This window comes from Pseudonocardia sp. T1-2H, assembly GCF_038039215.1.
In the GTDB taxonomy this organism is placed as follows: domain Bacteria; phylum Actinomycetota; class Actinomycetes; order Mycobacteriales; family Pseudonocardiaceae; genus Pseudonocardia.
Genome location: NZ_JBBPCL010000001.1, coordinates 3,013,973 through 3,128,194 on the forward strand (window position 1 = coordinate 3,013,973; position 114,222 = coordinate 3,128,194).

Genomic DNA, 114,222 nt, shown 5'->3' on the forward strand with positions numbered 1-114,222 from the left:
TGCGGCTGGACCTGAGCCTGGCGCGGGACATGGACGAGGTGCTGGTCGTGGTGGACGCCGCGCTGCGCACCGCCTGTGTCGACGCCGGGGCGCGGCCCGTCGTCGCCCGGGTGACGCTGGACGGCGCCTCCCCGGCCGCGGCCTCCCTGCTGGACGCCGAGGGGCTGCGCGCCGAGATCGACCTGCTCGCCGAGAAGGCCGGCGCGGCCGTGGAGAAGGTGCGCAACCGGACCCGCCCCGCCGCGGACGACGGCGGCCGACCGGTGGACCCGGACCTGGCGGACGCGATCGCCGTCGCCGCCGCCGAGCTGGTGTCGGACCCCGAACGGGCCGCCGCCTTCGCGCTGCCGCTGGAGAAGGAGGTCGGCCGTCGCCTGCGCGGGGCCGGCCTGCTGGACCTGCGCGACGTCGACCGGCTTAGCGGGCTCGCCCGGCGCGCCGAGCAGGAGCTGCTGGCCCACCTGGCCGGGCCGGTGCGCGCGGACCCCGACGGCACGCGGGCCGCGGGCTGAGCGGCATGCGGATCCGGCGCCTCGTCCTCGAGCGGTACGGCCCGCACGAGGGGCGGGAGCTGCTGCTCGGTCCGGGGCTGACGCTCGTCACCGGGCCGAACGAGGCGGGCAAGTCCACGTTGCTCGACGCGCTGTCGGACCTGCTGTGGGGCTTCCCGAAGCCGATCCGGCACAACTACGCGTTCTCGTCGGCGCGGCTGGCGCTCGTGGCGGACGCCGAGGTCGACGGCCGGGAGCTGTGCGTCCGCCGGACCACGCGCGGGCTCGCCACCACGGAGACCGACGAGCCCGTCGACGCCCCGTGGGGGCCCGGTGGCGCCGAGGCGCGGCGGCGCTGGCGGCAGGGTTTCGGGCTCGGGCACGCCGAGCTCCGGGCGGGGGGCGCGCGGCTCTGCGAGGGCGGCGGCGACCTGGCCGAGCTCGTGTTCACCGCGCGCAGCGGCCGGGACGTCCGGGCGCTGCTGGACAAGCTCGACGCCGAGGCGGACAGCCTGTTCAAGGCGAACAGGAACAGCAAGTCCGTCGCCCTGCGGCAGGCGATGACGCAGTACGAGACGGTCGACGGCCAGGTCCGGGAACGCATGTCCCGGGCCGGCGAGGTCGCGGACCTCGCCACCGAGATCACCCGCCTGGAACGCCGGGCGGCCGCGCTGAGCAGGGACCGGGAGGTGGCGGCCCGGGCGAGCGCGGAGGCCGCCCAGCGGGTCCGGGCCTTCGAGCCGGCGTGCCGGTTGGCGTCGCTGCGGGACGCGGTCGCGGAGCTGCAGGAGTCCGGCGTCGTCCTGGACGCCGAGCGGCTGGCGGAGTTCGACGCCGCACACGCCGTCCGGGAACGCGCGGACACCGACCTCGCCGCCCTGCGCGAGCAGATCGAGGAGCTCCGGGCCCGGCGCGCGGAGGTGCAGCTCGACGAGGCACTCGTCGCGGACGCGGCGCGGGTGCGGGAGCTGGACGGCGCCCGCCAGGCGCGGGCGGCCGATGCGGAGCGCGCCGTGGCGCTGCGGCGCGACGCCGAGGACCACGCCCGGCGGGTCGCCGAGCTGCTGGACACGATCGTGCCGGTCGTCGACGGCCCGGACCCCGTCGGACGACCCGCACCCGGCGGGGATGTCACCGCCCGCCTCGCCGCCGTCGTGATCGCCGCGGACCGGGTCGCGGACCTCGACCGGCTCGCCGCCCGGGTGCGGGAGGCCGTCGAGGAGTCCGGGCGGGCGGACGCGGCGCAGCACGAGGCCCAGCGGGCCGCGCGCGACGCCGCGGACGAGGACGAGGGCCCGGAGGCCACCGCCGTCGCGCGGGTCGCCGAGGCCAGGCGCGCCGTGCTCGCGGACGGGTCGCCGGTGGCTCGGCGGCGGGCCGCCCTGGCCGAGGTCGCGGACGCCGCCCGGCGCCGGCACGAGGCCCTCGCGGGCACGGGCCTGCACCCGGACGACGAGACCCCCGAACCGCCGCCCGCGGGCCGGATGGCGGAGCTTCCGGGCGGCCCTGCGGGACGCGGCCCTCGCCGCGGAGCGGGCGGAGGGCGAGCGCGAGCGCACCGCCCGGCGCCTCGCCGCCGCCCGCCGGATGCTCGACGAGCTCGCCGCGGACGGAGCGCCCCCGGACCCGGACAGCCTCGCCGCCGCCCGCGCCGTGCGGGACGCCGCGGTCGACGCCTTCCTCGCGGCCCGGGAGCCGCGGGAGAGCGCAGCGGCGGCCCTGGCCGTCGAGCGGGCCGTCCGGGCCGCGGACACGATCGCGGACCGGATGATCACCTCCGCGGACCGGGTCGCCGAGCACGCCCGCCGCCGGGCGGAGGTCGCCTCCGCGGACCAGGAGAACGCCGAAGCCGAACGGGCCGCGCACGCCGCGGCCGAGATCCAGGACGCCGCGGAGGAGGAGTGGCGGGCCCTCTGGCCCGGCATCCCGGCGCCACGCCCGGACGAGGCGGAGACCGTGCACCGCGCGCTCGTCGCCGCACGGCAGGCCGAGGCGGACCGCGCGCACGCCGCGGAGCGCGCCGAGATGCTGGCCGAGGACGCCCTCTCCCAGGCCGACACCCTCTCCGTCGCGCTCGCCGCCGCCGGCCGGCCCCGGGACGACGCGGACCTGGACGCGATGATCGTCGCGGCCGAGGACCTCGAGGCGGACGCGGACCGGGCCCGGGACCGCCGGGTCCTGCTCGGCCGGCTCCGGGCGGAGGTCCACCGGGCCGCCGCCACGGCGGACGCCCGCCGCCACGACCTGGACGAGGCCGAGCTGCGCTGGCGGCACGCCCTGCGCGCCGCGGGCGTCCCCGCCGGAACCGGCCCGGACGGCTGGGACGTGCGCCGGGACGCGCTGCTCGACGCGGCCCGCGCGCACGCCGAGGGCCGCCGCGCCGCGGAGGAGGCCGAGGTCCTCGCCGGCCGGGTCGCGCGGCACGACGCCGCGGTCGCCGAGCTGGCCGCCCGGCACCTGGACGAGAAGGACGGGAGCCCCGCGGCCCACCTCGTCGAGCTGGCGGAACGGGTCCGCGCGGCCGAGGCGGCGGCCGTCTCCGCGGGCCACCTGGACACCCAGCTCGCGACGGCCGAGCGGGAGGTCCGGGAGCGCTCCCGGGCGGCGGACTCCGCCGCGTCGGTGCTGGACCGCCTCGCCGTCGAGCTGTCCCTCACCGCGGCGCCGGAGGAGGGCGGGATCGAGGCCGCCGCCGAGCGCGGCCGCACGGCCGTCCGGCTCGCGGGGGAGATCGACACCGCGCTCGCCCTGCTGCGCACCGCCGCCCCGGACCTGGACGCGGACGAGCTCGTCGAGGCGTCCCGCAGCACCGAGGCCACGGGCCTGGACGAGGCCCTGTCCCGGTCGCGGGAGAGCGAGGCCGCGCTCGCCGCGGAGAACGACGCCCTGCTCGAGCAGCTCGGCGGCCTGCGCTCGCGGCTGCGGACGCTGGAGGGCGCGGAGGGCGTGGCCGTCCTGCACGCGGAGGCCCAGGAGCACCTGTCCCGGGCGGCGGACGCGGCCGAGCGCTACCTCGTCGTGCACCTGCAGCGGGAGATCCTGCGCCGCGAGCTGGAGAGCTACGAGCGGCGGCACGCGTCGCCGCTGCTGGTCGAGGCGGGCGGGCTGCTCGAGCGGCTCACCGGCGGCCGGTTCACCGGGCTGCGGCCGGGGGAGGGCGGGCGCACCCTCGTCGCGGTCCGGGCCGACGGCGAGGAGCTGACCCCGGACCAGCTCTCCGAGGGCACCGCGGACCAGGCGTTCCTCGCGCTGCGCCTCGCGGGCGTCGTGGCGCTGCAGGCCGAGCGCGAGGCGGACGGGCTGCCCCCGGTCCCGGTGGTGCTGGACGACGTCCTCATGACCTTCGACGACGGGCGCGCGGCCGCCGCGCTGGGCGTCCTGGCCGATCTGGGGCAGCGCTGGCAGGTCGTGCTGCTCACCCACCACGACCACCTCGCCCCGCTGGCGTCCGCCGCGGGCTCCGTCGCGGTCGTGCCGCTCGACGCGCCCGCGGCCCTGCCGTCCGCGGGCTGAGCGGTCGGTCTCCTCCGGCCCGAAGGCGCGCGTCGTGCTGGTTCCGCTCGCGGTCGGACCCGCGCGGAGGCTCCGGGACGAGAGCGGAGCGTCCCCGGTACGGCACGTCGACGCGAGCGGCCCCCGGGGACAGGGAAGGATGGCGTCTGTGATGGACCCGACCGGGCAGCAGTTCGAGATCGCCGCCGGCGGCGTGCGCGCCGTCGTCACCGAGGTGGGGGCAGGCCTGCGCTCGTTCACCGTGGGTGGCGTGCCGTACGTGGAGACCTACGAGGCCGGGCAGCGCCCGCCGCGGGGCAGCGGCTCGCTCCTCGCGCCGTGGCCGAACCGGGTCGCGGGCGGGAGGTGGACGTGGGAGGGCACGCCCCAGCAGCTCGCCCTGACCGAGCCCGCCGCCGGCCACGCGATCCACGGCCTGCTCCGGCACGTCCTGTGGGAGGCCGAGCCCGATGCCGAGAGCGTCCGGCTCACGGCCGTGGCGCCGCCGCAGCCGGGCTGGCCGGAGCCGGTCCGCGTCGCGGTCCGCTACACCGTCGGCTACGAGGGCCTCACCGTGACCACCGTCGCGACGAACCTGGGGGAGTGGCCCGTCCCGTTCGGCCTCGGCTTCCATCCCTACCTGCGGGCCGGTGACGCCGGGACGGACGACAGCACGCTCCGCCTCGCCGCCACCACCGAGCTTCCCGCTCGAGGCCCAGCTCCCGGCCGGCCCCGCCCGTCCGCTGACCGGAACGGACCCGCGCCGCGCCGGCCTGCCGCTGCGCGGAGCGTCCCTGGACTCCGCGTTCGGCGGCTGCGAGCCGGACCCCGTCGACGGCCGGGTCCGGCACACCCTCACCGCCCCGGACGGCTCGGGCGTGGCGTTGTGGGCGGACCCGGACTTCCGCTGGGTCCAGGTCTTCACGCCGGAGGACTTCCCCGGGCGGGGCCGCGCCGTGGCCGTCGAGCCGATGACCTGCCCGCCGGACGCCCTGAACTCGGGCACGGACCTGATCGTGCTGGAGCCCGGGAAGGCCTGGACGGGCAGCTGGGGCCTCTCGCCGATCTCGGCTACCGCCTGAGCCCACCCGCGCCGGTAGGGTGACCTGCGCAACAGGCCGGCAGCAGCAGGTGAGGTGTCCCATGCAGTCTCTGGACGGCGGCGTCCTGCCCGCGATCGAGGGAGTCGAGGTCCCGGCGTACGACCGCTCGGCCGTGCGGGTGGGAGTGGTGCACTTCGGCGTCGGCGGTTTCCACCGCGCCCATCAGGCGATGTACCTGGACTCCCTGATGAACGAGGGCGAGGCGATGGACTGGGGGATCTGCGGGGTCGGCGTGCTGCCGGGGGACCGGCGCATGCAGGACGTCCTCACCTCGCAGGGCGGGCTCTACACACTCGTGGTCAAGCAGCCGGACGGCACGCTCGAGCCGCGGGTGATCGGCTCGGTCGTCGAGTACCTCTTCGCCCCGGACGACCCCGAGGCCGTGATCGAGAAGATGGCGGCCGAGAGCACCCGCATCGTCTCGTTGACCATCACCGAGGGCGGGTACAACATCGACCAGGTCACGGGGGAGTTCGCCGAGGACACCCCGGCGATCCAGCAGGATCTGCAGGCGGGAGCGGTGCCGGAGACGGTGTTCGGGCTGGTCACCGAGGCCCTCGCCCGGCGCCGCGAGCGCGGGCTGCCCGCCTTCACGATCATGTCCTGCGACAACATCCAGGGGAACGGGGACACCGCGGCCCGCACCTTCACGGCCTTCGCCCGGCTCCGCGACGCCGCGCGCGGGGACACGGGGCTCGCGGAGTGGGTGGAGGAGAACGTCTCCTTCCCGAACTCCATGGTGGACCGGATCACCCCGGCGACGAGCGACGAGGACCGCGCCCGGCTGGCGGACGAGTTCGGCCTCACGGACGGCTGGCCGGTCGTGTGCGAGCCGTTCACGCAGTGGGTGCTGGAGGACCACTTCTCGGCGGGGCGGCCTCCGTTCGAGGACGTCGGCGTGCAGCTCGTCGAGGACGTCGTGCCCTACGAGCTGATGAAGCTCCGCCTGCTCAACGCCGGCCACCAGGCGCTGGGCTACCTCGGCTTCCTCGCCGGGCACCGCTACGTGCACGAGGTCGCGGGCGATCCGCTCTTCGCCCGCTTCATCCGGGACTACATGGACCACGAGGGCACCCCCACGCTGAGCCCCGTCCCCGGCGTCGACCTGGACGACTACAAGACGACGCTGATCGAGCGCTTCGCCAACCCCGGGGTCGCGGACACCCTGGCGCGGATCAACTTCGGCAGCTCGGACCGCATCTCGCTCTGGGTCCTGCCGGTGATCCGCCACCAGCTCGCGCAGGGCGGTGAGATGGAGCGCGCCGCGGCCGTCGTCGCGGGGTGGGCGCGCTACGCCGAGGGCGTCGACGAGAAGGGCGAGCCGATCGACGTCCAGGACCGGCTCGCGGACACCCTCGTCCCGCTGGCGAAGTCCCAGCGGGAGGACCCGCTCGCGTTCGTGCGCAACACCTCGGTCTTCGGGGACCTCGCCGAGAACGAGCGGTTCACCGAGGCCTACCTGTGGGCACTGGACTCGCTGCACACGCACGGGGCGCGCGCGACGGTCGAGGCGCTCGTCGCCCGGCGGTGAGGTCCTCGCGCGGTGATGCTGTCGCCCGATAGGGAACGAGGGTCCGGGAGTAGCGTCCGGGCATGACCCTGCTGCAGGACCCCGCACCGACCCTGATCGGCCGGGTCGTCGACGACGGGGGCGCCCCTGTCCCGGGCGCCCACGTCACGGTGCTCGACGACGACGGCCGGCAGGTCGATCTCGCGGAGGTCTCCACGGACGGCCGGTTCGCGGTCCGCGGCATTCCGGGCTCGCCCGTCACCGTCCTGGTGGGCGGCATCGGCCACGAGCCGGTGTCCGAGCGCCTCTACCTCGACGGCCGGGTGTCCCACCGGAGCTTCCGGCTCGCCGCGCGCCGGCTCGCGCTCACCCGTGAGCCAGCAGGGCGGCCCCGATGATCCCCGCGTCGTTGAGCAGCGCCGCCGGCGTCATCGGCGTCCGCGTCTCGACGTAGGGCAGCCAGCGGTCGGCCTTCTTGCTCACCCCGCCGCCGAAGACGATCAGGTCCGGCCAGAGCAGGTTCTCGACCGTCTGGAAGTAGCGGGTGAGGCGGGCTCCCCACTCCTCCCAGGACAGGCCCTCGCGTTCGCGCGCGGAGTCCGCGGCGCGGGTCTCGGCGTCGAACCCGTCGATCTCCAGGTGGCCGAGCTCGGTGTTCGGGACCAGCTTCCCGTCGATCACCAGCGCGGAACCGATCCCGGTGCCGAGCGTGGAGATCAGCACGACGCCGCTGTGCCCCTTGGCCGCTCCGAACTCCACCTCGGCGACGCCGGCGGCGTCCGCGTCGTTCACGACCAGGGCCTTGCGCCCGGTCACGCTCTTCATCAGCTCGTGCGCGTCGACCCCGATCCAGGCCGGGTCCACGTTGGCGGCGGTCTGCACGACCCCGTGCTGGACGACCGCGGGGAACGTGCAGCCGAACGGCGCGTCCCAGCCGAAGTGGTCCAGGATCTCCCCGACGACCTTGGCCACGGCCTCCGGTGTCGACGGCTGCGGGGTGACGAGGCGGAGCCGGTCCTCGGAGAACCGGCCCTTCTCCAGGTCGACCGGGGCGCCCTTGATCCCCGAGCCGCCGATGTCGATCCCGAACCCGTGGTGCTTCTTCAGCTTCGACATGATCAGCTCCCCGAGCTCAGTGCCGCCGCGACGACCTCGCGAGCCTCGTCCTGGACCCGGGCCAGGTGCTCCGGGCCCCGGAAGCTCTCCGCATACACCTTGTAGACGTCCTCGGTGCCGGACGGCCGCGCGGCGAACCAGCCGCTCTCCGTCGTCACCTTGAGCCCGCCGAGCGGCTCGCCGTTACCGGGGGCCGTCGTCAGCCGGGCCGTGATCGGCTCGCCTGCCAGCTCCGTCGCGGTGACGTCGTCGGCGGACAGCTTGCCGAGCTTCGCCTTGTCCTCGCGCGAGCACGCGACGTCGATCCGGGCGTACGCGGGCTCGCCGAACCGGCCGGTCAGCTCGCGGTAGTGCTCGCTCGGGGTCCGCCCGGTCACGGCGGTGATCTCGGAGGCGAGCAGCGCCATGATGATCCCGTCCTTGTCCGTGGACCAGGGCGTGCCGTCGTTGCGCAGGTAGGAGGCCCCCGCGCTCTCCTCGCCGCCGAAGGCGATGCTGCCGTCGCGCAGCCCGGGCACGAACCACTTGAAGCCGACGGGCACCTCGAGCAGCGTCCGGCCCAGGTCCGCGGCGACCCGGTCGATCATCGACGAGCTCACCGCCGTCTTGCCGACCGCGGCGCCGCCGGGCCAGCCCGGCCGGTTCGCGTAGAGGTAGCCGATCGCGACGGCGAGGTAGTGGTTCGGGTTCATCAGCCCGCCGTCGCGGGTGACGATGCCGTGCCGGTCGGAGTCCGCGTCGTTGCCGGTGGCGATGGCGAACGGCGCACCGCTCTTCATGCGCTCGACCAGGGACGCCATCGCGTACGGCGACGAGCAGTCCATCCGGATCTTGCCGTCCCAGTCCAGCGTCATGAAGCCGAACGTCGGGTCCGTCTGCGGGTTCACGACCGTGAGGTCCAGCTTGTACCGCTCCGCGATCGCACCCCAGTAGTGCACGGACGCGCCGCCGAGCGGGTCCGCGCCGAGCACGACCCCGGCCGAGCGGATCGCCTCCAGGTCGACGACGGCGGGGAGGTCCGCGACGTAGGCGTCCATGAAGTCGTAGCGCCCGACGTCCCCGCGGACCCGCTCCAGAGGGGTGCGCCGCACGCCGCGCAGGTCCGCCTCGAGCAGCTCGTTCGCCCGACCGGCGATCCAGCTGGTGGCCGCGGTGCCCGCGGGGCCGCCGTCGGGGCCGTTGTACTTGAAGCCGCCGTCCTGGGGCGGGTTGTGCGAGGGGGTGACGACGACGCCGTCGGCGAGCCCGTCCGTCCGGCCCCGGTTGTGGGTCAGGATCGCGTGCGAGACGGCGGGCGTGGGCGTCCAGCCGTCCGCCGAGTCGACGAGGACCTGCACGTCGTTGGCCGCGAACACCTCCACGGCCGTGGTCCACGCCGGATCCGACAGCGCGTGCGTGTCCTTCCCGAGGAAGAGCGGCCCGTCCGTGCCCTGCGCGGCGCGGTACTCGCAGATCGCCTGGCTGGTCGCCGCGATGTGGTCGTCGTTGAAGGTGGCCGTGAAGGAGGACCCGCGGTGCCCGGAGGTGCCGAACGCGACGCGCTGCTCGACGACCGCCGGGTCCGGGCGCAGGTTCGCGTAGGCGGACAGCAGCGCAGGGACGTCGACGAGGTCCTCGGGTCGCGCCGGCGTACCGGCGCGTGGGTTCACGGACATGTCACTCCTCGGGACGACGTGCTCGGGCGGGGCTCAGCCTGCCGCATCTCGGGCCCGCGGTCATCCGGGCACCCCTTCTGCGTGCCGCCCGGGCGCCCTACTGTCGACAGGATGCGGATCGCGTCCTTGCTGCCCGCCGCCACCGAGATCATCGGCGCGCTCGGGCTCGAGCAGTCCCTGGCCGCGGTCACCTTCGAGTGCGACGAGCCGCCGGGCATCCGGGAGCGCAGGCCCGTGGTCGTCGACACCGCGTTGCCCCCGGGCCTCGCGCCCGGGGAGATCGACGCGATCGTCACCGAGCGGGTGGCCCGCGGGCTGCCCCTCTACGACCTGGATCGGGAGGTGCTCGCCGGGGTCGCCCCGGACCTGATCCTCACCCAGGACCTCTGCCGCGTCTGCGCGCTGCCCGCGGGCACCGTCGACGAGGCGCTGGACGCCATCGGGATCACCGCCGACGTCCTGTCCATCGACCCGCACACCCTCGACGACGTGCTGGGCTCGATCCTCGCCGTCGGCTCCCGGGCCGGCGTGCCGGAGGTGGCGGATCGCCTGGTCGCGGGCCTGCGGGACCGGCTGGCGGCGGTGCGGGACGCCGTCGCGGGACGTCGGGTGCCGCGGGTCCTCGTGCTGGAGTGGACGGACCCGCCCTTCCTCGCCGGGCACTGGGTGCCGGAGATGGTGCACCGGGCCGGGGGAACGGCGGTCGGGGCGGTCGAGGGCGGACGCAGCGTCGGCGCCGGGTGGGACGTGCTTCCCGAGGCCGACCTGGTGCTCGTCGCGCCGTGCGGGTTCGGCCTGGACTCCGCCGTGGCGCAGGCCGAGGAGGTGCGGCAGCGGCTGCCGGGGCTCCCGGTCGTCGCGATCGACTCGGCGGCCTACGTCGTGCGCGCCGGGCCCCGGCTCGTCGACGGCGTGGAGGCGATCGCCTGGGCGCTGCACCCGGACGCCGTCCCGGAGCCGCCGCCGGGGCGCGTCGAGCGGATCGGATGATCGGGAGGAAACGGACTTCGCCCTGCGCGGCGACGCCGCCGGGTTCAGAGTGATCACCCGGAGGTGGCGGAGATGTCAGCACCTGACACGTCCCGGCTGACGGGATCCATCAACGCCCGGCTGGACCGGCTGCCGGTCACGCGTCGGCACAGGTTCGCGCTCGTCGCGGTGGGGATCGGGATGTTCTTCGATCTCTACGAGGTGTTCCTCGCGGGCACCCTCGCGACCGTCCTCGGGAAGGACTTCGGGATCACCGGTACGGCACAGAAGCTGGTGCTGGCCTCGGCGTTCGTCGGCGCGTTCGTCGGCGCCGTCGTGCTGTCCCGGCTCGCGGACAAGCTCGGCCGCCGCCGGGCGTTCTTCCTGACCCTCGGCATCTACTCCTTCTTCTCGGTGCTCGGCGGGTTCAGCGTGAACGTCGAGATGCTGATCGTCTGCCGGTTTCTGGCCGGCGTCGGGATCGGGGCGGAGCTGCCGCTGTCGGACGCCTACCTGTCCGACCTGCTGCCGGCGAACGCCAGGGGTCGGATGATCGCCTGGGCCTACACCCTGGGCTTCTGCGGTGTCCCCGCCGCCGGCCTGCTCGCCCGGGTGATCACCCCGCACGAGTTCCTGGGCCTCGCCGGCTGGCGGTGGATGTTCATCCTCGGCGGGCTCGGCGCCTTCCTCTGCTGGCTGCTGCGCCGTGCCCTGCCGGAGTCCCCGCGCTGGCTCGCGTCCGTGGGCCGCGCTGAGGAGGCCGACGCGGTGGTGCGGCGCTTCGAGGAGGCCGCCCTCCGGGAGAACCCCGGGCAGCCGCTGCCGGAGCCCGAGGTCGAGCCGCCGCCGGCCGGCAAGGAGCCGTTCGGCGCCCTGTTCCGGCCGCCATGGCGCCGCCGCACCGTGATGCTGTGGATCTTCCAGTCGGTGCAGACGTTCGGCTACTACGGCTTCGGCACCCTGGTTCCGCTGGTGCTGACGGCCAAGGGCTACGACATCGTGTCGACGCTGACCTTCACGGCGGTGACGTTCCTCGGCTATCCGGTCGGCTCGGCGCTCTCGATCCCGATCATGGAGCGGGTGGAGCGCAAGTTCCTGATCATCGCGGCGGCGCTCGGGATGCTCGTGCTCGGCCTGGCCTTCGGCTACGCGACGAGCCCGACGCCGATCATCGTGTTCGGCTTCCTCTACACAGTGGTCAGCAACCTGTTCTCCAACGGTTTCCACGTCTACTCCGGCGAGCTCTTCCCGACCACGCTGCGCGCCACCGGGGCGGGCACCGCCTACTCGCTGAGCCGGCTCGCGACGGCCGTCATGCCGTTCGTGCTGATCCCGCTGCTGAACGCGGCGGGTCCGACCGCGGTGTTCGCCGCCATCGGCGTCGCGATGCTGATCGTGGTCGTCGACGTCGCGTGGCTCGGTCCACGGACGACCGGGCGCGCCCTCACCTCGATCGCGGGATGAGGCTCAGGCCTGCGCGGTGCCCCACCGCCGCCCGACGAGGCGGGCCAGGAACGGCGCGACCAGCAGCATGAGGATCACCCGGATGACCTGTACGGCGACGACGAACGTCACGTCGCCGCCGGAGGAGATCGCGGTGGCGAGCACCGCGTAGATGCCGCCGGGGGTGGTGGCGAGGTAGCCGTCGAGGAAGGAGGTCCCCGTCGTCGCGGACAGCACCACGCCGAGGCCCGCGCACACGGCGACGATCGCCAGGATCAGCGCGGTGGCCGACGGCAGCACCCGCACGACGGTCCGCAGCGCGGCCCGGGTGAACCGCAGCCCGGCCTGCCAGCCGATCACCGCGTAGGCGACGTCGACGAGCAGGGCCGGCGGCGTCGCGCCGAACGTGAGCCCGGCCAGGCTCAGCACCAGGGCGACCACCATGGGGCCGAGCAGTGCCCCGGCCGGGACGTGCGCCTTCTCCGCGAGGGGGATTCCGACCAGGCAGCACACGGCGAGCAGGGCCACGCCGAGGTACCAGGGAGCGCTCGCGGACTCCGTGCCGCCACCGAGCCCGACGTGCCCGGCGCCGAACACCGCGGCGGCCACGATCGGCATCGTCGCGGTGACGAGCCCGACGCGCAGGTACTGGATCACCGACACGATCCGCTCGTCGCCACCGAGCTCGCGGGTCACGGCGACCAGGCCGGACGCGCCGCCGGCGGTGAGCGCGAGCATCCCGGTGAGCGGGGAGACCCCGCGCTGCAGGCCGAGCAGCAGCCCCGCGGCCATGCTGGCCACGAGCGTGCCGAGGCTGACGAGGAGGACGGGCAGCCAGTTCGCGGCGACGGCCGAGAGGGTGTCCGTCCGGGCCAGCACGCCGATGACGACGCCGATCACGGCCTGCGCCGCGGACGTCGCCGGCCTGGGCACCCGGGTCGGCCCGGCCCCGAGGAGCGCCAGCACCGTGCCGACGATCAGCCCGGCGAACAGCGCGGGGGACGGCACGCCGAGGGCGCCGAGTCCGAACGTCAGCGGGACCGTGCTCGCGACGAGCAGCGCCCAGCGGGCCCAGACGATTCGCCTGAATCGGTCCCACCTGCCGGAATCGTCCCGTCCGGCCGTGTCGGCCGTCCCGCCCTCGTCCACGCCGCAGACCCTGTCAGACGCGTCCCTCCCGCTTCCGGTGGCCCGGCGGCGGATGGCAGGGTGCGGGTCGGGGACGGTGATCGTCCCCGACGGCGACGAGCAGCACCAGCGGAGGTGAGCACCCACGATGGCGGGTGAGATCCGGACAGCGGGCCACGCCGACGACGTGGGCCTCGGGCCCGCGCTGGCCGCCCTGACCGCCCCCGGCGGGGACTTCCCGCTGACCGACGCCGTGGTGCGCGGCATACCGATGCGGGTCTACGACCGCGCCCCGCGGACCCTGCGGGAGCTGATCGCCGCGACGGCCGCCTTCGGGGACCGCCCGTACTCCGTCCACCGCGACGAGCGCACGAGCTACGCCGAGCACCTCGCCCAGGTCTACGGGCTGGCGGCGGTGCTGCGCGAGCGGTACGGCCTGGTGAAGGGCGACCGGGTGGGCATCGCCATGCGGAACTACCCCGAGTGGGGCGTGGTGTTCTTCGCCGCGCAGGTCGCCGGGTTCGTCGCCGTCCCGCTCAACGCGTGGTGGACCGGCCCCGAGCTCGTCTGGGCCGTCGAGGACTCCGGTTGCCGGATCGTCGTCGGGGACGGGCCGCGGGTCGACGCGCTCGCCGGGCACGTCGACGTCCCGCTGGTGCGGGCGCGCGGCACCGGCCCCGTACCCGCGGGCGCGGTGACCTGGGAGGACCTCGTCGCCGGCTTCGACCCGGCGGCCGGGCTCCCGGACGTCGAGGTGCTGGCCGAGGACGACTCGTCGATCCTCTACACGTCCGGCACGACCGGCCGGCCCAAGGGCGCGGTGCACTCCCACCGCAACCACGTCACGAACGCGCTGAACGTGGTGCTGACCACCCGGGCCAACGCGGTCGTGAGCGGTGCGGCGCCGCCCGCGGGCCAGCCCGGGACGCTCCTCACCTACCCGCTGTTCCACATCGCCGGGCTCAACTCGCTCTACGGCGCCGTGCTCAACGGGGCGAAGCTGGCCACGATGTACCGCTGGGACCGGGAGGAGGCGCGCGCCCTGGTCCGAGAGGAGAGGCTGACCGGCGGCGCGGGCGTTCCGACGACCATGCGCGAGCTCGCCGAGGAGGCCATCGCGCACCCGGACGAGACGGCGTCGCTGACCCGGATCGCCATGGGTGGCGCGCCGATCCCGCCCGAGCTCGTCGCGCGCATCGCCGACCACCTGGGGCCGATCTCCTTCAACGGCTACGGCCTCACCGAGACGACCTCCGCGGTGTGCGCGAACTCCGGGCAGGACTACGTGGACCGCCCGGACAGCGTCGGCCGCCCCGCGCCGGGGGCGGAGGTGCGGGTCGTCGATCCCGAGACGCTGGCGGAGCTGGCGGAGGGGGAGATCGGCGAGCTCTGGTTTCGCGGGCCGAACATCGTCCGTGGGTACTGGAACAACCCGGAGGCCGACGCCGCGGCGTTCGTCGACGGCTGGTTCCGCACCGGCGACCTCGGCCACGTCACCCGGGGCTGGGTGTACGTCGTGGACCGGCTCAAGGACGTCGTGCTGCGCGGCGGCGAGAACGTCTACAGCGTCCAGGTCGAGGCGGCCCTGCACGAGGTGCCGGGGGTGGAGGAGGTCGCGATCGTCGGCATCCCGCACCCGACCCTGGGCGAGGAGGTCGCCGCGGTGGTCCGGCTCGCCCCGGGCGCTGCGCGGGACGCGGACCTGCTGCGCCGCCACGTCACCGAGCGGGTCGCGGCCTTCGCGGCCCCGACCACCGTGATCTGGTGGGACGAGGCGCTGCCGCGGACGGCGACCGGCAAGATCCTCAAGAAGGACCTGCGGACGGCCGTGCTGAAGGACCCGGGGGAGTAGGGCTCCCCGGCAGAGCCCTGCTCTGCGCCCACGGACGCGGCGGCCGCTCAGTCCTGGAGGTCGGCGAGGCGGGCCTCGAGCCGCTCCAGGGCCACCGCCGCGTCCCGGGCGGCGCGAGCGGACTCGCGTTCCGCGCGGTCGGCCTCCTTCACCGCGGCCGACGCGTCGGAGCGCGCGTCGCGGGCCCGGTCCAGTTCGGCGGTGAGCTCGTCGACCCGGCGTTCGGCCTCGCCGCGCGCCGCCTCGGCCTGGTCGAGGGCGTTCCGGTCGGCCTCGTTGCGGTCCGTCGCCTCGTCCGCCGCGCGGCGGGCCTCGGCGACAGCCCGTTCGGCCTCCTCGCGTTCCCGCGCGCGCCGCTCCCGTTCGACGCGTTCGCGTTCGGCGGCCTCGCGCTCGGCCCGTTCGGCCTCCGGATCCGCGGCGGCCGCGTCGTCGTCGCGGGTCGCGGTTCCGGAGGACGAGGTGGCGCGCTCGGGGCCCGCCCGCCCGCCGGTCGGGCGACGCGGCGCGGACGGCCGGCGGGAGCCGGCGCCGGCGGACCGGTCCACCGAGCCGAGCCCCGGGCCGAAACCCGAGTAGCTCACCGTCCTGGTCAGCCGCCCGGAGCGCACCTCTTCCGCGACGGCCGGATCCGCGAGTGCCGCGTCGAGGATTCCCCGCAGGTCCCGTTCGACCGACTCCGTGACGCGGTGCCCTTCCGCCGCCGCCAGCCGCCGCGCCTCCCGGGCCATGGCGTTGACCAGCTTCTGCCGCTGGGAGGACAGCGCGCGCAGGGCGGGCCCGTCCAGGCTGCGCTGGGCGCCGTCCAGCTCGCCGGCGAGGTCCAGGAGGCCGTCGAGCTGCTCGCCGCGTTCCCGGGCGAGCAGGTTCGCCAGCCAGGCGGCCTGGGTCGGGCGGCGGAGGCGGCCGATCGCCTTGGCCGCGTCCTTGTCGCCGGCCTCCTTCGCCGCGGCCACGAGCTCGTCGCGCTCCGGGACGAACTCCTCCGGCGGCACGCCATAGAGGCGTTCGGCCGCCTCGGTGACGGCATCGTCCTCGGCCACCCCGCTGCCATCCGGCGGCTCGGTCCCGGCAGACGGAGCAGTCTGGTTCATACTCACTCGATTCAGTGTGACGGCAGTCACATGGGGAAGCCGCGGATACCGATTGTGACCGCCATCGAACGGGCAGACCACCGCATGAACAGCACCACTCTCATCGTAGTGATCATTGCGGTGGTGGTCGTCCTCGTCGCGATCGCCGTGGTCGCCCGGTTCATGGGCGGCAAGCGGCGCAGCGAACAGCTCCGCGAACGCTTCGGACCCGAGTACGAGCGTCACCTGGCCGAGTCGGGCGATCCCGCCCGGACCGAGCGCGAGCTCGCGGACCGGGAGAAGCGGCACAGCAAGCTCGATCTCCGCCAGCTCGACGACCGCGAGCGCGAGACCTTCCGGCACCGCTGGACCGACGTCCAGCGCGAGTTCGTCGACGACCCGAACCGTGCGGTGGACCACGCGGACTCCCTGGTCAACGAGGTGATGTCGGCCCGCGGCTACCCGGTCGACGACTTCGAGCAGCGCGCCGCGGACGTCTCCGTGGAGCACCCGGTCGTCGTCCAGCGCTACCGCGAGGCGCGCCGGATCGCCGCGGACAACCGCAGCGGCCGCGCGGACACCGAGCAGCTGCGCAACGCGGTCACCTCCTACCGAGAGCTGGTCGGCGCGCTCCTGGGCGACGAGCCCGGCGACGGGCGCAACGGACATTCCCCCCACAACTCCGCCCGCAACACGGAGGCACAGCCATGAGCGACACGCACGAGAACACCCGCAACGACGAGTCCCTCCGGCAGCGGCTGACCGACAAGCTGGTCGGCCGGGACCGGAACGAGGACCGCGACGCCCACCAGGGTGACACGCACAGTGACGACACCTACGGTGACGCTCCGCGACAGGGCGACGCCCGGTACGACGATGGCACCGACCGCGGCACGGCCGTGGTCGGCGAGCAGGGCGGCCGGTCCCAGGAGGGCTGGGTCGAGCCCGCTCGGGACGACGACCGGTTCGCCGCGAACCGTCCCGGTGCCGAGGAACGCCTCGGTGCCGACAGCCGGGACACCGGGACCGCAACGAGCGGCCTGCGTGCCGGCGACCTCGGTGACCGAGCCCCAGGTGAGCACGAGCCCGATGTCCGCACCGGTGGGATGCACGACCCGGCGACGCCCGACGGCGGTGCCCAGGCCCGGGGCGTCCAGGCCCGGGACGTCACCTCCGGCAGCATCGGCGACGCCGGTCGCGGCGGCCCGGACCAGCAGGACCCGGGCGGGCTCGCCGGGCCCGGCGCCGCGAGCGCGGGAGCCGCGGGTGCGGCCGGCGTCTCCGACCGCCGCGACTCCACCGACCGGACCGACCCGACCGGGCCGGACCGGCGCGCGGCGTCCCAGGGCGGGACGAGGCACGAGGGCGACCCCGCCCTCATCCCGGAGGACCGCTCCGCGGACTACATGCGTCGCTGGGAGTCCCTCAAGGCCGGCTTCGTCGACGAGCCCCGCGCGGCGGTGCGGGACGCGAACCAGCTCGTCGGCCAGGTGCTGGACGAGCTGGAGGAGCTGTTCCGCAACCAGCGCCGTGAGCTGGAACGCGACCTCGGCAACGACCAGGCGTCCACCGAGGACCTGCGGCTGGCGCTCGGCCGCTACCGCAACTTCTTCGACCGGCTGCTGAAGATCTGACCGGGCGGGGCACGACGAAGGGGCGGGACCTGACGATCAGGTCCCGCCCCTTCACGCTGCCCGGGGTCAGGTCAGGACGACCGCCGCGTCCGGCTCCACCACCCGGAAGGTGAAGCTCTCCTCGAGGTAGAGGCTCACCGTCGTCGCGTCGTGGTGGCTGTAGCCGATGGACAGGTCCTGGCCCACGTCGAGCAGGAAGTCCCCGCCGCGCCGGCTGACGACGATCGCGCCGTCGACCCCCGCCGTCCAGATGACCGATCCGCCCAGGATCCGCTTGAGGTGGTCGAGCAGGAGGTAGCCGCCGTTCTCCGTGGTCTCGACGATCTTCGTGTAGAGGTCCGGACCCACGGCGAGGGCGTAGGGCCCTTCGATCCCGCTGCGCCGCAGGCGGTCGACCGCGCGTGCGACGATGCCCGGCCACAGGTCGCAGTCCGCCCCGAGCGCCATCGCCGGATACGGCGAGGCCTCGGAGATGCCCTGGATCGAGGCGTTCGGCCAGCCGTGGAACACCGCGCGGTTCTCGATCTCGGCCGCCACTCGGGCGGCGCGGGCGAGGTCGTCGAACTCGGGGTCCTGGGCTCCGCGCTGCACGTCGTCGATCTCGTCGCGGCTCACCGTGAACGGCACCCGGACCTCCGAGAGCGGGAGGACCCGCCGGCTGCGGGTGCGGACGCCCTCGGAGCTGACGCCGGGCGGCGGGCCGTCCAGCGGGACCACCCGGCCCAGCGTCGCGGAGGAGTGCTGCCAGCCACCCGGCCCGACCCAGTCCGCGATCTTGCGCGCGGTGAGCAGCGGGGTGAGCCGCTCGCGGGCCTCGTCGTCGATGGCCTTCCAGGCCTCCGTGGGGATCGGGGCGAGCGAGCGGAGCAGGTGGTCGGTCGGGTTGGTCACGAAGGTCTCTCCTTGCGGCGCCGCGCCGTGGGCGGCGGCGGTGTCGTGAACGTGCGGTTCGGTCGTGACGTGCGTTCGGGACCGGGCGTCGCTCCGGCCGGTCAGGTGTTGCGGAGGCTGCCGATCCCGAGACCCACCGCGGGCCCGGCGTCGGAGGGGGGGTTCAGCTCGGCCTCGATCGTCCGCACGTACTCCTCGGGGTCCTTGTCCGCGGTGCTGATGCCGGCCGAGCCGCGGTGGCGCTCCAGGAAGTCCGCGAACTGCTTGCCCAGGGACTCGCGCAGGACGCGCGGGGCGTGGAGGCGGAAGTCCTTCAAGCCTTCGTTCTCCTCCTCGGCCATGTGCTCGTCGTTCGCCTCCCGGGCCCGGTCCGCGGCCTCCCACCAGGCGCGGCTGGCGACGGGGTGGCGGGCGGCGTCGTGCACGCCGTCCCGGATGTCGTTGTGGTCGCCGATGGCGTCGAGGGTCTCCTCGTCGGGGTCGTTCTGCCCCTTGGCGAGGAGCTGGGGGTAGAAGATCTCCTCCTCGGCGACGGCGTGCACGTCGAGTCGGTCCGCGAGCGGGTCCCACACTCGGCGCACGGCGTCGGCGTCCATCGGGGTCTGCGCGCGCAGCTCGTCGAGGTCGGCGAACTGCTGGCGGAACCACTGGTGGTCGTCGAGGATCAGCTGGGTGATGTCGGCCACGGGTCGCAGGTTACTGCCGGTCAGCCGGTTCGGCTTGTCGAAAGTGGTCAGACGCCCGGGTGGGGGACCTCGAGGGCGAGCGCGTCCCACCACCGTTCGTCCCGGTCCACCGGAGCGATCACCAGACCGTCGCGGGGCTCCGGGTCCTTCACGGCCCCGGCATCGACCAGCTCCCGCATCTTGCGCCCTACGCGCCGGTAGAAGTCCACCTGGGTGGCGCGGCCGAAGACGTGGAACCCCATGCGGTACACCGGGTTCGGGATCCCCGAGCGACGCGAGTAGGCGTGGATCCAGAACACGACCTGCCCGGTCTCGAGGTCCTTGGTCACCTCGTAGGTGAGCTTCCCCTGCTCCAGGTGGCCGTGCAGCGTCTGGTAGGTCCAGCCCCACACCCGCAGGCCGTCCACCGTCTCGTCCTTCGTCGCGGTGACCCGGACTCCCATGTAGAACCTCATCGCGAAGACGCGGCCCTCGAGGATCATGTCCCGGCCCAGCAGCGGGTCCGCCGGGCGGTAGGCGCCGCGCAGCAGCCGGTGGTCGGTGAACTCGTAGGCCCGCACCAGGGCGCAGGCCCGTTCCCACGGCCCGTCCGGCACGGGGTCGCCGGGGGGTTCGACCCCCAGGACGGCGTACCCGGAGTCGACGTGCCAGCGAGGATCGGCGGGGCCGTCCGGGGCGTCGGCCTCGTCGTAGTTGACGGGCACGTCGGCGAGCCCGTCGACGAGGTCGGCGATCTCCGAGCGCTTCAGGGCCGTTCCTCCTGCCGGACGGACTCGCCGATCAGCCATATCGTGGGGGGCCACAGCCCGACGAACAGGGCGCGCCGCTCGGCGTTGCCGCGTTCGTCCTGGTCCACGGTCTTCGCCCGCAGCCAGAGCCCGAGGCAGACCACGACGGAGGCGAGCGACGCGCTCTGCAGGTGGATCGGCCGCACGCCGCAGCGGCGGAGGAGCTTCCCGATGGTCACACCGGTTCGTTCCCGCTACGGCGGGTATGTATGCGCATGACCCACCTGCTCTCCCGCCGCCAGGTCACAGGGACCCGGCGGACGCGACGCGTCGGGGCGCTGGCCCGCTGGCCCGTCGGTTTCGCCCTGGTCACCTGGCGGTACCTGTGGCGCACCACGCCGATGCACCGTGCGGAGGAGCCGGGCGACGCGAGCGACGCCCCGCCCGCGATCCCGGCCGAGTTCGTCGACGAGAAGCTCCAGCCGCCGGCGGACGGCTACGGGGACCTCCTGCACCGCCGCTACACGGTGCGGATCAAGGGCGCCGGGACGACGCCCGAGGGGCTGATGTCCCGGCTGCAGAGCGACATCAACCGGATGGTGCCGACCGAGATCGCGATCTTCCGCCGCACCGAGGGAACCCCGGGATCGCTGACCCCGGGGGACGAGTTCCTGATCCGGCTGCCCGGACCCTGGGACGGGCCGGTGCGCGTGATCGAGAGCGACGCGACCCGCTTCCGGTTCGCGACCCTGCGGGGCCACCTCGAGGCGGGGGTGATCGAGTTCCGGACCGGGACGGTCGACGGCCGGCTGGCCTTCTCGGTCGAGTCCTGGGCGCGGCCGGGGGACCGGCTGTCCCACGTCCTCTACAACCGGCTGCGCGCCGCGAAGGAGATCCAGCTCAACATGTGGACCGAGGCGTGCCTGCGCTCGGCGCGGCTGGCCGGCGGGAGGCCGGACGGCGGGATCTCCGTGCACACCCGCCGGGTGGCGGACCCGGCCGCGTAGGCCGGGCCCGCCGACTCCGGGTCAGCTCTGCTCGTAGACCGGCGTCAGGACGGCGCGGGCGAGGGTGTGGCCGAACAGGTTGAAGCCGAGGAACGCCGGCGTGGCGTCCTGCGGGATGCCCAGGCTCTCCACGTCCACGGCGTGCACGACCGTGATGTAGCGGTGCGGGCCGTGCCCGGCCGGCGGGGCGGCGCCGAGGTAACGCTTCAGGCCCGCGTCGTTCGCCAGCTGGAACGCCCCCTCGGGCAGGCCGGAGCCCGACTCGTCGCCCGCGCCGCTCGGGAGCGACGTGACCGACGCCGGGATGTCCACGACCGCCCAGTGCCAGAAGCCCGACGCCGTGGGCGCGTCCGGGTCGTAGACGGTGACGACGAACGACTTGGTCTCGGCGGGGAAACCGCTCCACGACAGCTGCGGCGAGACGTCCTCGCCCCCCGCGCCGAAGATCCCCGAGACCTGCGGCGCCGCCAGGGTCTTGCCGTCCGCCACGTCGGTGCTGGTGACGGAGAACGACGGCACGTCGGGGAGTCCGGCGTACGGGTCGTGGCTCATGGTCACTCCTCTCTCCTCGCTGGTGGGTCTCCTCGGATCATGGCACGGGCCCTGCTGGAAGGCTGAGCGCGTGGAGAGCCTGGTGCTGATCGTCGGCCTGATGCTGGCCGCCGTGCTGCTGGTGGGGGTGGGGGACCGGCTCCGGCTGCCCTGGCCCGCGCTGATGGTCGTCCTCGGCGTGGTCGTCGCGCTGGTCCCCGGGCTGCCGGACGCCTTCGTGCTGGACCCGGACCTGATCCTGCCGCTGTTCCTGCCGCCGTTGCTCTACGCGACGGCGCAGCGCACGTCCTGGTCGCTGTTCCGGGCCCGCTGGCGCTCGATCGCGCTGCTCGCCGTGGCGCTGGTCGTGGTCACCGTGATCGCCGTCGCGGGGGTGACGGCGGTGCTGGTCCCGGGCATCACGATGACGGCCGCCGTGGCGCTCGGCGCGATGGTCGCCCCGCCGGACCCCGTCGCCGTGGAGGCCGTGGCGGGGCCCGTGCGGATGCCGCGGCGGATGCTCGCGGTGCTGCAGAGCGAGGGCCTGTTCAACGACGCGACGGCGCTGGTGATCTTCCAGACCGCGGTGCTCGCCACGGTGCGCGGGGACGACCTGAGCCTCGGCGGGCTCGCCCTGAGCTTCGTGCTCGGCGCGGCCGCCGCGGTGCTGATCGGCCTGGCCGTCGCCTACGTCGCGCGCACGGTCCTCGCCCGCCTCACCGACACCACCGGCCGCAGCGCGCTGACGCTCGTCCTGCCGTTCGCGGTGTACCTGCTGGCGGAGGAGGTGCACGCGTCCGGGGTGGTCGCCGTGGTGGTCGTCGCGCTGCAGCTGCGCCGCCTCGGCGACGCGGACGAGGCCGCCGAGCGGCTCACCCAGCGCTCCTTCTGGGACGTCGTGGAGCTGCTGGTCACCGGGGTCGCGTTCGGGCTGATCGGGCTGGACCTGCGGCAGGTCGTCACCGAGGCGGGGGACGCGCTGCCGTCGATGCTCGGGCACGCCGCGATCGTGTGCGCCGTCGTCGTCGGGGTGCGGGTGCTGTGGATGTCCGGGGCGTACCTCGTGGTCCGCAGGAGCCTGGACCCGTCGGCCGCGCCGCGGACCGGGCGCGAGGCCGTCGTGCTGGCGTGGTGCGGGATGCGCGGGCTCGCGACCCTCGCGCTGGCCCTGTCCCTGCCGGCGACGGTCGACGGCGGCGCACCGTTCCCCGGCCGGGTCGAGATCACCCTGATCGCGTGCGCGGTGCTGGTGGTGACGCTCCTGCTGCCCGGCTTCACCCTGCCGGCGCTGGTGAAGGTGCTGGGCGTCGCCGAGACGGCGGAGTCCGAGCACGCGGCGGAGAAGGCCGTCTCACGGCGGGCGCAGCGGGCCGCGCTGAACCGGATGGCCGAGGAGGAACGGCTGCGGGACCTGCCCGAGGAGGTCAGCGCCGCGTTGCGGGAGCGGATGAGCCGGCTCGACGCGGTCCTGGGGGGCGAGACGATGAGCGAGGACGAGCGGAACCGCTTCGACACCCTGCGGAAGCGGGCGTCGGCGCTGCAGGAGGTCCAGGCGTCCGCGCTCGCCTCGGCGCGGGCGGAGGTGCTGGCCGCCCGCGGGGAACCGGGTACGGACCCGGAGGCCGCGGACCGGGTGCTCCGCCGGCTGGACCTGCGCACGGTGCTCCTGGACTGAGGGCTCTCAGCCGGCGCGTTCCTCCGCGGCGGGGGCCAGGACGCCCGTGGCCTCCAGGTGGGCCGCGAGGAGGCGTCCGATGTGCAGGATGTGCTCGCTCATCGCGGCCCGTGCGGCCTCGGCGTCCCGCTTCTCCAGGGCCTCGAGGATCGCGCCGTGGTCGTGCGTGGTCGCGTCCGCCCAGCCGGGGACCCGGCCGTAGTACTGGCGCGGGACGTAGTGCACGAACAGGTTCAGCATCGACGCCAGCCGGTGCGCCCCCGCGGCCCGGTTCAGCGTGCGGTGGACGTCGTGGTTCAGCTCCTCGACGCGGGCCGTGTCGCCCCGCGCGGCGGCGTCGGAGATCGCCGCCTGCACCTGGCCGAGCCGGACGACCTCCGCCGGCGGGAGCGCCAGTGCTGCTCGCGCCGCCAGCTCCCCGGCGACGTGCGCCTGCACTGCGAACAGGTCGTCGACGTCGCCGCGGGTGAGCGGCACGACCCGGAACCCGCGCCGGGGTTCCCAGCGAACCGCGCCCTCACTGTGCAGCACCATGAGCGCCTCGCGGACGGGCGTGGCGCTGACCCCGAGCCCGGCGGCGACGTGCTCGACCCGGACGAACGTCGACGGCCGCAGCTCGCCGACCATGATGGCCTCGCGCAGCTGCGCCGCGACCCTGCCGCTGAGCTGCTGCTGCGTGCCGCCCACCCGGCTGCCGCCCAGCCCGACACCGCCCAGCCCGACACCGCCCAGCCCGACACCGCCGAGCCGCGCACCCCGCCCGGGGTCCTCCATCGCCGTCCTCCGACTCGCTCCGGAACACCACCGTAGTCGGCGGGTCCGGGGGGCGAGGGCCTATCGGGGCCCGTAGACCACCAGCGTGTTGCCCCACGGGTCCTTCGCGACCGCGCGGACCTCGTGCGGGCCCTGCTCGGCGTCCCGCAGGACGCTGCCGCCGGCGTCGATCAGCGCGGTGAGGGCGGCCTGCACGTCCGGCACCTTGAACGACGCCGCCGCGACCCCGCCGGTGACGTCCTCCTCCGGCCCGGCGAGCGCGAGCGCCGTGCCGCCCGCGTCGAGCTGGGCGTAGCGGTCGCCGTCGACGAACCGGGCGCCGAGCCCGAACGTCTCCCCGTAGAAGCGTACGGCCGCGGCGACGTCCGCCACGGGGTGCAGCACGTTGCCGATCTTCACGGGAGCCGGTTCGTCGGGCACAAGGACCTCCTGGATGCGGTGATCGTCTCCGCCGCAGCTTAGGCGTCCCTCGACCTGCGCCGGTGTCGCGAATGCGGACGGAGCGGGCCGGGCACGCCGTTGACGTGATCTGGGTCACTCAGTAGCGTCCGCCGACGGTCGACCCGAACGAGTGATCCTCTCCCAGCGCCACGATACGGAGCCCTCTCCATGAGCGGATACGACCCCAGGACGGCCACCGGCATCCCGACCGAGCCGGTGGGGTCGCTGCCCCGGCCCAGCCGGCTGCAGCAGGCCTACGCGGACTACGACGAGGGACGGATCGACAAGGCCGCGCTGGATGCGGAGCAGGACTCGGCGATCAAGGACTCGATCGAGCGGGGCAAGGCGACCGGCGCGCCGATCATCTCCGACGGAGAGCAGCGCTGGTCGTCGTTCGCGACCTACCCGATCACCGACACGCTCGCGGGGACCGGCCTGGCGCCGACGCTGGGCCCGGGCGGACAGTTCTTCGCGATCTTCGCCGACGGGCACGGGCGACAGCTGCCGAAGCTGGAGCGCGGCCCGTTCTCCTACGTCAACTACGCGGCCGACTCCCTGCGGAGGTCGCTGCCGTACGCCGGCTCGACGCCGATGAAGCAGGCGGTCATCGCACCGTCGATGCTCGCGCTGCTCTACCCCCTGACCGACCCGGTGGCGGACTACGGCCGCGACGAGTTCGAGGCCGCCCTGATCGACGAGTGCGAGAAGGACATCCGCGCCGCCTTCGACGCCGGCGCGGCCCGGGTCAGCGTGGACTTCACCGAGGGCCGGCTCGCGACCCGCGCGGACCCGCGCAACCCCTGGACCGGCGCGGGGCTGCTCCCGCACTTCATCGAGCTGAACAACCGCGTGATGGCCAGGTTCACCGCCGACGAGCGCCGGGACATCGGCATCCACACATGCCCCGGCGGGGACCGGGACTCCGTGCACTCCGCGGACGTGCCCTACACCAACCTGCTGCCGTCGATGTTCGAGATCGACGCCGGGTACTTCCTGATCCAGATGGCCAGCGAGCGGGACAAGGACCCGGTGCTGCAGGCCATCGGCGAGAACCTGCGCGACGACGCGAACGGCGTCGCGCAGACCGCGTACATCGGCGTCACCAACCCGCAGAACCCGCGGGTGGAGAGCCCGGAGGAGATCCGGGACGCGCTGGTCAGGGCGGCGAACTTCATCCCGAAGGAGCAGCTCGGCGCCACGGACGACTGCGGGTTCTCACCGTTCAGCATCGACGAGAAGCCGAACCACGGCTCGCCGGACCACGCGCGCGACGTCGCGTTCCAGAAGATCCACAACCGCGTCGAGGGCACGCGGCTCGCCGCGGAGACCCTCGGCGTCGCCGTCCCCTAGGTGATCGTGATCCCGCCGTCCACCGGGAGCGTCTGGCCGGTGACGTAGCCCCCCGCGTCGCTGGCCAGGAACACCACGCTGGCCGCGAGCTCCTCCGGGTCGCCCTTCCGGCCCAGCGGTACCCTCGGCATCATCGAGTCGAGGTAGCCGGGCGCGTAGGTGTCCGTCATCTCGGAGGCGAAGAAGCCGGGCGCGATGGCGTTGACCCGGATGCCCTTGCGCCCGCCCCACTGCTGGGCCAGGTCCCGGGTCAGCCCGATCAGCCCCGCCTTGCTCGCCGCGTACGCGGCCTGCGGCAGGTTGGCGGTGGTGATCCCCAGGATGCTCGAGATGTTGATGATGCTGCTGCCCGGGCCCATGACCCGCCCGCAGGCCTGCGCCATCCAGTAGCAGCCGTTGAGGTTGATGTCGATGACGCGGGTGAACTCCTCGACGGTCTCCCGGGTCGCCGGGACCGCGGTGCCGACGCCGGCGTTGTTCACCAGCACGTCCACCCGGCCGAACTCGGCCATCGCGGCGTCGACGAGGGCCTGGCAGTCGGGCTGCGAGGCCACGTCCGTGGCGACGGCCAGCGCACGCCGATCGAGGTCCTCGACCAGCTTCGCCGTTCCCTGCAGGCGGTCCACGCGGCGGGCGCCGAGCACGACGTCGGCCCCCGCCTCCGCCAGGGCCTTGGCGAACGCGACGCCCAGACCGGAGGACGCCCCGGTCACGATCGCCACCTTGCCGTCGAGGGAGAACCGTTCGAGAACCGTCATGACCGGGACATTACGGGACTCGTGAACGGCCGATCAGGACTCCGTCGCCCGTGCCCCGGCGGCCCGGGTGGACCCCCCGTCACATCGGGTTGCGCCGGGGCGACCCCGGGATGCGACGATCGCGGGGAGCGGTGGGCCCGGATCCACTCGGGCACACCACGACCGATCAGTCGAAGGAGACGTGGAAGATGACGCAGTCCCAGGCGCGGGTCGCCATCGTGACGGGCGGCGCCCGCGGTATCGGCGCAGCCACCGCGCAGCGGCTGGCGGCCGACGGTCTCGCGGTCGCGGTGGTCGATCTCGAGGAGTCCGCGGCGAAGGGCACCGCGGACGCGATCGCGGCGACCGGCGGGACCGCCCTCGCGGTCGGGGCGGACGTCTCCGACGCCTCGCAGGTGGAGGAGGCCGTGGCGCGCGTCGCCGAGGAGCTGGGTGCGCCGACGATCCTCGTCAACAATGCGGGGATCACCCGGGACAACCTGATCTTCAAGATGACCGAGTCGGACTGGGACGCCGTGATGGGCGTGCACCTCAAGGGCTCGTTCCTGATGACGAAGGCCGTGCAGAAGCACATGGTCGACGCCAGGTTCGGCCGGATCGTCAACCTCTCGTCGACCTCGGCGCTCGGCAACCGGGGCCAGGCCAACTACTCCACGGCCAAGGCGGGCCTGCAGGGCTTCACCAAGACCCTCGCGATCGAGCTCGGCAAGTTCGGCGTGACCGCGAACTGCATCGCGCCCGGCTTCATCGCCAGCGACATGACCAAGAACACCGCCGAGCGGCTGAACATCCCGTGGGACGAGTACCTCGCGGCCCGCGCCAAGGAGATCCCGGTGCAGCGCGCGGGCGCGCCCGAGGACATCGCGAACATGGTGTCGTTCTTCGTCGGCGAGGCCGCGGGCTTCGTGTCCGGGCAGGTCATCTACGTCGCCGGCGGCCCGAAGGCCTGACGTGACGACCATGCGGAACCCGGGGTCCGCGCCCCGGGCCCCGGTGGTCGTCCCGCCGCCGAGCGGCCCCGACCGGCTGCTCGGCGTCGGCCCGATCACGGTCGACGACGCCGGTGTCTGCCGGGCGTCGATGAGCTGCGGTCCCTGGGCGGCCGGGCCGGACGGCCAGCCGTCCGCCGGCGTCCTCGGGGTCCTGCTCGACGCCGTCCTGGGCCAGGCGACGCTCGTCGGCCGGCCCCCGGACGGCTGGGCGGTGACGACCGAGCTGGCCGTCGACCTGGCCGGCCCGGTGCCGCTCGAGGGCAGCCTCGAGTGCGCGGCGTCCGTCGTGCACGTCGACGGCGAGGGCGTCCTCGCCCGTGGGCAGGTGCTCGACGACGCGGGGCGCGTGGTCGCGGTCGCGACCGAGTGGGGCAAGTTCGTCGACGGACCTCCGGACCTCGCGCCGCCCGCGCCGGTGCCCGTGCCCCGGGCACGGGACCTGGTGGAGCTCCTCGGCGGTGTGCTCGTCCCGGCCGCGGACGGCTCCGCGCCGACGGCCTCGGTCCAGGACGGCCCCAGCCTGCGCCTCCCCGGTTCGCCGGCGCTGTCCAACGAGCTGGCGACCGTGCACGGCGGGATCCTCGCCACGGCGAGCGAGCTCGCGGCGGTCGCGGCGCTGCCCGCGACCGCCGGCCGCCCGTTCGTCACCGGCTCGCTCCGGATCGCCTACCTGCGGCCGTCGCCGATCGCCGGGGACACCCTGTTCCGGACCCGGCCGGTGCATGCCGGCCGCTCGTTCGGGGTCGTGCAGGTGGAGGCGTGGAGCGGCTCCGGCCGGCTCGCGACGACGGCGACGGTGACCCGCCGGGTGTCCTGAGCCGGACCTGTGGCGCGGGCCGAGTGGTCCGTGCCACAGTCCGCCGGTGCACTTCGTCTTCACCCCGCCCGCCGAGGCCGCCGCGGGCCTGCTCACGCTGCCGTGGGGTGAGCCCCTCGAGGAGTGGGTGGACGACCGGATCGTCGAGATCCCGCAGCGGGGCATCTCCCGGCACGTCGTGCGGTTCGTGTCCGAGGGCGGCGAGGTCTTCGCCCTCAAGGAGCTGGACGAGCGCCTGGCGCGCAAGGAGTATTCGCTGCTGCGCCGGCTCGTCGAGCTCGGGGTGCCGTCGGTGGAGGTGCTGGGCGTCGTCGTCGAGCGGCCCGGCCTCGACGCGATCCTGGTGACCCGGTTCCTGGAGCACTCGTCGTCCTACCGGGCCCTGTTCGCGAACCCGCGGGGCGGCGGGATGGCCGACCGGCTGCTCGACGCCCAGGTGGAGCTGATCGTCCGGCTGCACCTGGCCGGGTTCATGTGGGGCGACTGCTCGCTGTCGAACACCTTGTTCCGGCTCGACGCGGGCGCGCTCGCCGCCTATGTGGTGGACACGGAGACGGCCGAGATGCACCCGTCGCTCTCCCGCGGGCAGCGCGAGTACGACGTCGCGATGGCCCGCGAACGCGTCGGCGGAGAGCTGTTCGACCTGGAGGCCGGGGAAGCCCTGCCGCCCGGGATCGACCCGATCGGGGTCGCGGACGAGCTGGTCCGGCGCTACGACCGGCTCTGGGACGAGCTGACCAGCGAGACGGTCCTGCGCGCGGACGAGCAGCGCTACCGGATCGCGGAGAAGGTGCGCCGGCTCAACGACCTGGGCTTCGACGTCGACGAGGTGGAGCTGCTCGACGCCGGCCCGGAGGGCAGCCGGCTGCGCGTGCGGACCCGGGTGGCGGAGTCCGGGCACCACCGCCGTCAGCTGTTCACCCGCACCGGGCTGGACGTGGGGGAGAACCAGGCCCGGCGGCTGCTGGCGGACATCGCGAGCTACCGCGGCTACCTCGAGCAGACCGGCCGCCGCCCGGTCCCGGAGTCCGTGGCGGCGAGCCGCTGGCTGGGCGAGGTCTACGAACCGGTGCTCGCCGGGGTGCCGGCCGAGCTGCGCGGGCGGCTCGACGACGCCGAGGTCTTCCATGAGGTGCTGGAGCACCGGTGGTTCCTGTCCGAGCAGGCCGGACGGGACATCGGGACGACCGCGGCGGCGCGGGACTACATCGACCGGGTGCTGCCGGACGTGCCGGAGGAGCTGGTCGCCGACCCGCCCACGGACCCGGACGTCTTCTGAGCCGGGTCCGGGGTCAGGACCCGGAGGTGGCGCCGGAGCGCTCGGCGATGGCCCAGCCCTCCAGCGCGTCGTGCCCGGGGACCGGGACCGGCCGGCTGCTGACGTTGACGATCAGCGCGCTGCCGTCCGGCGCCCGGAACCCGATCAGCGGCGACGTCTGCGAACTGCCGATCTCCACGTTGCCCTCGGCCAGCCGGGGGACCAGCCACTGCCAGGCCCGGGTCAGCGGCGTCGGCTGCCCGCCGTCGTCCTGCGTGCTGTCCGTCCAGAGCGCCGAGTACTCCAGGCTGTGGCCCTGCGGACCCCAGAGCAGCGCCGCCGCGGCACCGGACTTCGCGAAGGCGGCCACCGAGGCCAGCGCGGAGGCGGCGCTCGCCTGGCTCTGCGGTCCGCCGACGACGCCCGGGGGGACGTCGGAGTAGAACTCGGCCCACCAGATCGGCAGCTGGGTCTTGCCCCGCAGCCACGTGTCGATCGCGGCGAGCTTCTCCGCGCCCACGCTCACCGGGTCCACGGCGTCGCCGGAACGGATGGAGGTGGAGGCGTCGACGGTGATGAAGTCCGCGCCCACGTTGTGCTCGAGCCAGTAGTCGATGACGTCCATGGGACGCTCGTCCAGCGCCCCCCAGGTCCCGGTGACCTCGGTGGTGGCGTTGTGGTCGTCCGCGGCCAGGCTGGTCATGACGGGGTAGGGGCCGCCGACCTGCACGTCCGGCCGGACGGCCTTCACCGCGGTGTAGACCTTGTTGTAGAGCTCGGTGTAGCCCTCGTAGTCCCAGCGGTTCTCGTCGGAGTGGTAGAAGCCCTTCAGCTCGTTCCACACCAGCACCCGCTCGACCTGCGGGTAGCGCTGCACCGCCTCGGCGGAGAGCTTCGCGAAGGCGTCGAAGTACTCGGGGAGCGGGGCGCGCTCGAGCTTCGACCAGTCGGTCTCGCCCTGCGAGCCGCCCTTCATCCAGTCCGGCGAGCAGCACAGCGTCAACGCCGTGCGGCCCCCGGTGTCCTCGACCAGCTTCATCCGGGTGTCGAGGGAGGCCCAGTCGAAGTCGCCCTCCGCGGGCTCCGGGTTGACCGTGCCGAAGCCCATCAGGTGGATGTTCTGCCAGATGGCACCGTCGTTGCGCAGGATGTCCTCGCCGCGCCCCCGGGCGGCGTCGGGCTCGTTGGGGTCGAGGCTGTCCTGGGTGTGGGTGACCCCGAGCTCCGTGGGCGTCGGCTGCTTCTGCCAGCTCCAGCCCTGGCCGAGGTCCAGGTAGCTCGCGGAGTCGTCCGCCTTCGTCGCCTGCGCATCGGTGCCCGTGGACGAGGTGCAGCCCGCGAGGACGAGCGTGGCGGCGAGCAGAGCCCCGAGCACGGGGACGACCAGCGCGACCGGGCCGCGGCGGGACGTGCGGCGGGGGGCGGGGCGGGATCCTTCTCGACGGATCCTGGCGAACGGCACGGGTCAGACCTCACGGTTGGCGGTGCAGGCCGGGGACGGCGCATGGACCTGCGGATGGGACGGAGTCTGGAGGGGGGTCCCTGTGGCGACGCTGAGACCGGTTCAGCCGATCGTGCACTCGTCCGTCGCGCGCATCATCCCACCGGCGTGACGACGGTCGCCCTCCGGTACCAGCCGTCCCGCCCGGCCAGCTCGTCCGGCGTGCCGTGCTCCACTACCCGCCCGTCGACGAGGACGTGCACGGCGTCGCAGCGCGCGGTCCCGGCGAGATCGTGGGTGATCAGGAGAGTGGAGCGGCCGCGGGCGGCGGCCAGCAGGTCGTCGAGCACAGCGTCGCGGGTGTACGGGTCGAGGTGGGCCGTGGGCTCGTCGAGGACCAGCAGGGCGGGCTCGGTGAGCAGGGCGCGGGCCAGGGCCAGGCGTTGGCGCATGCCCCCGGAGAGCCTGCGGCCGTGGCTGCCGACGGCGTCGTCGAGCTCGAGGTCGAGGCGGACCCGGTCGAGGACGGCGCGCAGGTCGTCGTCGGTGGCCGTCGGCCGCGCGAGGCGCAGGTTCTCGCGGACCGTGCTGTCGAAGACGTGCGGGTCCTGCGGCACGCCGCTGACGGCCGCGCGGACGGCGTCGGGGGAGCGGTGCAGCAGGTCGTGGCCCCCGAGGGTGACGCTCCCCCCGCCGGCGTCGCGGAACCGGAACAGGACCGACGCCAGGGTGCTCTTGCCCGCGCCGCTCGGGCCGACGACCGCGACGTGCGCGCCCGGCGGGACGTCGAGGTCCAGGCCGTCGAGGGCCCAGGGCCCGGTCTCGGCGTAGCGGACGCGCAGGTCCCGGACCTGCAGCGGCGCCGGATCCGCCGGGACGGGCGCGTCGGGCGCGGGCCGGACCTCGGGCGGGGTGTCCAGGACGTCGAACAGCCGGGTGGCGCCGGCCTCGATCGCACCCAGCCGGGCCGCCGCGCCCGGGAGCGGCGCGACGATCTCGAACGCGGCGAGCGCGGTGAGCACCAGGACGGCGAGCGGGATCGGGCCGAGGCGGCCGTCGGACACCGCGGCGACGCCGAGCAGCAGCGTCCCCCACAGGGTCAGGCCCGCGACGAGCGCGGAGGCCCCGGCGCCGAGGCCGAGCAGGCCGGCGTCCCGGCGGGCGACCCGGGTGAGCTCGGCGTCCGCCCGTTCCACCCGTGCGACGGCGCGGTCCATGGCGCCGTGGGCGACGAGGTCCGGGGCGCCGTGCAGGGCGTCGACGAGCGCCGTCGAGAAGCTCGCTGCGGGCGTTCGCGGCGCGTCGTCCGGGGCCGCGGCCGGCAGCCGCGGCCAGCAGCGGGACAGCGAGCCCCGCGAGGAGCAGCCCGGCGGCGAGGAGCAGCCCGCCCTCGGTCAGCAGCGCCGTGCCGACGACGACCACCCCCGAGCCGACGAGCAGCGCCGACAGCGGCGGGGCCAGCCCGCGGACCAGCAGGTCCTGGGTCGCGTCGGTGTCGTTGACCAGCCGGGACACCAGGTCCCCGGAGCGGAACCGGCGGACGGGCTCGGTGGCGGCGAGCCGGGCGTAGACCCGGTCCCGGGTGTCCGCGAGGGTGCGCAGCGCGGCGTCGTGGGTGACGACCCGCTCCAGGTACCGGGCGACCCCGCGGCTCACCCCGAGCGCCCGGGTGAGCACCACGGCGACGCTCAGCGCCGTGATCCCGGGGTGGGTGGCGGCGGTCGCGATCAGCCAGGCCGCGAGCATCAGCAGCCCGACCCCGGAGGCGGTCGCGGCCGCCCCGGCGAGCACCCCCAGCCCGAACCGCGCCCCCCGCGGCCGCGCCAGCCCGACCAGCCTGACCACACTGTGCGCGCGGAACCTCGTTCTAACGAACATTGCCGCTCACGACCTCGGCCGGCCTGGAAAGACCGGCATCGTCGCTGCTCAGCGGGGGTCGTGCGGGTGGAACCTCGCTAGAACGAGGTTCCACGCGCACAGGGCGGCCGAGGTCCCAGCCCTCGTCGTGCGCCACGACGAGCGCGGTGCGGCCCTCGACGAGCCGGGTGACGGCGCGGCGGACCGCCCGGGCGTTCTCCGGGTCCAGATGGGCGGTCGGCTCGTCCAGCAGGACGATCGGGGCGTCCCGCAGGAAGGCCCGCGCCAGCGCGACCCGCTGGCGCTGGCCGGCCGAGAGCCGCGCGCCGCGTTCGCCGAGGCGGGTCGCGTAGCCGTCGGGGAGGCCGGCGACCACCTCGTCGAGCTCGGCCAGGCTCGTCGCCCGGCGCACCTGCGCGTCCGACGCGTCCGGCGCGCCGAGACGGATGTTGCCGGCGAGGGTGTCGTCGAAGAGGTGCGGGTCCTGGGGGACCCAGGCCAGCTCGCGGCGCCACGCGTCGGGGTCGAGCGCCGCCAGGTCCCGGCCGCCGACGGTGACCCGGCCGCGGGTGGGCTCGACGAAACGCAGGAGCAGGGACAGCAGGGTCGTCTTGCCGGCGCCGCTCGGGCCGCTGAGCAGCACCGTCGAACCCGCGGGGACCGTGAGGTCGAAGCCCTCGAGGGCGGGGTGGTCCCGGCCCGGGTAGGTGACCCCGACGCCCTCGAACCGCAGGTCGCCGGTCCCCGCCGCGTGCCCGCCGCCGGACCCGGGGGCCCCGCCCAGGCCGTCGAGCACCGTGAAGACCTGCTCCGCTGCCGCGATCCCCTCCATGCTGGCGTGGAACCGCGCGCCGACCTCGCGCAGCGGCAGGTACGCCTCCGGCGCCAGGATCAGCACGAGCAGCGCGGTCCGCAGGTCCAGCCCGCCGTTCATCAGCCGCAGCCCGACCTCGACGGCGACGATCGCGACGGCCAGCGTCGCCAGCACCTCCAGCACGAAGGCCGAGAGGAACGCGACCCGCAGCGTGCCCATCGTCGACTCGCGGTGCTGGTCGGTGACCTGCCGGACGAGCGCGGCCTCGGCCTTCGCGCGCCGGAACAGGGCCAGCGTGGGCAGCCCCTCCACGACGTCGAGGAAGTGCCCGCCGAGCCGGTTCAGCAGCCGCCACTGCCGGTTCGTCCGCGCCTGGGTGTGCATCCCCACCAGCGCCATGAACAGCGGGATCAGTGGCAGCGTCACCGCGATGACGACGGCGGAGACCCAGTCCGCGCGCACCACGACGACGAGCACGGCCACCGGCACCAGCACCGCGAGGACGAGCTGGGGGAGGTAGCGGGCGAAGTAGTCGTCGAGGGCGTCGAGGCCGCGGGTGGCGAGGGTGACCAGCTCCCCGGCGTTGCGCTGGGTGGGCGGGCCGCCGGTCACGTGGGCGACGAGCCGCCGTCGGAGCTGGGACTTGGCACGGGCGGCGCTGCGCACCGCCGCGGCCTCCGCCCCGTACGCGAGCAGCGCCCTGGCGACCGCGACCGCGGCAACGGCCGCGATCACCAGGGCGAGCTCCTCGAGCCCGGCGCCGTCGGTCGCGCTCGCGACGGCGCCGGACACGAGCCACGCCTGCGCCACGATCAGCCCGGTGAGGCCGGCCGCACACCCCGTGGCGACGAGGAGATGGACGCGGACGGCGCTCGCCGTACGCAGCAGGCGGGGATCGAGGGGTTTCATCTCAGTGGACCGACGGCGTGATGTCCGCGCGCGCGACCCGCTTGCGGAACACCCAGTAGCTCCAGGTCTGGTAGCCGATCACCACCGGCAGCGCGATCAGCGCGATCCAGCTCATGACGGTCAGCGTGTACGGCGCCGACGCGGCGTTGCGGATGTCGAGGGAGAACGCCGGGTCCGTCGTCGAGGGCAGGACCTGGGGGAACAGTGAACCGAAGATCACCGCCACCAGGGCCGCGACGGCGACCGCGGTGGCCGAGAACGCCCGGCCCTCCCGTCCGCGGGCCACCAGCGCCGAGCCCGCGATCAGGGCCAGCACCGCGACGACCGCGACGGGCAGGGTCCAGTCCGCGCCTCCCGAACCTCTCGAACCGCCCAGCGCCTGCGTCCAGCCGAGGAACCCGACCAGCAGCGGGACGACGACGAGCGCGGCCCGCGCGGCGAACCGGCGGGCCCGCAGGCGCACCGGCCCGTCCGTCTTCAGCGACAGGAACACCGCGCCGTGCAGCAGGAACAGCGCGAGCGTCAGCGCACCGCCGAGCAGGGCGTACGGCGAGAACAGCTCGAACACGGTCGCGGTGACGACGTGCTCCGCCGTCATCGGCAGCCCGCGGACGAGGTTCGCGAACACGACGCCCCAGAGGAACGCCGGGACGGTGCTGCCCGCGACGATCGCGACGTCCCAGCGGCGCCGCCACGCGACGTCGTCGACCTTGCCGCGGTACTCGAACGCGACGCCGCGGGCGATGAGCGCCAGCAGGATCGCCAGCATCGGCAGGTAGAGGCCGCTGAGCATCGAGCCGTACCAGGCCGGGAACGCGGCGAAGGTCGCGCCGACCGCGGTGATCAGCCAGACCTCGTTGCCGTCCCAGACCGGGCCGATCGAGTTGATCATCACGCGGCGGTCGGTGTCGTCCCGGCCGAGGACCGGGAGCAGGGCGCCGACACCGAAGTCGAACCCCTCGAGGACGAGGTAGCCGGTCCAGAGGAACGCGATGGCGACGAACCAGACGACGGGGAGATCCATAATGGCTCCGACTCCTAGTAGACGAACGCGGGCACGCGCTCGTCCTCGGTCCGCTCGGCCTCGACGGGCGTGGCCTCGGGCGACGGGTACGGCATGACGGCGGCCGGCCCGGCCTCGATGTAGCGCAACAGCAGCCTCGCCTCGACCACCGCGAGCACCAGGTAGATCGCCGTGAAGGCGCCCAGCGAGACCGCGACCTCGGCCAGGCTGACGCCGGGGGAGACGCTGTTTGCAGTGAGCAGCTCGCCCATGACCGTCCAGGGCTGGCGGCCCATCTCGGTCAGGATCCAGCCGAAGATGTTCGCCACCAGCGCGGCCGGCAACGCGGCGATCACCACCCGGTACATCCAGCGGTGGTCCGGGAGCCGGCCCTTGCGGGTCAGCCAGAGACCGAGCACCGAGATCGCGATGCCGGCGCCCCCCAGGCCCATCATCAGCCGGAACGCCCAGTACAGGACCCCCACGTTCGGCATGTACTCACCGGGGCCGAAGACCGCCTCGTAGCGGGCCTGGACGTCGTTGATGCCCGCGACATTGCCCTCGAGGTCCCCGGTGGCCAGGAAGCTGAGCACCTTGGGGACCTGGATGTTGAGGTGGTTGCGCCCGTTCTCGATGTCCCCCACCGCGAAGAGCGAGAAGCCCGCGCCGTCCTCCTGGGTCCAGAGCGCCTCGGCGCCGGCGAGCTTCATCGGCTCGTACTGCGCCATGAGCTTGGCCTGGTGGTCCCCGGAGAACACGACGACCGACCCGGCGATCATCGTGACGACGAATCCCGCGCGCAGGGTCCGGCGGAACAGCGGGTGTTCGTCCGGGTGCGGCGCCCCGTCGCCCCAGCGCTCCTTCATCAGCTTGTAGGCGCTGACGGCGGCGACGAAGAGCCCCGCGATGACGAACGCGGCCGAGACGACGTGCAGGTAGGTCGACCAGGCCTGGTCGTTGGTGAGGACGGCCCGGATGTCGGTGAGCCGGGCGCGGCCCGTCACGGGGTCGACCTCGTAGCCGACCGGGTGCCGCATCCAGGCGTTCGCGGCGAGGATGAAGTAGGCCGAGAGGTTGGTGCCGATGGCCGCGGCCCAGATGCAGGCCAGGTGGACGCGCCTGGGCAGCTTGTCCCAGCCGAAGATCCAGAGCCCGATGAACGTGGACTCCAGGAAGAAGGCCAGCAGCGCCTCCATCGCCAGCGGGGCGCCGAAGACGTCCCCGACGAACGTCGAGTAGGCGCTCCAGTTCATCCCGAACTGGAACTCCTGCACGATCCCGGTGACGACGCCCATCGCGAAGTTGATCAGGAAGAGCTTCCCGAAGAACTTGGTGGCGCGCAGGTACTCCGTGCGCCCGGTGCGGTGCCACGCAGTCTGCAGGGACGCGACGATCACCGCGAGACCGATCGTCAGCGGGACGAACAGGAAGTGGTAGATCGTGGTGATCCCGAACTGCCACCGAGCCAGGTCGAGCGCCATCGAGGTCTTCCTCCGGGAGCCGAAGTTCTATGTCCTGTAGTAGTTCTACACGACGTAGAAGATCGGTCGCTGCGAGATCCACGACACCCGCGCGTCGTGGCTCCGCGACGCGGTCCGGGGCGGATCAGAGGGTGACTTCGGCGAAGGTGCGCCCGGCGTCGTTGCGCACGAGGACCGCCTTCACGTCGTTCGCCGCGACGGCGGCGCTCCCGTCGAGGGTGACGCCCCTCGACTCGCCCACCGGGCCGACGATCCAGCCGCCGGCGATCTCCTGGCGCCCGTCGGCCGCGACCACGATCAGCCGGCAGCGCTCGCCCTGGGGCACGCCCTTGACGGTCGCCTCGAGCCGGATCCAGTTGGCGACGGGGACCACGGTCACCGACGCGTCGACCGCGCCCTGGGTGACTGCGGCGCTCCGGCTGCCGGTGGCCACGGTGGTGCCGGCCGGCGGCGCGTCGGGCGCGGTGATCCGGCCGCCGATCGCCCCGCCGGCGAGCAGGACGAGCGCCGCCACCGCGGCGACGGCGGTGCGGCGCAGCCCCGTGCGGCGGCGCTGGCTGCCGCGTTCGCTGCGGATCCGCCGCAGCGCCCGGTGCAGGACGAGATCGGAGTCCGGCGGCCCGTCGTAGAGGGCTTCGGGGGGCAGGTCGTCGAGGGTCCGGGTCATGGCCCGCAGGTCCTCCCACTCGTCGCGGCAGCGCGCGCACTGCCTCAGGTGGGCCTCGACGGTGGCGGCCTCGGCCGGCGTCGACAGGCCCAGTACGTGGGCGCTCAGCTCGGCGGGATCGAACCCGCAGGTCTCCCCGGTCGGGAGCCTCGTGGGGCCGGTCACGGCGTCACCGCCCCCTCGACCGGGTCGCGCCCGACGAGGGCCGTGCGCAGCGCGCGGAGGGCGTAGTAGGAGCGGGACTTGACGGTCCCGGGCGGCACGCCGAGCACCGCCGCGGTCTCCGGGAGGCTCCGGCCCTGGAAGTACACCTGCTGCAGCACCTCTCGATGGTCCGCCGAAAGGCGCTCGAGCGCCGGGAGGACCGTGAGCGTGTCCACCACCCGGTCCGCGTGGTCCCCGGACAGCGGCGGGGGAGCGGCGTCCTCGGCCACCTCGGCCGGGCGGGCCCGCTGGGCGCGCACCCGGTCCGTCGCGAGGTTCCGGGCCACCGTGAACAGCCAGCTGCGCACCGAGCCCTTCCCGTTCGTCAGCACGTCCGCGTGCTGCCAGGCGCGCACCAGAACCTCCTGCACGACGTCCTCCGCCGCCGCCCGGTCACCGAGCAACCTCGTCGTGAACGCGAGCAGGGCACCGCCGTGCTCGGCGTAGACGGCCCGGATCAGTGCCTCGTCGGCGGCGTCCTGTCGCTCCGCCGCGGAGCCGGTCCTCGGCCCGTTCCGGGTCGCCCGCCCGCGACGGGCGCCCGGAGATCTCAGGGACATGCGTCTCCCACACTCGGTCGGGGTCTGGAGGTACTGCGACGCACCGGTCCCGTCGGAGCTGAGGGAGCGTAGCGAAGGCCATGCCCACCCACACGGACCGTCCCGGCGAATGGTTCACCGGTCCGCGCCGGCGAGCCACCTGAAGAATCTTCCCCGATCGGGTGAACCTTTCCGGGTCGGGCCCCGTGTCGGTCGTCGTAAGGCTCCCCGCAACGACCTTCCCGCACGGCACCACCTTCTGACACTGGAGTGACGATGAGGACTCGCGGCCCCGTACTGACGCTGCTCGCCGTCCTGGCGGTCGGCGTGGCGGTCTTCGCCGTGAACACCGTCCTGAGCCCGGCGACGTCCACGATCGACGCGGCGGCCGCTCCCCTCGCCGCGTCGGCCCCCGCGGACGGCGCTTCCGGGTCCTCGGACGGTTACGGCGAGGCGGCCCCCGCGCCCGCCGACCAGCAGGCAGCCCGGGCTCCGGCGGCCCCTGCGGCCCAGGCCCCGCCGGCGGCGGCCCCCGCCACCCGGGCTCCGGCCCAGCCGGCCGCCGGCGACACCGCGTTCGCCGGCCGCTCCGCCGGCAACCAGGTGACGCTCTCCGTCGGGGTGAAGGACGGCCAGGTGCTCGCCTACGTCTGCGACGGCAAGGGCGTCGAGGAGTGGCTGACCGGCACGATGGAGGGCAGCTCGCTGACGCTGACCGGTCCGGACGGTACGTCCATGACGGCGGACACCACGGAGGACTCCGTCCTCGGGAACGTGTCCGTCGGCGGCAAGAGCTGGCCGTTCGCCGCACAGGCCGCGAAGCAGCAGCCCGCGGACCCCACGGACCGCGCAGCCCTGCGCAAGCTGTCGAACGCCTGACCGGCCACCACGATCCCCGGAGGTACCCCGCGTGCGTGACACCCGGCCGTCCGATCCCGCCCTCCACGGAGGCGCGGACCCCGACCCCCAGGCCGCCTACCGCGCAGACCCGCCCACGGACCCCTGGGGCATCCCCGCGGTCCGCGGGCACGAGCACGACGACCTCGACCCGCCCACCGGCGCGATGCGCCCCGTCCCCGGCCCGCACGACGAAGTGACCGGGCCGTTCCCGGCCGTCCACCGCAGCCCCGAGCCGTACGGCGACCCGCCCCGCGACCTCTACGGGCAGGGCGACGACGACCCGTACGCAGGCCCGTACCGGGACGACGACCCCTACGGCGACACGCTCTTCACGACCGACCCGGACGGCCACCCCTACCCGGACGACCGTGCCTACGAGTCCCCGGTCCTCGACGAGCCCGGCTACGACGAGCCCGGCTACGACGAGCCCGGCTACGACGAGCCCGGCTACGACGAGCCCGGCTACGACGAGCCCGGCTACGACGAGCCCGGCCTGCAGCGGCACGATGACCGCCCCGCTCCCCGGCTCGCCGCGCTGGTCGTCCCCGTCGGCGTCGGGATCGGAGTGTCGGTCGCCATCGGCGTCTACGCCCGGCTGCACGAGGGCACCGGCACCGCGATCAACCTCGCAGGCTTCTCCAGCGGCCTGGCCGCGAAGAGCTGGCTGACCGCCGCCGCGTTCGTGTTCGCCGTGATCCAGCTCTACTCGGCGATGCGGATGTACGGCCGGCTCGGCGGCGCCGCCGGCCCCCGGACCGCGTCCGCACACCGCTGGTCCGGCCGGATCGCGGTGCTGCTGACCATCCCGGTCGCCGTGCACTGCCTCTACGCGCTCGGCTATTCCGACGCGAGCGTCCGGGTGCTCGCCCACTCGCTGCTGGGCTGCTTCTTCTACGGCGCGTTCGTCGCGAAGATGCTGCTGCTCGGCCGCCGGGACGCCCCGCGCTGGGTGATGCCGGTCTTCGGCGGCCTGGTCTTCACCGCGCTCACCGCCCTGTTCCTGACGTCGTCGGTGTGGTTCCTCAGCACCCACGGCCTCACGTTCTGACGCCCTCTGGAGGATCATCAGTGACCCCGAACACCACCGTCTCCCGGCGGGCCGTGCTCGCCGGGACCGGGGCGGCCTGCGCGGCCGGCTGCCTCGCCGTCGCCGGATGCTCGACCTACGACTCGGGCGGGGCGCCGCCCACCCCGGCGCCGCCCACCACGGCGCCGGGCGCCGCCGGAGGCGCGGGCGCGGCACCGCAAGGGGGCGGCGCCGTCCTGGCCTCGACCTCGGACGTCGGCGTCGGCTCCGGGACGATCTTCGCCGACAAGGGCGTGGTCGTCACCCAGCCCGCGGAGGGGCAGTTCAAGGCCTTCTCGACCACCTGCACGCACCAGGGCTGCACGGTCAACGCGGTGACCGGGGGCACCATCGACTGTCCGTGTCACGGCAGCAAGTTCTCGATCACCGACGGCGCCCCGACCGCGGGCCCGGCGAAGAAGCCGCTGCCGGAGAAGGCGATCACCGTCGACGGGGAGTCCATCCGTCTGGCCTGACCACCCGCTCGCGGGCGTGGTCCAGGCCACGATGTCACCGCTGCCCGTTGCCGGGGTGCTCACCTAGACTCCCCGCAACCCCGGGTAACGGCGCGCACAACGGTTCGTGCCCGCCGCCGCGGCCGAGGAGGAGTGGCGATGAGTACGACCCACGAGGACCCGCCGGTGCCCGAGGGCGGCGTGCCCGACGAGCTCGTCCCGGACGAGCTCGTGCTGGCCGGCGAGTTCGACACCCCGAGCCGGGACGAGTGGACGGCCGCCGTCGACGGCGTCCTGCGCAAGTCCCGCCGGATCACCGACGACGCGCCGCTCGGCGCGGGTGTCGAGAAGCTGGCCTGGACCACGCCGGACGGCATCCGGGTGCAGCCGCTCTACGCCGCGGAGGACGTCGAGGGCCTGCCCGCGACGGGAGTGCCGGGCAGCGCCCCCTACGTCCGCGGGGACCTCGCCGCCGGGCACGTCCCCGGCGGCTGGGACGTCCGCCAGCAGCACGCCCTCGCCGACCCCGAGGCCGCGAAGCTCTCGATCATGGCGGACCTGGAGTGCGGGGTCAGCTCGATCTGGCTCGGCCTCGGCCCCAACGGCGCGCCCGTCTCGTCGCTGGCCGCGATCCTGGACGAGGTGCTGCTGGACCTCGCGCCGGTCGTGCTGGACGCCGGCCCGGAGGCCGAGGCCGCCGCCGAGGCGTTCCTGGCCCTCGCCGCGGACAAGGGCGTCGCCGGGGACGCGCTCCTCGGCACGCTCGGGCTGGACCCCATCGGCCTGCGCGCCCGCACCGGTTCCGGTGCGCCCGTCGACTCGGTGGTCCCGCTGGCCACCCGGGTCGCGAAGGACTTCCCGCACGTCAAGGCCGTCGTCGTGGACGCCACCCCGGTGCACGAGGCCGGCGGGTCGGACGCCCAGGAGCTCGGCTTCTCCCTCGCCGCCGGCGTCGCGTACCTGCGGGCCCTCACCGCGGACCTGGATGTACCCACCGCCGCCCGGCTGCTGGAGTTCCGCTACGCCGCCACCGGCGAGCAGTTCCCGACCATCGCCAAGCTCCGCGCCGCCCGCCGGTTGTGGAGCCGGGTCCTGGAGGCCTCCGGGGCGGACGGGCCGGGCCAGGCCCAGCACGCCGTCGTCTCGCCCACGATGCTCACCCGCCGGGACCCGTGGGTGAACATGTTGCGCGGCACGGTGTCGGGGTTCGCCGCGGGCGTCGGCGGCGCGGACGCCGTCACGGTCCCGCCGTTCGACTCGGCCCTCGGCCAGTCCGAGCCGTTCTCCCGCCGCGTCGCCCGCAACACCCAGACGCTGCTGATCGAGGAGTCCCACCTCGCCCGGGTCATCGACCCCGCGGGCGGCTCCTGGTACGTCGAGCACCTCACCGACGACCTCGCGCAGGCCGCGTGGGCGTTCTTCCAGGAGATCGAGGGCGCGGGCGGCGCGGTCGCCGCGCTGGACTCGGGCCTGGTCGCCGAGAAGGTGGCCGAGGTCCAGGCGATCCGGGAGAAGGGCGTCGCGACGCGGAAGACGCCGCTCACCGGCGTCAGCGAGTTCCCGGACCTGGACGAGAAGCCGGTCGAGCGCACCCCGCTCCCGGCCCCGGTCGAGCGGGGCGGGCTGCCGCTCTACCGCCCGGCCGAGGCGTACGAGGCCTACCGGGACCGCTCGGACGCGCTGCTGGCCGAGAAGGGCGAGCGCCCGCAGGCGTTCCTGGCCACGCTGGGCCCGCTCGCGGCGTACACCGCGCGGGCCGGGTTCGCCCGCAACCTGCTGCAGGCCGGGGGGATCGCGGGTCCGGAGGCCGGGCCCACCGAGTCCGCCGAGGACGTCGCGAAGGCGTTCGAGGGGTCGGGTACGCCGGTCGCGGTGATCTGCTCGACCGACAAGCTCTACGACGAGCGGGCGGAGGCCACCGCGGCGGCCCTGCGCGAGGCGGGCGCGGCGTACGTGCTGCTCGCGGGCAGGCCGAAGGAGCCGGTCCCCGGCGTCGACGGCTACCTCTTCGCCGGCTGCGACGCCCTGGCCGTGATCGGTGACGTGTACGGCGCCCTGGAGGGAGAGAAATGAGCATTCCCGACTTCACCGGAGTCCCGCTGCTCGGCGACACCACGCCCGGCACGGACTGGTCCGCCGCCCTCGGCGGCGCGCAGCGTCCCGAGACCTGGCAGGCGCCCGAGGGCTTCGGGGTCAAGCCGCTCTACACGGCGTCGGACCTCGAGGGCGTGGACTTCCTGCGCACCTACCCGGGCATCACGCCGTACCTGCGCGGGCCGTACCCGACCATGTACACCAGCCAGCCGTGGACGGTCCGGCAGTACGCCGGGTTCTCCACCGCGACGGAGTCGAACGCGTTCTACCGGCGCAACCTCGCGGCCGGGCAGAAGGGCCTGTCGATCGCGTTCGACCTGGCCACCCACCGCGGCTACGACTCGGACCACCCGCGCGTCGCGGGGGACGTCGGCATGGCGGGCGTCGCGATCGACTCGATCTTCGACATGCGCCAGCTGTTCGACGGCATCCCGCTGGACAAGATGTCCGTGTCGATGACCATGAACGGCGCCGTCCTGCCCGTGCTCGCGCTCTACATCGTCGCGGCGGAGGAGCAGGGGGTGAAGCCGGAGCAGCTCACGGGGACGATCCAGAACGACATCCTCAAGGAGTTCATGGTCCGCAACACCTACATCTACCCGCCCCAGCCGTCGATGCAGCTGATCTCGGACATCTTCGGCTACACCAGCCGGAAGATGCCCAAGTTCAACTCGATCTCGATCTCCGGGTACCACATCCAGGAGGCCGGGGCGACGAACGACCTCGAGCTCGCCTACACCCTCGCGGACGGGGTCGAGTACCTGCGGGCGGGCATCGACGCGGGCATGGACGTGGACAGCTTCGCCCCGCGGCTGAGCTTCTTCTGGGCGATCGGCATGAACTTCTTCATGGAGGTCGCGAAGCTGCGGGCCGCGCGCCTGCTCTGGTCGAAGCTGGTGAACCAGTTCGAGCCGAAGAACCCGAAGTCGCTCTCCCTGCGGACGCACTCGCAGACCTCCGGCTGGTCGCTCACGGCCCAGGACGTCTACAACAACGTCGTCCGCACCTGCATCGAGGCGATGGCCGCGACCCAGGGGCACACACAGTCCCTGCACACCAACGCCCTGGACGAGGCCCTCGCGCTGCCCACGGACTTCTCCGCGCGGATCGCCCGCAACACCCAGCTGCTGCTGCAGCAGGAGTCCGGCACCACCAAGGTCATCGACCCGTGGGGTGGCAGCTACTACGTCGAGCGGCTCACCTACGACCTCGCGAAGCGGGCGTGGGCGCACATCACCGAGGTCGAGAAGGCCGGCGGGATGGCCGAGGCGATCGACGCGGGCATCCCGAAGCTCCGCGTCGAGGAGGCCGCGGCCCGCACCCAGGCGCGGATCGACTCGGGGCGCCAGCCGGTGATCGGCGTGAACAAGTACGTGGTCGACCAGGACGAGCAGATCGAGGTGCTCAAGGTCGACAACAAGAACGTGCGCCGCGAGCAGATCGAGAAGCTGGAGCGGCTGCGCCGGGAGCGGGACTCCCGCGAGGTGGACCGGGCGCTGGAGAAGCTCACCAACGCCGCCGCGGCGATCGCCGAGGGCGGCCGGCGGGACTTCGACCAGAACGTGCTGGGCCTGGCCGTCGACGCCGCCCGGGCGATGGCCACCGTGGGCGAGATCTCGGACGCGCTGGAGAAGGTGTTCGGGCGGCACTCCGGCCAGATCAGGATCATCTCCGGCGTGTACTCCGAGGAGGCCGGCAGCAACCCGGCCATCACCCGTGCCCGTGAGCTCGTCGCCGAGTTCGCCGAGGAGGAGGGCCGCCAGCCGCGGATCCTCGTCGCGAAGATGGGCCAGGACGGTCACGACCGCGGCCAGAAGGTCATCGCGACGGCGTTCGCGGACCTCGGCTTCGACGTGGACGTGGGCCCGCTGTTCCAGACCCCGGCCGAGGTGGCGCGGCAGGCCGTCGAGGCGGACGTGCACGTGGTCGGGGCGAGCCCCTCGCGGCCGGGCACCTGACGCTGGTCCCGGAGCTGCGCGAGGAGCTGGCCAAGCTCGACCGGGGCGACATCATGGTCGTCGTCGGCGGCGTCATCCCGCCCGCGGACGTGCCCGAGCTGCTGGAGATGGGCGCGGCGGCGGTGTTCCCGCCCGGCACGGTCATCGCCGAGGCGGCGGTGGACCTGCTCGGGAAGCTGACCGCGGCCCTGCACGTGGAGTCCGACGACTGATGGCACGCCAGCCGGACGTCCCGGCGCTGGCCAAGGGGGTCCTCGACGGCTCCCGGCCGGTGCTCGCGCGGGCGATCACGCTCGTCGAGTCGAACCGGCCGGACCACCGGCAGGCGGCCCAGCAGCTCCTCCTGGAGCTGCAGCCGCACGCCGGTGGGGCCACCCGGGTCGGCATCAGCGGGGTGCCGGGGGTCGGGAAGTCGACGTTCATCGAGGCCCTGGGCACCCGGCTCACCGGCGCGGGCCACAAGGTCGCGGTCCTGGCCGTCGACCCGTCGTCGACCCGGACCAAGGGCTCGATCCTCGGGGACAAGACGCGCATGGCGGCGCTCGCCACGCACGACAACGCGTTCATCCGGCCGTCGCCGAGCGCCGGGACGCTGGGCGGGGTCGCCCGGCGCACCCGGGAGACGATGGTCCTGATGGAGGCGGCGGGCTACGACGTCGTGCTGGTCGAGACGGTCGGCGTCGGGCAGTCCGAGGTCACCGTCGCCGGGATGGTGGACACGTTCCTGTTCCTGACCATTGCCCGCACCGGGGACCAGCTGCAGGGGATCAAGAAGGGCATCCTCGAGCTCGCGGACGTCGTCGCGGTGAACAAGGCGGACGGCCCGCACGAGAAGGACGCGAAGGCCGCCGCCCGGGACCTCGCCGGGGCGCTGCGGATGATGACGCCGCTGACGGACGCGTGGCGGGCGCCGGTGCTGGCCTGCAGCGCGCAGACCGGGACGGGGCTCGACGAGGTCTGGGAGAAGGTCCTGGCCCACCGCGCCGCGCTGGACGAGGCGGGGGAGCTGGCCACCCGGCGCGCGGACCAGCAGGTCGAGTGGATGTGGGCGATGGTCCGGGACCAGCTGATGGACCGGCTGACCACGGACCCGGGCGTCAAGGGCAGGCTCCCGAAGCTGACGAAGGACGTGCGTGCGGGGGAGCTGACGCCCACGCTGGCGGCGCAGGAGATCCTGGACCTGCTCGGGATGTGAGCGGGCCTCACCCGCTCTCGGGCGGGCGGGTGCCGGTGCCCTTGGGCCGGCCGCCGCGGCGCATGTCACCGGTGGTGGTGCGGCGCCCCGGGTCCAGCAGGCGCTTCCACTTGGCCTGGGCGGCCTGCCGGCTGGAGAGCTGGGCCTGCACCGCGTCGGCCACCTTCGCCCAGGTCATCCCGTCGCTGCGCAGCTTCCGGATGAGCCCGCGCTCGTAGTAGTCCGCCTGCCGGCGCATCTCCTGCACCAGGGCGTACCAGGCCGCGGCCGCGTCGTTGGTCAGGGCGCCCTCCTTGCTGCGCTCGGCGAGGAAGGCGAGCTGGGCGGTCAGCGAGCGGTCCCGGGTGACGGAGGGGTCGACGCGTTCGATCCAGCGCTGGGCCTCTTCGTAGTTCATATGTCATTGATACATTGACGCCGGCGGATCGTCCACCTTTCCTTGACCCACCGCAACGACGGCCCCCGCCGACGAACCGAACCCGGGCCGGACCGAGGGGACAGCCGGCCGCCGCCGCGGCGCGCTGGGGGCAGCACGCGACAGACCCGGCCCCGACGCGCATGCTGTATCCGTGACGGGCCCGGGGGAGACGGCCGGCGGATCAGCACCGGGGGTGCCACCGCCGAGAGCCCCACGCGCCCGGACGTCACGTGCCCGGACGTCCCCGCACCGCCCGGGCCGGGCGACGGGCTCCTCCCCGGCGGCGAGCACGGGCCGCACACCCGCAGCGCGGACGTCGCGGTGGCCCGGCCGGAGGAGCCGGTCCCCGCCGCGGACCCCACCGCGAAGCTGACCGCCGCGGGGGAGCCCCGGCCGCGCGGCGCGCGCGGGGCCTGGCTGGCGATCAAGCGCACGGTCGTCCGCGCCTGGGACGACAACATCTTCAGCGAGGCGGCCGCCGCGGCGTTCTGGCAGACGCTGTCGCTGCCGCCGCTGCTGCTCGGCCTCCTGGGCAGCCTCGGCTACATCGGCACGTGGTTCGGCCCGGACACCCTGACGGCCGTGCAGGAGGAGATCGTCCGGGCCTCCGGCAACGTGTTCAGCCGCAACGCCGTCGACGAGATCATCGCCCCGACCGTCGCGAGCATCCTGACCACCGGGCGCAGCGAGCTGGTGTCCCTCGGCTTCGTGATCTCGCTCTGGTCCGGCTCGTCGGCCATTTCCTCGTTCGTGGACGCGATCACCCGGGCCCACGGCCAGTACGGCATCCGGAACCCGGTCTGGCAGCGCATCCTCGCGCTGCTGATGTACCTGGTGGGGCTGGTCGCGGGGATCATCGCCCTGCCCCTGCTGGCGCTGGGCCCGGACCGGCTGCCGGGCCTGCTGCCGAGCTCCTGGCGGGACCCGGCCGTGACGCTCATCGGCTGGCTCTACTACCCGGGCCTGGGCCTGCTCCTGATGCTCGCCCTGACGACGCTCTACCGGCTCGCCCTGCCCGCGAAACCGCCCTGGTACCGGGGTATTCCCGGGGCGCTGCTCGCCGCCGTCGTGTTCCTGGTGGGGGTGACCGGGCTGCGCGTCTACATCAGCTGGCTGACCACCACGGGCTACACCTACGGCGCCCTCGCCGCCCCCATCGCGTTCCTGCTCGCGGCCTTCTTCATCGGGCTGGCGATCGTGCTCGGCGCCCACTTCAACGCGGCGATCCAGCACTACTGGCCCAAGCCCATGAAGGACCGCCGCGGTACGGTCGAGCAGCGCGGAGCAACCCGGCACTGATCACGGCGCGTCGCCGCGGCAGGGCGCCGTGCCACCCGTACGGTCACGGAGTGCTCGGGGTCAGTCACGCCACGTCGGGAGCGGCCCTCGGGCTCGCGGTAGCGGGCTTCGCGCCCACCCTCGTCGGGTTGGCCCCGACCGCCGGGACGGTGCTCACCTTCGCCGGCGTCTCCGCCGGCGCCGCGCTGCTCCCGGACCTCGACCACCCCAGCTCGACGGCCACGCGCCGCTTCTCCTGGGCGTCCTGGCTCGCGTCGAAGGCCGTCCGGCCGCTGTCCGGGCTGGTGTTCGACCTGACCCGCGGCCGCCGGGACACCGGGAAGGGCACCCACCGCGGGCTGACGCACACCGCGGCGGGGGCGGTGTTCCTCGGCCTGGCGGTCAACCTGGCCTCCGCGCAGTGGGGGACGCCGGTCGTGCTCGGCACGCTGTTCGTGTGCCTGGCGCTGGCGATCAAGGGCCTCGACCACCTGGTCCCCGGGCCGCCGTCGCTGGTGATCGCGGCCGGGCTGACCTGGGCGGTGCAGGAGCAGGTGCCCGGCGGGACGGCCGGGACCGTGGGTTGGCTGGGCGCGGCCGTCGCGCTCGGGATGGTGGTGCACTCCCTCGGCGACGCGGTCACCTCCTCCGGCGCGCCGCTGCTCTGGCCGGTGCCCATCCGCGGGCGCCTCTGGTACCCGATCGGCAGCCCGCGGCCGATGCGGTTCCGGGCGGGCGGGAAGGTGGAGATGCTGCTCGTCGCGCCGCTGCTGACGATCGGGACCCTCGCGCTCGCCGTGTACGTGGTGCCCGGCGCCCTGGAGCTCGCGCTCAGCGTGCGGGACCAGGCCGTGCGGCTGCTGCCCCGGACCGGGTGAGAATGATCGGGTGACTCGTGAACTGCCGGCCCGTCCGGTGATCGGGATCCTGCACCCGGGGGCGATGGGCGCGTCCCTGGGCTCCGCGCTCAAGGGCCGGGCCGGCGCGGTGATCTGGGCGGCCGCGGGGCGGACCCGGGCCACGTCCAAGCGCGCGGAGCTGGCGGACCTCGTCGGGGTCCCGGACCTCGCGGAGCTGGCGCGGCGGTCGGACGTGATCATCTCCATCTGCCCGCCGCACGCCGCGCGGGACGTCGCCGAGCAGATCGCCGCCGCCGTCGAGGGGCGGGAGCGGCGGCCGCTGGTCGTCGACGCCAACGCCGTCTCGCCCGGCACCGTCGCCGGCATCGGTGCGCTCCTCGGGGCCGAGGACGTCGTGGACGGCGCGGTGATCGGCCCGCCGGCCTGGGAGAAGGGCCGCACCGTGCTGTGGCTCTCCGGCGCCCACGCGGGCGTGATCGCCGACCTGTTCGCCGGCACCCCGTTCGACGCGCGGGTGCTGGGCCCGGAGCTGGGCACGGCGAGCGCGCTGAAGGCCTGCTTCGCGCTGCAGAGCAAGGCGCTGCCCGCGATCTGGCTGGAACTCGACGAGGCGGCGCGCACCTTCGGGGTCGACGCGGAGCTGCGCGCCGAGCTGGCCCGGACGGGCGTGGACTACCCGCGGGCCCTCGGCGCCGTCGCGGGCGTCGCGGCGGAGAAGGGCTGGCGGTGGGTGCGGGAGATGGAGCAGGCCGCGGACGCGTTCGCCGCGATCGGCCTGCCGGACGGCTTCAACCGCGCCGCGGCGGAGATGTACCGCCGCCGCGCGGCGCGTCCGGATGTCGCAGGACCCGACGCCGCGGGACCCGACGCCTGAGTGGCTCGAGCAGCGTCAGGTGGTGCTCGAGCCACTCGAGCGTCAGGCCGGTCAGGGTCCCTCAGGTCGGGCCGAAGCGCTCCACCCGGATCCGGTCGGTCCCCACCCCGAGCTCGATCAGCAGGTCCGTGGCGGTGTCGCAGAACCCGGGGGTCCCGCAGACGAAGACGGTCCGCGGCGCGCCGTCGAGCAGCGGCTTCAGGTCCTCCGCCGAGAGCCGGGCGGGCGGCCGCGGATCCCCGGGCGGCGCCTGCCTCGTGTAGACGACGGTCGTCTCCGGCCCCACCAGCTCGTCCGCGTAGTACAGGTCCGCCGGCCGGCGCGCGGAGACGATCAGCTTCAGCCGCTCCGGATGACCGATCGCCCTCGCGTGCCGCAGCATCGACATGAGCGGCACGACGCCCGACCCGCCGGCGACGCCCAGCGCGGGCGTGTCCCCGGCCCACGCGAAGAAGCCCCCGATCGGGCCGCGGACCTCCAGGGTGTCCCCGGGCTCGACGACCTCGTGCAGGAACCCGGACACCTCGCCCTCCGGGAACAGCTCCACCGTCAGGTCGATCTCGTCCCCACCCGGCGTCGACGCCACCGAGTACGAGCGCTGTGCCCGGTAGCCGTCCGGCGCCGTCAGCCGGACCACGTAGTACTGCCCGGCCAGGTGCGTCATCGGGGTCGTGAGGCGGAGCCGGAAGGTCTTGGCGTTCGGGGTCTCGCGCCGCACGTCGAGCACGGTCGCGTCCTGCCACGGACTCGTCACGTCAGTCCCCCTGGTAGCGCTGCTCGAGCCAGGGGTCGCCGCGGTCGTGGTAGCCGTTGCGCTCCCAGAAGCCCTGCTCGTCGTGGCTCATCAGGCGCAGCCCGGAGACCCATTTCGTGCTCTTCCAGAAGTACAGGTGGGGCACCAGCATCCGCACCGGGCCGCCGTGGATCTCCGGCAACGGCGCGCCGTCCGCCTCCCACACGATCCACGCCTTGCCGCCGGTGATGTCCTCGATCGACAGGTTGGTCGTGTAGCCCGTGCTCGACGACGCCATCGCGAACCGCGCGCCCTCCTGCGGCTGCGCGATCTCCAGCAGAGTGTCCAGCGAGACGCCGTCGAAGGTCATGCCGAACTTGGACCACGTCGTCACGCAGTGGATGTCGCCCTCGTACCGGGAGCGGGGGAGCGCGTGCACCTCGTCCCACGTCCAGGTGGTCGGGTTGTCCACCAGGCCCTCGATGCCGAACGTCCAGCGCGCCGGGTCGATCCTCGGCGTCGCCTCGACGTGCAGGACCGGCCACTCGTCCTTCGCGTCGTACTGTCCCGGGGGCAGCCGCTCGTCCCGATCGCGTCGCCTGCCCGTGAACCCGCGGGTGATCGCCATGGGTTTCTCGTCCCTTCCGCCGACGTACCCCCGACACAGCGCCGGGAGGGAGCATGGCATTCCGCCGCCCCGGACGGGGCATCGTGACGGGACGGGTGGTGCGGGAGCGGGCCCGGCGATCTAGCGTCGGGGTATGTCGCTCGACCCGCAGTTCCGCGTCGTCCTGGACACCCTCGCCGGCGCGGGTGCCACCCCACTGGTCCGCGCCGACGCGCCGGAGACCCGCGCCCACTACCGGAGCCTGGCGATGGCCCGGCGCGGGCCGGGCTTCGTGCCGGAGGAGGTCGCCTCGGTCACCGACACCCACGCCGGCGACGTCCCGGTGCGGGTCTACGAGCCGGCCCGGGGCGACGGGCCGGTCGTCGTCTACCTGCACGGCGGCGGCTGGGTGGTCGGGGACGTCGACACCCACGACCCGGTCTGCCGGCGGGTGGCCAACGCGCTGGCGGCCACCGTCGTGTCCGTGGACTACCGGCTCGCACCCGAGCACCCGTTCCCCGCCGGCCTCGACGACGCCGGGGCCGCGCTGCGGTGGGCCGCGGACCGCTACCCGGGCCGCGCGCTGGGCGTGGCGGGGGACAGTGCGGGCGCCTCGTTGGCGGCCGGGCTCGCGCTCCGGGCCCGCGACGCCGGCCCGACCCTGGTCGGGCAGCTGCTCTTCTACCCGGCGACGGACCCGACCCTGGCCGGCGGCTCGATCGCCGAGAACGGCGAGGGGTACTTCCTCACCGAGTCGGACATGCGGTGGTTCTACACGCAGTACCTCCCGGCGGGGGACGGCTCCGCGCCCGAGCTGGACCTGCTCCATGCGGACGTCCGCGGCGTCGCGCCCGCGGTCGTCGCCACCGCGGAGTTCGACCCGCTGCGGGACGAGGGCGCGGCCTACGCGGACCGGCTCCGGGACGCGGGGGTGCCCGTCCGGTACCTGCCCGGGCCCGGGCTGATCCACGGCTACGCGGCGTTCCTCGGCGCCGTCGACGCCGCGGAGGACACCGTGTCCGCGGCGCTCGGGTTGTTCGCGGAGCTGCTGTCCGGGCGCGCTCAGACGGCCTGACCGCCCGGGAGCCGCCGGTCCACGGCGAGGGCCCCGAAGCCGAGGCCGAGGAACAGGACCGCGACGACCAGGCAGTTCAGCGCGACCCGCCCGTACCCGAGCACCGCCACGTTCACGAACGGGTACGGGTACCAGCCGATGAGCGCGCCGCGGACGAGGGTGACCGCGAACCATGCCACCGGGTAGACCGCCGCGAGCAGCACGGTCCGCAGGGTGGTCAGCCCGCGCGGCCCCACGACCAGCCAGCCGACGACGCCGAGGACCGGGGCGGCGGTGTGCAGCAGGAAGTTCGCCACCGCCGCCAGGCCCCGCGGATCGTCGAGCGGGGCCAGCACCAGGTGGTAGACGACGCCGGTGACGGCGATGCCGAGGATCGCGTCCAGGTGCAGGACGCGCAGCACCGTGCCGCCCCGCGATCCGAACGGGGGCCGGCCCCGGGCGAGCAGCAGGCTGGTGACGCCCAGCAGCAGGTTCGTCAGGATCGTGAAGAACGAGAAGATGTTGGCCGCGCTCGCCGCGCCGGTCGGGAACCGCTCGCTGGGGTTGACCGCGGACGAGACGATCTGGAGCAGCACGCCGAGCAGGCAGACGGCGGCGACGACGCCGGACCAGAGGCGAGCGAGGGGTACGGTCCGGGCCACGGCGGCACCGTACTGGTGTCGACGGTCCCGACCCGGCCACGTCCCCGATCGGTGGGCAATCGTCGCCGATCCGTGACGCTGGGAAGTCGGTCGTCCCCCGCCAGGGGGTTCCTGCCGGGGCGGCCCGAATCGTCATGCCTGCGGAACAGCTCGGACACAGCCGCGTAACGCGTCCTGGCGAGGGTCTGGCATCAGGTGTCCCGGGCCCGGCGGCACCCACGCTCCCCGAACCGGTGATGAGCCGCAGGAAGGTGAACCCAGGCGATGACCAGGTTCTCCCGGGTGGTCCCGTGACGCCCCCCGACGACTTCGAGATCGGGTTCACCGGGGCGCGCTTCGGCGGCGCGCCGCGCAAGAGGCGCAGGAGCCGGGCCGAGCGCGCGGCGGAGAAGGTCGCGACCGCCCCGGCCGCGACCGGCGGTCCGGAGCCGGACACGGCCGTCGAGGACCTGAACACCCGCTTCGTGCGGCCGTACGTCTACACCGGCGGCCGGACCCGCTCCCGCTACGAGCTCGGCCTGGAGACCCTGGTCTCCACCCCCGCGGCCGCGTTCGGGCGCCCGGAGCTCGCCGAGCACCTGCCGGTGCTGGACCTGTGCCGGCGGCCCACGTCGATCGCCGAGGTCGCGGCCCTGGTCGGGGTGCCGATCGGCGTCGCGCGCGTGATCGTCGGGGACCTGGCGGTCACCGGCGGGCTCGTGGTGCACCGCACGGTCAGCGCCGAGGGCCCGGACGTCGCGCTGATGGAGCGGGTGCTGAGCGGGCTGCGGCGGCTGTAGGAGGCCGGGCGAAGGGTGTGACGCACGGGGTCCCGACGGGCGTCGGGGCCGCCGATGTGGGAGAACGAAACCATGAGCGACCCCGCGACGCCCGAGTTCATCGAGCCCCCGATCCCCGTGGTCCCGGCGCAGTACCACACCCCGGAGCGCGAAGCGCTCCAGACGCAGGCCCGGACGTTCGCGGCGGAGCGGGTGCTGCCCGTCGCGGACGAGCTGGACAAGGTCAAGGGCGAGATCCCGCGGTCCCTGCTCGACGAGATGGCCGCGCTCGGCTACTTCGGGATCACCGTCCCCACCGAGCACGGAGGCCTCGGGCTCGGCGCCTACGAGTACTGCATGGTGGCCGAGGAGCTGGCCCGCGCCTGGATGAGCGTCGGCAGCATCATCGCCCGCGCCCAGGGCGCCGGCACCGGGGTCGCGGACGAGTCCCGCCGCGCGGAGCTGCTTCGCCGCAGTGCGAAGGGCGAGTGGATCGGCGCCATCGCGCTCTCCGAGCCGGACGCCGGATCGGACCTCGCCGCCGTCTCCACCCGCGCCGAGCGCGACGGCGACGAGTTCGTCGTCACCGGCCACAAGCGCTGGACGGGCAACGCGAAGGCCGCGGACTTCATCCAGGTCCTCGTGCGCACCGAGGACCCGGCGCCGGGGGAGCGGCGCTCCGCGGGCCTGGCGACGATCGTCGTGGAGAAGGAGCGCGACACCTTCCCGAAGGGGATCACCGGCACGCCGATCGACAAGATCGGCTACCACGGCTTCGTGACCTGGGACCTGGAGTTCGACGGCCTGCGCGTCCCGGTCGCGAACCAGCTCGCCGCCGGTGACCAGGGGTTCGCCTCGACGCAGCAGTGGCTCAACATCGCCCGGGTGCACACCGCCGCCCGCGCCGTCGGCCTCGCCCGGGCCGCCGTCGAGGACTGCATCCTCTACCTGCAGGAACGCCGCCAGTTCGAGCACCCGATCGGCGACTTCCAGTCCGTCCGGTTCACCCTCGCGACGATGGCCGCCCGGGTCGAGCAGGCCCGCGCGTTCTACCAGCACGTGGCCCACCTGATCGACCTCGGGCAGCCGTGCGAGCGGGAGGCGGCGATGGTCAAGCTGCTCGCCACCGAGATGGCGGCCGAGGTCACCGGGGACGGCATCCAGCTGCACGGCGGGAACGGCTACACCACCGAGCACCGGGTGGAGCGGCACTGGCGGGACGCCCGGCTGACCACCATCTTCGAGGGCACCAGCGAGATCCAGAAGAAGATCATCTCGGACCGGCTGCTGCCGCGGAGCCCGCTCGGCTGATCTATACGGCGCGCCCCGGGATGTCACGTGCGCGCGCCCGGTCCGGCCGACGTTCGCCCGATCGGGTCACGTCCGTCCGGCGCGCGCCTCGTTGTCCGGGGAAAGGCGTCTCGACGGAACGGTGGTGGGCACGTGGACGACTCCCCCCAGGAGTCCGGGCGGGACGGCGGCCTGCCGCGGGTCGCCGTCGTGATGCCGGTGCGGGACATGGACCCGGTGCTGGTGTGCCGGGCCGTCGCGAGCGTGCACGGCCAGACCTACCCCGGCCCGATCGAGCTCGTCCTCTGGGACGACGGGTCGGCCACCTACGACTACCGCTTCGCCGACCAGTGGATGGACGGCCGGGAGTCCGCGGGGGAGCGCACGGTGCACCCGCACCGCTGGGAGTTCTCCCGCGGGATCGCCGCCGCGCGCAACGCCGGGGCGGACGCGACGTCCGCGCGCTGGCTCCTGTGGCTCGACGGCGACGACGAGCTTCCCGGCCGAGGCGGTCGAGCGTCTGGTGGGCGCCACCACGGGCCACGACGACGTCGAGTTCGTGATCGGGCAGTGCGACGTCGCGCACCCGCGCGGCGGGGCCGGCAAGGGGTACGGGATGCCGCGTCGGCACTGGAACCTGCCGTACCTGGAGACCTGGCGGACCGCCTACGGGACCAGTGAGGACCCGCTCGCGCGGACGGTGTTCCCGATGCACGGGGGGCTCGTCTCGCGGCGGCTGTTCGAGGCGTCGGGCCGGTTCGACCCGGAGTTCACCCACACCCCGCTCGTCGACTGGTTCCTGCGGATGCTGCTGCGCGTCGTCGAGGACGACCGGCAGTTCGTCGTCCTGAACGAGGCGACCTACCTGCACCACAAGCGGCTGGGCTCGCACTCGTCGGACCGGCGGGTGGTGCACGCGCAGCGCCGCGAGGCCCTGCGCCGCTACGCGCTGCGCGCCGGGGTCCCCGGACCGGTCTTCGAGATGCTGGTGACGGACCCGCACACGGGAGCCCGCAGCTACGGGGTACAGGTCCGCGCGGGCGCGGCGCGCTTCCCGTGGTTCCCGGCGGACGCGGAGCGGCCCGGCGGCCCGGCGGAGCCCGACGACGCCGGCGTCGCCGCGACCGGGGTCGTCAGCCCGTAGCCGGCCGGCGGCGCTCCCCACCCGGGACCGGGCTGCGCCGCAGTCTCGGCAGCGGGCGGCCCAGCAGGGGCTCGACCCGCGCCGGCCCCGCCGGCGGGGCGAGGAACCAGCCCTGTCCGGTGTCGCAGCCCAGCGCCCGCAGCCGGCCGTGCTGCTCCGCCGTCTCCACGTTCTCCGCGGTGACCGACAGCCCGAGCGTATGGGCGAGCCCGATCACGGACGACAGGACGGCCTCGGTGCCCGCCGTGCCGCCGCGGCCGTCGCGCCCGCCCGGCCCGATGCCGGTGACGAACGGCCCGGCCAGCTTGAGCGCATGGACCGGCAGCGTGCGCAGGTAGGCCAGGTTCGAGTAGCCGGTGCCGAAGTCGTCGATCGCGATCCGCACGCCGAGGTCCGCCAGCGCCCCGAGGGTCTCCAGCGGCCCGCCCTCGGCGGACATGACGTCGCTCTCGGTCAACTCCAGCTGCAGTGCCCCCGGGGGCCAGCCGGTCCGCTCCAGGGCGGCGCGGACGTCGTCGACGAAGTCCGGCTCCCGCACCTGCCGCGCCGCGACGTTCACGCTCATCAGCGGCCGCTCGCCGCCGTGCGCGTCGTGCCAGCGCCGGGCCTGCCCGCACGCCTCGGTGAGCACCCAGCGGCCCAGGGCGACGATCAGCCCGGTCTCCTCGGCCAGCGGGATGAAGCGGTCCGGGCCGAGCCGCTCCCCGTTCTCCCGTCGCCAGCGCACCAGCGCCTCGACCCCGGTGGTCACGCCGTCGCAGAGCCGCACCAGCGGCTGGTACTCCAGGAAGAACTCCTGGCGCCGCAACGCCTCCGGCAACTGGGCCGACAGCTCGAAGCGGGCGACGTCGGTGCGGTGGCGGTCCCGGTCGAACTCCGCGACCCGGGAGCGGCCGTCGTTCTTCGCCCAGTACAGGGTGGTGTCCGCGGCCTTCATCAGCTCCGCGGCGCCGGACCCGCCCTGGTCCCGGCCGACGATCCCGATGCTGGCGGACACCCGGATCTCGTTGCCCTCGACCCACACCGGGCGGCGGACCGTCTCGAGCGCGCGCTCGGCGACCCGGCGCATCCGGGCCGGGTCCGCGGCGTCCTCGACAAGCACGACGAACTCGTCCCCGCCCATCCGGGCCACCAGATGCCCCTCGGGGGCGAGCTCGGCCCGCAGCCGTTCCGCGATCGTCCGCAGCAGCTGGTCCCCGACGTCGTGGCCCAGGGTGTCGTTGACGGCCTTGAACCCGTCGAGGTCGAGGTAGCAGACGCCGGGGACGGCGTACCCGTCCTCCAGCGCCGCCTCGAGCCGGTCGAAGAACAGCGCGCGGTTGGGCAGCCCGGTGAGCGGATCGTGCAGGGCCTGGTGCTGCAGCCGGGTCTGCAGCAGGTGCCGCTCGGTGATGTCCTCGACCATCGCGACGAGATAGCGGGGTTCCCCGGTCTGGTCCCGGATCAGCGAGACCACCAGGTCGGTCCAGAGCTCGGTGCCGTCCTTGCGGTAGTAGGCCTTCTCCATCCGCAGGTGGTCCACCGTGCCGGCGATCATCTCCCGCACCCGCCGCCAGTCGCCCGGGGCGTCGTAGGGGTGCATGAACTCGTAGATCGGGCGGGCCGCGATCTCTTCGGCGTCGTAGCCGAGCATCCGGCAGAGCGCCTCGTTGACCTGGACGATCCGCCCGTCGAGCTCGGCGACGCTGATCCCGATCACGGCCCCGGCGAACACGGCCTGGTAGCGCGCCTCGCTCGCCCAGCGGGCCTCCTCGGCGGCGATCCGGGCGGCGAACGCCGCCATGCTGATCCGCTCCTGCTCGGCGAGGGTGCGCTCGCGCAGCGCCTCGGCGTACCCGGCGGCGAGCGCGCCCTGCAGGGCGGCGAGGCGGGACGTGCGGTCCGCGCCGGCGGGCGCCAGGTGCTCCGCGACGACGACGAGGGTCCGCTCCAGGGACCGGGCGTCCGTGAAGTGCGCCGCGACCATGAGCCGGCCGACGCCCGCGGCGACCGTGCGGTCCCACTGCGGCGCGTCGAACGACGCGACGAGCCGGGTGGCCAGCCCGGTCAGGTACCGCAGCAGGTCCCGGCGGTTCATCGAGACGTAGCTCGTGCCGAGGACGGCCGCGGTCCAGTCCGCGGCCAGCGCCGCCGGATCCACCCGGTCCCCGCCCACGGCGCCGCCCCGTCAGTCCTTCCGGGCCATACCGGCGACGCCCGGGTAGAGATCCGCGCCCGGCCGGACGTCGTCCGGGGAGTCCGGGCGCCACAACGGGATCCGCACGACGCCCGGATCGAGCAGCGTCAGGTCCCCGAACAGCTCCTCGACCTCGGCCCCGGTCCGCATCCGCATGCGGTTGGGGGAGCGGTTCTGGTTGTAGACGGCCTGGGCGCTCGACGCGTCCGGCCGTCCCTCGTCGCTGGCGTGGCTGATCACGAGGTGGCTCCCGCGAGCCGCGTCGGCGAGGTACTCGCCCACGACGTCCGCCGGACCGTCGTCGTCACCGACGAAGTGCAGCACCGACACCAGCAGGACCGCCACCGGGCGCCGGCGGTCGAACCGGTCCCGGACGAGCGGGTGACCCGTGATCGCGCGGACGTCCCGCAGGTCCCCGGCGATCGCGTCCGCGTGCGGGACGTCCCGCAGCAGCTCCGTGCTGTGGGTGACGGCCACCGGGTCGTGGTCCACGTAGACGACCGTGGCCGCGGGGTTCGCCGCGTGCACCACCTCGTGCACGTTGCCGACGGTCGGGATGCCGGACCCGAGGTCCAGGAACTGGTCGACGCCCTGGGCGCAGAGGTAGGACACGGCCCGGCGCAGGAACGCCCGGTTCTCCTGCGCCACGGACACCAGGTCGGGCATCTGCGCGAGGACCCGCTGGGCGAAGACCCGGTCCGACTCGAAGTTGTGCGATCCACCCAGGTAGTAGTCGTAGACGCGGGCGACGCTCGGCTGCGTGGGGTCGACCCCCGCGGGCACGTCCGCCCTCCCGTCGTTCCCGGTCCGGCCTTCGTTCTCCCCCGAGCCCTGCACCCCGACTGCTCCCTCACGGGTCGACGTCTCTCCGGCGCCCGTCGGCACGGCTCGACCGTGCACGAACGGTGATCGGCGCGCCACGTTACCGGGCCTGGATCACCCGATGGTGTCCGAGACGTTCGTGACCCAGACCACTGCCTCGCCGGCCTCGTCCGAGGCGGCCAGGTCGACCTCCGCGGTGATGGCCCAGTCGTGGTCGCCCGCGGGGTCGTCGATGACCTGCCGGACGAGCCAGCGCTCCTTCTCCTCGGAGATCGTGATGAGCCCGGGGCCGCGCGCGTCCGGCCCGATCTGGATGCCGCCCCAGCCGTGCAGCTCGAAGAAGGGCTCGAACGCCTCGCGCCAGGCGTCGGCGTTCCAGCCGGAGTCCTTGTCCAGCTCGCCGAGTGAGTCCCAGCGGTTCAGCGACGCGAGCTCGACGCGGCGGAACATCGCGTTGCGCACGAGCACCCGGAACGCCCGGATGTTGCCGGTGACCCCGGCCGGCCCCTGGTCCAGCGTCGGCGGCGCGATCTCGTCGGTGTCCATCCCACCGCCGGCGGCGAGCTTCTCCCACTCGTCGAGCAGGCTGGAGTCCACCTGGCGGACGAGCTCGCCCAGCCACTCGATGATGTCGGTGAGCTCCTCGGTGCGGGCGTGCTCCGGCACGGTCTGCCGCAGCGCCCGGTAGGCGTCCGCGAGGTAGCGCAGGACCAGTCCCTCGGAGCGGGCCAGCTGGTAGTACGAGACGTACTCGTGGAAGGTCATCGCCTTCTCACTCATGTCCCGGACCACGGACTTCGGCGAGAGCCGGGCGTCCTCCACCCACGGCGCGCCCCGCCGGTAGGTCTCCAGCGCGGCGGTGAGCAGCTCGTCGAGCGGCTTGGGGTGGCTGACGTCCTCGAGCAGCGCCATGCGTTCCTCGTACTCGATGCCGTCCGCCTTCATCGCCGCGACGGCCTCCCCGCGCGCCTTGTTCTGCTGCGCGTGCAGGATCTGGCGCGGGTCGTCCAGCGTCGCCTCGATGATCGAGAGCACGTCCAGGGCGTAGCCGGGGGACTCCATGTCCAGCAGCTCGATCGCGGCCAGGGCGAACGGGGAGAGCGGCTGGTTGAGCGCGAAGTCCAGCTGCAGGTCGCCGACGACGCGCACGGTCCGGCCCTCGGCGTCGGGCTCGTCGAGCTTCTCGACGATCCCGGCGGCGAGCAGCGCCCGGTAGATCGCGATGGCCCGCAGGATGTGCTTGCGCTGGCGCGGCCGAGGCTCGTGGTTGTCCTCGAGCAGGTGGCGCATCGCGGTGAACGCGTCCCCCGGGCGGGAGATGACGTTCAGCAGCATCGCGTGGGTGACCTGGAAATGGCTGGTCAGCGGCTCGGGCTGGGCGCTCTGCAGCTTCTCGAACGACGTGGCGGACCAGCCGACGAAACCCTCCGGCGGCTGCTTGCGCACCACGCGCCGGCGCTTCTTGGGGTCGTCGCCCGCCTTCGCGAGCAGCCGGGCGTTCTCCACCTCGTGGTCCGGCGCCTCGGCGACCACGGTGCCGACCGTGTCGTACCCCGCGCGCCCGGCCCGGCCGGCGATCTGGTGGAACTCCCGGGCCTTCAACGAGCGCGTGCGCACGCCGTCGTACTTGGCGAGCGCGGTGAACAGCACGGTGCGGATCGGCACGTTGATGCCGACGCCGAGGGTGTCCGTCCCGCAGATGACCTTCAGCAGGCCGGCCTGGGCTAGGGTCTCGACGAGGCGCCGGTAGCGGGGCAGCATCCCGGCGTGGTGCACGCCGATCCCGTGCCGGACCAGCCGGGACAGCGTCTTCCCGAAGCCGGCGGTGAAGCGGAAGTTGCCGATCAGCTCGGCGATCGCCGCCTTCTCCTCCTTCGACGTGACGTTCACGCTCATCAGCGTCTGCGCCCGTTCCACGGCGGACTGCTGGGTGAAGTGCACGACGTAGACCGGGGCCTGCTGCGTCGCCAGCAGCTCGGTGATCGTCTCGTGCAGCGGGGTCAGCACGTACTGGTAGAGCAGCGGCACCGGCCGTTCCACCGAGGTGATCTCCGCCGTCGGACGCCCGGTGCGCCGGGTCAGATCGTCCCGGAAGAAGGTCGTGTCCCCGAGCGTGGCGCTCATCAGCAGGAACTGCGCCTGCGGCAGCTCGATCAGCGGGACCTGCCAGGCCCAGCCGCGGTCCGGGTCCGCGTAGAAGTGGAACTCGTCCATGACGACCGAGCCGACGTCCGCGCCCCGGCCCTGGCGCAGCGCGAGGTTCGCGAGGATCTCCGCGGTGCAGCAGATGATCGGCGCGCCCTCGTTCACCGCCGCGTCCCCGGTCAGCATGCCGACCTTGTCCGCGCCGAACACGTCGATCAGCGCGAAGAACTTCTCGCTGACCAGCGCCTTGATCGGGGCGGTGTAGAAGGTGCGGACCCCGCGGCTGAGCGCCGCCGCGTGCGCCGCGATCGCGACCAGGGACTTCCCCGAGCCGGTGGGCGTCGAGAGGATGACGTTCCCCCCGGTCGCGATCTCCAGAAGGGCCTCCTCCTGCGCCGGGTAGAGCGACAGGCCGCGTTCGGAGAAGGCCCAGTCCGCGAACGTCTCGACCAGGGTGTCGGGGTCGGCGGCGGGGGGAGGCGGTCGCTGAGCAGCGGGGCGGTCGCAGAGGTCATGGTCCCACCGATTGTCCACGATTCCCCGGACGGGTTGCGAGGCGCCGTACAACGCACCGCACCGGCGGCTGGGCGCGTTCGCCGCGCCGTACGGCCGATCGAGTGACGACGGCGCCCATCGGCGAACTACCGTGTGTCGGATGAGGGGGCGCACGGCGGGCATCGGGATGCCGGAGGTCGTCCCCCCGATGCTGCCCGCGGCCGGCGAGCTTCCCGGACCCGGGCGACGGCGAGGGCTGGGCCGTCGAGTTCGCGTGGGAGGGCTTCCGCTGCCTGGCCTACGTGCGGCCCGGCCGGGTCCGGCTGCTGTCGTCCGGCGGGCGCAGCGTCACCGCCTCCTTCCCGGAGCTGCGGGTCCTGGGGGAGCGGATCGCCGGGTCGTCGGCGGGCATGATCCTCGACGGGCTGGTGGTCGCCCTGGACGAGGGCGGCCGGCCCAGTCGCCGGCCGCTGATGCGCCGCACCGCCACGGTCCGCCCGTCCGAGGGCCTGATGCGCCGGGTGCCGGTGGGCTACGTCGTCACGGACCTGCTCTGGCACGACGGCCGCTCCCTGGTCCGGACGCCCTACGCCGCCCGCAGAGAGCGGCTGGAGAGCCTGGAGCTGGGCGTCGCGCCGATCATGGTGCCGCCCTCCTTCCCCACCGACGAGGCCGAGTTCGTGATGCAGACGGCCGAGCAGTACGGCCTGGACGGGCTGCACCTCAAGCGGCTCGACGCCCCGTATGCGCCCGGCCGCCGCACCCGGCAGTGGCTGCGGGTGCCGTTGCGGCGCAGCCGCCAGGTCGTGGTGGGCGGGTGGACACCCGCGGACCCGCACAAGCCGGACAAGGTCGGCGCGGTGCTCCTCGGCCTGCCCGTCGCCGACGGGCTGCGCTACGTCGGACGGGTCGGGATCGGCTCCGGCCGCGAGCGCCGGGCGGTCCGCGAGCTGATGCTGGAGCTGCAGCAGGACGACACGCCGTTCGGCGAGGGGCTGCCGGACCGGGTCGCCGAGGACGCCCGCTGGGTGGCGCCCCGGCTCGTCGCCGAGGTCGAGTACCAGGCGCTCACCCGCACCGGCCAGCTTCGGCTGCCGGCGTGGCGCGGCCTGTGCGAGCCGGACGAGGTGGACCCGGGCCTGTGGGACGTCGCGGACGACGTGGCCGCGATACCGCCGGCGCCCCCCGAGCCCGAACCGGAACCCGGTCCCGGACCCGCGCCGCCGTCGGCCCCGGTGTCGTCGGCCCCGGTGTCGTCGGTGCTGAACCGGCGGCTGGAACAGCACTTCGTCTACAACTCGCTGAACACGATCGCCGCGATCACCCGCACGGACCCCGCGCGCGCCCGCGAGCTGCTGCTCGGGTTCGCCGAGCTGAGCCGGGCGGCGGACCGTGCGGACACCGGGGACATCCCGCTGGCGGACGAGCTGGACGCCGTCCGCGCCTACCTCAGCATCGAGGGCGCCCGCTTCGGCCGCCGGCTGGCGTTCAGCGTGGGCGTGGAGCCGGGGCTCGACGAGGTCCGGATCGTGCCGCTGCAGCTGCTCGACGCCGTCAAGGCCACCGTGCAGCAGCGGATCGAGCCGCGTCCGGAGGGCGGCCGGCTGGCCGTCCGCGCCGCCGCCGCCGGGAACCGGTGCGTGGTCACGGTGACGGACGAGGGGTATCCGGACCCGGTCGTCCTCCGGCTCCCGCTGCCCGAGGCCGAGGCGGCGCCGGCCCCGATGGCCGCACCCTGAGCGAGGGTTCCACCCCGTCCGTGTGAACGGCGCGTTGCCTCCATCGCGCCAAGGGTGTGACGAGTGGGCGGCGGTGTCCTCGACGGGATCAGCGGGACGCTACCGTTCGCGCATGCTCGTCGTCTCCGTCCGCGAAATCCGGGAGCCCCAGTGAAGCCGGATGCAGGCCGCACGTTCACGGTCGAACCGTGGGTCGTGCGGGAGCCCACGCTCGACCTCGCCGCGCTCGGCCAGACCGAGACGGTCTTCGCCCTCTCCAACGGGCACATCGGGCTGCGCGGGAACCTGGACGAGGGCGACCCCCACCACCTGCCCGGCACCTACCTGAACTCGTTCTTCGAGGTCCGGCCGCTGCCGTACGCCGAGGGCGGCTACGGGTACCCGGAGTCCGGCCAGACGATCATCAACGTCACCAACGGCAAGCTCATCCGGCTGCTGGTCGACGACGAGCCGTTCGACCTGCGCTACGGCAAGCTGCGCCGCCACGAGCGCGTCCTGGACCTGCGCGCGGGCACCCTGACCCGCGAGGTCGAGTGGGAGTCCCCGGCCGGGCGCGTGGTCCGGGTGCGCAGCAAGCGGCTCGTCTCGCTGACCCAGCGCGCCATCGCCGCGATCAGCTACGAGGTCGAGGTGCTGGACGAGGAGGCGCTGCTCGTCGTGCAGTCCGAGCTCGTCGCGAACGAGCAGCTGCCCACCCGCGGCAACGACGACCCCCGGCTCGAGGCCGCGCTGACCAACGCGCTGGAGCCGGAGCTGCACCGCAGCGACGAGGCCGGCGCGACGCTGGTGCACCAGACCCGGAAGTCCCAGCTGCGCGTCGGCGCGGCCATGGACCACGAGGTGTACGGGCCCGAGGGCATCAAGATCACCTCGGAGGCGACCGAGGACACCGGCCGCACCACGATCATCGGCCGGGTCAAGCCGGGCGAGACGCTCGAGGTCGTCAAGTACCTCGCCTACGGCTGGTCCTCGCAGCGCAGCCTCCCCGCGATCCACGACCAGGTCCGGGCGGCGCTCGCCGCCGCCCGCTACACCGGCTGGGAGGGCCTGCTGCGCGAGCAGGAGGGCTACCTGGACGACTTCTGGGAGACCGCGGACGTCGAGATCGACGGCGACGCGGAGCTGCAGCAGGCGATCCGGCTCGCGACGTTCCACGTGCTGCAGGCCGGTGCCCGTGCCGAGCGCCGCTGCATCAGCGCCAAGGGCCTCACCGCGGACGGCTACGACGGCCACACGTTCTGGGACACCGAGACCTTCTGCCTGCAGGTGCTCTCGTTCCTCGCCCCGGACGCCGCGGCCGACGCGCTGCGCTGGCGGCAGTCCATCCTGCCGTCCGCGTTCGAGCGGGCCCAGCAGCTCGGGCTCGAGGGCGCGGCGTTCCCGTGGCGCACGATCCGCGGCCAGGAGTGCTCCGGCTACTGGCCGGCCGGCACCGCCGCGTTCCACCTCAACGCGGACATCGCGGACGCCGTCCGGCGGCACGTCGCGGCGACGGGGGACACCCAGTTCGAGCTGGAGGTCGGCCTCGAGCTGTTGGTCGCCACCGCGCGGCTGTGGCGCTCGCTGGGCCACCACGACTCGGCGGGCGAGTTCCGCATCGACGGCGTGACCGGCCCGGACGAGTACTCGGCCATCGTGGACAACAACGTCTACACGAACCTGATGGCGCAGCAGAACCTGCGCTACGCCGCCGAGGTGGCCGCCAAGCACCCCCGCTCCGCGGCGAAGCTGGGCGTCAACTCGGAGGAGATGGCGAGCTGGCGGGACGCGGCCTCGGCCATGCGGATCCCGTTCGACGACGAGCTGAAGGTCCACCCGCAGTCCGAGGGCTTCACGAAGCACAAGGTCTGGGACTTCGAGAACACCCCGGCGGACACCTACCCGCTGCTGCTGCACTACCCCTACTTCGACCTCTACCGCAAGCAGGTCATCAAGCAGGCGGACCTGGTGCTGGCCATGCAGCTGCGGCCGGACGCGTTCACCCCGGACCAGATGCGCCGCAACTTCGCCTACTACGAGGCGATCACGGTGCGGGACTCGTCGCTCTCGGCGTGCACCCAGTCCATGGTCGCGGCCCGGGTCGGGCACCTGGACCTGGCCTACGACTACCTGGCCGAGGCCGCGCTCGTCGACCTGAACAACCTGGCCGGGAACACCGACCACGGCATGCACATCGCGTCGATGGCGGGCTCGTGGGCGGCGATCACGACCGGGCTGGGCGGCATGACCTGCGACGCCACCGGGCTGGCGTTCGCCCCGGTGCTCCCGGCCGCGCTCTCCCGGGTGTCGTTCGGGCTCCGTTACCAGGGCCGGCACATCCGCGTGACGATCACGCAGGAGGACGCGGAGTACCGGCTGGTCAGCGGCCCGCCGATGCGGCTGCGCCACTACGACGAGCCGATCGCCCTCGCCGAGGAGCCGCAGGTCCGCAAGCTGCCGGCACCGCCGTTCGTCGAGCCGGTGGAGCAGCCCTACGGCCGGGCCCCGCGCCAGCGCCACCACGGCTGACCCGCGGCGGGTTGGTCCGGCCCCGGCGGGGTATCTGGGCGCCATGAGCGCGTCCCTCAACACCCCCGGGCACGACCCCGCGGGGCTGGTCCGGGTGGATCCCGCCGCACCCGGCTACGGGCGCAGGCGGTACGGGCGCGGGTTCGGCTACACCCGGCCCGACGGCTCCCGGCTCGACGACCACGCCGAGCTCGCCCGGATCAAGTCCCTGGTCATTCCGCCCGCCTGGAAGGACGTGTGGATCTGCCCGGATCCGGACGGCCACATCCAGGCGGTCGGCACGGACGACGCCGGCCGCCGCCAGTACCGCTACCACGACGAGTGGCGACGGGCCCGGGACGCCGAGAAGTACGACCGGGTCCTGCGCCTGGGGCGGCGGCTCGCGCGGGTCCGTGAGGAGGTCGCGGTCCGGCTGGGGGAGAAGGGCCTGGGCCGCGAGCGGGTGCTGGCCGGCGCGGTGCGGATGCTGGACATCGGGGTGTTCCGGGCCGGTGGCGAGCAGTACGCGCCGGACTGCAGCGACGACCCCAACACCGACTGCGACTCCGAGGACGAGGCCGGCACGTTCGGGCTCGCCACCCTGCGCCGCGAGCACGTCCGGCTCCACCGGGGCGCGGTGCGGTTCGACTACCCGGCCAAGGGCGGCATCCCCCGCTCGCTCGAGCTCCGGGACCCGGCGCTGCACCGGCTGGTCAACTCGCTGCTGCGGCGTCGCGGCGGCGGGGAGGACCTGCTGGCCTTCCGCACCGGGCCGGACTGGCACGACGTCACCTCCGCGGACCTGAACGCCGCGGTGAAGGAGCTGGTCGGGGACGCGTTCACCTGCAAGGACCTCCGCACCTGGAACGCGACCGTGCTCGCCGCCGTGACGCTCGCCGAGGCGGTCGCGGAGCAGGGCCGGGTCCCGGGGTCGAAGCGGGCGCGGACCAAGGTCGTCCGGGCCGCCGTGAACACGGTCTCGGACCACCTGGGCAACACCCCGACCGTGGCGCGGGCGTCCTACGTCGATCCGCGGGTGATCGAGAAGTTCGAGGAGGGCCGGACGGTGCTCGTCGCGCTGCGGCGCCTCGGCGGTGGCACGGACATGGCGGACGACCGCAGCCGGGCCGCGGTCGAGCGCGCGGTGGTCCGGTTGATCAAGTCCTGACCCTGGCCGTCACCGGTCCCCGCCCATCCGGTCCCGGAGCCGCGCGAGCGTCCGGGTGAGCAGCCGGGAGACGTGCATCTGGGAGATCCCGACCTGGTCCGCGATCTGGGTTTGGGTCTTGTTGCCGAAGAACCGCAGCACCAGGATCACCCGCTCGCGTTCGTCGAGCTCGTCCAGCAGCGGGGCGAGGGCCTGCCGGTACTCGACCTTGTCCAGCTCGGCGTCCGCCACGCCGAGGGTGTCCTGCAGCGTCGAGTCCGCGCCCGCGACCAGCTCGTCGAGCGAGGTGCTGCGGTAGGCCTGCTGGGCGTCGAGGCCCTCCAGGACCTCCTCGGTCGGGATGCCGAGCCGGTTCGCGATCTCCGACGGCCGGGGTGCCCGGTTCAGCTCCTGCGACAGCGGCCCGACGGCGCCGTTGATCGCGCTCTGCAGCTCCTTGAGCCGCCGCGGGACCCGCATGGCCCAGGTGCGATCCCGGAAGTGCCGGCGCACCTCGCCGGTGATCGTCGGCACCGCGTAGGAGAGGAAGTCGATGCCGCGCTCGGGGTCGAACCGGTCCACCGCGTTGATCAGCCCGACGGTCCCGGCCTGCTCGAGGTCGTCGACGGGCTCGCCGCGGCCGGCGAACCGGCGGGCGATGTGCTGGACGATCGGCAGGTAGCCCGTGACGAGCTTGCTCCGGATCGCGAGCCGGTCCGGATGGTCCTCGGGCAGCCCGACGAACTCGTGGAAGAGCGGCATGAGGTGGGCGTACTCCGAGTCGCCGTACTGCCGATCGGGCGCGGCGCCCTCTCCGGACGAAGCGGTCACGACGGGCCCGCGATGCATGTGCGGAGGCGGCTGGCCACGGGAGGAGCTACCCGTCGGGGCGGAGGAGGAAACGCGGGCGCTGGTAGGTTGGTCAGTCCCGTCACGGGGTGGAGCACATGTCCCCCCGCGCGTCTCGTGCGTCAGGTGAGGAAGATCCGCTGGTGTCTGAACCGGAGCAGGCCGATGCGCCCGAGCAGTCCGCGCTCGAGCACGAGCGCGGCTACGTCGCGATGCTCTACGAGCGCCTCGACGAGCGACGGCGGGACACCGCGCGCCGGCTCGCGGACGTCCTGCACGGCGAGACCGTCGGCACGCCCCAGGCGCTGACCGAGCGGGACGCCGCCGCGGCGATGTACACGGACCGGCTGGCCGCCCTGCGTGCCGCCGAGCACGGCCTGGCGTTCGGCCGCCTGGACACCGAGGCGGAGGAGATCCGCTACATCGGCCGGCTCGGCCTGCTCGACGAGGACAACGAGTACGAGCCGCTGCTGATGGACTGGCGCGCTCCCGCGGCGCAGCCCTTCTACACCGCCACGGCCGCGTCGCCCGAGGGCATCCGCCGCCGACGGCACCTGCGCACCCGGGGCCGCAGTGTCACCGCGGTCGACGACGAGGTGCTGGACCTGGCCGAGGCCGCGTCCACGACCAGCTCCGGCCTCACCAGCGAGGCCGCGCTGATGGCCGCGGTCACGGAGGCCCGCACCGGCCGGATGACGGACATCGTCGCCACCATCCAGGGCGAGCAGGACCGGATCATCCGCTCCAAGCCCTCCGGCGTGCTGGTCGTGCAGGGCGGCCCGGGTACCGGCAAGACGGCCGTCGCCCTGCACCGCGCGGCGTACCTGCTCTACACGCACCGGGACCGGCTGGCCCGCCGCGGCGTCCTCGTGGTCGGGCCGAACGCCACGTTCCTGCGCTACATCGGCCAGGTCCTGCCCTCCCTCGGCGAGACGAGCGTCGTGCTCGGCACCGTCGCCCAGCTCTTCCCCGGCCTGCACGCCCGCCGCACCGAGAGCGCCCGGACCGCGGAGGTCAAGGGCCGCGCGGACATGGCGGCCGTCATCGCCGCGGCGGTGCGGGACCGGCAGCAGATCCCGCGGCAGCCGATCCGGCTCGTCGTCGAGCAGCAGCAGGTGCGGCTGGACCGGGACGTCGCCAACCAGGCCCGCTCGCGCGCCCGGCGCTCCCGCAAGCCGCACAACGAGGCCAAGCGGCTCTTCCACACCGAGGCCATCCGGCTGCTGGCGAACCAGGTGGCGGCGAACCTCGGGGGCCGTGGCCTGGTCGGCCCGGCGGACGTCGACGACATCCGCGAGGAGCTCGCCGAGAGCGCCGAGCTCAACCGGGAGCTCGACGCGCTGTGGCCCACGCTCTCCCCGGAGCGCCTGCTCACCGACCTGTTCGCGGACCGGCGCAAGCTCAACTCGATCGCCCGGCGCATCCCCGCCGAGGAGCGCGCGCTGCTGGAGCGGCCCGCCCCCGGCGACGACGTCCCGTACGACCTGCGCTGGACGCCCGCGGACGTCCCGCTGCTCGACGAGGCCGCCGAGCTGCTCGGGGACGACGGCGCGGCCGCCAGAGCCGCGGCCCAGGCGGCGCTGCGCGAGGAGGTCGAGTACGCCCAGGGCGTGCTCGACGTGCTGGACCTCGAGGAGGAGCTGGACCCGGAGCTGCTGCGCGCCACGGACATCGTGGATGCGGACCGGCTCGCCGAGCGCATGCAGGTCCGGTCCTACGAGTCGACGGCGGACCGGGCGGCCTCGGACCGCGAGTGGACCTACGGCCACGTGATCGTCGACGAGGCGCAGGAGCTTTCCGCGATGGCCTGGCGGCTGATCATGCGCCGGGTGCCGAGCCGGTCGATGACCGTGGTCGGGGATGTCGCGCAGACCGGGGACCTCGCCGGCGCGGGCAGCTGGGGCCAGGTGCTCTCGCCGTTCGTCGCGAACCGCTGGCGGCTCGAGCAGCTGACCGTGAACTACCGGACGCCCGCCGAGATCGCGGACGTCGCCGACGACATCCTGGCGATGATCGACGCGAGCCTGGACCCGCCGAGCTCCGTGCGCAGCACCGGTGTCCCGCCGCGGGCCGTGGCCGTCGCCGCCGGGACGCTCGTGGGGTCGGACGGCGTCCTGGGCGAGCTGGTGGCCGAGGAGCGCGCGGCCGTGGGCGAGGGCCGGGTCGCGGTGCTGGTCCCGAACTCCCGGGTGCAGGAGCTGCGGATCGCGCTGCTCGGCGAGCCCGGGGCCCGCGCGGCCGAGGCCGCCGAGGGCGAGGTCGACGACTTCGCGGACCCCGAGGACCTGGAGGCCCCGGTCGTCGTGCTGCCGGTGACGGCCGCGAAGGGCCTGGAGTTCGACTCCGTGGTGCTCGTGGAACCGGCCGAGGTGCTGGCCGAGTCGCCGCGCGGGCTCAACGACCTCTACGTCGCGATCACCCGCGCCACCCAGCGGCTCACCGTCGTGCACCACGACGAGCTGCCCGAGGCGCTCAAGCGGCTGCGCCGCGGCTAGCCCACGCCGGTCGAGCGCAGCTGCCGGCCGTCACGCACAGGTCCGGACCTGTGCCGGTCCGCAGAGCCCGTGCCGGCTCAGGCCGCGGCGCCCGCCTCCGTCGCGGCCTGCAACAGGCCCGAGACGAGCCGCAGGTCCGTGGCGTCCTGCTCGGGGTGCCACTGCACGCCGACGACGAACCGCTGCCCGCCGAGCTCGATCGCCTCGACGATGCCGTCGTCGGCCCGGGCGGAGACCCGCAGCCCCTCCCCGAGCCGGTCGACGGCCTGGTGGTGGTGGCAGCGGACCCGGGCCTCCTCGCCGACCAGCGTGCGGACCAGGGTGTCCCGCTCGGTGCGGACCTCGATCTCGCCGTACACCGTGGGTTCGGGGCCGTGCCGCACGTGCCCGACGACGTCCGGGACGTGCTGGTGCAGCGTCCCGCCGAGGGCGACGTTGAGCAGCTGGTGGCCGCGGCACACGGCGAGCACCGGGACGTCCCGCTCCAGGGCCCGGCTCAGGACGGCCAGCTCCGCCTCGTCCCGCTCCTCGCGCGCCGGGACGGTCTGCGGGCCGGTCTCGGCACCGTAGCGGCCGGGGTCGACGTCCGGGCCGCCGGAGATGACCAACGCGTCCAACCGGTCCACGACGCCCGCGGACAGCGGGATCGGCGGCAGGACGACCGGGACGCCCCCGGCCGCCGTCACCACGTCGATGTAGGTGCGGGGGAGCAGCACGGTGTCGTGCTCGAACGGGACGTACCGGGCGATCTCGCCGTAGCCGGTGATCCCGACGACCGGCCCGCCGCCCGCACTCCGTCGCTGCATCCGCTCGCTCACCCCGCGTCTCCCGCCACCGCGGCGAGTACCCCGTCGCCGTACTTGGTCAACTTGTTCTCCCCGACCCCGCTGACCGTGCCCAGCTGGTCCAGGGACGTCGGCGCCAGCGCCGCGACGGCCCGGAGCGTGGCGTCGTGGAAGACCACGTAGGCGGGCACGCCCTGCTCCTTGGCGGTGGCGCCGCGCCAGGCCCGCAGCCGCTCGAACACCGGCTGGGCCTCGGGCGCGAGGTCCGCGACCGGCGCGCTCGACCGGGAGGACCGCCTGGTGCGGGTCCGTTCCGGGTCCTTGCGGAGCATGACCTGCCGGTCGCCCTTGAGCACCGCCGAGCTCTCCGGCGTCATCTCCAGGGTCTGGTAGGCCCCGCCGACGGCGAGCAGGCCCCGGGCGAGGAGCTGGCGGACGACCCCGCGCCACTCGACCTCCCCCAGCTCCGTGCCGATGCCGAAGGTGGAGAGCGAGTCGTGCCCGGACTGCTCGACCTTCGGGGTCCGCTTGCCCACCAGGATGTCCACGATCTGCCCGGCGCCGAAGCTCTGGTTGCGCTCGTGCTTGAGCCGCCAGACCGTGGAGAGGACCTTCTGCGCGGGGACGGTGCCGTCCCAGGACTCCGCGGGTGTGAGGCACGTGTCGCAGTTCCCGCAGGCCTCGGACCGCTGGCCGAAGTAGTTCAGCAGCTGCGTCCGCCGGCACTCGACGGTCTCGCAGAGCGCCAGCATCGCGTCCAGGTGCTGGGCCAGCCGCCGGCGGTGCGCCAGGTCCCCCTCGGACTCGTCGATCATCTTGCGCTGCTGCACGACGTCCGCGAGCCCGTAGGCCAGCCACGCCGTGGACGGCAGCCCGTCCCGGCCCGCGCGGCCGGTCTCCTGGTAGTACCCCTCGACCGACTTCGGCAGGTCCAGGTGGGCGACGAACCGGACGTCCGGCTTGTCGATCCCCATCCCGAACGCGATGGTGGCGCACATGACCACGCCCTCCTCGCGGAGGAACCGGGACTGGTTGCGCGCGCGGACGCCGGCGTCCAGCCCCGCGTGGTAGGGCAGCGCCGGGATGCCCTGCGCGGCGAGGAACTCGGCGGTCTGCTCGACGGACTTGCGGGACAGGCAGTAGACGATGCCCGCGTCCCCGGGGTGCTCGGTGCGGATGAGCTCCAGGAGCTGCTTGCGGGGCTCGTTCTTCGGCGCGATCCGGTACTGGATGTTCGGCCGGTCGAAGCTGGCGACGACGTGCTTGGCGTTCGTCAGGTCCAGCCGTTGCGCGATCTCGGTGCGGGTGTGCTCGGTGGCCGTCGCGGTGAGGGCGATCCGCGGGACGTCCGGCCAGCGCCGGTGCAGGTCCGAGAGCATCAGGTAGTCCGGCCGGAAGTCGTGCCCCCACTGCGCGACGCAGTGCGCCTCGTCGATGGCGAACAGCGCGATCGTGCCGCGGTCCAGCAGGCTCAGCGTGGACGGGACGCGCAGTCGTTCCGGGGCGAGGTAGAGCAGGTCCAGCTCGCCGCCGAGGAAGGCGCGTTCGGTGTCCCGGCGCTCGTCCGGGTTCTGGGTGGAGTTCAGGAAGCCGGCCCGCACGCCCAGGTTGCGCAGCGCGTCCACCTGGTCCTGCATGAGCGCGATCAGCGGCGAGACCACGACCCCGGTCCCCGGCCTGACCAGCGCGGGGACCTGGTAGCAGAGGGACTTGCCGCCGCCGGTGGGCATGAGGACGAGTGCATCGCCGCCCGCGCACACGTGCTCGACGACCTCCTGCTGCGGCCCGCGGAACGCGTCGTAGCCGAAGACCCGGCTGAGCACTTCCAGGGGCGTCCGAGCAGCGGTGGGGGCTCCGGGGGTGCTCACGGGCCCGATCGTACGAGATGCGGCTCCGTCGCCCGTGCGCGAACAACGTTGTTCCCGCGACATCTTCCGCGCACGAGCGGCGCGGCCTCCCGCGTTGCCGGGCGCCCCGGCCGGTGCGATCGTCGGCCGATGGCCATCGACTCGTTACCCGGGGACTTCTTCCACTACGCCGACGCGCTCACCGACGACGAGCAGAAGGTGCTCGCCCGCGTCCGCGAGTTCTGCCGCACCGAGATCGCCCCGATCGCGCTCGACGCCTGGACGAAGGCCGAGTTCCCGCACGAGATCGTTCCGCGCTTCGCCGCCCTGGACATCGCCGCGCTGCCCTACGAGGGCCTCGAGGGGCCGGCCGCGCGCCGGACGCTGATCGGGTTCCTGTCGATGGAGCTGGCGCACGCGGACCCGTCGCTGAACAGCTTCTTCGGCATCCACAACGGCCTCGCGATGGGCAGCATCGACCTCTGCGGCTCCGCCGAGCAGCGTGAGCGGTGGCTCCCGGCGATGGGCCGGATGGAGAAGATCGGCGCGTTCGGACTGACCGAGCCGCACGGCGGGTCCGACGTCGCGCAGGGCCTGGAGACCACCGCCCGCCGCGAGGGCGACGAATGGGTCCTGAACGGGGAGAAGCGCTGGATCGGCAACGGGACGTTCGCCGACCTCGTCGTCGTCTGGGCCCGCGACGTCACCGACGAGCCGGAGAAGGGGCCGGTCCGGGGTTCGTCGTGGAGCAGGACAACCCCGGCATGACCACGACGAAGATAGAGAACAAGATCGCCCTGCGGACGGTGCAGAACGCGGACATCGTACTGACGGACTGCCGCGTCCCGGAGTCCGACCGGCTGCAGGAGGCGAACTCGTTCAAGGACACGAACAAGGTCCTGCGGCGCACCCGCGGCGGCGTGGCCTGGGGCGCCACCGGCACGATGATGGCGGCGTACGAGATCGCGCTGGACTACGCCAGGGAACGCGAGCAGTTCGGCCGCCCGATCGCCGGGTTCCAGCTGGTCCAGGACCTGCTCGTGCGCATGCTGGGCAACGTGACGGCCTCGCTGGGCATGGCCGTGCGCCTGGCCGAGATGCAGGACGCCGGCACCGCGAAGGACGAGCACGCCGCGCTGGCCAAGGAGTTCACCACCACCAGGATGCGCGAGACGGTGTCCCTGGCCCGGGAGGTCGTCGGCGGCAACGGGGTGGTGCTGGACTACGGCGTCGCCAAGTACTTCGCCGACGCCGAGGCGCTGTATTCCTTCGAGGGCACCAGGCAGATCAACACCCTGGTCGTCGGGCGGTCGATCACGGGGCTGTCGGCGTTCGTCTGATGCGGCTGTGCCACCTGTGCGCCGAAACCGCGCACAGGCGCGTCAGCGCAAACTCGCCCGCCAGGCCTCGTGCAGGTCCGCGTACTCGCCCGCGCTCGCCAGCAGCTCGGCGGGGGAGCCGTCCTGGACCACCCGGCCCTCCGCCATGACCAGCACCCGGTCCGCGATCCGCACGGTCGAGAGGCGGTGGGCGATGATCAGCGCGGTGCGGCCCGCGAGGACCGTCTCCAGCGCGTCCTGCACGGCCCGCTCCGACGGGATGTCCAGGCTCGACGTCGCCTCGTCCAGCAGGACGACGGCCGGGTCCGCCAGCACGATCCGGGCCAGCGACACCAGCTGGCGCTGGCCCGCGGAGAGCCGCCCGCCGCGCTTGCGGACGTCCGTGTCCAGCCCCTCGGGCAGCTGCTCGACGAACGGCCCCGCCCCGACGGCGTCGACCGCGGCCTCGATCTCCGCCCGGGTCGCGGCCGGCCGGCCCATCGCGACGTTGTCCGCTACCGAGCCGGAGAACAGGAACGACTCCTGCGTGATCATCACCAGCGCCCTGCGGAGGTCCGTGTCCGCGAGGTCCCGCAGGTCCACGCCGTCGAGCCGGATCGTGCCGAGCGTCGGGTCGTAGAACCGGGCCGCGAGCTTGGCCAGCGTGGACTTGCCGGCGCCCGTCGCCCCGACCAGCGCGACCGTCTGCCCGGGCGGGACCCGCAGGGTGAACTCCGGCAGCACCGTCCGGTCCGCCGCTCGGGCGTAGGCGAAGCCGACCCCGTCGAAGACGAGCTCGCCGCGGACCGGCGACGGCAGGGCCGTCGGGTCCTCGGGCTCCGGCACCCCGACCGGCGTCTCCAGCAGCGACGCCAGCTTCTCCAGCGCCGCGGCCGCGGACTGGTAGGCGTTGAGGAACTGCGCCAGGTCGTCGAGGGGATCGTAGAAGCGGCGCAGGTACAGCAGGAACGCCGTGAGCGCGCCCAGCTCCAGCGCCCCGCCGGACACCCGGAACGCCCCGATCAGGAGGACGAGCGCGAGCGTCACGTTGCCGACCGCCCGAACCGCCGCCACGAACCACGCGACCGTGAGCAGCGCCTGCGCGTTCGCGTCCCGGTACTGCGCGTTCAGCCCGTCCATGATCGACGAGTTGCGGGCCTCGCGGCGGTACGCCTGGACCGCGCGGATGCCGTTCATGGACTCGACGAAGTGCACGATCACCCGCGCCACCCAGGTGCGGGTGCGCCGGTAGCCGGCCCGCGAGCTGCGCTGGAACCAGCGCGTGAGCAGCACCATCGGGACGAACCCGGCCAGCACGACGCACGCGAGCACCGGGTCGATCACCAGCAGCAGCACGGTGATCCCGACGAGCGAGAGCAGCGCGCCGAGCAGCTTGTCCAGGCCCTGGGCGAGGAGGTCGTCGATCGAGTCGACGTCGCTGGTCAACCGGGAGATCAGCCGGCCGGACGTGTAGGACTCGTGGAAGTCCAGCGAGAGCCGCTGCGCATGCCGGAAGACCCGGTTCCGCAGGTCCAGCAGCAGGTCCTGGCCCACCCGGCCGGACAGCCGCAGGAACACCGCGCGCAGCCCCGCCCCGGCGACCCCGCATCCGGCGTACCCGGCGATCGCCCAGGCCAGCGGGCCGGGGCGGCCGTCGAGCGCGGCCGGCACCCCGGTGTCGATGGCGAGCGCGACGAGCAGCGGCCCGGTGAGCATCACCGCGTTCTCGACGACCAACAGCGCCATCGCGAGCGCGGCGGGCGCCCGGTGCGGGCGCAGCAGCGACCAGAACAGGGTACGAGCACCGCGGGCCAGCGTGAGGCCCGCGGCGTACGTGACCTCGTCGGGCTCGTCGCCCACGCCGCGCCAGGAGAGATCGACGCTCATCGCCGGGCCACCTCCTCCTCGGGGTTGCTCAGCAGGTCCCGGTACTCCGCGTTCCCCGCCAGGAGCTCGCGGTGCGTCCCCACCGCGGCGATCCGGCCGCCGGAGAGCAGCGCCACCCGGTCCGCCAGCTGCACCGTCGACGGCCGGTGCGCCACGACCAGCGCGGTCACCCCGCCCAGCAGCCGGCGCAGCGCCGCCTCCACCTGGGCCTCGGTGTGGACGTCCAGGGCGGACAGCGGGTCGTCGAGCACCAGGACGGGCGGCCGCCCGATCACCGCGCGGGCGAGCGCGAGCCGCTGCCGCTGCCCGCCGGAGAGCGAGAGACCCTGCTCACCGATCCGGGTGTCCAGGCCCCAGGGCAGGGCCGCGACGAACCCGTCCGCGCCCGCGACGCGCAGCGCCTCCCACACGTCCTCCGGCGACGCGCCCGGTGTACCGAGCGCCACGTTCTCCCGGACGCTCGCCGAGATCAGCACCGGGTCCTCGAACGCCGTGGCGACGAGGGAGCGAAGGTCCGCGAGCCGCAGCCGCCGGACGTCGACGCCGTCGAGCAGCACCGCGCCGCCCGTCACGTCCTCGAGCCGCCCGACCAGCGACGTCAGCACCGTCTTGCCCGACCCCGTCGCCCCGACCAGAGCCATCGTCTCGCCCGGACGGACAACCAGGGAGAGCCCGCGCAGGACGTCCCGCTCGGCGCCCTCGTGGCGGTACCGCACGTCCCGGAACTCGATCTCACCCCGCACCGGGTGGGCCGGCGGCACCGGCTCGGCGGGATCGGTGATCGCCGGCTCGACGTCCATGACCTCGTAGTACCGCCGGGTCGCGGCGGCCGCGTCGCCCGCCTCGGTGAGCAGCCAGCCGAGCGAGGCGATCGGCCAGTACAGGTACATCATCACGGTGACGGCCGCGACGAGCGTGCCGAGCGTCAGCGAGCCCTGCGCCACGCCGAGCGCGCCGAGGCCGAGGATCAGCGCGATCGCCGCCTCGGGCAGCAGGATCAGCACGCACCACAGCGCGGCCTGCAGCCGGACCTTCCGCAGCTCGGTGCCGCGGAGCCCGCGGGCGTCCGCCGTGAACCGCTTCGCCATCTCCCGGCCGCGGCCGAGCGACTTCAGCACCCGGATCCCGAGGGCGGACTCCTCGACGACCGTCGCGAGGTCCCCGGCCTGGTCCTGCGCCGAGCGCGCGGCCAGGGAGTAGTGACGCTCGAAGTACCTCGTGAGCAGTACGAGCGGGATCGCGATGACCGCGATCGCGGTGCCCAGCAGCGGGGACAGGACCGTCAGCACCCCGACACCGACCACCGCCGTCACCGCGTTGACCACCAGGAAGATCCCGGAGAACGCGAGGAAGCGGCGCAGCGTCGACAGGTCCTGGACCGCGCGGGACAGCAGCTGCCCGGACGGCCAGCGGTCGTGGAACGCCACCGGCAGGTCCTGCAGGTGGGCGTAGAGGTCGGCGCGCATCGTCGCCTCGATCAGGGTGGTCGGGCGGACGACCAGCCGGCGCCGCCACAACAGCAGCAGCGCCTCGAGGAGGCCGAACGCGAGCACCCCGAGCACGAGCCAGGGCAGCGAGCCGAGCTCACCGCGGGCGATCGGGCCGTCGACGATCCGGCGGGTGACCAGCGGGATGGCGAGGGCGGCCAGGCTGCTCGCGAGCGCGGCCACCCCGGACCCGAGCAGGGCCCGGCGGTGCGGGCGGACAGGGGAGGCCAGGCGACGCAGTTCGGCCAGGGAGGTCGACCGCGCCGCCGCCGGAAGGGAGGACGTCATGGTTGCTTCCAGAGTACGAACGGGATCGACCGATCGCACCTGGTTTGCCGCAGGCGGAGCGGGCCCGGGGCGACGAGTGATCAACGTGTCCTCGCGGCAGCGGCGCCGGGGGTGTAGCACTGTGGGCAGCAGACGTGCGCCCGACCGCGGCGCTCGACCGGGAGAGGACCCTCAGGTGACCCTGAAGATCGGCTACAAGGCCTCGGCGGAGCAGTTCGGGCCCCGGGACCTGGTGGAGTACGCGGTGCGGGCGGAGGAGGTGGGCCTGGACAGCGTGTGGGTGTCGGACCACTTCCTGCCGTGGCGGCACAACGGCGGGCACGCCCCGTCGGCGTTGACCTGGATGGCCGCGGTGGGGGAGCGCACCAGCCGGGTGCAGATCGGGACGAGCGTGACGACGCCGACGTTCCGGTACAACCCGGCGGTGATGGCGCAGACGTTCGCCACGATGGCGCTGCTCTACGACAACCGGATCATCCTGGGCGCCGGGACCGGGGAGGCGCTCAACGAGATCGCCGTGTCGGGGATGGAGTGGCCGGACTTCAAGGAGCGCTTCGCCCGGCTCCGCGAGGCCGTGACGCTGATGCGCACGCTGTGGACCGAGACCAACGTCGACTTCGACGGCGAGTACTACAAGCTGGTCAACGCGAGCATCTACGACCGTCCGGACACCCCGGTCCCGGTCTACATCGCCGCCGGTGGTCCGGTCGTGGCCCGGTACGCGGGGCGGTCGGCGGAAGGCTTCATCTGCACCTCGGGCAAGGGCATGGAGCTCTACACCGAGAAGCTGCTGCCGGCGGTCGCGGAGGGCGCGGCGAAGGCGGAGCGGGACCCGGCCGAGATCGACAAGATGATCGAGGTCAAGTTCTCCTACGATCGGGACCCGGAGGCCGCGCTGGAGAACACGCGGTTCTGGGCGCCGCTGTCGCTGACCGCGGAGCAGAAGCACACCGTGGACTCGGCGGAGGAGATGGAGCGCCTGGCCGACGAGCTGCCGATCGAGCAGGTCGCGAAGCGCTGGATCGTGGCGTCGGACCCCGACGAGGCGGTCGCGCAGATCAAGCCCTACCTCGACGCCGGGCTCAACCACCTGGTCTTCCACGGCCCGGGCCACGACCAGGAACGCTTCCTCGCCCAGTTCACCTCCGACGTCATGCCGAGGCTCCGCGCACTCGACAGCTGAGCCGGGTCTCCGGGGGAGACGACGGTCACGCCGGTGCCTCGTTCCGAGCGGTCAGATCTGACTGTTAACGTCCGGTCACCGAGGAACGGGGCGCCGGTGTCCCGGGGGTGAGGAGCGGTGCGATGACGGCGTCACTTCGAGGACGGACGATCCTCATGTCCGGCGGCAGCCGGGGTATCGGGCTGGCCATCGCGGTCGCCGCGGGCCGGGAGGGCGCCAACGTCGCGCTGCTCGCCAAGACGGACCAGCCCGACCCGCGGCTCCCCGGCACCGTGCACACGGCCGTCGCGGAGATCGAGGAGGCCGGCGGGAAGGCCGTCGCGATCGTCGGGGACGTGCGGGAGCCCGCGGACGTCGAGCGCGCCGCCACCACCGCGGCGCAGACGTTCGGCGGCATCGACATCGTGGTCAACAACGCCAGCGCCCTGAACACCTCCGGCACCGCCGAGCTGCCGATCAAGCGCTACGACCTGATGCAGCAGATCAACTCCCGCGGCACCTTCCTGCTCACCCAGACCGCCTTGCCGCACCTGCGGAAGTCCGACGCGGCGCGCATCCTCACGCTCTCGCCACCGCTGAGCCTGGACCCGAAGTGGCTGGGGAGGTTCCCGGCCTACATGCTCTCCAAGTACGGGATGTCGCTGCTCACGCTCGGCTTCGCGGAGGAGTTCCGGGCGGACGGGATCGCCGCGAACTGCCTCTGGCCGGAGACGACGATCGCCACCGCCGCGGTGATCAACCTGCTCGGCGGCGACGAGGCCGCCTCCCGCTCGCGGACGCCGGAGATCATGGCGGACGCCGCGGTGGCGGTGCTCAAGCGTGGGCCCGAGGTCACCGGACGGACCTTCCTGGACGTCGACGTGCTGGCCGAGGAGGGCGTGACCGACCTGTCCCGCTACGGCGGCGGGGACGAACCCGAGATGGACTTCTTCGTGGAGAGGGACCGATGACCGCCCCGACCACCGCACTGGACGGCCGCGTGCTGCGCTGCCGGATCGCCGCCGGCAAGGCCGGCACCCTCGACGGCGAGGCGATGACCGCCGTCGCCGAGACGCTGCGCGGGCTGGCGACGGCCGAGCAGGCCGCGGAGCAGGGCGTCGGCGCGATCCTGCTGGCCCACGACGGCGGCAGCTTCTGCACCGGCGGGGACGTGCGGGCCTTCGAGGGTGCGGAGGACCGCGGCGCGTACGTGAAGCAGCTCGCGGACACCTTCCACGAGTTCCTCGAGGCCTACGTGCGCTGCGCGGTGCCCAGCGTCGCCGGCGTCCAGGGCTGGGCCGCGGGCGCCGGGATGAGTGTCGTGCTGGCCACCGACATCGTCGTCGCGGGCCGTTCGACCAAGCTCCGTCCGGCGTACCCGGGCATCGGGTTCTCCCCGGACGGCGCGATGAGCTGGACGCTGCCCCGCATCGTCGGGTACGGGCGGGCGCGGCAGATCCTGCTGACGGACCAGGTGCTCGAGGCCGGCGCGCTGCTGGACACCGGCATCGCCGCGTCGGTGGTCGAGGACGCGGAGCTGGCGGCGGAGGCCGAGCGGACCGCGCACCGCCTCGCCCAGGGCCCGACCGCCGCCCTCGGCCGGATCAAGCGGCTCCTCGCGGACAGCTGGGCCGCGGACCTGCGGACCCAGCTGGACGCCGAGGCCGCCGCGATCTCGGCCAGCGCCGCCGGCGCGGAGGGCGCCGAGGGGCTCGCCGCGTTCGTGGGTAAGCGCATCCCGCGGTTCCACCAGTAGGACTCAGGAGGGCGCTGAACGACTCGGCCCTGCTGCGAGGCCACCACCCGGCCCCGCTCGCGACGGGCGGAGTCGTTCAGCACCCGCTCAGCGCTTCGCCGACGACGCGGGGATCGGCGTGAAGACCGCCTTCCGATAGACCTTCATGCCGTACCGGTTCACCGCGGTCCGGATGAGCCCGAAGATCGCGCCCTGCAGCGTCGCCGCGAGGAGTACCTCGCGGGTGCTGTACTTCGGGGACAGCGGCTCCGGGGTCTCGTCCTCGTTGGACAGGCGCTTCCAGATCAGGTCGAAGACCTGCCCCGCGATCAGGCCGCCCACCAGGCCGGACACCACGCCGACCGGCTTGTAGGCGAGCCTGAGCGCGCCCGGGAGGTCCTCGCCGGTCGCCTCCATCGTCTCCTGGCGGTGCTCCGGCTCCACCTTCGAGCCGGCCCGGTCCTTCAGCTCCGCGGCCTTCCGGTTGAGCGCGTTCGCGATGTCGCCGGCCTTGTCCGCAATCGTCATGCCCGCGCTTACCCGCTGGTCGGCCGGGTCACACGCCCCGTCGACGGGGTTCGACGTGGTCGGCGGCGGGAATTCCCGGGGCAGCACATCGGCAGGCACCCCGGCTGCCGGACGGAGGAGGGAGCCCCCGTGACGTCGCACCGTCCGGTCCCCGCCGGACACCCCCGCAGCGGCACGACCGGAGGCCCCGGCGGTGCCGGCCTCCGGCGCACCCCGCGCCTCGAGCTCCGCCACACGGCGAACCCGCGGGAGCTCGCCCGGATGCGCGCCCTCATCGAGGACTGGGCGGGCGAGGTCGGCCTCACCGCGGACGAGCTGGTGGACCTGCAGCTCGCGGTGGGGGAGGCGGCGGCCAACGGCGTCGAGCACGCCTACCGCGGCCGCCCGCCCGGGCCCGTCGAGATCGACCTGGAGCTGCGGGACCGGGGGAGCCCCGGCGCCGCCGTCGTCGTGCGGGTACTGGACCACGGGTTCTGGCGTCCGGCGCCGGTGGAGGCGGGCCCGCGCGGCCGCGGGCTCTCGTTGATCCGGACGCTGTCGGACGGGCTGGACGTGTCCCCGACGGGCGGCGGCACCGAGGTGTCGTTCGAGATCCCGGTCGCCGTACGGCGTAGGGCTGTCCCGGGGCAGGAGCGCCGGTTCGCGAACCGCTCGACCGGGTATGCGTCGGACATGGCCGGGCCCACCCACGACGACTGTCGTCCGCACCGCGTCCGGGCGTGGGTCTCCGCCGGCACCGTTCCCGTCCTGCTGGCCGCGGCCGTCCTGGTGTTCCTGGCCGGCTACCCGGCGTTCAGCGTCGTGCTGGCGGTCCTGGCCGTCTTCGGTGTCGCGGACTCCCTGTACATGGCCCGCCGCCGTGGTCGTTCGCCGGAGAGCTGAGCCGACAGAGCCGAGTCGGCAGCGCCGAGACGACCGGCCGGGGCCGACGGGCTCCGAAATGCGGAACGGCCCCGGAACCTGCGCAGGTTCCGGAGCCGTCGCGCGGGAGGAGGGTGGTCAGCGACCGGGGACCGAACCGCCGGTGACGAGGCGGCGGACGCCGCCCTGACCGGCGGGCCGGGCGGCGCGCAGCTGCGGCAGCATCACGGCGGAACGCTGGGTCGGGCGACGGAAGCCGCGCATCACGGGCCGCGCGGCCGACGGCGGGAACAGGTGGTCCATGCCGGCCGGCACCGGGCCGCCGATGCTGGAGCGCAGCAGCTCCTGGTAGGCGTCGTACTGGGCGACCGCGGCGACCACGTCCCCCTGGGCCAGGTGGGCCTCGATCAGGGCGCGCCGGGCGCTGTCGCGGCTGGGGGCCTGCGCGACGGCGAGCTCGGCGATCTCGACGGCGTCGGCGTGCAGGCCGGCCTCGCTGAGCTTGCCGACGAGCTGCTCGAGGGCGGAGAGCCGGAGCTGGCGGAAACGCTCGCGCTCGACGGCGATCCAGGGGGAGGTCCACGAGGGCAGGATGTCCTCGCTGAGCAGGTCCACGTGGGGGCGCTCGTCCAGGCGGCCGCCGCCGGCGAAGGCCCGGATGAGCAGCATGGAGTCGGAGAGGTCGACCTCGACGTCCTCGTTCAGCGAGAGCGCGGCGGACTCGTCCTCGGCGCCCTCGAGCAGGCCGGGTACGTCCACGGCGGCGAGGGCCTCGGTGAGCAGCCGGGCCGCGGAGGCGGCGGGCACCCCGGGCCACAGGTCCGCGGCGAGACCCGCGCGCGACTGGGGCCGCGGGTGCACGGCGAGGTAGGCGACGACGCGACGCGCATCCACACCGAGCGGCACGGTGGCGCCGTCCGAGTGGAGGGTGAACGAACCGAGCACCGTGATGCGGTGACAGGATCGGGTCGCGAAGGATCGACGGTGACCGTCTGACAACATGGGTATCCCCGTAAATGATGGCACGTGGTGGATCATGTGGTGGCCGCTCGGCACGCCCCTGACGCCCTGGGCCGTCGAACAGTGTTCTCCGACCCGCCGGAATTGCCAAGAGGCTGTTTCGTCACAGTTACACGCCGCGGTCACGACCACTACGCCGCAGGTACGGCCATCCGAGTGACGGTGCGTAGCGATCATATCTCAGGGGCGCGCGTGCATCCGCACGTGGGTGCCCGAGGCGTCCCGCCAGACGTGCAGCAGATCGCACAGCTGCCGCGCGATCCACACCCCGCGGCCCCGCGGGTCCTTGGGGTGCGGCGCCTTGAGGCCGGGCAGCCGCTCACGCAGCGTGCCTCCGTCGTGCACCTCGCAGACCAGCTCCGTCGGCGAGGCCCACAGACACAGCTCCGCGTCCGCCGTCCCGTGCTCGACGGCGTTGGTGGCCACCTCGTTGACCGCGAGCACCAGGTCCTCGCCCCGGGCCCGCTCGAACCCGACCAGCCCGACCGCCGTCTCGACGGCGCCCCGCACGTCGTGCAGCTGCCAGGAGTTGTACGTCAACCGCAGGTCGGGCGGTCCCAGCACGACCGGCGACTGCGCCGGACGGCTCCGCAGGACCTCCACCGGACACCGGTGCGCGGGGTTCTCGCGGGCTACCCCCGGCGAGGAGCAGCGCGTGGTTGGCCCGGGCGCCCTCCAGCACCTCCAGGTGCAGCGGGTACGACGGGTAGAAGCAGACCATCGTGACGTCCAGGTCCGCGACCGCCACGTTCAGCGCCGCGTCCAGCTCGGTCCAGTAGCCGCCGTCGGCGCCGTCGAGCCGCTCGTCGTGCACGGCGACGACGGTGACCGCCGGCCCGTCCCGGCACAGCATCCGCAGCTCGCGGCCGCGCAGGGCGGCGGTGGTCTGACCGGACCCCTCCGCGGCACCCGACACCGAGCTCACCGGAGGGACCGCGGGCGCGAGCGAGACGAGCTCGGCGCTCCCGAGGTCGCCCCGGATCGCCTGCTCGACGAGGCCCGGCGCGGCCAGCGCCACCCGCTCCCCGCGGTCGAGCGCCTCGCGGACCAGCGGCACGGCCTGGGCGAGGAGGTCGTCCGTGGTGTCGTAAAAGGCGACGGCGTGCCGCAGGGCGAGGCCCGCGGGGGTGCGGGGGGTGACCTTCACTCGGGGTCCGCCTCCTCGGCCGCTCCTGGCTCCGGGAGCTCCTCGATGGACAGCTGCCGCGCGAACGCCGCGCCGCAGCGGTCGAACACGCGCTGCACCCGGGGCCGCACCCCGGTCAGGACGAGCCGGTGGGTGTCCGGGAAGCCCTCGGCCGCCTGCACCACGCTCACCGCCGCCGTCACGTCCAGGAACCGCAGGGACGCGAGGTTGAGGACGATGTCGTTCGGGGCGTTCGGCGCGCGCAGGACCTTGTCCAGGTCCCCGAGCAGCAGCGTCGTGATCATCGGGCGGTTGCTGTGGTCGATCTCGCCGGCCAGCCGGGCCCGGCCCAGCCCGGTCCGGGTGATCCGCAGCAGACCGTCGTCGTACGCGGCCGGCGCGGCGACCTCCGCACGATGCACGGCGCGCATCTCCTCGATCTGATCGTCGGTGTACCGGGTGCGGTCGTAGAGGCACAGGGCGCGGGCCGAGTCCCGCTTGCGCACCACCTCGTCCAGTACGGCGTCGTAGCTGCTCAACGGGATGCCGGCGGGGCGGGCCGCGCCGTAGCTCAGCTGGCCCGTCATCCGGAACCCCGCCCAGCCGTCCCGCTCGGAGAGGTCGATGTAGCTGTTCAGCAGCTCCTGGACGGCCGGCGGCGGGGCGTGGAAGGCGCCGCGGGTGACGTCCGAGGAGACGATCTCGAGCTGGCCGCGGCGCAGCGGATCGGCCACCGCGACACGGTCGTCCAGCAGGCGTTCGAGGACCGCGTCCGACGTCCCGTCGTCGAAGTAGTAGACCTTCTCGCCCCGGGCGAGGCCGGCGGCGAGGAAGGCCGCCGTCAGCTCCCAGAGCTCCTCGTCACTGACCGGTACCGCGCACGCGTGATCGGCGGATGTCAGTTCATCCGTCGCTCCCACCAGTGCGTCCCCGCCGTTCGCGCTGCGTGACAACTGCTCGTCGAAGCACTGTAGGACGCCCCCCGCGGGGCCCGTCGCCCCCAGCGGGGGTGGGCGGCGCCGAAACGCCGACCAGCCGCGCCGAGTGGTGAGACCAGCGGTCGGGCGGGGCCGGGCCGCCTCAGGGAGCCAGCGGCGGGACGAGGGCCTCCACCAGGTGCGGACCGGGCTCGGCGGCCGCCCGGCGCAGCGCGTCCGCGAGCTCCTCGGCCGTCGTCACCCGCACCGCCGGAACCCCCATGCCGGCCGCGATCGAGACGAAGTCCAGCCGCGGGTCCCCGAGGTCCAGCAGCCGCCGGGCCGGGGAACCCGCCGCCGGGGCGGTCGCGCCCACGTTCGCGAGCTCGAGGCGCAGGATCGCGTAGGCGGCGTTGTTGAAGACGATCGTGGTGACGTCCAGCTGCTCACGGGCGTGCGTCCACAGTGCGGAGATCGTGTACATCGCGCTCCCGTCCGCCTCCAGGCACCAGACGGGCCGGTCCGGGCAGGCGACGGCGGCGCCCGTCGCGGCAGGCAGGCCGTAGCCGATGGCGCCGCCGGTGAGGGTCAGCACGTCGTGCCGGGGCGCGCCGGCCGTCATGGCGGGGAGCGCGAAACCCGACGTCACCGACTCGTCGACGACGATCGCCCGCTCCGGCAGCAGCGCCCCGACCACCTGCGCCACGGACTGCGCGGTCAGCTCGCCGCTCGGCAGCCCGGGCCGGGCGGGCCCGGCGAGGACCGGTTCGGCGTCCCCGGCGACGAGGTCCGCGATTGCCCGCAGCCCGGCCGCGCCGGGTCCGCCGTGCGGGGCCACCTCGTGCACCTCGCAGCCCTCGGGGAAGAGCACGCTCGGCGTGTCCGGGTAGCCGAAGAAGCTGACGGGCGCGGCGGCCCCGGCGAGGATCAGGTGCCGGGTGCCGGCGAGCTGGCGCAGCGCGCCCTGCACGGCGTAGGCGAGCCGCTCGAAGGCCGGCAGGCCCACCCCGCGCTCGTGCCGGGCGGGGAAGGTCTCGACCAGGACCTGGGCGCCGGTGGCGGCCGCGATCCGGCTCGCTGCCAGCAGGCCGTCCTCGCGGGTGGCGTCGCCGCCGATCAGGATCGTGCAGCGCTCGCCCCCGGTCGTCGACCCCAGCGCCTTGGCCGCGGCCTCCAGCGCGTCGGCGTCCAGCGCGCCGCGGCCGAGCGGGGTGCCCGGGGTGACCCCGGCGGGCGCGCAGCCCTCGTCCTCGGTCCAGGAGACGTCCGCCGGCAGGATCAGCGTGGCAACCTGCCCGGCCGCCTGTATCCCGCCGCCGACGGCCGCGGCGACGGCGTCCGCCGCGTCCGGTCCGACCTCCGCCGGGCTCGCGCTGCGCCGCACCCAGCCGGAGACGGCCCCGGCGACCGCGTCGATGTCCGACTCCAGCGGTGCGTCCAGCGGCTTGTGGAACGTCGCGTGGTCCCCGACCACGTTCACCACCGGCGAGCCGGCGCGGCGGGCGTTGTGCAGGTTCGCCACGCCGTTGCCGAGCCCCGGGCCGAGGTGCAGCAGCGTCGCCGCCGGCTTCCCGGCCATCCGGGCGTAGCCGTCCGCCGCGCCCGTCGCCACGCCCTCGAACAGGGTCAGCACCCCGCGCATCTGCGGGACCGCGTCCAAGGCCGCGACGAAATGCATCTCGGACGTGCCGGGGTTGGCGAAGCAGACGTCCACACCGCCGTCGACGAGTGTGCGCAGGAGCGCTTCCGCGCCGTTCATGTCGTGTCCTCCGGGGACGGGGAGATCTCGGGGTTGAGGATGCCGTGCGGGTCGAACGCCGCCTTCACCCGCGCGAGCAGGGCGAGCGTCACCGGGTCGGTGAGCTCCCGGTGGTGGCGGCGCTTGCTCCGCCCGATGCCGTGCTCACCCGAGATCAGGCCGCCCAGCTCCCGCCCGGCCCGGAAGACCTCGCCCAGCAGGCGGTGACGGGTGTCGTCGTCGGGCTCGAAGACGGACAGGTGGACGTTCCCGTCCCCGGCGTGGCCGCAGCCCGCCAGCCGGGAGCCGTACCGCTCGGCGATCTCCCCGGCCCGCCGCAGGAACTCGGGCATCGCGGCGCGGGGCACGACGACGTCGACGATGTCCGCGGCACCCATCGCGCGCACCGTCCAGAACGCGCGCTCCCGCGCCTCGACGAGCCGGCGCGCGGCCGGCCCCGGCAGCACGTAGGCGTCGGTCGCGCCGAGGCCGGCGAGCAGCGTGCCCAGCCGCTCGACGTCGGTGTCGAGCCGGTCCTTCGCGCCGTTCTCCAGCATCACCAGGAGGTAGGCGTCCGAGCCCGCGCGGACCCCGTCGGGGAGCCCGAGCTCGAGGTCCTCGGCCCGGGTGATCGCGTTCATCGTGGCCGTGTCCAGGTACTCCAGGATCAGCGGCCCGACCCCGGACGCGACGACCTTCGGGACCGCCGCCGCCACCTCGTCGACCGTGGGGAACGGCGCCAGGACGGTGGCCTGGTGGGGGAGCCGGGGGTAGAGGCGCAACGTGGCCTCGGTGACGAGCGCGAGGGTGCCCTCGGACCCGACGATCAGCTGGGTGAGGTCGTAGCCGGTGCTGGCCTTGGCGAGCTTGCCGCCGGTGCGCAGCACCTCGCCGGACGGCAGGACGGCCTCGAGCCCCAGGACCTGCTGCCGGGTCGCGCCGTAGCGCACCGCCCGCATGCCGCCCGCGTTCGTCGCGACGTTGCCACCGAGGCTGGAGCCGTTCTCGCCGGGCTGCACCGGGTACGTGAGCCCGTGCGCGGCCGCGGCCCGGTCCAGCTCGGCGAGGGTCACCCCGGGCTGGACGACGGCCACGTGGTTCTCCGTGTCGATCTCCAGTACTCGGTTCATCCGGGCGAAGGAGACGACCAGGGCGCCCTCGGCCGGGACCGCGGCGCCGGACAGGCCGGTGCCGCTGCCCCGCGCGGTGACGGACACGCCGTGCTCGGCCGCGAGCCGCAGGATCGCCGAGACCTCCGCCGTCGAACCCGGGCGGACGACCGCGCACGGGCGCCGCCAGGTGATCGACAACGCCTCGTCGTGCGAGTGGTCCGTCAGCGCGTCGTCCCCCGTGAGGACGTGCGCGGCCCCGACGACGGCGGCCAGGGCGGCCGCGAGCATCCTCAGGCCCCGGTGGAGACGCTGACCTCGGTGGCCGGGTTGCCCTTGATCGTCTGCAGGACGACGCAGTAGCGCTCGGTGAGCTTGATCAGCGACGCCACCTGGTCCTGGTCGGCGGAGGTGTCCAGCGCGAAGGACAGCCGGATGTCCCGGAAGCCGACCGGGGCCTGCTTGTCCACGCCGAGCGTGCCGCGGAAGTCCAGGTCGCCCTCGGCGTGCACCGTCCCGGAGACCTCGAGCCCCATCGACGTCGCGACCGCGCGCAGGGTCACCCCGGCGCACGCGACGAGCGCCTCCAGGAGCATGTCGCCCGAGCAGAGCTGCGTGCCGTCGCCGCCCGTGGCGGGGTGCAGGCCGGCCTCGGCCAGCACGGTCGCGGTCTGCACGCGGCAGGCGACGCCGGTGCCGTCGAGCTCGCCGTCCGCCTTCAGGGTCACGACCGCGGATGCCGGGTCCTCGCGGTACCGCTGCTTCAACGGGCCCTGCACGTCCTTGAGCTTCGTGGCGTCCATGGCCCCATCGTGACCCCGGGAGGGGGCGGAACTCCAGCCGGGCCCGATGATCGCCCGCCCCGACGGCCCGGGTGCCCCTCGGTAGGCTCGGCGTGTGGCAATCCCGGGGACCGGCGAGCAGGACCGGACCGATCGCGTCCTGACCGTCCCGAACCTGCTCAGCGTGCTGCGCCTCGCCGGCGTGCCGCTGTTCCTGTGGCTGCTGCTCGGCCCGCAGGCGGACGGGTGGGCGATCGTCGTGCTCGCCGTGGGCGGGGCGACGGACTGGGCGGACGGCAAGCTCGCCCGGCTGCTGAACCAGTACAGCCGGGTGGGGGAGCTGCTGGACCCCGCCGTCGACCGGCTCTACATCCTCGCCGCGCTGCTCGCCCTCGGCGCCCGCGGCGTCGTGCCGTGGTGGGCGGTGGCGGTGCTGATCGGCCGGGACCTGGTGCTCGGGGTGTGCGTCGTGGTGCTGCGCCGGTACGGCTACGGCCCGTTCCCGGTGACCTACCTGGGCAAGGCCGCGACGTTCCTGCTGCTCTACGCGTTCCCGCTGCTGCTGCTCGGCCAGGCGGACAACGCCTGGGGTCACGTCGCGCTGCCCCTCGGTACGGCCTTCGCGGTCTGGGGCGTGGCGCTCTACCTCTGGTCCGGACTGCTCTACCTGGGCCGGTTCGTGCTCGCGATGCGGGCAGGGCCGGTCGTCGCGGGTGCCGGGACCGGGCGGGGGACGCCGCGTTAGGCTGCCCGCGTGAGTGCCGAGACTTCCGTCCCCGAGGACCTCAGGTACACCGACGCCCACGAATGGGTGCGGGACCTGGGCGGCGGCGTGGTCCGGGTCGGGATCACCGATCACGCCCAGGACCAGCTCGGCGATGTCGTGTTCGTGCAGCTCCCCACCGTGGGGGACACGATCGCGGCGGGCGCGGCCATCGGCGAGGTCGAGTCCACGAAGTCGGTCTCGGACATCTACGCGCCGGTGGCCGGTGAGGTCGTCGCTGTGAACGACGCGCTCGAGGCGAACCCCGAGTCGTCAACACGGGCGCCTACGACACGGGCTGGATCGTCGAGCTGAGGCTCGACGACGGGGCGGACGCGCTCGCCGATCTTCTCGACGCGGCCGCCTACCGGCAGCTGACCGGCGGGTCCTGACCCACCGGGTCAGGAGCGACACGATAGGTTCGTCCGACATCGTCCGGCGGTGCCGCCACGTGGCCGGCCGGACACGATCCCGGCGAACCGACCGGGACAGACCATCGCAGGAGGAGACCCCGAGGTGACCACGAACGACGGGCCCGGCGTCCCGCCGGAGCGTTCCCCCGAGACCACGTCGGTCTTCCGGGCGGACTTCCTGGCCGACGTCGAGCCACCGGCCCAGGAAGCGCCGGTCTCCGGTGTCGACGCGCTGCCCCCGGGATCCGCGCTGCTCGTGGTCAAGCGCGGGCCGAACGCCGGATCCCGGTTCCTGCTGGACCGCCCGACGACGAGCGCCGGCCGCCACCCGGACAGCGACATCTTCCTCGACGACGTGACCGTCTCCCGGCGGCACGCGGAGTTCCGCCGGGACTCCGGCGAGTTCGTCGTCGTGGACGTCGGCAGCCTCAACGGCACCTACGTGAACCGCGAGCCGGTCGACACGGCCGTCCTCGCGAACGGTGACGAGGTCCAGATCGGCAAGTTCCGGCTGGTCTTCCTCACCGGTCCGCGCGAACCCGGCGCGGGGGGCTGACCTCCTCCGACGGTGCGGACGCCCGGCCAGGGCGGTCGCGCACCGGGGGACGAACGCCACCGAACGCCCCGTCCGGAGGCGCGCGTTCCCGAGGACTCGCGTGTAGCGTCGACCATGTTGCGACCAGGGGTGAGGAGGCGGGCGCATGAGTGAGATGCGCGTCGTGGGAGTCAGGGTCGAACTGCCCGCCAACCAGCCCATCCTCCTGCTGCGGGAGACGTCCGGTGACCGCTACCTGCCGATCTGGATCGGTTCGGTCGAGGCCACTGCGATCGCCCTCGAGCAGCAGGGGGTCAAGCCCGCCCGACCGCTCACGCACGACCTGCTCAAGGACGTGATCGGCGCGCTGGGCCGGCGGCTGGAACAGGTGCGGATCACGGACCTTCAGGAAGGCACCTTCTACGCCGAGCTGATCTTCGACGGGGGCATCACCGTGTCCGCCCGGCCGAGCGACTCGGTCGCGCTCGCCCTGCGGGTCGGCGTGCCGATCCACGCGGACGAGAGCGTGCTGGCCGAGGCCGGTCTGGTGATCCCGGACGAGCAGGAGGACGAGGTCGAGAAGTTCCGCGAGTTCCTCGACTCCGTGTCCCCGGAGGACTTCCGGGGAGCCCAGCCGGGCTGAGTCCCCGGACCCTCGTCGAAGGAGCGCGGGACCCCCGGGGTGCGGCGATCAGGTGTTGATCGACGACACGCCGGGGGAGCAGGACCGGTGGCGGCGTGGCACGTTGACCCTGGGCGTGCGGCCGCTTACCGTCGGCGGAGACATCATCGAGGCGGTGGTCGTCGGCGCGGGGATCCTTCCCCGGTCGCCGCGACCGGGGAAGGAGTGCCGTGGACGGGTCGTCCTCAGACGCCCCCGGACAGGGCGAGCTCTTCCCGGACCCGCTGGTCGGTGAGGGGCTCGACGGGATGCCGGACCAGCTGGTCGGGTTCCGCGGTCCCACGGCCTGTCAGGTCGTCGGCATCACCTACCGCCAGTTGGACTACTGGGCCCGCACCGGGCTCGTCGTGCCCTCCATCCGGGGTGCGGCCGGTTCCGGCAGCCAGCGGCTCTACTCCTTCAAGGACGTCCTCGTCCTGAAGGTCGTCAAGCGACTGCTCGACGCCGGTGTGTCCCTGCAGAACATCCGGGTCGCCGTGGAACACCTGCGGCGCCGCGGGATAAGAGATCTCGCCGGCATCACGCTCTTCAGCGACGGCACCACCGTGTACGAGTGCGCCTCGCCGGAGGAGGTCGTGGACCTCCTGCAGGGCGGCCAGGGGGTCTTCGGGATCGCGGTCTCCGGCGCGATGCGCGAGATCAGCGGCTCGATCAAGGACTTCCCGGTCGAGCGTGCGGACGGTGGCACGGTCGACGAGACGCCCGAGGACGAGCTCTCCCGCCGCCGGGCCCGCCGCGCCATCTCGTAACGAACCGCGGCCCCTCGATCGCGTCCGCGTTGCGGAACGGGTCGTGTTCGGCCGGCAGCTTCTCCAGTCTCGCCTGCTCGACACGGTTCACCACCGTCAGGCTCTCCTGCTTGTCGCGGACGCACTTCGCCGGCGTGAACGCGGACGTCGTCACGTACAGCACCGCGATGCCCAGGAAACCGCGCACCCACGGGCAGGTACACGATGCCGCGGGAACTCTGCCCTGTGCTCGTCATGCCCGGAACTGTGTCGAGAATCCGCCCGGTGATCCTCGGTGGAACTACGGGAGTTGCCGTTAAGCTGATCCCGTAGTCGCCGATCCCGCGCGGGAGAGACCCGGCCCGGAGCACTCCGGAGCAGGGCGCCGAAGGAGCAAATCCTCCCCGGAACCTCTCAGGCACCCGGACCGCGTGGGCGAGACGCCTCTGGAAAGCGATGCCGGTCGTCCGCGACCGGCCTCCGCCGACGGGGAAAGCCCTGCTCAGCCGGGGTGAATCTCTCAGGCCCCCGGGTATCCGGGGATCGACAGAGGGGGAGGGCAGCACGCCCGTAGTCGTCCTGCCCCACCGTCCCGCCCCCGGAGGCCGTCCTGTGACCGACCCCGTATCGCCGTCCGCACCGGCCCTCTTCGCGCTCGAGGAGAGCACCCCGTTCGTCGACCGGCACATCGGGCCCCGCCCGGCCGAGCTCGCCCGCATGCTCGACGCGATCGGCGCAGGATCCCTCGAGGACCTGGCGGACCGTGCCCTCCCGCCCAGCATCCGGGACACCGAGGCCGTCGCCACGACGATCCCCGCCCCGGCGTCGGAGACGGACATGCTCGCCGAGCTCCGCGGGATCGCCGCCCGCAACACCGTGACCGTCCCGATGATCGGTCTCGGCTACTCGGGGACGCTCACCCCGCCGGTCATCCGGCGGCATGTGCTGGAGAACCCCGCCTGGTACACGGCCTACACGCCCTACCAGCCGGAGATCAGCCAGGGCCGGCTCGAGGCGCTGCTCGCCTTCCAGACGATGGTCGCGGACCTCACCGGGCTCCCCGTCGCCGGCGCCTCCCTGCTCGACGAGGCCACGGCCGCCGCCGAGGCGATGACCCTGCTGCGCCGGGCGGGGAAGTCGAAGAGCCCGCGGTTCGTGGTGGACGCGGACACCCTGCCGCAGACGATCGAGGTCCTGCGCACCCGCGCCGTCCCGCTGGGGATCGAGCTGGTGGTCGCGGACCTCTCCGGCGGTCTGCCGGAGGGCGAGCTCTACGGCCTGCTCCTCTCCTACCCGGGCGCCTCCGGGCAGGTCGTGGACCCGCGGGCGTTGATCGAGGAGGCCCACGCGAGGGGCGCGCTCGTCGCCGTCGCGGCGGACCTGCTCGGTCTCACCCTGCTCACCCCGCCCGGGGAGCTCGGCGCGGACGCGGCCGTCGGCACCACGCAGCGCTTCGGCGTCCCGCTGGGCTTCGGCGGGCCGCACGCGGGCTACCTGTCGGTGCAGCAGCAGTTCGCACGCCAGCTGCCCGGCCGGCTCGTCGGCGTCTCCCGGGACGCGGACGGCAACCCCGCGCTGCGGCTCGCCCTGCAGACCCGGGAGCAGCACATCCGCCGGGAGAAGGCGACGTCGAACATCTGCACCGCGCAGGTGCTGCTCGCCGTCGTCGCGGCCTGCTACGCCGTCTACCACGGCCCGGAGGGGCTCAAGCGGATCGCGCTGCGGGCCCACCGGATGGCGTCGGTGCTGGCCGGCGGCCTGCGGGACGGCGGCGTCGACGTCGTGCACGACGGGTTCTTCGACACCGTCGTCGCGTCGGTACCCGGCCGCGCCGCGGATGTCGTGGCGGCCGCGCACGACGCCGGCCTCGCGCTGCGCCTGATCTCCGACGACGAGGTGGGCGTCTCCTGCTCCGAGGTCACCACGGTCGCGCACCTGACCTTGGTGTGGCAGGCGTTCGGCGTGACCGTCGCGGACGTCGCGGCGCTCGACGCGGGCACGGTGGACGCGCTGCCGTCGTCGCTGGTCCGCGAGTCCGGGTACCTGACCCACCCGACGTTCCACGAGTTCCGCTCCGAGACCTCGCTGATGCGCTGGCTGCGCCGCCTCGCCGACGCGGACCTCGCGCTGGACCGGACCATGATCCCGCTGGGCTCCTGCACGATGAAGCTCAACGCCGCCGCGGAGATGGAGCCGATCACCTGGCCCGAGTTCGCGGACCTGCACCCGTTCGCTCCGAAGGCGGACACCGAGGGCTCGCTCGAGCTCATCGCGCAGCTGGAGCGCTGGCTCGCGGAGCTGACCGGGTACGCCGCGGTCTCGGTGCAGCCCAACGCCGGCAGCCAGGGCGAGCTCGCCGGGCTGCTCGCGATCGCGGCCTACCACCGCTCCCGCGGCGACGACCAACGGACGGTCTGCCTCATCCCGTCCAGCGCGCACGGGACCAACGCTGCGTCCGCCGTCATGGCCGGGATGCGGGTCGTGGTGGTCGGGACCGACGCGCAGGGGAACGTCGATCTCGACGACCTGCACGCCAAGATCGACGCGCACCGGGACGCGCTCGCCGCGCTGATGATCACCTATCCGTCGACGCACGGGGTGTACGAGACCGAGGTCCGCGCCGTCTGCGACGCGGTGCACTCCGCGGGCGGACAGGTCTACGTCGACGGCGCGAACCTGAACGCGCTGGTCGGGCTCGCCCGGCCGGGGGCGTTCGGCGGCGACGTCAGCCACCTGAACCTGCACAAGACGTTCTGCATCCCGCACGGCGGCGGTGGTCCCGGGGTCGGCCCGGTGGCCGTCGCCGAGCACCTGGTGCCGTTCCTGCCGGGCCGCGGGCTCGTGGGTGCGGTGTCCGCCGCGCCGCACGGGAGCCCGGGCGTGCTGCCGATCTCGTGGGCGTACATCCGGATGATGGGCGTCGACGGCCTGCGCCGCGCGACCCTGACCGCGGTGGCCGCCGCGAACTACGTCGCGAAGCGCCTCGGCGAGTACTACCCGGTCCTGTACGCCGGCCGGGACGGGGCCGTCGCGCACGAGTGCATCCTGGACCTGCGGGGGATCACCAAGGAGTCCGGCGTGACCGTCGACGACGTCGCGAAGCGGCTCGCGGACTACGGCCTGCACGCGCCGACGATGTCGTTCCCGGTGGCCGGCACGCTGATGGTCGAGCCGACCGAGAGCGAGGACCTCGCGGAGATCGACCGCTTCGTCGACGCGATGATCGGGATCCGGGACGAGATCCGCCGGGTCCAGGCGGGGGAGTGGCCGGTGGACGACAACCCCCTGCGCGGCGCCCCGCACACCGCGGCGTGCCTCGTCGACAAGTGGGACCGCCCGTACTCCCGGGACCTCGCCGCCTACCCGACGGGGGCCGTCCCCGGGGTGCACGACCGCAAGGTGTGGCCGCCGGTCCGCCGGATCGACCAGGCACACGGGGACCGCAACCTCGTCTGCTCCTGCCCGCCGATCGAGGCGTACTCCGACTGATCCCGCCGCCGACCCGCACGAACGGCACTTTCGGGCGCTAGGTCCGCACGAGAGCGCCGTTCGTGCGTTCGGGGGTGGGCGCGGTGAGGTGCTCGCAGAGTTCGAGCAGGCGCTCCCGGAGCGGGGCCGCGCGTTCCGCGAATCCCGCCTGGGTCCGCGCGTACTCCGCCCGGCCCGCGGGCGTCTCGATCGCGACCGGGCGGTAGCCGTGGTCCGCGAGGTCGTAGGGGCTGGCGCGCATGTCCAGCTCACGAACCTCCGCGGCGAGCGCGAAACAGTCCCCGAGCAGCGACGACGGGGTGGCGGGCAGCAGCTTGTAGGCCCACTTGTAGAGGTCCATCGTCGCGTGCAGGCAGCCCGGCTGCTCCATCGCGACCTGGTCCTCGCGGGTCGGCGCCACCGCGTTGCGGGGTCGGGCGGCCGCGGTGAAGAAGCGGAACGCGTCATGGTGCGTGCAGTGCACGGACATCGACTCGACGACCTCGTCCGTCCCGGCCGGGCCGAGCCGTAGCGGCACGGCGTCGTGCCGCGGCCGGTCGGTGCGGTAGACCATGGCCCACTCGTGCAGCCCGAAGCAGCCGAGCCGGGCCGGGCGGGACGCAGTGGCGCGCGCCAGGCCGTGCACGAAGCCGGCGGTGTCTCGCAGCCGGCGGGGAGCAGCGCGGGATCGAGCACGATCCCGTCGCCGTCCGGGCGGTAGCCGGGCTGCTCCGCGAACGCGGCGGTGTCCCCGAGGAGCCGGACACCCGGGCCGGGATGCCACTGCTCGAGACGCGACGGCCGCAGCGAGTAGTAGGTGAACAGGAAGTCCTGGACGGGGTGCGACTCGCGCCGCCGGCGGCGCTCCCGGTGCGGGACGGTCCAGCGCTCCATCCGGGCACGGTGCTCCGCGGCGGCGGCCCGCCACACGGGCTCCGCGAGCGTCACGACGTCCCGGGGCACGGCATCGATGGTACGGAAGCCCGGTGCGCGGCCGGCGGGCACGCGGGCCCACTCCGACTCGGCCTCGCCGCAGTTCCCCAGGATGCGCGGCTCCAGCCCTCCCTCCCCGCGAGTCGCGCTCTGAGACCTCGCGAGTCGCGCGCTGCGACCCCGCGAGTCGCGCTCTGCAACCCCGCGAGTCGCGCTGTGAGACCCCGCGAGTCGTGCGCTGCGACCTGGCGAGTCCAGGGGGGCGGGGCGGGCAATCCCCCTTCCTCGGGGGCGGACCGATGCCCGGAGCGCGATCCGGAGACAGGCTTGTCCCGGGCCCGGGCCCGGGCCCGGGCCGGACGGTCCTCGCCCGAGTCGCCTGGCGCTACAGCACGACGCGACCGGTCTCAGCTCGCGACCCGCCCGGTTCCGGACAGCGACTCACGCGGCTTCGGGGCGCGACTCGCGGGGTTCGAGAGCGCGACTCGCGCGGTCCGAGAGCGCGACTCGGGGCGAACTCAGCCGTCGGAAGTGTGCGTCGCGTCCCGGACCGTCCCGACGTAGTGCTCGATGAGGTCCTCCATCGCCACCAGGCCGACCGTGGCGCCGGCCTCGTCGACCGCCCGGGCCAGGTGGGCCCGGGAGAACCGCAGCGCCGCGACTGCCTCGTCGAGCCGGGCGTCCGCGGGTACCTCGGGCAGGCCCCGGATGCGGCCGCGCGGGATGACGGCGGACGGGTCGTCGACGACGTCCAGGATGTCCTTGACGTGCACGTATCCGGTGAAGCGGCCGTCGTGCGCGCGCAGCGGGAAGCGGGAGAACCCGGTTTCGGCGACCGCCCGCGCCACGTCGCCGACGCGGGGCTGCGGGGGCAGGCTCACCACGTCCGCGGGTGGCACGAGGACGTTCGCGACGGTGGTCTCCGCGGAGCGCAGGGTGCGCGCGATCCGGGTCGACTCCTCGTCGTCGAGCAGGCCCTCGCGCTGCGAGTCCGCGATCATCTCGGACAGCTCCCCCGAGGTGAACGCGCTCTCCAGCTCGTCCTTCGGCTCGATCCCGAGCAGCTTGACCACGCTGTTCGCCATCCGGTTGAACAGCTCGATGAACGGCCGCATCACGGTCGTGAACACCAGGAACGGCGGGACCAGCAAGATCGCGGCGCGTTCGGGGCCCGCGATGGCCACGTTCTTCGGGACCATCTCGCCGAGCAGGATGTGCGCGACGCTGACCAGGGCCAGCGAGAGCGCGAACGCGATCGGGTGCAGGAACGCCTCGGGGATGTGGAGCAACTCGAGCGGGACCTCGACGAAGTGCGCCACCGCGGGCTCGCCGAGCCGGCCGAGCAGCAGGGACGCGATCGTGATGCCCAGCTGGGAGGCCGCGAGCATGCGGGAGATGTCCCCGCTGGCCCGCAGCACGGTGCTCGCCCCGGCGACGCCGTCGTCCGCCATCGTCTGCAGGCGGTCCTTGCGCGCGGAGATCAGCGCGAACTCCGCGGCGACGAAGAACGCGTTCGCGCCGAGCAGCAGGATCGCCGCGAGCAGGGAGAGCACGTCGCTAGCCACGGGCCGCCTCCTCCATGCGGGCGGGCGCGAGCCGCGCCAGGCGCAGCTCGGCCACGCGGTTCCGGTCCCGGCGCATCACGGTCAGCCGCCAGCCCTCGACGCTGACGTCGTCCCCGACGTCGGGGATCCGGCCGAGCCGTTCGAGCACCAGCCCGGCGAGCGTCTCGTACTCGCCCTCGGGCATCCGGAAGCCGGTGGCCTCGTCGATCTCGTCCGCGCGCAGCAGCCCGGAGACCATCCAGCTGCCTCGGCCCAGCGGCCGGACCCGGGCCTGCTCGGCCCGGTCGTGCTCGTCGCGGACGTCCCCGACGATCTCCTCGATCAGGTCCTCGAGCGTGACGATCCCGGCGGTGCCGCCGTACTCGTCCATCACCACGGCCATCTGCAGCCCGGCGCGCAGCCGGACCAGCAGGTCGTCCCCGTCGAGGGACTCCGGCACGATCTCCGCGTCCTGGACGAGCCCGCGCACCGGCGTGCCGTCCCGCTCACCCGGCGGGACCCCGAAGGCCTGCTTGACGTGCACGAGGCCCAGCACGGAGTCCGGGTCCCCGTTGTGCACGGGGAAACGGGAGAAGCCGCTGCGCCGGGAGAGGTTGAGCAGGTCCGCGACGGTGTCGTCCGCGCTCAGCGTCTCGACGCGCACGCGCGGGGTCATCAGGTCCTCCGCGACGCGGTCGGTGAACCGCAGCGAGCGGTCCAGCAGCTCGGCGGTGCCCTCGTCGAGGGTGCCCTGCTGGGCGCTGGACCGGACGAGCGAGCTGAGCTCGTGCGGGGACCGCGCGGACCGGAGCTCTTCGGCCGGCTCGACACCCAGCCGGCGGACGATGGCGTTCGCGGACGAGTTCAGCGCGTCGATCAGCCAGCGGAACGCGTGGGTGAACCCGCTCTGCAGCCAGACGACGGCGCGCGCGGTGGCCAGCGGCCGGGCGATCGCGATGTTCTTCGGCACCAGCTCGCCGAACACCATCGACAGCGTCGTGGCGATGACCAGGGACAACCCGGTGGCGACGCCGCCGGCGAGGCCCTCGGACATCCCGAGCCCGGTGAGCCCCGGGCGGATCAGCTCGGCGATCGCGGGCTCGGCGATGTAGCCGGTGGCCAGCGTGGTGACGGTGATGCCGAGCTGGCTGCCGGAGAGCTGGAAGGACAGGGTCCGGTGCGCGCGCTGCACGCTGCGGGCCCGGCGGTCCCCGACCAGGGTGACGTGCGAGTCGACCTGGCTGCGCTCCAGCGCGGTCAGCGAGAACTCGGACGCGACGGAGACCGCGGTGCCGAGGGTCAGCGCGGCGACGGCGAGGAGCCCCAGCAGGGAGAGGACGACGCTCATCGGGTCCGCTCGCGGTCGGGCGGCGACCCCGGGGGAGTGCGCGGTCGGCCGGTGGCGAGGGGGTGGACGGGGAGCCGGGTCATGCGACCCGGCCGCCTACTGCAGCCCGGCTCGGCGGGACGTGCGGAGGGCACGGGAACTCCATGGATCTCGGTCCGCCGGGAACAGCGCCCGGAGGAAGGTACGTCCGCCGAGTGTAGGGCTCGCCTCACCGGACCTGCATCCGCACGCGCGCCGCCCCGCGCGTGCGGCCTCCTCGTCGCGCGCCGGGCGGTGCGCGGCAACCAGCGGCCGGAACGGCTCGACCGTGATCTCCGGTGCGGTCCCCTCCTGCCGGGTCCGCCGGATGCAGGCCACCTCGCCGCCGGCGACCACGACGCCCGGCGGGCCGAGCGATCGCCACATCGCGGGCCGCCGCGCCCGGTCCGACACCAGGTCCTCCCGGTCCCGTCGACGGGGACGAGGTCCGCGGCCAGGTAGGGCCGCACGGCCGTCGCCGTGGTCCCGAGGAAGCCCGCGCGTCCGCGGGCGCGTCGGGCCGGGCCGGGACGGGGCTCGGCGACCATCGGCCGGGCGCCGGCCCGGAGCCGCAGGCCGCCGGCGCGACCTGCTGGCCGCAGCAGCTGCTCGCCCACGTGGTGAACGTCGCAGGGCTCGCACCACGGGGCGAGGGCCCCGGAACCCGAGCGGTCACCGCTCTGCTGAGCTCGGCCTTCCGGAGTGCGACGCCCTCCCGGAGCACCTCCGACACCGCGTCCGCCACCGTCCGGAGGGCGTCGCGCGACGCGCCGCGACCTCCGCGAGGCGTCTCCGTTGCAGGCACAGCCGGGCCGCGGCGTCGGAGACCGGTCAGATCGCCGTGACCAGGGCGGTCAGCGCCGATGTGGTGTGCAGGTGGGGTACCCCGCGGTGCGACCGGACGACCGTCAGCGCCCCGTCCGCGGTGAGGTCCGCGCCGGTCACGCGGACATCGTGCCCGGCACCCCCGACGAGAACGAGTGGCGCCGCCCACGTCCGCGCGGCCGATCGCCGCCGCCGCGTCTAGGTTGGACCACCATGTCGGTGGTTCACGACGAGCGACGGCCGCTCGGGACCGGCGCCCTCCGCGGGCGTCCGGGGCGTGCGGCTCCCGTGGTCCCGTCATGAGCGCTGCCGACGACGCTCGGAACACCGCATTTCCCGATGCCCTCGATCCCGGACCAGGTGCCGAAATGTCCGCAACGACGCAGGCCGTGCCCCTCGCGGGCGCGTTCGCGAACGGCCATCCCAAGCAGGGCAGCTCCTCGCCGTTCGTGGACTTCGACCGCGAGGCGTGGGCCAGGCTCGGCTCCGCGACCCCGCTGCCGCTCACCGCGCGGGAGCTGGAACGGATCCGCAGTCTCGGGGACGACATCGACCTCGACGAGGTGCGCGAGGTCTACCTCCCGCTGTCCCGGCTGCTGAACCTGCACGTCCAGGAGGGCGGGCGGCTCTACCGCGCCTACCGCACGTTCCTCGGTGGGAAGGCCGCGCGGACGCCGTTCGTCATCGGGATCGCGGGTTCGGTGTCCGTCGGGAAGTCGACGACGGCCCGCCTGCTGCGCCTGCTGCTCGCCCGGTGGCCCCAGCATCCCCGGGTCGAGCTGATCACCACCGACGGCTTCCTGCACCCGAACCGGGTGCTCGAGGCCCGGGGCATCATGGCGCGCAAGGGGTTCCCCGAGTCCTACGACCGCCGCGCCCTGCTCCGGTTCATCACCGAGATCAAGGCCGGCAAGGCCGAGGTCACCGCGCCGATGTACTCCCACCTGGTCTACGACATCGTCCCGGACCAGCGGCTCGTGGTGCACCGGCCGGACATCCTGATCGTCGAGGGTCTCAACGTGCTGCAGCCGGCGGCGAGCGGGAGCGCGCTGACGATCAGCGACTTCATCGACTTCTCGGTGTACGTCGACGCCGCCACGTCGGACATCCGCCGCTGGTACGTCAACCGGTTCCTCAAGCTCCGCGAGACCGCGTTCCGGGACCCGGCGTCGTACTTCCGCCGCTACGCCGCGCTGGACACCGAGGCCGCGATCCGGCATGCGGAGGGGATCTGGGCCACGATCAACGGCCCCAACCTGGAGGAGAACATCCTCCCGACGCGCAGCCGGGCGAGCCTGGTGCTCACCAAGGGCGCGGACCACGGGGTGAGCCGGATCCGGCTGCGGAAGGTCTGAGTCGGGCGTCGGCGTGCCGGTCGTGGCGGGCTGGCACGATGGGCGGATGACAGCGGAGACCGACACCCCGCGCGACACGCCGTCCCGCGGACCCGGGGCGGATCCGGGAGAACCAGGCATACCGGACGTGCCGGCAGACGAGCGGCTGACCGACGAGGCCACCCGGCTGCGGCTCGCCGTCGGCCGGCTGCACCGGCGGATCCGCATCGACGGTCGCGAGTCGGTGCCCCCCCTCCAGCTCTCCGCTCTCGCGACGATCGACCTGAACGGCCCGCTGCGGCTCTCGGACCTGGCCAGACGCGAGGCCGTCACCGCGCCCACCATGTCCCGGGTCCTGGCGGCGCTGGACGACAACGGCCTGGTGGTGCGGGCGGCGGATCCGCAGGACGCCCGCGGCGTGCTGATCACGTTGTCCGACAAGGGACGCACCGTGCTGGAGGAGATCCGCAACCACCGCACCGCGCTCGTCGCGCGCAGGCTCGCCCGCCTCGACGAGGCACAGCGGGAGGCGTTGCGGGCGGCCCTCCCGGCGATCGAGGCCCTGCTCGTGGACGAGCTCTCAGCGACCTGAGGGCCGACGGGCCACGAACCGCGCCCGCCCCGCCAGCGCGCCGGAGAGCGCCTGCGGTGCGAGAAGGGCGAGGAGCACCACCAGCGGGACCGTCCAGCTGTCGGTCAGGTCGTGCAGCGCGCCCAGCATGAACGGCCCGGAGGCGGCCAGCAGGTAGCCCATGCTCTGGGCCATGCCCGAGAGCTGGGAGGCGTGGGCGCCGTCCGGGGCACGCAGGACCATCAGGGTGAGCGCGAGGCCGAGGGTGGCACCCTGCCCGATCCCGAAGACCGCCATCGAGAAGATCTCCGCGCCCGGCAGCAGCAGGATGCCCAGCAGCCCGAGCGCGGTGAGGCCGGTCGCGGCGACGGCCACGGCGCTCTGCGCCCGCAGCCGGGCCGCGACGACCGGTGCCACCAGCGAGCCGGCGATCCCGACCCCGTTGCCCAGCGACAACAGCCAGCCCGCCGCCGCCGCATCCGCCCCCCGGGAGACGAACACGGCCGGCAGCCAGGCGGCCGTGGCGTAGAAGCAGAGCGACTGCAGGCCCATGAACGCCGTGACCTGCCACGCCAGGGCGCTGCGCCAGAGGCCGCCGGGCGAGCCGCTCTCCTGGCGCGGCCGGTGCTGCGCGCCCCACGCCTGCGGGGACCACACCAGCAGCGCGACCAGCGCGAACAGCCCCCAGGCGCCCAGCGCGCCGTGCCAGCCGAGCCCGGCCGCCCGGGCGACCGGCACCGTCAGCCCGGCCGCGAGCCCGCCGCCCGCGGTGATCGCCATCGTGTAGAGGCCGGTCATCAGCCCCGTCCGGTGCGCGAAGTCCCGCTTGATCAGCCCGGGTAGCAGCACGTTCCCGACCGCGATCGCGCCGCCGACCAGGACCGTCCCGGCGAAGAGGGCCGCCGTGGCGTCGACGATCCGGAGCGCGACGCCCAGGCACAGCACCACCAGGGCACCGAACAGGGTCCGCTCGATCCCGAACCGGGCGGCGAGCCGGGGCGCGACGGGAGCCAGCAACCCGAAACAGAGGACCGGGAGCGCGGTGAGCACGCCCGCGGCGGTCCCGGACAGGCGCTCGACGGCCCGGATCTCCTCCAGCAGCGGGGACATCGCGACGACGGCCGGCCGCAGGTTGACCGCGACCAGGACGATCGAGACCCCGATCCACCACGCCGGGGACGCGCGCCGGGTGGTGGTCTCCGGGACGACCGTGGCGGTCATCGGGGGGCCCGCTCGACCAGCGTGCGCGCCGCGGTGAGGTAGGTGTCGACGGCGGCGCGGGCGGCCGCGGGGTCCCCGGCCTCGATCGCGGCGGCGAGGGCCTCGTGGCCGGGGAAGGATCCGGGATCGTCGTCCAGCTCGTCGACCGTGCTGACCGTTCGGCGGAGGGCCTCGGTGAGCCCCGCGTAGAGGTCGACGAGTACGGCGTTGCCCGTGGCGGCGACGACGGCCTGGTGGAACGCCAGGTCCGCGGTGACGAACGCCTCCCGGTCCCCGCGCTCGAGCGCCGTCCGGCGGGCCGCGACGGCCGCGGTGATCGCGACGACGTCGGCCTCCGTCCGGACCGCCGCGGCGGTGGCGCCGGCGTCCCGCTCCAGGCTCGCGCGCACGGCCAGCACGTCCAGGGCCGTGGAGCGGCGGGCCCGGCGCAGCAGGGCGGCGCCGAGATCACTCGTGGCGCGGACGTAGGTGCCGTCGCCGCGGCGGGGCTCCAGGAGGCCGGCGTGCTCGAGGGCACGCACGGCCTCGCGGACGGTGTTGCGGCCCACCCCGAGCGCGGCGACCAGCTCCGGCTCCGGCGGGATCCGCGTCCCGACGGGCCATTCACCCGTCGCGATGCGCTCCTCGAGCTGCGCGATCACCGCGTCGCACACGCGTCCCGGGCGTACCGCGGACAGGCCAGACGTCACGTAACCTCCTCGAAACAGGAGACAACCTAACATCCCATGTTTCGTGGAGGGGTCGGATCAGGCGGGTTCCCCGTCGACCAGGACCGTGACGTCGTCGCCCCAGAAGCTGAGCAGGCCCTGCACCCGCGACGACTCGGGCAGCGCCTCGGGGTAGCTCCAGGCGACGTCCGGGACCTCGGTGCCGTCCGGCAGCGTCGCGGCCCAGTAGTGCGCCTCGCCCTTGTACGGGCAGACCGAGCGGGTGTCCGTGAGGGTGAGCGGCACCCTGACGTCGTCGGGGGCCAGGTACCAGCGGTTCTGCAGGCCGGTCTCGGAGAGCAGCATCGGGGAGGCGGACTCGGCGAGCACCGTGTCCCCGAGGCGGACCTGGACCGTGCGGCTCGACTGCCGGACGTCGACCCGGTGGTACGGGTCCGTCACGTGCCGGAAGACCTGCTCGTCCTCGTCGTACCAGGCGTCGACGGCGTCCCAGTAGAGCGCGGCGTAGCCCTTCAGCCAGGGCGCCTCCGGCTTGGGCTCCGGGTAGGACCACACGGCGTTCTCCGCGGTCCGGTCGCCGACCGTCAGTGAGTGGTAGGCGGCGTCGCCCTTGAACGGGCAGTGCGTGCTGTGGTCGGTCGGGACCAGGACGCCGTCGTCGAGGTCGTCGAAGGGGACGTAGAGGACCGGGACCAGCGCGCTCTCGTGCACCAGCACGGCGTCCCGGGTGTCGAGGATGGTGCGCCCGGCGAACTCGGCGCGGATCCGGCGCGGGAACGGCTGCATCAGCAGCTTGTGCGCGGGGCCGGTGATCTCGTAGTTGACCGTGGCGGGCGGCCGCGGGGACAGCGGGCCGTCGCTGATGGTGAGTCCCATGTCACGCCCAACCCTTGCCGCCGGTCGGCTGTTCCCGGAGGTGCGGCTCCGCCGCTCGTGCGCGGAAGTCGTCGCCCGGGCGACGATTTCCGCGCACGGGCGTGTCAGCGCAGGTCGAGGGACACGGAGTAGTCCCGGAGCCAGGTGTCGAGATCCAGGACCCGCTCCAGCTGGATCCGGGTGCCCATCGACGAGCTTCCCGTCGAGCGGGGCGTCGATCCGCTGCCGGACGGCGTCCCGGTCGATCAGCGGCGCGACCGGCGAGTCGTCCCGCCGCAGCAGCTGGGCGGCCCGCTCACGCAGCTCCTTCTCGTAGGTGTCGTCCTGCGTCGACGGGTACGGGCTCTTCACCCGCTTCACCACGGACTCCGGCAGCAGGTCCGCGGTGGCGGCGCGGAGCAGGCTCTTCTCCCGGCCGTCGAACGTCTTGTGCGCCCACGGCGTCCCGAACACGTACTCGACGAGCCGGTGGTCGCAGAACGGCACGCGCACCTCGAGCCCGACGGCCATACTCATCCGGTCCTTGCGGTCGAGCAGGTTCGGCAGGAACCGGGTGAGGTAGAGGTAGCAGATCTCCCGCATCCGGCGCTCGTGCGGATCGGCGGCGGCCGGCCCGGTCAGCTCCGGCACCTCGGCGAGCGCCTTGCGGTACTGCGCGTCGAGGTAGCCGGGCAGGTCGAGGCTCCGGTACAGCCCGTTGTCGAACAGCCCGGGATTCGCCGGGTCGTGCGCCATCATCCGGCCCGCGAGCCAGGGGAAGGTGTCCGCGGCGACCGTGTCCGCGTCGTGGAAGTCCCGGTAGCCGCCGAAGACCTCGTCCGCGGACTCACCCGAGAGCGCCACCGTCGACCGCTCCCGGACCGCCTTGAACAGCAGGTACAACGACGTGTCCATGTCCCCGATACCGGCGGGGATGTCCCGGGCGTGCAGCGCGGCGGCCCGGACCTCCGGGTCCATCAGCTGCTCGGTGGAGAGCCTGATGTCCGTGTGGTCCGTCCCCACGAACTGTGCGACCTCGCGGACGTACGGGGCGTCCGGGGTGCCGCGGACGTCGTCGGCGGTGAAGTTGTCCTCGTAGCCGGTGAAGTCGACGGAGAACGAGCGGACGGTGCCGTCCACGTGCTTCTGCGCCAGCGCGGTCAGCGCGGACGAGTCGAGGCCGCCGGAGAGCAGCGTGCAGAGCGGGACGTCCGCGATCAGCTGGCGCTTGGCGGTGTCCTCCAGGATCTCCCGGACGTTGCGGACGGTCGTCGGGACGTCGTCGGTGTGCCCGGTGTCCTCCAGCTGCCAGTACCGCTCCTCCTGCACGCCGCGGCGGGACACGCGGACGACCGCGCCGGGCGGCACCTCACGGAGGCCGGCGAACACGGCGTTCGACGGGTCGTGCACCCAGCTCAGGGCGCGGCGCAGCCCGTCGAGGTCGACGCGGCGCTCCGTCAGCGGGTTCGCCAGGATCGCCTTGGGCTCGGAGCCGAACAGCACGCCGTCCGGGGTGGGGTGGTAGTAGAGCGGCTTGACCCCGAGGCGGTCCCGGACCAGGACGAGCTCCTCGGTGCCGGGGTCCCAGATCGCGTAGGCGAACATCCCGTTCAGCCGCTGCACGGCCTTGCGCGGGTCGTCCCGGCCCCATTCCCGGTGCGCGTGCAGCACCACCTCGGTGTCGCTGTCCGTGCGGAAGCGGTGGCCGCGGCCGGCGAGCTGGCGGCGAAGCTCGCGGAAGTTGTAGGTCTCGCCGCTGTAGACGATCACCGGGGCGCGCTGCCCGGCCTCGTCCGGCAGCTCCATCGGCTGGCTCCCGCCCGGCAGGTCGATCACGGCCAGCCTGCGGTGCCCGAGCGCCGCGTGGGTGTCGACCCAGGTCCCCTCGGCGTCCGGACCTCGGCACTCCATGGTCCGGGTCATCCCGGCGAGCGTGCGTCGCGACGCGTCGTCACCCAGGTCCCGGTCGAAGCCGACCCATCCGCAGATGCCACACATACAGACCTCCTCGCTACCGTCGGTGCCGGCGCTGTAACGCCGACGTAACATGAGTGCACGACGAAACGTTGCATTACGCAACCGCGCTAGGATCGATTCATGCCCGAACGTCCTGATCAAGCGTCTTCCGGCGCCGTGACGTCACTCACCGCCGAGGCCGCTGCCCAGACCCGCCCCAGCGAGTCCCTCACCCGGCTGGAGAACGAGATCACCGTCCTCATCCGGCGCACGATGGAACGCGTGTGGTCCGGGGGCTACGGGGCGCACGAGGCGGTCGACCGCTACACGTACCCGGTACTCGCGGTGCTGGACGAGCACGGCGAGCAGTCCCTGACCGTGCTCACCGGCCGGCTCGGGGTCAGCAAGCCGACCGCCAGCCGCCAGGTCTCCCGGCTGTCCACCGCGGGCCTGGTCAAGGTGCGCCCGGACGACCGGGACTCCCGGTCGATGATCATCGCGCTGACCGCCGAGGGCGAGGCGGAGCGGGAGCTCGTGCGGAGCGCCCGGCTGAGGCCGCTGCAGAACGTCCTGGCCTCCTGGCCGGAGTCCGAGCGCGAGGCGCTGAGCACGCTGCTGGGCCGGTTCAACCACGATCTGGACGCCTACCGCGAGCGCTAGGTTCGTCCCATGACGACACCGCTGTCCTCCTTCGCCGCCGAGATCTATCTGCGCGGCCTCGGCGGCGAGACGCCCGCCCTGCCCACGGACCCCGCGGCGCTCGAGGAGGCGGCCCGCGAGGTCCTCGACGACGGCGCGTTCGGCTACCTCGCCGGCGGCGCGGGCAGCGGGGCCACGATGCGGGCCAACCGCGCGGCGTTCGACCGGGTCGGGCTGGTGCCGCGGATGCTGCGGGACGTGACCGCCAGGGACTGGTCGACGACCGTGCTCGGCACCGCGATGCCCGCGCCGCTCCTGCTCGCCCCCGTCGGCGTGATGTCGATCCTGCACGAGGGCGCCGAGCCCGCCGTCGCGCGCGCCGCCGCGTCGCTGGGCGTCCCGTCGATCCTGTCGACGGCGTCGTCGCACACGATCGAGGACGTCGCGGCCGCCGCGGGGGAGGGTCCGCGCTGGTTCCAGCTCTACTGGCCCACCGAGGACGACGTCACGGTCAGCATCCTCCAGCGGGCCCGGGCCGCCGGGTACTCGACGCTCGTCGTCACCCTGGACACCTGGACCCTGGGCTGGCGCCCGGCCGACCTGGACCAGGCCTACCTGCCGTTCATCCGCGGGGTCGGCACCGCGATCCCGTTCTCCGACCCGGCGTTCCGCGCGGGTCTGGCGAAGGCGCCCGAGGACGACCTGATGGCCGCCGTCGGCCGCTGGGTCCCGATGTTCACCGGCACGGCGCTGCGCTGGGACCGCCTCGACCTGCTCCGTGAGCACTGGGACGGGCCGATCGTGCTCAAGGGCATCCAGCACGTCGACGACGCGCTTCAGGCCGTCGACGCGGGGATGGACGGCGTCGTGGTGTCCAACCACGGCGGCCGGCAGGTGGACCGGGCCGTGGGGTCGCTGGAGATGCTGCCGCAGATCGTGCACGCGCTCGACGGCCGCGCCGCGGTGCTCTTCGACTCCGGGATCCGCTCGGGGGCCGACGTCGCCGTCGCCCTCGCCCTCGGGGCGGACGCCGTGCTCCTGGGCCGCCCGTACGCCTACGGGCTGGCGCTCGGCGGCGAGGACGGCGTCCGGCACGTCCTGCGGAGCGTGCTCGCGGAGCTGGACCTCACCCTCGCCCTGAGCGGTTTCGGCGACCTGGCGTCGCTGCGGGGGGCGAAGGACGTCCTCCGTTCGGCCTGACCTGTCGGACCGCTCTCCTCTGACATGATGGGGAGCATTCGGATCGAGGGGGCACAGGTGGAGTCGTTGGTTGCCCAGTTGCTGTCGATCCTGCACGCGTCGGTCGCCCCCGAGGTCTGCCCGGGCGGCTGGGCCTGGGCGGTCTCCGCCCTCGGCGCCCTCCTCGGCCTGGTGCCGACGGCCGGGCTCGCCCTGGTCGCGCTCGTCCGGATGCGCGTCGGATCGCGCTACGGCGGGGGCAGCGGGCTCGCCCTCGGCGGGCTGGGCCTGGCGTCCGCCGGGCTGGTCCCGCTCGCCGTCTTCGTCATCACCGGGCAGATCTTCGCCAACGCCGCCGCCGGGACCGCCACCCCCGGGATCCGGCTGCGATCGGTGCAGGTCGAGACCTGCTTCGTCGGCACCCAGAGCACCTACCTGGGACGCGGCTCGGTGATCGAGGCGTTCGGCCCGGGAGACCCGGTGCGCTTCGGCGTCGCCGCGCTCCTGCTCGGCCTGGTGCCGCTGGTGACCGCGCTGTTCGTCGCCGGGCAGGCGCGGCTGGTGCTGCGCCGCGGGCCGTCCTGGCCGTCGAAGTTCTTCTGGCTGCCGGTCCTGGGGCTCGCCGTCGCCACCGTCGGCGTCCCGGCCGGGACGGCGGAGCACCTCTGGTTCGGGATGCTGGTCGGCGCGTTCGCGGGCATGGTCGTCGCCGCGTTGATCCCGGTGCCGTCCAAGGACGCGGTGCGCCGCTCGCTGGCCCCGGCACGCCCCGATCGCCACCGCCCGACCCCGCCGCCGCCGTCGGCCCGGTCCGCCGCGCAGCCCTACGCGGGGTTCCAGGAGACGAACTCACCGACGCCGCTGAAGGACCGGCTGGCCCAGCGGTTCGCCGAGCGCCGGGCCGAGCCCCCGGTCGTCGGGGGCAGCGGCCCGAGACCGGCGCCGTGAACGGCGGGCCCGCCTCGGGTCCGGTGCACCTCGCCGCGCACCCCGGGGTGGTCCCGCAGGCACCGGCCCGGGGCCCGGTGCCCTCCCGGACGAACGTCATCCCGCCCGCCGGCCCGGCCGGGCCCGCCGGGATCCCGTTCCCGGCGAGCCCGGGCCCCGTCCACGGCGGCCCGGCCCGGTTCCGGCTGATCCGGCGGATCGGCGAGGGCGGGTTCGGCCGGGTCTGGCTGGCCCACGACGCCAGGCTCGGACACACCGTCGCGATCAAGGCCGCCCACGCCCCGGACGCGGAGACCGAGGAGCGCATCCGACGGGAGGCCGCCGCGCTCGCCGCGGTCCGCCACCCCAACTGCGTCCGGATCCACGATCTCGTCCAGGCCCGCAGCGATCCCGGGCTCGCCCAGCTCGACGGCCTGGTCATCGTCATGGAGCACGTCGATGGCGTGTCGCTCGGCCAGCTGGTCCGGGAGCAGGGCGTGCTGGACGACGTCGCGGCCGCCCGGGTCTGGTCCGGGGTCGCCGGCGCCCTCGCCGCCGCGCACCAGAAGGGTGTGCTGCACCGGGACATCAAGCCCAGCAACATCATCGTCGACCGGGCGGGACGCCCGCACCTGATCGACTTCGGGATCGCGCGGCGGACCGGGGACGCCACGATGACCATGACCGGCTTCGTCCTCGGCACGCCGGACTATCTGGCGCCCGAGGTCGCGGCGGGGAAGAAGGCGAGCCCCGAGTCCGACGCCTGGCAGCTCGCGGCGACGGTCTCCTACGCGCTCACCGGGTATCCGCCGCGGGGCGGGCACGCGGACGCGGTGTCCGGGCTGCGGGCCGCGGCGAGCGGCGCGAAGCTCACCCACCTGCCGCGCAGGACCGCGCACTTGAGCCTGCTCAAGGCCGCCCTGCGGATGCTCCCGACGAAGCGGCCGGACCTGATGTCCACCCATCGGACCCTGGACGACTGGCTGCGCCGCGCCGGCGTCCCGGTCGACGGGCCGGTGTCCCCGGACCTCGTGCGACGCTGAGCCGGCGGCCGGCTCCGGACCGCGGTCAGAACGCGTCGAGGCCCAGCTTGACCGCGAGCCCGACCCCCGCGAGCGCGATGCCGACCCGCAGCACCCCGGTCGGCAGCCGCCGGGCGAACACCGGCCCGAGCCGGCCTCCCACCAGCAGCCCCAGCGCCAGGGGCAGCGCCGCGGACCAGGCGACCGGCCCGAACAGCGCGAACCCGACCGCCGCGACCGCGTTGGCCGCCCCGGACAGCACGTTCTTCAGCCCGTTGGCCTGCAACAACGACACCGGCAGCGCGACGAGCAGCAACGCCAGCTGCAGGACCCCGGCCGCCGCGCCGAAGTAGCCGCCGTAGACGGCGACGCCGACCATCCCGGCCAGGACCAGCGGCGACGTCCGACCGGCCGTCTCCGCGGCGGCCGTCCGGATCCGCGGCTGGAGCAGCAGCACCACCGAGGCCCCGGCGACGAGGAACGGCACGATCCGCTCGAACCCGCCGGCGGGGGTGATCAGTAGTAGCCCGGCCCCGGCCGCCCCGCCGACCAGGCTCAACGGCAGCAGCCGCTTCACGTGGTGTCCCAGTCCGGCGAGCTCCGGGCGGGACCCCGCGACGGATCCGACGCTGTTCGCCAGGAGGGCGACGGTGTTCGTGACGTTCGCCGTCGTCGCGGGCAGGCCGATCGCGAGCAGCGCCGGGTAGGAGAACAACGACGCGAGCCCGGCGACGGACCCGGAGAGCCCGGCGGCGAGGCCGGCGACCACGAGCAGCAGGAACGTGCCGGTGGTCATGCGGGCCTCCGGAGCGGTCGCGGAACTGCTTGACCGATCCTAAGGATCGTCGCGGCCCGGAAGCCGCGACCGTGGTGGGTCTCTCAGGGGCCGGATGGTGGGCGGCGCCCTCAGGCGGGCTCGACCCGGAACACCGCGCATGTGCCAGCGAGCTGGGCGAACTCGGCGGGCGTGCCGTCGCCGACGAGGAACCCGCCCATCAGGTACCGGCGGTTGATCGGCTCGAGCCGGCGCGGGGGAGTGGGTGTCGACGGCATGGCTCCGCCCACCCGTCGCGCGGTCGCCTTGTCCCGCACCGCCTCGCACGTCGCCAGGCGCTCCCGCAGCAGCCGCCGGAACTCGGCCGCGCTCGGTGAGCTCGTAGTCCGTGCGGCAGGGGACGTCGTCGTGGTCGAGCAGCTGTCCGGCCTTCACCCCGGCCCGCAGGGCGTGGTAGATCGAGCCCCACTTGACGTTGGCCCACTTGACGTTGGCCCACTTGCCGGCGCCCCGGGAGAGCAGGTCGTTGCCCACCCGGTAGCCGTGTACGCGGGGGGTCACCACCTCCCTCAGGTGTCAATGATTCATTGACGCCCTCGAAACGTCGATCTTTCGATGACATCGAAAAGCCGCCACAACCAGAGGCCAGCACGCGGCCGGGACCGCCGGCCACGGAGGATGCGGTCAGCCTGATGCGCACCGTGGCCCCGTAGACGGAGCTGAGTGGTGCGGGATCTCCTGACTGAGCCGGGTCAGATCCCGGCCGAAGCGCTCGGGATCGACCGGGTAGACGCCGAAGTAGCGCCGGTTGGCCGGGCCGGGCGGCGGCGGTGGAGTGGAGCCGTCCGTGTTCGTGCTCTCTCCGCCTGCCCCGCCGTCGAGAGTCTGCTCCTCCTCGTGCTCGTCGCCGGTTTGTTGTGCCACGACAGCGCCGCGCGCGAGTTGCGCGTCTGCGAGGGCCTGAGCGGTCGGACCGTCGGGCCGCCGACGTGTTCGGCAGGCCCTGCATGGAAGCCGCATCTCCGCTACGGGCGGGGCTGCATGCCAGGCTCTGCCTGCGCCGGTGAACGACGTTCCTGGGCGGGGATGGGCGGTGGCGCGCTGACGGCTGCCGATTCCCGTTCGTCCGCGGCTTCCGTCCCCAGGCGGCGGAGCTCGAAGGCCAGCATGAGGTCGGAGATCCCTCGGAAGATGGCCATGAATCCCACCCAGAGCAGGATGAAGACCGCGCGGCCGGCGAGGTCCCACGCCCGGTCGGAGGTGGAGACCCACAGGGCGAGCAGCACGATGAGCCCTCCGGAGACCAGCCCGACCCACCAGAAGGGGCTCTCGTTCCGCAGTGCGAGGCTGCGGGCGATGTAGGAGAAGCCTTGCAGGAACAGCAGCAGGCCCAGCATCGAGGCCAGGGCGAAGAAGGTGTTGACGGGCCGGATGAACGACCAGATCGCGCAGAGCAGGAACAGCACGGCGAGCGCGAAGTGCAGCACCTTCCAGCCGCCGATCATGATCGTACCCAGGCCTCCCTCGGTGACCGCGGCGACGAGGAGGACCACACCGACGAGGACGCCGACCGTGGCCAGCGAGGTGACGTTCGCGCGCAACACCAGCCAGGCGATGAGGAACCAGATGATCCCGGCCACGAGGGGCGCCCACCACCACCGGGCCGCCTCACGTTGGAGCAAGCGCTGAGCGGGACCCCGTGGTCCCGGCATGTCGGTCTGCATTGTGTCCCTCCTTGTCGGCATCGGAACGGGCTCGCCCCGGTCTCGGCGAGACCTGGTGACCGCTTGGTCTCCCGTCGGGGGAAGCGCGCGTGCCATCCTCCGGCCCGGCTGCGCGGATGAGGACGGGTCTTTGGTCCCGCCGACCACCGCCGAAGGTCGGCACTACCCATGCGTCCAAGAGACGCAGCCTCCGCCCGAGCCCGGTACCGCTTCGGAGAAGGAGAGGGACGCCAGAGGTGGTGTCAGCGTTGGTCGAGTCGCGGGAGGGCGACTTCGCGCACGATGAGCTGTACGGCGGCGGCGATAGGGATGGCGACCAGGGCGCCGATGACGCCGAGCAGGGTGCCGCCGAGCAGCACGGCCACGATGGTTGCCAGGGGCGACACTTGCACGGCTCGGCTCATGATCCTGGGCCAGAGGAGGTAGTCCTCCAGGAGTCGGTAGACGACGAAGAACACGGCCGTGCCCAGGGCGACGGGCAGTGACACGGTCAGCGCCGCCAGGCAGACGATGATCCCGCCGAGGGTGGAGCCGATGGTGGGGATCAGGTCCAGCAGCCCGACCATGACGGCCAGCAGTAGCGGGTAGGGCACCTTGAGGATCAGCAACCAGGCGTAGACGAAGATCGCCGTGATCAGCGAGGTGGCGAGGTTGCCCAGCACGTAGCCGCTGACCCTGGTGGCGATCTCGTCCCCGAGCCGGATGGCGCGCGGCCGTCGGGATCTCGGGATCAGCCGGTAGAAGCCGGTCCGCAGCCCAGGCAGCGAACCGAGGAAGTACACCGTGAGCACCAGCACGATGCCGGTCGAGGCCACGGCGTTGACCACGACGAGGCCGGCGCCGAAGACCCCGTTCACCGCGCTGCTGCTCGTGACGGCCTGTTCCAGGCTCTGCCGTAGGTGGAAGCGGTCATTCAGGTTGCCGATGATCGAGTTGTGGGCGGTCAACGTCGTCAGGTAGGCCGGCGCGTGGGTCCTGAACGCCTCGACCTGTGCGATCAGTGGCGGGATCGCGGCGGCGATGAAGCCGCCGACGACGGCGGTGAGTCCCCCGCACACCGCTGTGATCGCCGCCCAGCGCGGCAACCTCCGGCGCACCAGCGAGGCCACGGCTGGTTCGAGCCCCACGGCGAGGAACAACGCCAGACCGATCAGAACCAGCATGTTCCGGGCGGTGAAGACCAGCGCGGCCAGTCCGGCGGTGAGCGCCACCCCGGCCGCGCCCAGCGCGCCGACCCGGAAAGGCGATCGGTCATCCCCTCCTCGGCCCGACTGCCTCGTCCGCCGGCCGGCGACCGACGCCCTTCGGAATGCTGCAGCTGTCGGTGCCATCGGTCACCATCGTTCATCGCTTGTGAGGTCCGGCTACACCGTCATGATGGGCCCGCTGTGACCGCGCAGGAATGGCTGCCGCAAGGACGCTCTCCCGCGGTGACGACCATCGCGGCGGACGCGGCGAGAACCCCGGTGACCGGGGCGAGGCGGGCAGCGCAACTCATCCGGCAACCGGGGCC

At 73.9% G+C, this 114,222-nt stretch carries 96 protein-coding genes, 8 pseudogenes and 1 riboswitch (1 of these 105 running past the window's edge); of the genes and pseudogenes, 53 read left to right on the plus strand and 51 right to left on the minus strand.

The features are described 5' to 3' along the window. From WBK50_RS15010 to WBK50_RS15035, 6 genes and pseudogenes are all read left to right on the plus strand, one after another. Positions 1–512: the 3' end of a metallophosphoesterase family protein gene (locus tag WBK50_RS15010; RefSeq protein WP_341336214.1), read on the plus strand. Its footprint begins 757 nt before the window's first position; 512 of the gene's 1,269 nt are visible here — the last part of the coding sequence; its start codon lies beyond the left edge, outside the window; it ends in the stop codon at positions 510–512. A gap of 5 nt (positions 513–517) precedes the next feature. Next, positions 518–1,042, plus strand: a pseudogene (locus tag WBK50_RS35125) (AAA family ATPase); the annotation flags it as partial. Positions 1,043–2,078: 1,036 nt separating this feature from the next. Beyond that, complete coding sequence (locus tag WBK50_RS15020; protein ID WP_341336216.1) at positions 2,079–4,004, plus strand: ATP-binding protein; 1,926 nt, start codon at positions 2,079–2,081, stop codon at positions 4,002–4,004. A 148-nt stretch (positions 4,005–4,152) separates the two neighbouring features. Continuing rightward, positions 4,153–5,065, plus strand: a pseudogene (locus WBK50_RS15025) (aldose 1-epimerase family protein). A 61-nt stretch (positions 5,066–5,126) separates the two neighbouring features. Then, entirely contained in the window at positions 5,127–6,617 is a 1,491-nt protein-coding gene (locus tag WBK50_RS15030; protein WP_341336217.1) for a mannitol dehydrogenase family protein, read from the plus strand. A 62-nt stretch (positions 6,618–6,679) separates the two neighbouring features. Continuing rightward, positions 6,680–6,994 (plus strand): carboxypeptidase-like regulatory domain-containing protein, encoded by a 315-nt coding sequence (locus WBK50_RS15035; protein WP_341336218.1) that lies wholly within the window; start codon positions 6,680–6,682, stop codon positions 6,992–6,994. Here the strand turns inward: WBK50_RS15035 and ppgK are convergent. Both ppgK and pgm read right to left on the minus strand, forming a co-directional pair. Continuing rightward, positions 6,963–7,712, minus strand: a complete 750-nt coding sequence (ppgK, locus tag WBK50_RS15040; RefSeq protein WP_341336219.1) for a polyphosphate--glucose phosphotransferase — start codon at positions 7,710–7,712, stop codon at positions 6,963–6,965. The genes WBK50_RS15035 and ppgK overlap by 32 nt on opposite strands. A 2-nt stretch (positions 7,713–7,714) precedes the next feature. Then, a complete protein-coding gene (gene pgm / locus WBK50_RS15045; RefSeq protein ID WP_341336220.1) occupies positions 7,715–9,367 on the minus strand; it encodes a phosphoglucomutase (alpha-D-glucose-1,6-bisphosphate-dependent) in 1,653 nt (550 codons plus the stop codon). Positions 9,368–9,478: 111 nt separating this feature from the next. On the opposite strand from pgm, the gene WBK50_RS15050 reads away from it, so the two are divergent. Both WBK50_RS15050 and WBK50_RS15055 read left to right on the plus strand, forming a co-directional pair. Beyond that, positions 9,479–10,357, plus strand: coding sequence for an ABC transporter substrate-binding protein (locus WBK50_RS15050; RefSeq protein ID WP_341336221.1), 879 nt, complete (start codon positions 9,479–9,481; stop codon positions 10,355–10,357). 72 nt (positions 10,358–10,429) lie between these two features. Beyond that, entirely contained in the window at positions 10,430–11,800 is a 1,371-nt protein-coding gene (locus WBK50_RS15055; RefSeq protein WP_341336222.1) for an MFS transporter, read from the plus strand. Between the two features lie 3 nt (positions 11,801–11,803). Here WBK50_RS15055 and WBK50_RS15060 read toward each other — a convergent pair whose 3' ends face one another. Further along, the gene (locus tag WBK50_RS15060) at positions 11,804–12,928 is read right to left on the minus strand and encodes an AbrB family transcriptional regulator (RefSeq protein WP_341336223.1); all 1,125 of its coding nucleotides are present in this window, start codon (positions 12,926–12,928) and stop codon (positions 11,804–11,806) included. Between the two features lie 127 nt (positions 12,929–13,055). On the opposite strand from WBK50_RS15060, the gene WBK50_RS15065 reads away from it, so the two are divergent. Then, the gene (locus tag WBK50_RS15065; protein WP_341336224.1) at positions 13,056–14,759 is read left to right on the plus strand and encodes a class I adenylate-forming enzyme family protein; all 1,704 of its coding nucleotides are present in this window, start codon (positions 13,056–13,058) and stop codon (positions 14,757–14,759) included. 47 nt (positions 14,760–14,806) lie between these two features. Here WBK50_RS15065 and WBK50_RS15070 read toward each other — a convergent pair whose 3' ends face one another. Then, complete coding sequence (locus tag WBK50_RS15070; protein ID WP_341336225.1) at positions 14,807–15,802, minus strand: hypothetical protein; 996 nt, start codon at positions 15,800–15,802, stop codon at positions 14,807–14,809. A gap of 159 nt (positions 15,803–15,961) precedes the next feature. On the opposite strand from WBK50_RS15070, the gene WBK50_RS15075 reads away from it, so the two are divergent. Further along, entirely contained in the window at positions 15,962–16,543 is a 582-nt protein-coding gene (locus tag WBK50_RS15075; protein ID WP_341336226.1) for a hypothetical protein, read from the plus strand. Beyond that, positions 16,540–17,466, plus strand: coding sequence for a hypothetical protein (locus WBK50_RS15080; RefSeq protein WP_341336227.1), 927 nt, complete (start codon positions 16,540–16,542; stop codon positions 17,464–17,466). Before WBK50_RS15075 ends, WBK50_RS15080 begins: the two co-directional genes overlap by 4 nt. 66 nt (positions 17,467–17,532) lie before the next feature. On the opposite strand, the gene WBK50_RS15085 is transcribed toward WBK50_RS15080, so the two are convergent. The 4 genes from WBK50_RS15085 to WBK50_RS15100 form a co-directional block, all read right to left on the minus strand. Next, complete coding sequence (locus WBK50_RS15085) at positions 17,533–18,357, minus strand: family 1 encapsulin nanocompartment shell protein (protein WP_341336228.1); 825 nt, start codon at positions 18,355–18,357, stop codon at positions 17,533–17,535. 101 nt (positions 18,358–18,458) lie between these two features. Continuing rightward, positions 18,459–19,043 carry a hemerythrin domain-containing protein gene (locus tag WBK50_RS15090; protein ID WP_341336229.1) on the minus strand — a complete coding sequence of 195 codons (585 nt, stop codon included), beginning with the start codon at positions 19,041–19,043 and terminating at the stop codon, positions 18,459–18,461. A gap of 47 nt (positions 19,044–19,090) precedes the next feature. Further along, the gene (locus WBK50_RS15095) at positions 19,091–19,831 is read right to left on the minus strand and encodes a DUF1990 family protein (protein WP_341336230.1); all 741 of its coding nucleotides are present in this window, start codon (positions 19,829–19,831) and stop codon (positions 19,091–19,093) included. Then, on the minus strand, positions 19,789–20,004 hold the full coding sequence (locus WBK50_RS15100; RefSeq protein ID WP_445942360.1) for a hypothetical protein: 216 nt from the start codon (positions 20,002–20,004) through the stop codon (positions 19,789–19,791). Before WBK50_RS15100 ends, WBK50_RS15095 begins: the two co-directional genes overlap by 43 nt. 36 nt (positions 20,005–20,040) lie before the next feature. Between WBK50_RS15100 and WBK50_RS15105 the strand changes: the two genes are divergently transcribed. Further along, entirely contained in the window at positions 20,041–20,778 is a 738-nt protein-coding gene (locus WBK50_RS15105; RefSeq protein WP_341336232.1) for a DUF1990 family protein, read from the plus strand. 21 nt (positions 20,779–20,799) lie between these two features. On the opposite strand, the gene WBK50_RS15110 is transcribed toward WBK50_RS15105, so the two are convergent. Beyond that, a complete protein-coding gene (locus WBK50_RS15110) occupies positions 20,800–21,330 on the minus strand; it encodes a YbhB/YbcL family Raf kinase inhibitor-like protein (protein ID WP_341336233.1) in 531 nt (176 codons plus the stop codon). A 70-nt stretch (positions 21,331–21,400) separates the two neighbouring features. On the opposite strand from WBK50_RS15110, the gene WBK50_RS15115 reads away from it, so the two are divergent. Further along, positions 21,401–22,984 carry a Na+/H+ antiporter gene (locus tag WBK50_RS15115; protein ID WP_341336234.1) on the plus strand — a complete coding sequence of 528 codons (1,584 nt, stop codon included), beginning with the start codon at positions 21,401–21,403 and terminating at the stop codon, positions 22,982–22,984. Between the two features lie 6 nt (positions 22,985–22,990). Here WBK50_RS15115 and WBK50_RS15120 read toward each other — a convergent pair whose 3' ends face one another. Both WBK50_RS15120 and WBK50_RS15125 read right to left on the minus strand, forming a co-directional pair. Beyond that, entirely contained in the window at positions 22,991–23,758 is a 768-nt protein-coding gene (locus WBK50_RS15120) for a GntR family transcriptional regulator (protein ID WP_341336235.1), read from the minus strand. A 60-nt stretch (positions 23,759–23,818) separates the two neighbouring features. Continuing rightward, a complete protein-coding gene (locus WBK50_RS15125; RefSeq protein ID WP_341336236.1) occupies positions 23,819–24,178 on the minus strand; it encodes a VOC family protein in 360 nt (119 codons plus the stop codon). A 189-nt stretch (positions 24,179–24,367) separates the two neighbouring features. On the opposite strand from WBK50_RS15125, the gene WBK50_RS15130 reads away from it, so the two are divergent. Continuing rightward, complete coding sequence (locus WBK50_RS15130; protein ID WP_341336237.1) at positions 24,368–25,549, plus strand: 5-methyltetrahydropteroyltriglutamate--homocysteine methyltransferase; 1,182 nt, start codon at positions 24,368–24,370, stop codon at positions 25,547–25,549. Here WBK50_RS15130 and WBK50_RS15135 read toward each other — a convergent pair. Continuing rightward, positions 25,546–26,307 carry an SDR family NAD(P)-dependent oxidoreductase gene (locus tag WBK50_RS15135; RefSeq protein ID WP_341336238.1) on the minus strand — a complete coding sequence of 254 codons (762 nt, stop codon included), beginning with the start codon at positions 26,305–26,307 and terminating at the stop codon, positions 25,546–25,548. The two genes, WBK50_RS15130 and WBK50_RS15135, sit on opposite strands and share 4 nt — an antisense overlap. Positions 26,308–26,495: 188 nt before the next feature. Between WBK50_RS15135 and fabG the strand changes: the two genes are divergently transcribed. The 3 genes from fabG to WBK50_RS15150 are packed head-to-tail and all read left to right on the plus strand — an operon-like array spanning position 26,496 to position 29,395. Next, on the plus strand, positions 26,496–27,257 hold the full coding sequence (gene fabG, locus WBK50_RS15140) for a 3-oxoacyl-ACP reductase FabG (protein ID WP_341336239.1): 762 nt from the start codon (positions 26,496–26,498) through the stop codon (positions 27,255–27,257). Positions 27,258–27,267: 10 nt separating this feature from the next. Continuing rightward, the gene (locus tag WBK50_RS15145; RefSeq protein ID WP_341336240.1) at positions 27,268–28,116 is read left to right on the plus strand and encodes a PaaI family thioesterase; all 849 of its coding nucleotides are present in this window, start codon (positions 27,268–27,270) and stop codon (positions 28,114–28,116) included. Between the two features lie 46 nt (positions 28,117–28,162). Beyond that, positions 28,163–29,395, plus strand: a complete 1,233-nt coding sequence (locus WBK50_RS15150) for a DUF4032 domain-containing protein (RefSeq protein ID WP_341336241.1) — start codon at positions 28,163–28,165, stop codon at positions 29,393–29,395. A 13-nt stretch (positions 29,396–29,408) separates the two neighbouring features. On the opposite strand, the gene WBK50_RS15155 is transcribed toward WBK50_RS15150, so the two are convergent. The 7 genes from WBK50_RS15155 to WBK50_RS15185 form a co-directional block, all read right to left on the minus strand. Then, on the minus strand, positions 29,409–30,836 hold the full coding sequence (locus WBK50_RS15155; RefSeq protein WP_341336242.1) for a hypothetical protein: 1,428 nt from the start codon (positions 30,834–30,836) through the stop codon (positions 29,409–29,411). A gap of 134 nt (positions 30,837–30,970) precedes the next feature. Next, positions 30,971–32,161 (minus strand): thiol reductant ABC exporter subunit CydC, encoded by a 1,191-nt coding sequence (gene cydC, locus WBK50_RS15160; RefSeq protein ID WP_341339391.1) that lies wholly within the window; start codon positions 32,159–32,161, stop codon positions 30,971–30,973. A gap of 521 nt (positions 32,162–32,682) precedes the next feature. Beyond that, positions 32,683–34,395: a thiol reductant ABC exporter subunit CydD gene (gene cydD, locus WBK50_RS15165; RefSeq protein ID WP_341336243.1), complete on the minus strand. Its 1,713-nt coding sequence runs from the start codon at positions 34,393–34,395 to the stop codon at positions 32,683–32,685. 1 nt (position 34,396) lies between these two features. Further along, complete coding sequence (gene cydB, locus WBK50_RS15170; protein WP_341336244.1) at positions 34,397–35,419, minus strand: cytochrome d ubiquinol oxidase subunit II; 1,023 nt, start codon at positions 35,417–35,419, stop codon at positions 34,397–34,399. Between the two features lie 14 nt (positions 35,420–35,433). Further along, the gene (locus WBK50_RS15175; RefSeq protein ID WP_341336245.1) at positions 35,434–36,879 is read right to left on the minus strand and encodes a cytochrome ubiquinol oxidase subunit I; all 1,446 of its coding nucleotides are present in this window, start codon (positions 36,877–36,879) and stop codon (positions 35,434–35,436) included. 124 nt (positions 36,880–37,003) lie between these two features. After that, on the minus strand, positions 37,004–37,711 hold the full coding sequence (locus WBK50_RS15180; protein WP_341336246.1) for an anti-sigma factor family protein: 708 nt from the start codon (positions 37,709–37,711) through the stop codon (positions 37,004–37,006). Next, positions 37,708–38,310 (minus strand): sigma-70 family RNA polymerase sigma factor, encoded by a 603-nt coding sequence (locus WBK50_RS15185; protein WP_341336247.1) that lies wholly within the window; start codon positions 38,308–38,310, stop codon positions 37,708–37,710. The genes WBK50_RS15180 and WBK50_RS15185 overlap by 4 nt, the downstream gene beginning before the upstream one ends. 255 nt (positions 38,311–38,565) lie before the next feature. On the opposite strand from WBK50_RS15185, the gene WBK50_RS15190 reads away from it, so the two are divergent. The 7 genes and pseudogenes from WBK50_RS15190 (at position 38,566) to meaB (ending at position 45,957) form a co-directional block, all read left to right on the plus strand. Beyond that, positions 38,566–39,168 carry a hypothetical protein gene (locus WBK50_RS15190; protein WP_341336248.1) on the plus strand — a complete coding sequence of 201 codons (603 nt, stop codon included), beginning with the start codon at positions 38,566–38,568 and terminating at the stop codon, positions 39,166–39,168. Between the two features lie 123 nt (positions 39,169–39,291). After that, positions 39,292–39,699, plus strand: coding sequence for a pentapeptide repeat-containing protein (locus WBK50_RS35130; protein ID WP_445942361.1), 408 nt, complete (start codon positions 39,292–39,294; stop codon positions 39,697–39,699). Between the two features lie 25 nt (positions 39,700–39,724). Next, a complete protein-coding gene (locus tag WBK50_RS35135) occupies positions 39,725–40,237 on the plus strand; it encodes a DUF6529 family protein (protein ID WP_445942362.1) in 513 nt (170 codons plus the stop codon). Positions 40,238–40,257: 20 nt separating this feature from the next. After that, the gene (locus WBK50_RS15200; RefSeq protein ID WP_341336250.1) at positions 40,258–40,731 is read left to right on the plus strand and encodes a Rieske (2Fe-2S) protein; all 474 of its coding nucleotides are present in this window, start codon (positions 40,258–40,260) and stop codon (positions 40,729–40,731) included. Between the two features lie 138 nt (positions 40,732–40,869). Beyond that, on the plus strand, positions 40,870–42,783 hold the full coding sequence (locus WBK50_RS15205) for a methylmalonyl-CoA mutase subunit beta (protein ID WP_341336251.1): 1,914 nt from the start codon (positions 40,870–40,872) through the stop codon (positions 42,781–42,783). Continuing rightward, positions 42,780–44,974: pseudogene (scpA, locus tag WBK50_RS15210) on the plus strand (methylmalonyl-CoA mutase). The gene WBK50_RS15205 and the pseudogene scpA overlap by 4 nt, the downstream one beginning before the upstream one ends. Beyond that, complete coding sequence (gene meaB / locus WBK50_RS15215) at positions 44,974–45,957, plus strand: methylmalonyl Co-A mutase-associated GTPase MeaB (RefSeq protein WP_341336252.1); 984 nt, start codon at positions 44,974–44,976, stop codon at positions 45,955–45,957. The pseudogene scpA and the gene meaB overlap by 1 nt, the downstream one beginning before the upstream one ends. A 7-nt stretch (positions 45,958–45,964) precedes the next feature. Here meaB and WBK50_RS15220 read toward each other — a convergent pair whose 3' ends face one another. Beyond that, positions 45,965–46,354 carry a hypothetical protein gene (locus WBK50_RS15220; RefSeq protein ID WP_341336253.1) on the minus strand — a complete coding sequence of 130 codons (390 nt, stop codon included), beginning with the start codon at positions 46,352–46,354 and terminating at the stop codon, positions 45,965–45,967. A 342-nt stretch (positions 46,355–46,696) separates the two neighbouring features. Here WBK50_RS15220 and WBK50_RS15225 point away from each other — a divergent pair, with 342 nt between their 5' ends. Genes WBK50_RS15225 through WBK50_RS15235 form a run of 3 tightly spaced genes read left to right on the plus strand, consistent with a single transcriptional unit; the run spans position 46,697 to position 49,387 of the window. Next, entirely contained in the window at positions 46,697–47,674 is a 978-nt protein-coding gene (locus WBK50_RS15225; RefSeq protein ID WP_445942255.1) for a YihY/virulence factor BrkB family protein, read from the plus strand. Positions 47,675–47,724: 50 nt separating this feature from the next. Next, complete coding sequence (locus tag WBK50_RS15230) at positions 47,725–48,531, plus strand: metal-dependent hydrolase (RefSeq protein ID WP_341336254.1); 807 nt, start codon at positions 47,725–47,727, stop codon at positions 48,529–48,531. A gap of 10 nt (positions 48,532–48,541) precedes the next feature. After that, on the plus strand, positions 48,542–49,387 hold the full coding sequence (locus WBK50_RS15235) for an NAD(P)-dependent oxidoreductase (protein ID WP_341336255.1): 846 nt from the start codon (positions 48,542–48,544) through the stop codon (positions 49,385–49,387). Positions 49,388–49,448: 61 nt separating this feature from the next. Here the strand turns inward: WBK50_RS15235 and WBK50_RS15240 are convergent, their stop codons facing one another. Continuing rightward, the gene (locus WBK50_RS15240) at positions 49,449–50,141 is read right to left on the minus strand and encodes a ferredoxin reductase (protein WP_341336256.1); all 693 of its coding nucleotides are present in this window, start codon (positions 50,139–50,141) and stop codon (positions 49,449–49,451) included. Position 50,142: 1 nt separating this feature from the next. Next, a complete protein-coding gene (locus tag WBK50_RS15245; RefSeq protein ID WP_341336257.1) occupies positions 50,143–50,748 on the minus strand; it encodes a sulfite oxidase-like oxidoreductase in 606 nt (201 codons plus the stop codon). Between the two features lie 133 nt (positions 50,749–50,881). On the opposite strand from WBK50_RS15245, the gene WBK50_RS15250 reads away from it, so the two are divergent. Next, complete coding sequence (locus WBK50_RS15250; RefSeq protein WP_341336258.1) at positions 50,882–51,802, plus strand: alpha/beta hydrolase; 921 nt, start codon at positions 50,882–50,884, stop codon at positions 51,800–51,802. On the opposite strand, the gene WBK50_RS15255 is transcribed toward WBK50_RS15250, so the two are convergent. Next, on the minus strand, positions 51,790–52,443 hold the full coding sequence (locus WBK50_RS15255) for a Pr6Pr family membrane protein (RefSeq protein WP_341336259.1): 654 nt from the start codon (positions 52,441–52,443) through the stop codon (positions 51,790–51,792). The two genes, WBK50_RS15250 and WBK50_RS15255, sit on opposite strands and share 13 nt — an antisense overlap. A 290-nt stretch (positions 52,444–52,733) precedes the next feature. Between WBK50_RS15255 and WBK50_RS15260 the strand changes: the two genes are divergently transcribed. The 3 genes from WBK50_RS15260 (at position 52,734) to WBK50_RS15270 (ending at position 55,172) form a co-directional block, all read left to right on the plus strand. Continuing rightward, positions 52,734–53,222 (plus strand): DUF742 domain-containing protein, encoded by a 489-nt coding sequence (locus WBK50_RS15260; protein WP_341336260.1) that lies wholly within the window; start codon positions 52,734–52,736, stop codon positions 53,220–53,222. 72 nt (positions 53,223–53,294) lie between these two features. Further along, positions 53,295–54,512 (plus strand): acyl-CoA dehydrogenase family protein, encoded by a 1,218-nt coding sequence (locus WBK50_RS15265; protein ID WP_341336261.1) that lies wholly within the window; start codon positions 53,295–53,297, stop codon positions 54,510–54,512. Between the two features lie 132 nt (positions 54,513–54,644). Then, complete coding sequence (locus WBK50_RS15270) at positions 54,645–55,172, plus strand: glycosyltransferase (RefSeq protein WP_341336262.1); 528 nt, start codon at positions 54,645–54,647, stop codon at positions 55,170–55,172. A gap of 452 nt (positions 55,173–55,624) precedes the next feature. Here WBK50_RS15270 and WBK50_RS15275 read toward each other — a convergent pair whose 3' ends face one another. The 3 genes from WBK50_RS15275 to WBK50_RS15285 are packed head-to-tail and all read right to left on the minus strand — an operon-like array spanning position 55,625 to position 61,312. Then, positions 55,625–57,790: a putative bifunctional diguanylate cyclase/phosphodiesterase gene (locus WBK50_RS15275; protein ID WP_341336263.1), complete on the minus strand. Its 2,166-nt coding sequence runs from the start codon at positions 57,788–57,790 to the stop codon at positions 55,625–55,627. A 12-nt stretch (positions 57,791–57,802) separates the two neighbouring features. Next, positions 57,803–58,696, minus strand: coding sequence for an SAM-dependent methyltransferase (locus tag WBK50_RS15280; RefSeq protein WP_341336264.1), 894 nt, complete (start codon positions 58,694–58,696; stop codon positions 57,803–57,805). A 51-nt stretch (positions 58,697–58,747) separates the two neighbouring features. Continuing rightward, on the minus strand, positions 58,748–61,312 hold the full coding sequence (locus tag WBK50_RS15285; protein WP_445942256.1) for a DEAD/DEAH box helicase: 2,565 nt from the start codon (positions 61,310–61,312) through the stop codon (positions 58,748–58,750). Between the two features lie 224 nt (positions 61,313–61,536). Here WBK50_RS15285 and WBK50_RS15290 point away from each other — a divergent pair. From WBK50_RS15290 to WBK50_RS15305, 4 genes and pseudogenes are all read left to right on the plus strand, one after another. Beyond that, positions 61,537–62,373: pseudogene (locus tag WBK50_RS15290) on the plus strand (ATP-dependent DNA ligase); the annotation flags it as partial. A 159-nt stretch (positions 62,374–62,532) separates the two neighbouring features. Beyond that, positions 62,533–63,012: a histidine kinase gene (locus WBK50_RS15295; RefSeq protein ID WP_341339394.1), complete on the plus strand. Its 480-nt coding sequence runs from the start codon at positions 62,533–62,535 to the stop codon at positions 63,010–63,012. Positions 63,013–63,162: 150 nt separating this feature from the next. After that, complete coding sequence (locus WBK50_RS15300; protein WP_341336265.1) at positions 63,163–65,520, plus strand: glycoside hydrolase family 65 protein; 2,358 nt, start codon at positions 63,163–63,165, stop codon at positions 65,518–65,520. 43 nt (positions 65,521–65,563) lie between these two features. Continuing rightward, positions 65,564–66,667 (plus strand): DNA topoisomerase IB, encoded by a 1,104-nt coding sequence (locus tag WBK50_RS15305; protein WP_341336266.1) that lies wholly within the window; start codon positions 65,564–65,566, stop codon positions 66,665–66,667. 9 nt (positions 66,668–66,676) lie between these two features. Here WBK50_RS15305 and WBK50_RS15310 read toward each other — a convergent pair whose 3' ends face one another. Further along, positions 66,677–67,495 (minus strand): RNA polymerase sigma factor SigF, encoded by an 819-nt coding sequence (locus WBK50_RS15310; protein ID WP_445942257.1) that lies wholly within the window; start codon positions 67,493–67,495, stop codon positions 66,677–66,679. Between the two features lie 98 nt (positions 67,496–67,593). Between WBK50_RS15310 and WBK50_RS15315 the strand changes: the two genes are divergently transcribed. Beyond that, positions 67,594–69,990 carry a HelD family protein gene (locus WBK50_RS15315; protein WP_445942258.1) on the plus strand — a complete coding sequence of 799 codons (2,397 nt, stop codon included), beginning with the start codon at positions 67,594–67,596 and terminating at the stop codon, positions 69,988–69,990. Positions 69,991–70,067: 77 nt separating this feature from the next. Here the strand turns inward: WBK50_RS15315 and WBK50_RS15320 are convergent, their stop codons facing one another. Next, positions 70,068–70,796, minus strand: coding sequence for a gamma-glutamyl-gamma-aminobutyrate hydrolase family protein (locus WBK50_RS15320; protein ID WP_341336267.1), 729 nt, complete (start codon positions 70,794–70,796; stop codon positions 70,068–70,070). An 8-nt stretch (positions 70,797–70,804) separates the two neighbouring features. Beyond that, on the minus strand, positions 70,805–72,643 hold the full coding sequence (gene recQ / locus WBK50_RS15325) for a DNA helicase RecQ (RefSeq protein ID WP_341336268.1): 1,839 nt from the start codon (positions 72,641–72,643) through the stop codon (positions 70,805–70,807). 129 nt (positions 72,644–72,772) lie between these two features. On the opposite strand from recQ, the pseudogene WBK50_RS35140 reads away from it, so the two are divergent. Beyond that, positions 72,773–73,962, plus strand: a pseudogene (locus WBK50_RS35140) (acyl-CoA dehydrogenase family protein). 42 nt (positions 73,963–74,004) lie between these two features. Here WBK50_RS35140 and WBK50_RS15340 read toward each other — a convergent pair. Both WBK50_RS15340 and WBK50_RS15345 read right to left on the minus strand, forming a co-directional pair. Next, the gene (locus tag WBK50_RS15340) at positions 74,005–75,828 is read right to left on the minus strand and encodes an ABC transporter ATP-binding protein (protein ID WP_341336271.1); all 1,824 of its coding nucleotides are present in this window, start codon (positions 75,826–75,828) and stop codon (positions 74,005–74,007) included. Further along, a complete protein-coding gene (locus WBK50_RS15345) occupies positions 75,825–77,603 on the minus strand; it encodes an ABC transporter ATP-binding protein (RefSeq protein ID WP_341336272.1) in 1,779 nt (592 codons plus the stop codon). Before WBK50_RS15345 ends, WBK50_RS15340 begins: the two co-directional genes overlap by 4 nt. Positions 77,604–77,778: 175 nt before the next feature. Here WBK50_RS15345 and fgd point away from each other — a divergent pair, with 175 nt between their 5' ends. From fgd to WBK50_RS15360, 3 genes are all read left to right on the plus strand, one after another. Next, complete coding sequence (fgd, locus tag WBK50_RS15350; RefSeq protein WP_341336273.1) at positions 77,779–78,786, plus strand: glucose-6-phosphate dehydrogenase (coenzyme-F420); 1,008 nt, start codon at positions 77,779–77,781, stop codon at positions 78,784–78,786. A gap of 122 nt (positions 78,787–78,908) precedes the next feature. After that, positions 78,909–79,736: an SDR family oxidoreductase gene (locus WBK50_RS15355; RefSeq protein ID WP_341336274.1), complete on the plus strand. Its 828-nt coding sequence runs from the start codon at positions 78,909–78,911 to the stop codon at positions 79,734–79,736. Then, positions 79,733–80,521 (plus strand): enoyl-CoA hydratase/isomerase family protein, encoded by a 789-nt coding sequence (locus tag WBK50_RS15360; RefSeq protein WP_341336275.1) that lies wholly within the window; start codon positions 79,733–79,735, stop codon positions 80,519–80,521. Before WBK50_RS15355 ends, WBK50_RS15360 begins: the two co-directional genes overlap by 4 nt. A gap of 87 nt (positions 80,522–80,608) precedes the next feature. Here WBK50_RS15360 and WBK50_RS15365 read toward each other — a convergent pair whose 3' ends face one another. Next, positions 80,609–81,028 carry a DUF4235 domain-containing protein gene (locus WBK50_RS15365; protein ID WP_341336276.1) on the minus strand — a complete coding sequence of 140 codons (420 nt, stop codon included), beginning with the start codon at positions 81,026–81,028 and terminating at the stop codon, positions 80,609–80,611. A 129-nt stretch (positions 81,029–81,157) separates the two neighbouring features. Between WBK50_RS15365 and WBK50_RS15370 the strand changes: the two genes are divergently transcribed. Beyond that, on the plus strand, positions 81,158–81,910 hold the full coding sequence (locus WBK50_RS15370) for an ATP-binding protein (RefSeq protein WP_341336277.1): 753 nt from the start codon (positions 81,158–81,160) through the stop codon (positions 81,908–81,910). A 117-nt stretch (positions 81,911–82,027) separates the two neighbouring features. Here WBK50_RS15370 and WBK50_RS15375 read toward each other — a convergent pair whose 3' ends face one another. From WBK50_RS15375 to WBK50_RS15400, 7 genes and pseudogenes are all read right to left on the minus strand, one after another. Continuing rightward, positions 82,028–82,834, minus strand: a complete 807-nt coding sequence (locus WBK50_RS15375) for an AfsR/SARP family transcriptional regulator (RefSeq protein ID WP_341336278.1) — start codon at positions 82,832–82,834, stop codon at positions 82,028–82,030. Between the two features lie 255 nt (positions 82,835–83,089). Beyond that, positions 83,090–83,512, minus strand: a complete 423-nt coding sequence (locus WBK50_RS15380) for an ATP-binding protein (RefSeq protein ID WP_341336279.1) — start codon at positions 83,510–83,512, stop codon at positions 83,090–83,092. Between the two features lie 64 nt (positions 83,513–83,576). Then, positions 83,577–84,056 (minus strand): annotated as a pseudogene (locus WBK50_RS35145) (MEDS domain-containing protein); the annotation flags it as partial. Further along, positions 84,053–84,955 (minus strand): MEDS domain-containing protein, encoded by a 903-nt coding sequence (locus tag WBK50_RS15385; protein ID WP_341336280.1) that lies wholly within the window; start codon positions 84,953–84,955, stop codon positions 84,053–84,055. The gene WBK50_RS15385 and the pseudogene WBK50_RS35145, both read right to left, overlap by 4 nt. A gap of 160 nt (positions 84,956–85,115) precedes the next feature. Beyond that, positions 85,116–86,711 (minus strand): acetolactate synthase large subunit, encoded by a 1,596-nt coding sequence (locus WBK50_RS15390; protein ID WP_341336281.1) that lies wholly within the window; start codon positions 86,709–86,711, stop codon positions 85,116–85,118. Next, positions 86,708–88,090, minus strand: coding sequence for an FAD-binding oxidoreductase (locus tag WBK50_RS15395; RefSeq protein ID WP_445942259.1), 1,383 nt, complete (start codon positions 88,088–88,090; stop codon positions 86,708–86,710). The genes WBK50_RS15390 and WBK50_RS15395 overlap by 4 nt, the downstream gene beginning before the upstream one ends. A gap of 2 nt (positions 88,091–88,092) precedes the next feature. Then, positions 88,093–88,602: an OsmC family protein gene (locus tag WBK50_RS15400; RefSeq protein WP_341336282.1), complete on the minus strand. Its 510-nt coding sequence runs from the start codon at positions 88,600–88,602 to the stop codon at positions 88,093–88,095. A gap of 100 nt (positions 88,603–88,702) precedes the next feature. Between WBK50_RS15400 and WBK50_RS15405 the strand changes: the two genes are divergently transcribed. The 5 genes and pseudogenes from WBK50_RS15405 (at position 88,703) to WBK50_RS15425 (ending at position 91,723) form a co-directional block, all read left to right on the plus strand. Continuing rightward, positions 88,703–89,326 (plus strand): CDP-alcohol phosphatidyltransferase family protein, encoded by a 624-nt coding sequence (locus tag WBK50_RS15405; RefSeq protein WP_445942363.1) that lies wholly within the window; start codon positions 88,703–88,705, stop codon positions 89,324–89,326. A 9-nt stretch (positions 89,327–89,335) separates the two neighbouring features. Continuing rightward, a pseudogene (gene gcvH / locus WBK50_RS15410) lies at positions 89,336–89,736 on the plus strand (glycine cleavage system protein GcvH). 124 nt (positions 89,737–89,860) lie between these two features. Next, positions 89,861–90,313: a glycogen accumulation regulator GarA gene (garA, locus tag WBK50_RS15415; RefSeq protein WP_341336284.1), complete on the plus strand. Its 453-nt coding sequence runs from the start codon at positions 89,861–89,863 to the stop codon at positions 90,311–90,313. Between the two features lie 145 nt (positions 90,314–90,458). Beyond that, positions 90,459–90,935: a bifunctional nuclease family protein gene (locus WBK50_RS15420; protein WP_297490797.1), complete on the plus strand. Its 477-nt coding sequence runs from the start codon at positions 90,459–90,461 to the stop codon at positions 90,933–90,935. Between the two features lie 209 nt (positions 90,936–91,144). Continuing rightward, complete coding sequence (locus tag WBK50_RS15425) at positions 91,145–91,723, plus strand: MerR family transcriptional regulator (RefSeq protein ID WP_445942260.1); 579 nt, start codon at positions 91,145–91,147, stop codon at positions 91,721–91,723. On the opposite strand, the gene WBK50_RS35150 is transcribed toward WBK50_RS15425, so the two are convergent. Next, the gene (locus tag WBK50_RS35150) at positions 91,626–91,910 is read right to left on the minus strand and encodes a YiaA/YiaB family inner membrane protein (protein WP_445942261.1); all 285 of its coding nucleotides are present in this window, start codon (positions 91,908–91,910) and stop codon (positions 91,626–91,628) included. The genes WBK50_RS15425 and WBK50_RS35150 overlap by 98 nt on opposite strands. Positions 91,911–92,039: 129 nt before the next feature. Beyond that, positions 92,040–92,142: riboswitch (glycine riboswitch) on the plus strand. A 172-nt stretch (positions 92,143–92,314) separates the two neighbouring features. Between WBK50_RS35150 and gcvP the strand changes: the two genes are divergently transcribed. Continuing rightward, positions 92,315–95,191 (plus strand): aminomethyl-transferring glycine dehydrogenase, encoded by a 2,877-nt coding sequence (gcvP, locus tag WBK50_RS15430; protein ID WP_341336285.1) that lies wholly within the window; start codon positions 92,315–92,317, stop codon positions 95,189–95,191. A gap of 37 nt (positions 95,192–95,228) precedes the next feature. Here the strand turns inward: gcvP and WBK50_RS15435 are convergent. The 4 genes and pseudogenes from WBK50_RS15435 to WBK50_RS35155 all read right to left on the minus strand — a co-directional run bounded on the left by WBK50_RS15435 (position 95,229) and on the right by WBK50_RS35155 (position 99,658). Next, a pseudogene (locus tag WBK50_RS15435) lies at positions 95,229–96,064 on the minus strand (3-methyladenine DNA glycosylase). Positions 96,065–96,621: 557 nt separating this feature from the next. Beyond that, positions 96,622–97,668 (minus strand): hemolysin family protein, encoded by a 1,047-nt coding sequence (locus tag WBK50_RS15440; protein WP_341336286.1) that lies wholly within the window; start codon positions 97,666–97,668, stop codon positions 96,622–96,624. Next, on the minus strand, positions 97,661–98,995 hold the full coding sequence (locus tag WBK50_RS15445) for a hemolysin family protein (RefSeq protein ID WP_341336287.1): 1,335 nt from the start codon (positions 98,993–98,995) through the stop codon (positions 97,661–97,663). The genes WBK50_RS15440 and WBK50_RS15445 overlap by 8 nt, the downstream gene beginning before the upstream one ends. A gap of 96 nt (positions 98,996–99,091) precedes the next feature. After that, complete coding sequence (locus tag WBK50_RS35155) at positions 99,092–99,658, minus strand: DNA glycosylase AlkZ-like family protein (RefSeq protein WP_445942262.1); 567 nt, start codon at positions 99,656–99,658, stop codon at positions 99,092–99,094. Positions 99,659–100,206: 548 nt separating this feature from the next. Between WBK50_RS35155 and coaA the strand changes: the two genes are divergently transcribed. Further along, positions 100,207–101,193, plus strand: coding sequence for a type I pantothenate kinase (gene coaA, locus WBK50_RS15450; protein WP_341336288.1), 987 nt, complete (start codon positions 100,207–100,209; stop codon positions 101,191–101,193). A gap of 46 nt (positions 101,194–101,239) precedes the next feature. Beyond that, a complete protein-coding gene (locus tag WBK50_RS15455) occupies positions 101,240–101,764 on the plus strand; it encodes a MarR family winged helix-turn-helix transcriptional regulator (protein WP_341336289.1) in 525 nt (174 codons plus the stop codon). Here WBK50_RS15455 and WBK50_RS15460 read toward each other — a convergent pair. The 3 genes from WBK50_RS15460 to asnB are packed head-to-tail and all read right to left on the minus strand — an operon-like array spanning position 101,753 to position 106,485. Further along, positions 101,753–102,964, minus strand: a complete 1,212-nt coding sequence (locus tag WBK50_RS15460) for a CynX/NimT family MFS transporter (protein ID WP_341336290.1) — start codon at positions 102,962–102,964, stop codon at positions 101,753–101,755. The genes WBK50_RS15455 and WBK50_RS15460 overlap by 12 nt on opposite strands. After that, the gene (locus WBK50_RS15465) at positions 102,961–103,653 is read right to left on the minus strand and encodes a FadR/GntR family transcriptional regulator (protein WP_341336291.1); all 693 of its coding nucleotides are present in this window, start codon (positions 103,651–103,653) and stop codon (positions 102,961–102,963) included. Before WBK50_RS15465 ends, WBK50_RS15460 begins: the two co-directional genes overlap by 4 nt. Positions 103,654–103,710: 57 nt before the next feature. Further along, positions 103,711–106,485, minus strand: a complete 2,775-nt coding sequence (asnB, locus tag WBK50_RS15470; protein ID WP_341336292.1) for an asparagine synthase (glutamine-hydrolyzing) — start codon at positions 106,483–106,485, stop codon at positions 103,711–103,713. 135 nt (positions 106,486–106,620) lie between these two features. Here asnB and WBK50_RS15475 point away from each other — a divergent pair, with 135 nt between their 5' ends. From WBK50_RS15475 to WBK50_RS15490, 4 genes are all read left to right on the plus strand, one after another. After that, positions 106,621–107,103, plus strand: coding sequence for a MarR family winged helix-turn-helix transcriptional regulator (locus tag WBK50_RS15475; protein ID WP_341336293.1), 483 nt, complete (start codon positions 106,621–106,623; stop codon positions 107,101–107,103). A 9-nt stretch (positions 107,104–107,112) separates the two neighbouring features. Beyond that, positions 107,113–108,282 (plus strand): alpha-hydroxy-acid oxidizing protein, encoded by a 1,170-nt coding sequence (locus WBK50_RS15480; protein ID WP_341336294.1) that lies wholly within the window; start codon positions 107,113–107,115, stop codon positions 108,280–108,282. Between the two features lie 66 nt (positions 108,283–108,348). Next, positions 108,349–109,209: a hypothetical protein gene (locus WBK50_RS15485; protein ID WP_341336295.1), complete on the plus strand. Its 861-nt coding sequence runs from the start codon at positions 108,349–108,351 to the stop codon at positions 109,207–109,209. Next, positions 109,206–110,231, plus strand: coding sequence for a serine/threonine-protein kinase (locus WBK50_RS15490; protein WP_341336296.1), 1,026 nt, complete (start codon positions 109,206–109,208; stop codon positions 110,229–110,231). The genes WBK50_RS15485 and WBK50_RS15490 overlap by 4 nt, the downstream gene beginning before the upstream one ends. Before the next feature lie 25 nt (positions 110,232–110,256). Here WBK50_RS15490 and WBK50_RS15495 read toward each other — a convergent pair whose 3' ends face one another. The 4 genes from WBK50_RS15495 to WBK50_RS15510 all read right to left on the minus strand — a co-directional run bounded on the left by WBK50_RS15495 (position 110,257) and on the right by WBK50_RS15510 (position 113,920). Then, positions 110,257–111,006 carry a sulfite exporter TauE/SafE family protein gene (locus WBK50_RS15495; protein WP_341336297.1) on the minus strand — a complete coding sequence of 250 codons (750 nt, stop codon included), beginning with the start codon at positions 111,004–111,006 and terminating at the stop codon, positions 110,257–110,259. Positions 111,007–111,116: 110 nt separating this feature from the next. Next, a complete protein-coding gene (locus tag WBK50_RS15500; protein WP_341336298.1) occupies positions 111,117–111,263 on the minus strand; it encodes a hypothetical protein in 147 nt (48 codons plus the stop codon). 747 nt (positions 111,264–112,010) lie between these two features. Continuing rightward, entirely contained in the window at positions 112,011–112,667 is a 657-nt protein-coding gene (locus WBK50_RS15505) for a DUF308 domain-containing protein (RefSeq protein WP_341336299.1), read from the minus strand. Between the two features lie 284 nt (positions 112,668–112,951). Continuing rightward, complete coding sequence (locus WBK50_RS15510) at positions 112,952–113,920, minus strand: AI-2E family transporter (RefSeq protein WP_341336300.1); 969 nt, start codon at positions 113,918–113,920, stop codon at positions 112,952–112,954. Positions 113,921–114,222: the final 302 nt, after the last annotated feature.

Excerpts from the sequence above, each read along its gene's own strand:
- WBK50_RS15310 (WP_445942257.1), bottom strand. The coding sequence starts at position 67,495 with ATGCATCGCGGGCCCGTCGTGACCGCTTCGTCCGGAGAGGGCGCCGCG.
- WBK50_RS15020 (WP_341336216.1), top strand. The coding sequence starts at position 2,079 with ATGCTCGACGAGCTCGCCGCGGACGGAGCGCCCCCGGACCCGGACAGC.
- WBK50_RS15095 (WP_341336230.1), bottom strand. The coding sequence starts at position 19,831 with ATGGCTGATCGGCGAGTCCGTCCGGCAGGAGGAACGGCCCTGAAGCGC.
- WBK50_RS15460 (WP_341336290.1), bottom strand. The coding sequence starts at position 102,964 with ATGACCGCCACGGTCGTCCCGGAGACCACCACCCGGCGCGCGTCCCCG.
- WBK50_RS15130 (WP_341336237.1), top strand. The coding sequence starts at position 24,368 with ATGAGCGGATACGACCCCAGGACGGCCACCGGCATCCCGACCGAGCCG.
- WBK50_RS15250 (WP_341336258.1), top strand. The coding sequence starts at position 50,882 with ATGTCGCTCGACCCGCAGTTCCGCGTCGTCCTGGACACCCTCGCCGGC.
- WBK50_RS15055 (WP_341336222.1), top strand. The coding sequence starts at position 10,430 with ATGTCAGCACCTGACACGTCCCGGCTGACGGGATCCATCAACGCCCGG.
- WBK50_RS15365 (WP_341336276.1), bottom strand. The coding sequence starts at position 81,028 with ATGACGATTGCGGACAAGGCCGGCGACATCGCGAACGCGCTCAACCGG.
- WBK50_RS15050 (WP_341336221.1), top strand. The coding sequence starts at position 9,479 with ATGCGGATCGCGTCCTTGCTGCCCGCCGCCACCGAGATCATCGGCGCG.
- WBK50_RS15360 (WP_341336275.1), top strand. The coding sequence starts at position 79,733 with ATGACCGCCCCGACCACCGCACTGGACGGCCGCGTGCTGCGCTGCCGG.
- WBK50_RS15315 (WP_445942258.1), top strand. The coding sequence starts at position 67,594 with ATGTCCCCCCGCGCGTCTCGTGCGTCAGGTGAGGAAGATCCGCTGGTG.
- WBK50_RS15340 (WP_341336271.1), bottom strand. The coding sequence starts at position 75,828 with ATGAGCGTCGATCTCTCCTGGCGCGGCGTGGGCGACGAGCCCGACGAG.
- WBK50_RS15030 (WP_341336217.1), top strand. The coding sequence starts at position 5,127 with ATGCAGTCTCTGGACGGCGGCGTCCTGCCCGCGATCGAGGGAGTCGAG.
- ppgK (WP_341336219.1), bottom strand. The coding sequence starts at position 7,712 with ATGTCGAAGCTGAAGAAGCACCACGGGTTCGGGATCGACATCGGCGGC.
- WBK50_RS15400 (WP_341336282.1), bottom strand. The coding sequence starts at position 88,602 with ATGGACGCCACGAAGCTCAAGGACGTGCAGGGCCCGTTGAAGCAGCGG.
- WBK50_RS15190 (WP_341336248.1), top strand. The coding sequence starts at position 38,566 with ATGAGGACTCGCGGCCCCGTACTGACGCTGCTCGCCGTCCTGGCGGTC.
- WBK50_RS15445 (WP_341336287.1), bottom strand. The coding sequence starts at position 98,995 with ATGAGCGTCGTCCTCTCCCTGCTGGGGCTCCTCGCCGTCGCCGCGCTG.
- WBK50_RS15500 (WP_341336298.1), bottom strand. The coding sequence starts at position 111,263 with ATGCCGTCGACACCCACTCCCCCGCGCCGGCTCGAGCCGATCAACCGC.
- WBK50_RS15390 (WP_341336281.1), bottom strand. The coding sequence starts at position 86,711 with ATGAACGGCGCGGAAGCGCTCCTGCGCACACTCGTCGACGGCGGTGTG.
- meaB (WP_341336252.1), top strand. The coding sequence starts at position 44,974 with ATGGCACGCCAGCCGGACGTCCCGGCGCTGGCCAAGGGGGTCCTCGAC.
- WBK50_RS15120 (WP_341336235.1), bottom strand. The coding sequence starts at position 23,758 with ATGGAGGACCCCGGGCGGGGTGCGCGGCTCGGCGGTGTCGGGCTGGGC.
- WBK50_RS15145 (WP_341336240.1), top strand. The coding sequence starts at position 27,268 with ATGCGGAACCCGGGGTCCGCGCCCCGGGCCCCGGTGGTCGTCCCGCCG.
- WBK50_RS15065 (WP_341336224.1), top strand. The coding sequence starts at position 13,056 with ATGGCGGGTGAGATCCGGACAGCGGGCCACGCCGACGACGTGGGCCTC.
- asnB (WP_341336292.1), bottom strand. The coding sequence starts at position 106,485 with ATGTGTGGCATCTGCGGATGGGTCGGCTTCGACCGGGACCTGGGTGAC.
- coaA (WP_341336288.1), top strand. The coding sequence starts at position 100,207 with ATGTCCGCAACGACGCAGGCCGTGCCCCTCGCGGGCGCGTTCGCGAAC.
- fabG (WP_341336239.1), top strand. The coding sequence starts at position 26,496 with ATGACGCAGTCCCAGGCGCGGGTCGCCATCGTGACGGGCGGCGCCCGC.
- WBK50_RS15305 (WP_341336266.1), top strand. The coding sequence starts at position 65,564 with ATGAGCGCGTCCCTCAACACCCCCGGGCACGACCCCGCGGGGCTGGTC.
- WBK50_RS15420 (WP_297490797.1), top strand. The coding sequence starts at position 90,459 with ATGAGTGAGATGCGCGTCGTGGGAGTCAGGGTCGAACTGCCCGCCAAC.
- WBK50_RS15175 (WP_341336245.1), bottom strand. The coding sequence starts at position 36,879 with ATGGCGCTCGACCTGGCTCGGTGGCAGTTCGGGATCACCACGATCTAC.
- WBK50_RS15105 (WP_341336232.1), top strand. The coding sequence starts at position 20,041 with ATGCGCATGACCCACCTGCTCTCCCGCCGCCAGGTCACAGGGACCCGG.
- WBK50_RS15035 (WP_341336218.1), top strand. The coding sequence starts at position 6,680 with ATGACCCTGCTGCAGGACCCCGCACCGACCCTGATCGGCCGGGTCGTC.
- WBK50_RS15355 (WP_341336274.1), top strand. The coding sequence starts at position 78,909 with ATGACGGCGTCACTTCGAGGACGGACGATCCTCATGTCCGGCGGCAGC.
- WBK50_RS15205 (WP_341336251.1), top strand. The coding sequence starts at position 40,870 with ATGAGTACGACCCACGAGGACCCGCCGGTGCCCGAGGGCGGCGTGCCC.
- WBK50_RS15320 (WP_341336267.1), bottom strand. The coding sequence starts at position 70,796 with ATGCAGCGACGGAGTGCGGGCGGCGGGCCGGTCGTCGGGATCACCGGC.
- WBK50_RS15495 (WP_341336297.1), bottom strand. The coding sequence starts at position 111,006 with ATGACCACCGGCACGTTCCTGCTGCTCGTGGTCGCCGGCCTCGCCGCC.
- WBK50_RS15110 (WP_341336233.1), bottom strand. The coding sequence starts at position 21,330 with ATGAGCCACGACCCGTACGCCGGACTCCCCGACGTGCCGTCGTTCTCC.
- cydB (WP_341336244.1), bottom strand. The coding sequence starts at position 35,419 with ATGGATCTCCCCGTCGTCTGGTTCGTCGCCATCGCGTTCCTCTGGACC.
- WBK50_RS15135 (WP_341336238.1), bottom strand. The coding sequence starts at position 26,307 with ATGACGGTTCTCGAACGGTTCTCCCTCGACGGCAAGGTGGCGATCGTG.
- cydD (WP_341336243.1), bottom strand. The coding sequence starts at position 34,395 with ATGAAACCCCTCGATCCCCGCCTGCTGCGTACGGCGAGCGCCGTCCGC.
- WBK50_RS15265 (WP_341336261.1), top strand. The coding sequence starts at position 53,295 with ATGAGCGACCCCGCGACGCCCGAGTTCATCGAGCCCCCGATCCCCGTG.
- WBK50_RS15345 (WP_341336272.1), bottom strand. The coding sequence starts at position 77,603 with ATGACGTCCTCCCTTCCGGCGGCGGCGCGGTCGACCTCCCTGGCCGAA.
- WBK50_RS15395 (WP_445942259.1), bottom strand. The coding sequence starts at position 88,090 with ATGCTCGCGGCCGCCCTGGCCGCCGTCGTCGGGGCCGCGCACGTCCTC.
- WBK50_RS15220 (WP_341336253.1), bottom strand. The coding sequence starts at position 46,354 with ATGAACTACGAAGAGGCCCAGCGCTGGATCGAACGCGTCGACCCCTCC.
- WBK50_RS15480 (WP_341336294.1), top strand. The coding sequence starts at position 107,113 with ATGACGACACCGCTGTCCTCCTTCGCCGCCGAGATCTATCTGCGCGGC.
- WBK50_RS15080 (WP_341336227.1), top strand. The coding sequence starts at position 16,540 with ATGAGCGACACGCACGAGAACACCCGCAACGACGAGTCCCTCCGGCAG.
- WBK50_RS15245 (WP_341336257.1), bottom strand. The coding sequence starts at position 50,748 with ATGGCGATCACCCGCGGGTTCACGGGCAGGCGACGCGATCGGGACGAG.
- WBK50_RS15185 (WP_341336247.1), bottom strand. The coding sequence starts at position 38,310 with ATGTCCCTGAGATCTCCGGGCGCCCGTCGCGGGCGGGCGACCCGGAAC.
- pgm (WP_341336220.1), bottom strand. The coding sequence starts at position 9,367 with ATGTCCGTGAACCCACGCGCCGGTACGCCGGCGCGACCCGAGGACCTC.
- WBK50_RS15455 (WP_341336289.1), top strand. The coding sequence starts at position 101,240 with ATGACAGCGGAGACCGACACCCCGCGCGACACGCCGTCCCGCGGACCC.